A 112,985-nucleotide genomic window follows, 5' to 3' on the forward strand; every position below is an offset into this window, starting at 1 on the left:
TAAGGAATGCGATCCCTATGCACGCGGCATGCAAGGCCGAATGCGCTGAACATGCGCATGGAGTCGCGGTTTTCTTCGACGCGCCACTCCGGGTGCCACTGCACCGCCAGCGCAAAAGCCGAAGAACCCGTGACGGAATATGCCTCGATCAGGCCATCGTCGGAACGCGCCTCGACATGCAGGCCCGGCGCCAGGCGATCGATGCCCTGCCCATGAAGCGAGTTCACTTGTATTTCGCTAGCGCCATCGAGGATATGCGCCAGCAAGCCGCCCTTTTCAAGCCTGATGCGGTGGGCCGCCGCGTACTGCTGCTCCAGCGGCTGGGCCTTGTCTTCCCGATGATCGAAGTAGCCTGGCACGGTGTGTACGGCCTGGTGCAGCGTGCCGCCCAGCGCCACATTCACTTCCTGGAATCCGCGGCAAATGGCCAGTATCGGGATACCACGCACCAGTGCGGCACGGATCAAGGGCAAGGTCGTCGCATCGCGCGCGGGATCTTCCGGCAGCGATGGATCGAGCGTTTCCTGCCCGTACAGGCTGGCCTGCAGATTGGAGGCCGCACCGGTCAGCATAAGGCCATTGGCGATGCCGAGCAGGCTTTCAATATCGCTATTGTCGCCCAGTGGAGGGACCAACAACGGCTGGCAGCGCGCTCCCACAGCCACCGCATCAACATATTTGTTATGAGCGGCGTAGCTGGGATGGGAGCCTTTATTCTGACTGCAGGCGGGGACCAGTACGATGGGGCGGCGCATGTTTAGTTTTTCGGTAACTATCAGTGTGCAGTTTGATCTTATTCCCAATTTTGGAATGTGGCAACCGTATAGTGTGATACCCGGTATACTGGATTTTTGCTTTGGAGGTGAATCATGCTGACCCTGAAAGATCCCAGCCTTCTGCGCCAACAGTGTTTTATCGCTGGCCAATGGTGCGATGCCGACGGGGGCGCAACCATCAGCGTCACCAATCCCGCTACCGGCGAAACGCTCGGCAGCGTGCCGAAGATGGGTGCGGCCGAAACGCGCCGCGCCATCGAGGCTGCCAATGCGGCGTGGCCAGAATGGCGCAGGACACCGGCCAAAACGCGCGCTGCCATCCTGCGTAAATGGAATGACCTGATCCTCGCCAATGCCGACGACCTGGCCGCGCTGATGACGGCGGAGCAAGGCAAGCCGCTGGCCGAATCCAAAGGCGAAATCGCCTATGCCGCATCCTTCATTGAATGGTTTGGCGAAGAGGCCAAGCGCGTTGCCGGTGAAACCCTTGCCTCCCCATGGCCGGACAAGCGCGTGGTTGTAACGCGTGAGCCGATTGGCGTCAGCGCAGCGATCACGCCATGGAACTTCCCTGCCGCGATGATTACGCGTAAAGCCGGGCCGGCGCTGGCAGCCGGCTGTCCGATGGTGGTCAAGCCGGCGGAACTCACGCCCTTCTCCGCATTGGCCCTGGCAGTGCTGGCGGAACGCGCAGGCGTACCCGCAGGAGTGTTCAGCGTGATCACGGGTTCCTCGCGCGAAATTGGCGGCGAGATGACCTCCAACCCCATTGTACGCAAACTGAGTTTTACCGGATCGACTGCGGTCGGTCGCCTGCTGATGGAACAATGCGCGCCAACGATCAAGAAGCTGTCGCTGGAACTGGGTGGCAATGCACCGTTCATCGTGTTCGACGACGCGGACCTGGACGCAGCGGTGGAAGGCGCTATCGCCTCCAAATACCGCAATGCTGGCCAGACTTGCGTGTGCGCGAACCGCATCTATGTGCAGGACGCCGTGTACGATTCGTTCGCATCGAAGCTGGTCGAAGCAGTACGCAAGCTCAAAGTCGGCAACGGCGCCGACGAAGGCGTGACGCAAGGCCCGCTGATCGAAGAGAAGGCTGTCGCAAAAGTGGAAGAGCATATCGCCGATGCGCTCGGCAAGGGCGCGCGCCTGCTGTTAGGCGGTAAGCGGCACGAACTGGGCCACAGCTTCTTCCAGCCCACCGTGCTGGCGGACGTCGGCGCCGACATGCTGGTGGCGCGTGAAGAAACCTTTGGCCCTTTGGCGCCGCTGTTCCGCTTCAAAACCGACGAGCAAGCCGTGGCGCTGGCCAACGATACGGAGTTCGGCCTGGCGGCCTATTTCTACTCCCGCGATATCGGCCGCATCTGGCGTGTGGCGGAAGGACTGGAGAGCGGAATGGTGGGCGTGAACACGGGGCTGATCTCGACCGAGGTCGCGCCGTTCGGTGGCGTCAAGCAATCGGGCCTCGGGCGCGAAGGCTCGACGCATGGCATCGACGATTACCTCACCATCAAATATATCTGCATGGGTGGCATTTAGCGTTCCACTTTCGCCGGCTAGCCAGTTCCGACTCACCTCACGTTGCCCACGCAACGCATTGAAGGAGTTCCTGAACTGCAGCCTCCGCCTCTGTGCCAGTTTCTGCAAGGGTTGTGCTGCGCACCTTGAACGTTCTCGTTTCCAGGAAAGCGATCAGCAACTGAGAGCTGAGCTTACTGCGACCTTCAGCCATGGAGCCGGTGAACTCAAACGTGATTAGCGTTGCATCGTGCTTTTTCCCATTGGATTCCAGATTGATTGAACGGCGATTGACAATGTGTGCATCTTTATACGCGTTCAAAATCTGGGATTCCTCTGCCTGTAGCTGAGCGGAAGAATCCTTCGTGCGTGGATAGAAGAACAGGGTGACAGCATTTTGCAGCGTGCTGCCGAAACTCTGGTATGTAACAGAGTAGTTGGCAAGCGCTGGTGCGTAGGACCTGACGGTGCTGCGGCGATAACCGGCACATTCCGCAGGAAACTTTTCCCAGTGCGCGAAGTCGGCTATTTCGACAGGATAGCTTGTATGGTCCTGACCTGATGCAGTCAGTGAAGCGGTGGCAAAGCCAACACAAATTACTAATGAGAGAACACGTTGAAACATGTAGATCTTTCTTCTTATTACAGTTAGAGCTGAACCGATTGCTGCCACTCCCTCCAAACCCTGCAGCGTTGGAGAACGTCGGGGCCTTCACTCAGCGCAGCCATAATCTCAGGCGCACTTTCGCCCCCTACCGTTCCCTAAGCAGTTTGGCCATTGCCAAGCGCGAGGAACTGTTGGCCTTGTCTTCTGCCAGCACGGCTTTCGCGGCGAACTGTTCATTCGGGGAGAACAGATGCTGGTAGTGCTTCCCAACATACCTTGTGAGTTCGAATTCCTCGTCGTACTTACTGGTGACCATCTCTTTCGATTCCAGATCGCTTTCGCGCTAGCGCTGTGGTCACGTCAAAGCTTCCCCCTACGCTTAAGGTGGATGCCTCATTGTGCAAGGCATAAGCTAAATGAGCTGCAACGCGAACATCAAGTGGCGCATCGTTTTTGCTACCCAGGTAGGAGCTCAGCAGCAATCGGATCTCGCAAAGAGCATTCGCTATAAGTTCCACTTGAGCAGTATCGGTTCCCATTCATGCCTTTTCACATTATGCGTTTTCAGATAGCCCGGCCTGCGCTCCCGCTAGCCACGCACTCCAATATGATCGGCTGGCGGTGGAAAGGTCGTCAAACGATACCTCTTCACCCGTGTCCAGGTAGACTGACGCGCCTTCATATGCAATGGAAAGAGAGCCCATTACGCAGTTCACAACCACGCGGCTCGCATACTCTTCAACACTTACGATCTCGGGCGCCAGCGCGACGATCTCACGAAATCCCGCAACCGGCGCTGAGTCATATTCGCAGTACGTAAGTTCGCTGCACTTGGTCAGTTCGATTTTGAAGCCCCTCCCGTCGCCGGGAAACTGTTGGCGCAGGTATTGAATGGAGATTTCGACCGAAATATCGCCCGGGACTTCCCCACGTATGGCATCGATTCCACCATCGTGCAGTAGTCGCCAGAACTGAAATTCCATGTCGATGACGCGATACACGCAGCTTTGAAAAAGGCAATATACCATGGCGTTGGCTATCGTTCTCCAAACCGCGAACCTGGGCCGCCGACATCAGTACCCTAAACCACTTCTACTCGTCCATGCTCAACGATGTGAGCCAACGCCTCGGACATCGATGCCAACGCGGGTTTGCTCAGTGTGAACGAGACGACAATCTCCGCCATGCCGATTCGCTGCGCGCCCGTGGAGGACAGGCGGAATCGCACCGCGTCGCGCAGTATCTGAACTCGTTCAATGCCACCGTAACAGGACCTCGACTGGTCCTCAAATTCAATGTAATGGACGTTCAGGCCATGCTGTCCAGCCACATTATCCACATCGCGTTGGATAAGAAGGTAGTTCTCCTGCGATGAATCGGCAAAACCGACTGTCCAGATGCCATCTACTGGCTTGGAGGAAATTTCGGAGGCAAAAAAGTTGAAGTTCATGGCTGGCCTATACGTGAAGAAGGAGATGCTCGCGCTCCCAAGGGCTGATTACGCGCATGAATTCCTGGTGCTCCAGATCTTTCACAGCGGCGTAGACATCAATGAAGCGTTCGCCCAGCACCTGATGCAGCTTCTCTTCTGCCCGAAGCGCGCGCAACGCTTCAGGCAGGCCCTGCGGCAATTCGTATTTCAGCTCGTAGGCGCTACCCGTAGTTGGCGCGGTAGGCTCGACCTGCTCATTCATGCCGAGGTAGCCGCAAGCCAGCGTGACGGCGAGCGCGAGATAAGGATTCGCGTCGGCACCAATGATGCGGTTCTCTATTCGCCGGTCCTGCACGCCGGACTCGGGAATACGGAAGCCTACGGTGCGATTGTCCGTTCCCCACTGGATGTTGATCGGCGCGGCAGTGTGCCGTACCAGGCGGCGGTAAGAGTTCACATAGGGCGCGGCGATTGCCAGCGCGGCGGGCATGTAGCGCTGCAAGCCGCCGATGTAGAACTTGAACAGTTGTGACGGTGCGCCATCGGCGTCGCTGAAGATATTCTTACGCGTGCGACAATCGAGCACACTCTGGTGCACATGCATGGCCGATCCCGGCTCGCCAGCCATCGGCTTGGCCATGAAGGTGGCATACATGTGGTGCTTGATAGCCGCTTCGCGCAAGGTGCGCTTGAAGTAGAACACATTGTCGGCAAGGCCCAGTGGTTCGCCGTGCAGGAAATTGATCTCCATTTGCCCTGCGCCAATCTCGTGGATCAGCGTGTCGACGTCAAGGCCCATCATGTCGCAGTAGTCGTAGATGTCTTCAAACAGCGGGTCGAATTCGTTGACGGCATCGATGCTGTAGACCTGGCGGCTGGTTTCGGCGCGGCCGCTGCGGCCGATGGGGGCTCTCAGCGGCAGGTCTGGATCGGAATTCTTGTCGGTCAGGTAGAACTCGAGTTCAGGCGCGACGATGGGGCACCAGCCCTTGTCTTCATATAGCTTGAGTACGCGGCGGAGCACTGAACGCGGGGCGAAGTCGACCAGGCGTCCGTCGGCGAAGTAGCAATCGTGGATGACTTGGGCGGTGGGGTCGGTGGCCCAGGGCACCATGGTGATGGTGGTGGGATCGGCCTTCAGCACCATGTCGCGATCGGTGGGCGAGATGGCGCGGTCGTAGGCGGCATCGTCTTGCGGCGAATTGCCGGTCACCGTCATGCCGAGCACCGCTTCCGGGATGCGCATGCCCCGCACTTCGGTGAATTTAGCCCTCGGCAGTATCTTGCCGCGCGCTACGCCGGTCAGGTCCGGCACCAGACATTCAATCTCCGTGACTCGTTTATCGTTGAGCCACTCATCCATGTCCGTGTAGGTAAAGTTGTCACGGATCGCCATGATTCGCTCCCATGACAACTCTACCACAGGCAGTTTTTACGCGGTTTCCTCCACCCGGATCTCACTCAGCAGTTTCTTCAGTTCAGGCACGCAGGAGCCGCAATTGCCGCCGGCTTTGACGCAGGCCGTGACCTGGGCCGGCGTAGTCAGGTTCTGCTCGCGGATAGCCTCGCAGATGGTGTTGCGGCCGACGCCGAAGCAGGAGCAGACCGTTGGTCCGGCGTCCGCGCCGGCGGCGATCGGGCGGCCGGCCAGCAGCGCTGCGCGGTCGGCCATTTCCAGCTGCGGTTTATCGAACAGGCTGGCCAGCCATTGGCGGGCTGGCAGGTCCGGCCTTGCCGAGATGAAGATGCATTGTGCGATACGGTCGTCCACCAGGTGCACGGCGCGGAAGACGCCGGAACTGCGGTCGGCGTATTCGAGCCAGTCGGCATCTTCGTCCTGGATGCCAAGCAGCTGGCGCGCCCAGGCGCCAAAGTCCTCGATGGCATTGCGCCCGGCCAGCTCGTAGCGCTGGAAGTCTTTGCCTTGCACCTTGGTCCAATATGCCAGTGCGTCGAGTTCCAGCGCATCGCGGCTCAGGATGAAGCCGTGCCATTTGACCGGGAAGCGGTCGATGAACACCGGCGTGTGCTTGAATTCGGGCTCGCCGGAGACCGGATCGACGACCGGATTGACTACGGCGCCGACACGGGCGTCGGAGGCGGTCTGGTTGTTCCAGTGGATCGGCACGAAGGCGCTGCCGCGCGCTATGCCGCCGCCGTGCTGGACGCGAGCGATCATGCTGCCCCATTGGCTGGTGACTCGCGCCAGTTCGCCTTCCTTCACGCCGCACAGCAGGGCGTCCTGCGGGTGCAGGTCGATGAAGGATTCGGGGATATGATCGGCCAGCTTTGGTGCGCGGCCGGTGCGGGTCATCGTATGCCAGTGGTCGCGCACGCGGCCGGTGTTCAGGGTGATCGGATATTCGCCGTCGGGCAGGTTGGCGGGGGGGCGCGGCACGGTGGCGACGAAACGCGCGCGTCGGTCGGCGTGCGAGAAGCGGCCATCGGCAAATGGGCGTGCCGGAGCCGCCAAGGCGTCGCCGGGCCGTACGGCAGGCGCAGGCCCGGCCGGCGCGGGCCATTGCGTCGGCTGGAGTGCGTCGTAGGCCGATTCGCCCAGCGTGGCGAGGGCGCCGATGTCGAAGGCGCGCGACAGGTCGCCCGGGCTGTTACGCCAGGCTGAGAGGCGGGCGTGCTCGGTGAAGATCTCAGCGGCACTGCCATAGCCGAAACCGTCGTAGCCCATGCGCAGCGCGAACTGCGACAGGATCAGCCAGTCCGCCCTCGCCTCACCCGGCGCGGGCAGGAAGGCGCGCTGGCGCGAGATGCGACGCTCGGAGTTGGTAACGGTGCCATCCTTCTCTCCCCATGCCAGCGCGGGCAGCAGGACATCGGCGTAGGCATTGGTGTCGGTGTCGCGCACCACGTCGGATACGACCACCAGTTCACAGCGCTCGAGGGCGCGGCGCACCTGGTCGGCATTCGGCAGGCTGACTACGGGATTGGTGGCGATCACCCACACGGCCTTCACTTTGCCGGCCTCGATGGCTTGGAACAGGTCAACTGCCTTCAGGCCGGGACGCGAGGCGATGCGCGGCGATTCCCAGAACGTCTGCACTGCGTCGCGGTGCGCGGCATTATCCAGGTCCATGTGGGCGGCCAGCATATTGGCCAGGCCGCCCACCTCGCGACCGCCCATCGCGTTCGGCTGCCCGGTGATGGAGAACGGGCCCATGCCCTGCTTGCCGATGCGACCGCCGATCAGGTGGCAATTGATGATGCTGTTGACCTTGTCGGTACCGGCGCTGGACTGGTTGACGCCCATCGAGAAACCGGTAATCACTTTCGCGGTGGCGGCGAAGGATTCGTAGAATTCCATCAGGTCATGCAGGTTCAGGCGGCAGGCACGCGCCACTTCTTCCGGCGCCAGCGTGGCCACCGCCAAGGCATCTTCGAGGCCGCTGGTATGGGCGGCGACAAAGCCAGGGTCGACGGCACCGATGCGGGACAGGTAGCTGAGCAGGCCGTTGAACAGCCAGACATCGGTGCCGGGTTTGATTGGCAGGTGCAGGTCGGCCAGCTCGCAGGTGGCAGTACGGCGCGGGTCGACCACCACGATCTTCATGCCGGGACGCGCTTCCTTCGCACGCGTCAGGCGCTGGAACAGGATGGGGTGGCACCAGGCCAGGTTGGAGCCCACCAGCACCACCATGTCGGCATGGTCGATGTCGTCGTAGTTCACCGGCACCACGTCTTCGCCGAAGGCGCGCTTGTGGCCGGCCACTGCCGACGACATGCACAGGCGCGAGTTGGTGTCTATATTGGCGCTGCCGATATAGCCCTTCACCAGCTTGTTGGCGACGTAATAGTCCTCAGTCAACAATTGCCCGGAAACGTAGAAGGCCACTGCATCGGGTCCGTGTTCGTCGATGACGGCGCGCCATTTTCCGGCAACGTGGTCCAGTGCTTCGCCCCATGCCACGCGCTGCAGCGATCCGTCGCCGCGGCGTTCGCGCATCATCGGATACAGCAGGCGGCCTTCCAGGCCGATTGTCTCCCCCAGCGCGGAACCTTTGACGCACAAGCGCCCCTGGTTGGCGGGGTGCGCGGCGTCGCCGGCAATATCGAATCCGCCATCCGTACGCGGCGTCGCCGTGACACCGCAACCCACACCGCAATAGGCGCACGTCGTCTTAATCATGAATTCACGCAGCCTGCGCGCAAAGCGCCTGCCCAAACAAGAGATGGTTTCGCATCGACGAAATGTCGGTGCGGTTCTGGATCAGTTCGAAGTACCAGGGGCCGTCCTGCACGTCGCCATACAGCACGGCTCCGGTGATGCGGCCGCCGTCCAGGACCAGGCGCTTGTAAACGCCACGGCGCGGATCGCGCAGCACCAGGTCTTCGCTGCCTTCGCCGCCAATGAAATCGCCAACCGAATACAGGTCGACGCCGGTCACCTTGAGGCGGGTCGGCGTAACTTGCTGCACGTAGCGGCGATGTCCGTTTCCTGCCAGGTGGGCGGCGCAGACACGCGCCTGCTCCCAGATCGGCGCCACCAGTCCGAATGTGGCGCGGCGGTGCTGCACGCACTCGCCCACAGCGTAGATGCGCGGGTCGAAGCTTTGCAGGGTGTCGTCCACCACAATGGCGCGCTCGCAATGGAGGCCGCTGCGCTTGGCCAGTTCGATGTTCGGACGCACGCCGGCGGTCATCACCACCAGGTCGGCCGGGATTTCGCTGCCGTCGGCAAAGCGTACGGCGGTCACGCGGCCGCTGCCGACGATCTCGCTGGTCTGTGCTTCCATGCGAAAGGCCAGGCCTTTGGCTTCCAGCGCCTTTTGCAGCAGCTGCGCCGCGGGCTTGTCCAGTTGCTGGTTCATCAGCGCGTCGGTCACGTGTACGACGGTGACCTGCATCCCCTGTCGCTGCAGGCCGTTGGCGGCCTCCAGGCCGAGCAGGCCGCCGCCGATCACCACGGCGTGGCGGTGGTTGCCTGCCGCTTCCAGCATCGATTCCACGTCCTGGATGTCGCGGAAAGCCAGTACGCCCGGCAGTTCGTGGCCGGGCACGGGAATGATGAAGGGGCGCGAACCGGTGGCCAGCAGCAGGCGGTCGTAGCGCACCTCCAGGCCGGAGCGGGCGCGCACCAGGCGGCGCTTGCGGTCGATGTATTCCACAGGGTCGCCGGCGTGCAGGGTGATGCGGTTCTGTTCGTACCACTCGCGCGTGTTCAGCATGATGTCGTCGACCGTCTTCTCGCCCGCCAGCACCGGCGACAGCAGGATGCGGTTGTAATTGCCGTGCGGCTCGGCGCCGAAGACGGTAATGTCGTACATGTCCGGCACAAGCTTGAGCAGCTCCTCGACGGTGCGCATGCCGGCCATGCCGTTGCCGACAACGACCAGGGCGGGCTTCATGCCCCGACCCAGACCTTTCCGCCTTCGATGCGGGCCGGCCAGGTAGGCACGGAGTGTTCCGGCACTTCCAGGCATTCGCCGGTTTGCAGGTCGAAGTGGTGCTTGTAGATCGGCGAGGCGACCACCAGGCGTTCGCCCAGGTTGCCGACCAGGCCGCGCGACAGGACGGAAGCATCAGAGTTCGGATCATAGTTGCCGATTGCGAACACGCGCGGCTCGCTGCCGTCGTTCAGATGGAACACGGCAACCTGCTGTCCCTGCAGCAGGGCGCAGACGCCGGTGTTCGGCACGATCTGGTCGACATCGCAAATGGCGGTCCAGGCGGAGGCGGATTGGTCACGATGCATGGCTGGTCTCCTTATGCGATGGCTTTGATTGGGATGCGCTTGCGTTCTTCCAGGGTAGCCGGGCGGATCTGGCCGCGTTCTTCCATGAAGACCACATTGCTGTCGGCTTCCGGGCTGTTGACGAAGTGGCGGAAGCGGGCGCGCGTTTCAGGATTGTTCACCGCTTCCTTCCACTCGCAGGCGTAGGTATCGACCACCCGCTGCATGTCTTCTTCCATCTCGGCGTTGATGCCAAGCTTGTCCTGGATGATCACGTCCTTCAGGTAATCCAGACCGCCTTCCAGGTTTTCACGCCAGGTACTGGTGCGCTGCAGGCGGTCCGCGGTGCGGCTGTAGAACATCAGGAAGCGGTCGATGTAGGCCACCAGGGTAGCCTTGTCCAGGTCGGAAGCCAGCAGCTCCGCATGGCGCGGCTTCATGCCGCCGTTGCCGCATACGTACAGGTTCCAGCCTTTTTCGGTGGCGATGATGCCGACATCCTTGCCCTGCGCTTCGGCGCACTCGCGGGTGCAGCCGGATACGCCGAACTTGATCTTGTGCGGGGTACGCAGGCCTTTGTAGCGGTTTTCCAGTTCGATCGCCAGGCCGACGGAATCGTCGACGCCGTAGCGGCACCAGGTGGAGCCGACGCAGGATTTAACGGTGCGCAGCGACTTGCCGTAGGCGTGACCGGTCTCGAAACCGGCGGCGATCAGCTCTTCCCAGATCAGCGGCAGCTGTTCGACGCGCGCGCCAAACAGGTCGACGCGCTGGCCGCCGGTGATCTTGGTGTACAGGCCGTACTTCCTGGCGACCTGGCCGACGGCGATCAGGCCTTCCGGTGTCACCTCGCCGCCCGGCATGCGCGGCACCACCGAGTAGGTGCCGTCCTTCTGGATATTGCCCAGAAAGTAGTCGTTCGAATCCTGCAGGCTGGCGTGTTCCTTCTTCAGCACGAAGTCGTTCCAGCAGGTGGCAAAGATGCTCGCCGCCAGCGGCTTGCAGATGTCGCAGCCCAGGCCCTTGCCATGGCGCGCGACCAGGTCTTCGAAAGTTTTGATCTGGCCGACGCGGATCAGGTGGAACAGTTCCTGGCGTGAATGCGGGAAGTGTTCGCAGACGTGGTTGTTCACGTCCATGCCCAGCTTCTTCATCTCCGCTTTCATGATCTGCGTTACCAGCGGTACGCAGCCGCCGCAGGAGGTGCCGGCGCCGCAGCATTTCTTGATGGCGCCGATGCTGGTGGCGCCGCCGGCGACGGCGTCGCAGATGGCGCCTTTCGATACGTCGTTACAGGAGCAGATCTGGGCCCCGGCGGGCAGGGCATCCACGCCAAGGCCTGGCTTGGCAGCACCATCCGATTGCGGCAGGATCAGGAACTCCGGTGCTTCCGGCAGTTCGATCTTGTTCAGCATCATCTGCAGCAGGGTGCCATATTCACCGGCATCGCCCACCATCACGCCGCCCAGCAGGTATTTGCCGCAGTCCGATACCACGATCTTCTTGTACACCTGCTTGCGCTCGTCGGTGAACTGATAGCTGCGCGCGCCTTCCGCCCTGGCGTGCGGGTCGCCGATGCTGGCCACGTCCACGCCCATCAGCTTCAGCTTGGTGCTCATGTCGGCGCCCGTGAACTCAGCCGTAGTGTCGCCGCCGATATGGCGCGCCGCTACGCGGGCCATGTCGTAGCCCGGCGCCACCAGGCCGAAGACCTGGCCGTTCCATAGCGCGCATTCGCCGATGGCGTAGACGTCCGGGTCGCTGGTCTGGCAGTGATTGTTGATGGCGATGCCGCCGCGTGGGCCGACTTCCAGCCCGCATTCGCGTGCCAGGTAGTCGCGCGGGCGGATGCCGGCGGAGAACACGATCATGTCGGTGTCGAGCGAGGTGCCGTCGGAGAACAGCATGCGGTGGGTGCCGCTTTCACCTGCCACGATGGCAGTGGTGTTCTTGCCGGTGTGGACCGTCACGCCCAGATCTTCGATCTTCCGGCGCAGCACACGGCCGCCGCCATCGTCGACCTGCACCGCCATCAGGCGCGGCGCGAATTCGACGACGTGGGTTTCCAGGCCCATGTCCTTCAGCGCCTTGGCGCATTCCAGGCCGAGCAGGCCGCCGCCGATCACCACGCCGGTTTTCGAACGTGCGCCGCATTCCTGCATGGCTTCCAGGTCTTCGATAGTGCGGTAAACGAAGCAGTCCTTGCGGTCCTTGCCATCGATCTGCGGCACGAACGGGAAGGAGCCGGTGGCGATCACCAGCTTGTCATAGGCCAGCACTTCGCCGCCGTTGGTGCTGACGGTGCGCAGGGCACGGTCGATCGCAACGGCGCGGCCGTTCAGCTTGAGCACCATATCTTCGCGGTCGAAGAAGCCCGGCTCCACCAGGGACAGTTCGTCGGCACTCTTGCCGCTGAAGAATTCGGACAAGTGCACACGGTCGTACGCCGGGCGCGGTTCTTCGCACAGGATGGTGACGTCGGCGCCGCCCGCTGGCAGGGACTTCAGGAACTGGTGGCCAACCATGCCGTGGCCGATGACGACGATCTTCATGCTACCGCTCCTGCAATTGCGTTTTCTTTGACGGTGGTTTCGCTGAACCGTGCGCCCAGTGCGCACAGGGCGGAGATGGCGACCAGTACGCCGAGGATCCACAGGGTCTGCTGGGTGTTGCCGACGCCCTTCAGCAGGAAGCCTGCTGCCACAGCGCCCACATTGCCGCCGGCGCCAATGATGCCTGCCACGCCGCCCAGGGCGCGCTTGTCGACGAAAGGCACCAGAGCATACGTTGCGCCGCAAGCCATGTGGGTGAACAGGCCGAACACCAGCATCGAGATCACGGCGAACAGCACGCTGTCGGCCTTGGAGAAGAACAGCAGGCCGATGCCCTCACCCAGCATCATTGCGAACAGCAGGGTGACGCGGCTATTCAGGCTGCCGCGGATCGCGGCCTTGTCGGACAGCCAGCCGCCCAGCGCACGGGCAAACAGCGCCAATAGGCCGAAGCTGCCGGCGGCCATGCCAGCCTGCGCCAGCGACAGCTTGAAGGTGTCGACATAGTAGATGGCGGCAATATTGTGAATGAAGATCTCCACGCCGAAACAGGCGCCGTAGGTGACGAACAGCATCCACACGCGGTAGTTGCGGGCGGCCAGCTTGAAGCTTTCCCAGCCGCCCTTCTTGCCGCCCTCCAGTGCAACGCCGGCGGCGCGCAGGTCGGCGTAGTTGCCGTCCGGGCAGTCCTGGGTAAAACGGTAGTAGACGAAGGCCATGACCAGCATCAGCACACCCGGCACCACCAGGGCCGCGCGCCAGCCCATGGCTTCGCCGACACCCAGCATGATCATGGCGGCCATGATCATCGGCATGGTCGACTGCACTACGCCGCCGCCCGCATTGCCCCAGCCGGCAGCCGCAGCGTTGGCGGTGCCGACCACGTTCGGCGCGAACATGACGGAGGTGTGGTACTGGGTAATCACGAAGCTGGCGCCGACCGCGCCGATCAGGAGGCGGAAGAACAGGAAGCTCTCATAGGTCTGCGCCGCAGCCACGCCCAGCACCGGGATGGCGCCCAGCAGCAGCAGGCCGGTATACGCCTTGCGCGGGCCGTAGCGGTCGCACAGCGGACCGATAACCAGGCGCACGATGATGGTGATCGCCACCGCGGCGATATTGATGTTGGCAATCTGCGCCGGGGTCAGGCCGAATTCGCCTTTAATTACGGGCATCAATGGTGCGCAGGCGAACCACGCGAAGAAGCAGATGAAGAAGGCCATCCAGGTGAGGTGGAAGGCACGCATCTGCGGCGTTGAGAAAGAAAACAGATTGATGCTGGTCGCTTTGCTGGCCATGTTTTTGTCCCTGAAAACAAAAAGGCGTCCGCACAGCCGCTGCCATCGAAGGCAGCGCTGCGCGGACGCCGTTGTCCGGTTTTGCCGATCCTCCGTTAGACCGACCCTTGACCTATGCGTTGCAAGAGCTGTGCCAGCTGCTTTGCAGGGGAAAAGCGCTGGTCAGCGCCATGAGCATGCGGGTTTTCGCCATCTGGCGGTGCAAAGCGCCCAACAATGGTGCACCGCAATAGAGCACGCCACGGTGCATAGGCGTGCGTGACTCAGGCGTTGGCCGCCTGCAGCGCGGCCTTGACCATGTCGTCGATTTCCGTCGTAATGTTCGACAGCAGGCCGGCCACCACGGCGAATTCACGGCCCGCATGGCCGGCCCGGGCCGCCACCACGCGGGCGTTGAAGGTGACCATCTTGGCCTGGCGGGCAATGGTTTCGATTTCCGTAATCACGCTGCGCAATTGCTTCTTCATCAGGACGGCGTGCTGCTTGGACTGTTCTTCATAGATGGCGGTGATCTGGTTCAGTACTGCCAGCACGGGCGTCGCAGCGGCCACCAACTGCTCCAGCGCTGGGCCGGACTTGCCGCTGTCGAGCGCCCGCTGGGCCAGGTCGATGAAGGCCGCGATCTGGCGCGCACCGTCGACGCGGCCGTGGTAGGCCTGTTCCAACTGCGGGCAGAAAATTCCCGGCAGGGTGTCGCTGCCATAAAGCAGGATTTGGTGGGCGTCGCGGAACAGCTGGAGCGCTTCGCGCGCAATGGCCGCCGCGCCTTCCTGCCCCTGCGCAGCCAGCACGGCGTATAGCACCAGCCTTTGCGATGTGAAGCGGCGGCGGCCGGACAGGTTGATCAGTGCCCCGAAGACTTCGCCTGACAAGGGTTTGGCCGCTTCCTGCATGGATACTCCTTCGCTACATGTGAATGTCGAAAGATCCGGCGTAGCGCTCAGGGTCCCTGCCATCCCAGGTGGTGCCGTCCATGAACACCGAACTACGCAGGGTGCCGGCGGGGATTGGCGTCTCCGTGATTTCAGCCGCTTCCTTATATAGGGCGACCTGGTGAACCTTGAGCGCCACGCCCAGGTAGTCGGGCGCGGCCTTGAGCAAGCCCCAGCGCCGTTGCTGGGTCATGAACCACATGCCGTCCGACAGGTAAGGGAAGTTGGCTGCGCCTTCCTGGTGGAAGCGCATGCTGTGGGCGTCTTCCCAGTTGCGGCCCATGCCGTCTTCGTAGTGTCCCAGGATGCGCTGCCAGATCACGTCCTTGCCGGTGTTGACGTATTGGACCGCCGAGATGATCTCAGCCATCGCCATACGGTTGGCGGAACTGGCGTCGATCCAGCGGCTCGCCTCCAGCACGGCGGCAATCAGTGCGCGGGCAGTGTTGGGATGGCGGCGTACGAAATCGGCGGTAGTGGCCAGCACCTTTTCCGGATGGTCGGGCCAGATCTGCTGGCTGGTGGCGATGGTCACGCCTACGCCGTCCATCACGGCGCGGTGGTTCCATGGTTCGCCGGCGCAGAAGCCGTCCATATGGCCGGCCGCCAGGTTGCTCGCCATTTGCGACGGCGGCACGGTCAGCACGCGCGCTTCGCGCAGCGGATGCACGCCGTGCGCCGCCAGCCAATAGTACAGCCACATGGCGTGGGTGCCGGTCGGGAAAGTCTGAGCCCAGCGCAGCTCGCGCTCGTGCGACAGGGCGGCCACCGCGGCGCCATCGCGCACGCCCTCTTCCACCAGGCGGCGCGACAGGGTGATGGCCTGGCCGTTGCGATTCAAGTTCATCAGGATTGCCATGTCGCGCCGCGCCGAACCCACGCCCAGATGGGTTGCATAGACAAGCCCGTACAGCGCATGGGCGGCATCGAGTTCGCCGGTCAGCAACTTGTCGCGCACGCCGGCCCACGAGGTTTCCTTGCTCAATACGATACGGATGCCATGCTTGCGGTCCAGCCCAAGCACGGACGCCATCACCAGCGACGCGCAATCGGTCAGCGGGTTGAAGCCAATCCTGACGATGTCTTTTTCAATCTGCATACTTCACTCCTGCCGGTGGCGCACCACAACGGTGCATCAGCCGAGCAAATCCTCCGCATCCAGGATGCGCTGTGCCAGATCGGCCAGCTTCAGGTTCTTGTTCATGGCCATGCCTCGCAGCTTCTGGAAAGCCTGGTCTTCGGTCAGGCCCTGGCGCGCCATCAGGATACCCTTGGCGCGGTCGATCAGCTTGCGCTCGGCCAGCTTGAGGCGCGTGTCTTCCAGCTCGTCCAGCAGCTTCTGCTCGCGCTTGAAGCGTACCATTGCCACGTCCAGCACGGGCTTGATGCGTTCGGGCTGCAAACCCGCCACCACATAGGCGGAAACCCCTGCCGCCATTGCCGCCTCCATGGAATCGGCCTTGTCGTCTTCGGTGAACATGACGATGGGGCGACGCTCGTCGCGGGTGACAATGACGATATGTTCGAGCACGTCGCGTGCATCCGATTCGGCGTCGACGATGATCATGTCCGGCTGCAGGCGGGCGATGTGCTCGGGCAGGTGGAAATCGGCTGGCAGCGAGGCGACCAGGTCGTATCCTGCCTCCGCCAGGCCGCATTGCAGGGCGTGCGCGCGTGCCTCACTTTCGTGCGGCGGATGAATCAAAACGATGCGTAGATGGCGGCTCATGCCTCCCTTCTTGCAAGAACCGCGCCAGCTTTACATCATGGGGATGGGCATCAGGCTGTATTGATCCCAGAACAACAGGTCATCCGGCATCCAGGGGTGGCGGTACAGGTGCTGGAGACGGGTGGCGTGGGCCTGCAATTCCTGCAGCAATTCCTCGCTTTCGGCGGCGCTGGCGCCGACCACGCGCGTGGTCGCGGGATCGGCAACCAGCAGGGCGCGGCGGCCCGTCTCCGGATGCAGGCGCACCAGCGGCAGCGCGCCCGCCGCCCCGTCCTGCGCGACGCGCGCATTGTGGACCAGGCGCCGCAAGCCCAGGGGCAGCGTGTCATAGGCCATCTGCAGGTTTGCGAACAGGGCCGCCTCGCCGGCCGGCGCCAGCGATTGCGCGGCCAGGCGATGGCCGGCTTCGCGCTGCAGGCGCGGCGTGACGCGCTGGCCGCGGAAGACCAGCAGATGGTGGTCGCGCAGGGCCGATTGCAGGCGGACAGTGTTGTTGTCGTCCTGTTCCTGCCCGAGGTTGTAGCCGATGACTTCTGCACCCAGGGGCGCATCGAGGATGCGGATGTCGAAATGCTGCCAGTTCATGCAAGCAGTCTATGCGCCATGCATTGCGTTGGAAACGAATGGTTTTTGATATTAATATGCGCTTTTCGCAAAGCACAGGAACCGCATGAACACGACTATCTCCAGATCCCACCTCGCGCTGGCCGCCGCCGTGCTGGCCGTCCTGGCCTGGTCGGGCATTGCACCCTATGACCGCGCCACCTGGTGGATGGAAGTGGCGCCGGCGCTGATCGCCTTGCCGCTGATGGCGGCGACATACCGCAGCTATCGCCTGACCGACCTGCTGTATGTACTGATCGCCGCGCATTGCGTCATCCTGGTCATCGGCGGCGCCTACACTTATGCGCGGGTGCCGTTCGGCTTCGACCTGCAGCACTGGTTAGATCTGTCGCGCAACCCGTACGACAAGATCGGCCATTTCGCCCAGGGCTTCGTACCGGCCATGGTGGCGCGGGAAATCCTGCTGCGCGGTCGCTACCTGGCGCCGGGCAAGATGCTGGCCTTTGTGGTGATTGCCATCGTGCTGGCGATCAGCGCGGCTTATGAATTGATCGAATGGGGCGCGGCGGTGGCGCTGGGGCAGGGCGCGGATGAATTCCTCGGCACCCAGGGCGACCCGTGGGATACGCAATCGGACATGTTCACGGCGCTGCTCGGCGGCATTGCCGCCCTGCTGACGCTGTCCCGCCTGCACGACCGCCAACTGGCTGCCCGCTAGGATGCTTGGCTCGATCATCCCGGTCTTCCTGCTGATCATGCTGGGAGTGGCAATCCGCCAGTCCCGCTGGATGCCGGACGATTTCTTCCCTTCGGTAGAAAAGTTCTCGTATTTCATCGCCTTCCCGGCCTTGCTGTTCACCGGCATCGCGCGGCTCGACTTCCATGGGCGGATGGTGGGCGAACTGGCGCTGGCGACGCTGCTGCCGACTCTTGTCGTGGTCGGCCTCGCGCTGCTGGTGCTGTTGTTCTGGCACGGCCTGCCGGATCCAAGCCGCTCCTCCGTCGTGCAGGGGGCGATGCGGCCGAACAGCTATTTCGGGATTGCGGTTTCCGCCCTGTTCTTCCAGCCGCAAACAGCCGCGCTGGTGATGCTGGCGCTGGCCCTGTGCCTGCCGGTGGTGAACGTGGTGTCGATCCTGGCCCTGTCGTGGTGGAGCGGCAGCAAGGCGAACCTTGGCACGGTGGCGAAAACCCTGGCAACCAATCCCATCATCCTGGCAACGCTGGCAGGAATGATCTTCAGCCTTGGCGGGCTGGCCTTGCCGGCGCCCCTGATGAACACCCTCGATATCATCGGCAAATCGGCGCTCGCGCTGGGCCTGATCAGCGTCGGCAGCGGGCTGGTATTTTCCCTGCAGGGTTTACGGCCGGCGCTGCTGGCCTTCACTTGCGTGCTCAAGCTGCTGGTGCTGCCTTTCATCGCATACCGCGTGTGCGCAATGTTCGGCGTATCCGAGCCGGTAACGCTGGCGGCAGGTTTCTACTGCGCATTGCCGACAGCGCCCAACGCCTACATCATGGCACGCCAGCTGGGCGGCGATGCGCGCCTGATGGCGTCCCTGATCACGCTGCAAACCCTGCTGGCGGCATTGACGATTCCTTTGAGCCGGATGCTTACCTGATGCTGAACGGATCGGCTGCACTGTAGCGGCAGTCTTGCGGCAGCAGCGAGGCCGGGACATCGCCATGCAGGCAGCGCCAGTTGACGTAGCCCTCCTTGTCGACGCTTGGCGCCAGATAGAACGCTTTCCCTGCGACAGGCGGCCCGTCCAGCGTCATCTCGAGCTGCGCAGTTTCCTGGTTCAGTTCAATGCTGCGCACGCCAGCGGGAAGCGGCTCCGTGACGCCGGCTTCAGCCACGCTTGCGGGCAGGCGCTGATTCTTGACGATGAACGCACCGACATGGGATGCCACGCGCTTGGCGTGCATATAGACCATGAAGTTGGCTTTGTGCGTAACCCGATCCGAATAGGCCGGAATCGCCACGGCCGCCACGATGCCCAGGACCGGGATGATCATCAGGCAAACGCCCCAGATGCTCCAGCGGCGCTGCACGCGGTTGAAGTGTTCAATGCTGTCCCAGCGCCTCTTTTGCCAGGCCCATTCGCGTCCTTTCACGCCAAGGACAATGGCAATGATCAAACCCACGTAGGGGATCAGCGCCATCAGCCCGAACCAGACCCGGTTTCTGCCGGCCCAGATCCAGTTCAGGGCAAAAGCGCCCCACGACCATCCGGGAATTTCCGGCGGCACCGGGTATAAATCGCCCAGGCCCGACGTGTTCCCATCGGTGCGCTCCTCAATATGCGCTTGCGGAGCGGCATAGACATTCGCTACTTCATCCGGCATTTACGTCACTCACGTGTGTTCAAAAACACCACAATAGCAAGCAGCAACTGCAATGGCAACGTATCAGAGGTGACGCTTGGCTTCCAGCAGGGCGTCAATGATGGCCTGGCGGGCGGCGGCGCGCGCTTCGCTACTGGGAACGCGCAGCGCGTAGGCCGGGTGGTAGGTGGCGATGATCCAGCGGCCGCCGCGTTCGACGGCCTGGCCCATATAGTCCTTCAGCGCCACGCTGCCGCTTTGCAGGACGGATTTCAGCGCGGTCGCGCCCAAGGCGACGATGACGTCGGGCGCCACGCTTTCCAGTTCGGCTTCGAGCCAGTAGTGGCAGGCTGCCACCTCCTTCTGCGCGGGCGTCTTGTGCATGCGGCGCTTGCCACGCGCTTCCCATTTGAAGTGCTTGACCGCGTTGGTGATGTAGACCTGGCGACGGTCGATGCCGGCCGCCTCCAGCGCGTCGTCGAGCAAGTCGCCGGCGGGTCCGACAAAGGGCTTGCCGGCCAGGTCTTCCTTGTCGCCCGGCTGCTCGCCGACCAGCATCAGCTTGGCGCGGCGCGCGCCCTGCCCTCCGACGGGCTGCGTGGCATTGCGCCATAAATCGCAGCGGCGGCACTCATCCAGCGTGTGTGGCTGTTGCTCGTCCGGCCTGGCTTTCATCAGCCCATTGTACGAAGGCTCAGGCCGAGCGGCGCACGATGTAGCTGCCGATATCGAAACGCCGCGTGATGTGGCGGTAGTGAAAGGTGAAACCCGGCCATATCACAAGGTTGCGCCCGCGCGCATCGAGGTACCAGCTCTTGCAGCCGGTGTGCCAGACCGTGCCTTTGAGTTTTTCCTGCAGCTTGCGGTTATAGGCCCCCTGTGCCGACGCTTGCACTTCCACCGAATGCAAGCCCTCTTGCAGTACGCGCCGCACGCCATCCACCGCATAGCGCACCCCCGACTCGATCATGTAGATCATGGAGTTGTGGCCCAGCAGGGTATTCGGGCCGGTGATCATGAAGAAGTTGGGGAAGCCGGCAATAGTAGCGCCCTTGTAGGCGCCGGCGCCTTCTTCCAGCGCCTGGGCGAAACTGCAGCCGCCGCGGCCGCGCAGGTCGATCGGACCGTAGGCATGTTCGACGTCGAAACCGGTGGCGTAGATGATGACATCGACCGGGCGTTCCTCGCCGCTGCCGGTGACGATGCTGTGTTCGCGCAGCTCGCCGATGCCGTCCTTCAGCACCGCCACGTTGGGCTGCGACAGCGCGGGATAGTAGTCATTGGTGAGCAGCACGCGCTTGCAGCCCAGCGTGTAGCCGGGCACCAGTTTGGCGCGCAGTTGCGGGTCGGCGACCTGGCGCTTCAGGTGGCGCAGGGCTTGCCATTGCATGATCCTGGCCAGTGCCGGCAGGAAGATGAACAGCACCACGCGCGACTCGAATTGCACATAGTGCTTGGCGCGGTACAGCAGTTGCAGGGGCCGCACGCGGTCCAGCAGCCATTGCTCGACGCGGGTCACGGCACGGTCAGGGCGCGGCAGCACCCAATGCGCGGTGCGCTGGTAATGGTCGAGCTGCTGCACCTGCGGCTGGATCTGCGGCACGAATTGCACTGCGCTGGCGCCGCTGCCGATCACCGCCACGCGTTTGCCGCGCAAATCGATACCGTGGTCCCACTGCGCGGAGTGGAAACTCTGGCCGCGAAAGCGCTCGGCGCCGGGAAGACGGGGCACGCTGGGGCGGCCCAGCAGGCCGATTGCGAAGATCACCGTACGCGCGGACAGCTCGCCTTTGCTGGTGGCAATGCGCCAGCAGCCTTCCGTCTCGTCGAATTGCGCCGACTGCAGCGCCGTGCCGAGGCGCAGGTGGCGCTCCAGGCCGAAATCGCGCACCACGCGCCGGGTGTACTCAAGCAATTCGTCCTGGCGCGGGAACAGCCGGCTCCAGCGTGCGTTCTGCGCGAAGGAGAATGAATAAAGGTGGCTGGGTATGTCGCAGGCCGCCCCGGGATAGGTGTTGACGCGCCAGGTGCCGCCGAATACCTCATCCTTTTCCAGCATGATGAAGTTGTCGATGCCCGCTTCCTTCAGCTTGATTGCGCTGCATATGCCGCCAAAGCCGCTGCCCACGATGACCACGTCGTAATCCATTGCCGCCCCCAGGATGGTTTGGCAGACTATAATTTTGCATTAATTACAAGTCAATATGGAGGCATGAATGTTCTTCCTGTACGCATTGGGCGGGGCCGTACTGGCGCTCGCAGCGGCAGACCGGCTATTGCCAGGCCTGATGGCGCGCGCCGCGCTGGCGCTGGAGCGAAAGCGCTCCGGGCTCACGCTGCGGCGCGCCTCCCTGCCCTACCTGGAAGGCGGGGCGGGCCAGGAGGTGCTGCTGCTGGTGCACGGCTTTGCCGGCGACAAAGACAACTTCACGCGCATCGCGCGCTTCCTCACGCCGCGCTACCGCGTGATCATCCCCGACTTGCCGGGCTTTGGCGACGCGCGCCGCGATTGGTCCGCCAAGCACGACATGGCGGCCCAGGTCGAAAACCTGCGCGCCTTTATGGCGGAGCTGGGCGTACAGCGCTGCCATATGGGAGGCAACTCGATGGGCGGCTTCATCGCCGCCGAGTATGCGACGCGTTATCCGGAGCAGGTGGCGAGCCTGTGGCTGCTGGCCCCGGGTGGCACCGAGGAAACGCTCGAGTCACCGGCCTTCAAGCAATACCTGGCAGGAGGCGGCATGCCGCTGCTGGTGCCGGAGCCACGAAACTTCGACCAGCTGATGGCGGCATGCATGGCGAAGCCGCCCTTCTTCCCCTACTCCCTGAAGCACGCCCTGGCGCAACGTGCGGTCGCGGATTACCAGCTCCATCGCGAAATCATGAAGGAGCTGGTCGCATCGCCGCAACTGAGCGCTCCGATCGACACGCCCGCACTGATCGTATGGGGCAGCGAGGACCGCATCCTGAGTCCGAAAGCCGCACCAGTTACCAAGGCCTTGATGCCGAACGCCAGGCTGGTCGTCATGGAGGGAATTGGCCACCTGCCGATGCTGGAAGCGACGCGCCGCACGGCACGCGATTTCCTGGACTTCCAGCTTATGCTGGGCGGCCAGTCAGTGCAAACGCGCGCGTCCGCTTGAGAAATTCGTTGAACTGGCTGGCGTGCTCCGGGAAGCGCTCCTGGCCTTCAGTGAAAAGCGCTGCCGCCTCGTCGAGATGGCCCAGCTTCATCAGGCATTCGCCCTTGCAGAAGAAGGCCTGCATGCTTTCCGGACCGAGATAGAGCGACTCGTCCAGGTCGCGCAGCGCCTTTTCATACAGGCCCAGCTCCATGAAGGCGAAGGCACGCTTGTCCAGCGCGTCGCTGTAAGCTGGATACAATTCGATCGCCTTGCCGTATTCGTTGATGGCTTCGATGCTGCGGCCTTCGGCGGCATGCACCCCAGCGCGTTCGAAGTGTTCGGTGGCGCTGCGCATGATGGTACCGGCATCCTGACCCGTCAAACGGACATAGAGGTCGAAGTCCATATACTTCAAGCCTTGCAGCTCGCGCGCAGTGGCTGGCTGGTTGCCGGCCAGTTCCCAGCCGTCCGCAAACGTGGCGGCATCCTTCAACGCATGCGCCAAGCGGATCTCAGTCTGCGCCAAGAATGCCAGGTTTGGCTTGTCTGCACCGGGTTCATAAGTCAGGTAATGCGCAGCAGTGCCGTCCACTGCAAGAATTTTGGCAGCAGCCCAACCATCACCCGCAGGCTGCAACAGCACATCACCCACTTTCACCGTGAGATGCCGGCATGGCTTGAACTGCCTGGCCTGCCGCGACTTGCCGGCAGCCAGAGCCGCCCAGATAGTGGATAGCAATTTGATCATGCATGCAAGTGTACATGCATTTTGACAATTACCGACCGCATTGGGCCGTCACAAGTCTTGCGCGACCGCCCAGCAGGTGCCGGATTCCGTGCGCTGCCGCCACGTCAACAGGGCGAAACGGGGAAGCATCGAAAAAAGGCCCGCGTTGTGCGGGCCCCGGGGTCAGGAAGCGTATTGCGCCAGGCGGGCGTCAGTACAGGGCTGCAGGTCGGCCGGGGAGCTGATATTCATCCCCAGGTCGTTCAGCAGGCCGTCCTTCAAGCCGTACACGAAACCGTGCACGGTCAGTTCCTGCCCGCGGTCCCATGCGTCCTGCACGATGGTGGTCGAGCAGACGTTGGTCACCTGTTCCACCACATTCAGCTCGCACAGGCGCTCGCTCTGCTTGCCGACATCGGCCAGCGCGGCGCCGAGGTAGCGCTCATGCTTTTGCGCGACGTCCTGCACATGGCGCAGCCAGTTGTCGACCAAGCCGACGCGGCCGCCGGTCAGTGCGGTGTGCACGCCCTTGCAGCCGTAGTGGCCGACGATGATGACGTGCTTTACCTTCAGCACTTCGATGGCGAACTGCAGCACCGACAGCGAATTCAGGTCCGAATGGACTACCACGTTGGCGATATTGCGGTGCACGAACACTTTGCCAGGCGGCAGGCCAAGCAGTTCGTTTGCCGGTACGCGGGAATCGGAACAGCCGATCCACAGGTACTCCGGCGCCACCATCGACAGGTCGCGGAAGTAGTCAGGGTCTTGGGTGACCTTTTTCTCCGCCCATTTACGGTTGTTATCCAGCAGGTGCTTCAGTACGTCGTCGCTCATATACTCACTCGAAGAAGTCTTTGACCTTGTCCATGAAGGACTTGGTCTGTGGGCTATGCTTCGCACCACCTTCGGTGGTGGATCGCTCGAATTCGCGCAGCAATTCCTTCTGCTTGTCGGTCAGTTTGACCGGGGTCTCGACTGCGACATGGCAGAACAGGTCGCCCGGATAGCCGGAGCGAACGCCCTTGATGCCCTTGCCCTTGAGGCGGAAGGTCTTGCCGGACTGCGTGCCTTCCGGCACGGAGAACGATACTTTACCATCCAGCGTCGGCACTTCGATTTCGCCGCCCAGCGCCGCCTTGGCGAAGCTGATCGGCATTTCGCAGTGCAGGTCGTCGCCTTCGCGCTGGAACACCGGGTGCGGCTTGATGTGGATCTCCACATACAGGTCGCCCGGCGGCCCGCCATTGGTGCCCGGCTCGCCGTTGCCGGTGGAGCGGATGCGCATGCCGTTGTCGATGCCGACCGGGATCTTCACTTCCAACGTCTTGTTGCGCTTGATGCGGCCCGCGCCGGAGCACGATGGGCATGGCTCGGGAATGATCTTGCCGGTGCCGTGGCACTTGGGGCAAGTCTGCTGGATGCTGAAGAAGCCCTGCTGCATGCGGACCTGGCCGTGGCCGCCGCAAGTGTTGCAGGTGACCGGCTGGGTGCCCGGTTTGGCGCCGGAGCCGTGGCAGGTGTCGCACTTGTCCCAGCTCGGCACGCGGATGGTGGTGTCGAAGCCGTGGGCGGCCTGCTCCAGGGTGATTTCCAGGTTGTAGCGCAGGTCGGCGCCGCGATACACCTGCGGGCCGGAAGAGCGGCTGCGGCCACCGCCGAAAATGTCGCCGAAGATATCGCCAAAGGCGTCGCCAAAGCCGCCGAAGCCGCCACCGCCGCCCGCACCCATATTCGGGTCGACGCCGGCGTGACCGTAACGGTCGTACGCTTCGCGCTTCTCCGGGTTGGTCAGCATCTCGTAGGCCTCTTTGACCTCCTTGAACTTCTCTTCGGCCTCTTTGTTATCCGGATTGCGGTCCGGATGGTATTTCATCGCGAGTTTGCGATAGGCCTTCTTGATTTCGTCTTCGGAGGAGTTCTTAGCGACCCCGAGGATCTCGTAAAAATCACGCTTTGCCATGGTGTACCAATTTATGCGAAAAAGCCGAGCGAGCCCCGTCTGGATGCGTCGCTCGGCAGGTCAGATCATTGACCGGATTTGAAGCTTACTTGCTGTCTTTGACTTCCTTGAAGTCGGCGTCGACCACGTCGTCCTGGGCCGGCTTGGACTCCGCACCCGCGCCGGCCGCACCGGCGGCTTCGGCGCCGGCCGCGCCTTGCTGCGCCTGCATGTCGGCGTACATCTTCTCGCCCAGCTTCTGCGAGGCTTCGGACAGCGCTGCCACTTTGGCGTCGATCGCGGCCTTGTCGCCGTTCTTGATAGCGCCTTCCAGGTCGGTGATCGCAGCTTCGATCTTTTCTTTCTCGCCGCCTTCCAGCTTGTCGCCGTATTCGGTCAGGGACTTCTTGGTCGAGTGCACCAGGGCGTCGGCCTGGTTGCGCGACTCGGCCAGTTCCTTCAGCTTCTTGTCTTCTTCCGCGTTCAGTTCCGCGTCCTTCACCATCTTCTGGATTTCCTCTTCGGACAGGCCGGAGTTCGCCTTGATGGTGATCTTGTTTTCCTTACCGGTGGCCTTGTCTTTCGCGCCCACGTGCAGGATGCCGTTGGCGTCGATGTCGAAGGTCACTTCGATCTGCGGGGTGCCGCGTGCTGCCGGCGGGATGCCTTCCAGGTTGAATTCGCCCAGGCCCTTGTTGCCCGCTGCGATTTCACGCTCGCCCTGGTACACCTTGATGGTCACAGCCGGCTGGTTGTCGTCGGCGGTCGAGAACACTTGCGAGAACTTGGTAGGAATCGTGGTGTTCTTGTGGATCATCTTGGTCATCACGCCGCCCAGGGTTTCGATACCCAGGGACAGCGGGGTCACGTCCAGCAGCAGCAGGTCTTTGCGGTCGCCCGACAGCACTGCGCCCTGAATCGCGGCGCCCACGGCCACGGCTTCGTCAGGGTTCACGTCCTTGCGTGGATCCTTGCCGAAGAACTCTTTCACTTTTTCCTGCACCTTAGGCATACGGGTCATGCCGCCGACCAGGATGATGTCGTCGATGTCGGACACTTTCACGCCGGCGTCCTTGATCGCGGTGCGGCAAGGCTCGATGGTGGCGGTGATCAGTTCCTCAACCAGGGACTCCAGCTTGGCGCGGGTCATTTTCAGGTTCAGGTGGACTGGCGCGCCGTTCGCCATGGCGATGTAAGGCTCGTTGATTTCGGTCTGCTGCGAGGACGACAGTTCGATCTTCGCGCGCTCGGCCGATGCCTTGATACGCTGCAGGGCGATCGGATCCTTTTTCAGGTCCAGACCGTTGATCTTCTTGAATTCTTCGATGATGTAGTCGATCACGCGCTGGTCGAAGTCTTCGCCGCCCAGGAAGGTGTCGCCGTTGGTCGACAGCACTTCGAACTGCTTCTCGCCGTCCACGTCCGCGATTTCGATGATCGAGATGTCGAAGGTGCCGCCGCCCAGGTCGTACACGGCGATCTTGCGGTCGCCCTTGTCGGTCTTGTCCAGGCCGAATGCCAGTGCGGCTGCGGTAGGTTCGTTGATGATACGCTTGACGTCCAGGCCAGCGATACGGCCGGCGTCCTTGGTCGCCTGGCGCTGCGAGTCGTTGAAGTAGGCAGGCACGGTGATGACCGCTTCGGTCACGTCTTCGCCCAGGTAGTCTTCAGCGGTCTTCTTCATCTTGCGCAGCACTTCCGCCGAGATCTGCGGAGGAGCCAGCTTCTTGTCGCGCACGCCGATCCACGCGTCGCCGTTGTCGGCTTTGGTGATTTCGTAAGGCATCAGGGCGATGTCCTTCTGGACTTCCTTCTCCTGGAACTTACGGCCGATCAGGCGCTTGACGGCGAACAGGGTGTTTTTCGGGTTGGTGACGGCCTGGCGCTTGGCAGGTGCGCCAACCAGGATTTCGCCGTCGTCTTGGTAGGCGATGATCGAAGGGGTGGTACGCGCGCCTTCTGCATTCTCGATGACCTTCGGCGTGCCATTTTCCATGATGGCGACGCAGGAGTTGGTGGTGCCCAGGTCAATACCGATGATTTTGCCCATGATTTGTTCTTCCTTGTGTACTAAGTTTAATTACTTCTTATATGTGGAATTCGTGTTTCTTTTCAAGTGCTTACTTTGGCTGGGCAGCCGTCACGATGGCGGGACGCAGCAGGCGGTCCGCAATCATGTAACCCTTTTGCAGCACGGCCACAACGGTGTTGGCTTCCTGCTCGGCAGGCACCATGGCCACGGCCTGATGCTTGTTCGGGTCCAGCTTCTCACCGGCCGCCGGCATCACTTCGATCAGGCGGTTGCGCTCGAAGGCGGAATTGAGCTGTTTCAGGGTCATCTCGACGCCTTCCTTCAGCGATTCCAGGGTCGGGTTCTCGACTTTGAGCGCCATTTCCAGGCTGTCTTTCACCGGCACCATGGCTTCGGCGAAGCTTTCAACGGCAAATTTGTGGGCTTTGGCAACGTCTTCCTGGGCACGGCGGCGAATGTTCTCGCCTTCCGCCTTGGCGCGCATGAATGCGTCGTGCATTTCGGCCAGTTTCGCCTCGGTCGCGGACAGCTGCGCTTCCAGGTCGGACATCGCAGGGGCTTCAACTGGAGTCGTTTGCTCTTCTGCCTGCTCCACTTCCGGGTTCTGGCTTGGCTGGTTTTCCTGGTCTTGCATCTAAAAGACTCCTACAAAATCGTGTTTATCTGACATCTGTTGCTTAACGCACGGGCAAGAAATGGGGCTTGCCCCTTTCTTTTCAAGGGGTATTCTGCCCCCCGGTGCAAAGGCCCGGCGCACGCCGGTGGGACTGTTGTTGTAACTGTAGAGTTACAAATTTTACAAAGCTCGCAGATACGTAAACCGGGGGTTTTGACTAAGATGAATCTATGCGGCGCCTGGACGCCGCGTTCCCTCGGAGCGCATCATGAAGTTGCCGGTTATTACAGCTTCGATCATCGCGTGGAGCTTCCTTGCCACGGCGGTGATCGTCTTCAGCGAACTCTTCCCCTAACCAGTTATTTTAGCAGGTTAGCACTCACCACCCGCAAGTGCTAACAACTGGCTACCGGCGCAGCTTGCGCATGGACGACATGGTCGGCCAGCCGATCATGTGTTGTTCGGCAACCTCGGTCAAGGCAGCGATCCAGGCCGGATGGCTGTTCAGGCAGGGGATGTAGTTGAACTCCTTGCCACCGTTGGACAGGAAATCCTGGCGCACTTCCATTGCGATTTCTTCCAGGGTTTCCAGGCAGTCGCTGGTGAAGCCAGGGCAGATCACATCCAGCTTGCGCACCCCGCCTTTTGCCAATTGCGCCACAGTCGGCGCGGTGTAGGGTTGCAGCCACTCGGCCTTGCCGAAGCGGGACTGGAAAGTAACCAGGTAGTCGTTCTCGTTCAGGCGCAGCTTGGCTGCCAGCAGGCGGGCGGTTTCCATGCATTCGCGCTGGTAGGTGTCGCCCAGATCGATCGTGCGTTTTGGCACGCCGTGGAAACTCATGACCAGCTTTTCGCCGCGGCCGTTGGTTTCCCAATGCGCCAGCACGGTCTTCTTCAGTGCGTCTATATAGCTGTCGTGGTCATGGTAGTCGCGCACGAAGCGCAATTCGGGAATATTGCGCACCTTCTTATAGTGGCCGAACACGGCGTCGCTGACCGAGGCGGTGGTGGTACCGGAGTATTGCGGGTAGGCCGGCAGGATCAGGATGCGGTCGTGGCCATCGGCCTTGAGCTTGCCGAGGACTTCCGGCAGCGATGGGGAACCGTAACGCATGGCCATGGCGACCGTGACATCGTTGTGGCCGCGTTCGCCGAGCAGGCCGCGCAGCAGCTTGGCCTGCGCTTGCGTGTGGTATTTCAGCGGCGAGCCGTCGCTGGTCCAGATCGAGGCGTACTTCTCGGCCGACTGCTTGGAACGGAAAGGCAGGATGATGCCGTTCAGGATGAACCACCAGACCACCTTCGGGATTTCGACCACGCGCGGGTCGGACAGGAATTCTTTCAGATAGCGGCGCACGGCGCCGGGGGTCGGTTCGTCAGGGGTACCGAGATTGACCAGCACCACGGCGGTTCTGGAAACGGAGCCTGGCTGGAGGGCGGGTTCTTTGGCGAACGGCATCTTGGGCACTTTTTGTTATTCGTGGGCGCGCCATTATAAACCGGTACCCCAGGGTCTGGCCCAAGGGTCAGCGCCGCCTGTGCTGCGGCGGCTTCGGCCCTAGCGGGTCTTCGCGCATTGACTGCGCCAGCTGCCATTGGGTTGCGCCAGGCAGTAAAAGCCAGATGTGTTTCCATGCATTGCGTTTTGTCGAAGCGAGTTGATTGACCAGGCATGCTGGCGACGTCGCGTGACCATTGAAAATGATATGGTCGCCAACCACCAATGCATGGAATGTCTTGCGCTTGACGATAACTCGCAGCTTGGTCCCCTCTGGCAGGAACACATGCTTCCACTGATATCCACCCAGGAAGGCTGGTGACTCTTCCGGCGGCGGCAAACTTTGCTGCTCAATCCAGGCGGTGATCGCCTTGCTTGCCACCACCGCGACTTCTTCGCTTACGGTCGAGCCGTCAAGAAACCTGCAAAGGTCCTCGAATACTTTGAAAGTGACCGGGATGCTGATGGTAGGTTCCATTTTTCGCTCCTTCTTCGCGTTGTTGCGCAACGCTGCGCAATCGTGCACAAAGCCGCTCTTTGCTGCTCTTTAGCTGCTCCTTCGTGCTCCTTTGCTGCGCTTTTTTGCTCCTTTGCTGCGCTTTTTTGCTCCCGCGCCTGGGAGCAAAAAAGCGCAGTGAAAGAGCAAAAAAGAGCAGAAGAAGAGCACAAAGGAGCAGCGAAAGAGCAAAAAAGAGCAGCAAAGGAGCAAGAAAGAGCAGCAAAGAGCAGCTTTGCGTGGGTTATGCGAGCAAAATCCAAGGAGTCGGAATTAGGAGATACCCCCCGGAATCCTCCGATAGCTCGCAATGCGAAAGGCAACTGTTCCGGCCACCCAGCATTCATGCCGCAGTGTCTGCCCCCCAAGACGGGACCCAACCAACCGCCATACGCATCGTCATATGCGATCACGCGAGTGGAGTCGAGGACTAGAGGAGGAGGATGGTGGTTCACAGGCCCGCGTATATTGTTAGCAGGCCGCAACCGGATTCCGAAGCACGTTTGACGCGATCGGAGAACAACGGAAACAACTCGTCTTCGACCACGCCACGGCTCTCCCAACGCGTCAATTCGTCCCACAGACGCGTCACTTCACCAGGAGACAGGTAACCAGCGAAGGAGAGGTCATCATATCCCGGCCACATTGGTGACTCCGATGGCGACCAAACGCCAGGAATTAATCGCTGATAGAGAAACAGCAACTCAAAAAGTTCCTGGAGTTGTGCGGACGTGCCTTTCTCCCGACGCGTATAACTGTAGTGCGAGGTCTCCTGGCACCAGTTCACCTCGAATGCGGTTTCGAGGAATGTGTACTGGTTCTTCGTGCCTGCGACCTGCCGCGCCATAAAGCGGGCGTCAGTACTCGCGCAATAATCTCCAGCGTAAGGGTCGTAGCCCATTAGAGTAACTGCCGCGGATTGCTTGATCGCTTCTTCAAGCATATACGAGCTTGAATCCGGAGCCTCGCAATATCCCGAATACTCGGGATATTCGTGGAATTTGGCGCGAGAGTACGGCGGGCAAAGTGGTGCCGGGAACAGGGATAAGTACTCGGCAGGTGCAGCGTAACGATCGTCGAACAAATCCCCATACATGTCACCCGCGGGCAAGTACCGCGCGTAAAACTCGGCCGGCGTCATCGAACCAGCGAGAAGCGACAGCCATGCCGGGATAACGTCTTCCCAAAGCAGGCGCCAATCCACCGGAATTACGCAGCTATAAGAAGACATGGCGCATTTAAGAAGCCAGGAGCTCGCGGGCGTGCTTGCGCGTGGTGGCGGTGATTTCCAGGCCGCCCAGCATGCGCGCCACTTCTTCGATGCGGGCCTTCTGGTCCAGCACTTCGATGCGCGAGGCAGTGCGGCCGTTGTCCGAAGTTCCCTTCGCGACCTGGAAGTGCTGGTTGCCCTGGCTGGCTACCTGCGGCAAGTGCGTCACGCACAGTACCTGGCGTTCCTGGCCCAGGCGCTTGAGCAAACGGCCGACGACTTCCGCCACACCGCCGCCGATGCCGCTATCGACTTCATCAAAGATCAGCGTCGGCACCGTCGTGGCGTGCGAGGTGATCACAGAGATCGCCAGCGAGATACGCGCCAACTCGCCGCCGGAAGCGACTTTGGCCAGCGGGCGTGGCGCCACGCCAGCGTGGCCAGCCACGAGAAATTCCACTTGCTCCACGCCGTAGGCAGTTGGCTCGCACGGTCGCAGTGCGATCTCGAAGCGGCCACCGGACATGCTCAATTCCTGCATGCCTTGCGTGACGGCTGCGCCCAGCGCTTGCGCGGCGGCGGTACGCGTTGCCGACAGCTCCGCAGCCAAGGCGAGATAGGTGGCCTTCAGCTTTTCTTCCTGCTTGCGCAAGCCCTCAAGGTCCGCTGCATCGGCCAGCTGCGCGAGCTTTTCCGACAGACGCTCATGCTCGTCCGGCAGTTCATCGGCCAGCACGCGGAATTTGCGCGAGGCGGAGTGCAGCGCTTCCATGCGCGCGTCGACCTGGCGCAGGCGTTCGGGGTCGAGCTCTACCCGGTCCATGTAATTATTCAGCGCATATACGGATTCCTGCAACTGGATGCGTGCCGACTCAAGCAGGTCGATCACAGGCTGCAGTTCGGCATCGACAGACACCAGCTTGCCGAGCCGCGTCGCAATTGTGGTGACCTGCGACAGCACCGGATGGTCTTCTGCCTCCGACAGAACGCCAAGCGCCTCCTGCGCGCCTTCCAGCAGGCTGGCCGCGTGCGACAAGCGCGAATGCTCGTTGCCGATTTCCGCCCACTCGCCTTTCTTGGGCGCCAGCTTGTCCAGTTCCGTCACCTGCCACTCCAGGCGTTCGCGCTCGAACTGCAGGTTGGCCGCGTTGGCTTCGTATTCTTCCAGTTGCTTAGACAAGGCACGCCAGGCGCGGTATGCCGCAGTCACTTCGCGTACGTTGGCGCCGCTCTGGTTATCCAGCAGCTCGCGCTGCGAGTCGGTCTTCAGCAGCGACTGGTGCGCGTGCTGGCCATGGATATCGACCAGCATATCGCCCAGCTCCCGCAACTGGCCCGCCGTGGCGGCCACGCCGTTGATGAAGGCCTTCGAGCGACCCGCGTTATCGATCACGCGCCGCAGCAGCGCCCCGCCCTCCTCTACCGCAAACTCGTTGGCCTGCAGCCAAGCCTGCGCCTGTTCGGTCAGCGCGAAGTCGGCGGTGATGTCGGCCTTGGCGGCGCCTTCGCGCACCATACTGCCGTCGCCCCGGCCGCCCAGCGCCAGCGTCAGTGCATCAATCAGGATGGATTTACCGGCACCGGTTTCGCCGGTGAAGACTGTGAAGCCAGGGGAAAATTCAAGCTCAATCGAATCGACAATAACGAAATCGCGGATGGACAGGGTTCGAAGCATCAGATTTTGCCGTCAGTAGAGGGGTATTCGTTCCAGTGCAGCTTTTCGCGCAGGGTGTTGTAGTAGCTCCAGCCTTCCGGGTGCAGGAAGGTGATGGTGTTGGGCGACAGGCGGATATGAATCCGGTCGCCGTTTGCCAGGCTGGCGAAGGTCTGCATGTCAAAGTTCACGGTGATGTCCTTGCCGCGCTTGATCTCGATCACGATCTCGCTGGAGTCCGGCAGCACGATCGGGCGGTTCGACAGCGCGTGCGGTGCAATCGGCACCATCACGATGCCGCCCAGGGTCGGATGCAGCAGCGGGCCCCCTGCCGACAGCGCGTAAGCGGTGGAGCCGGTCGGGGTGGAGATGATCAGGCCGTCAGAACGCTGGTTGTACATGAACTGGTTGTCGACATCGACGCTCAGTTCCACCATGCCGGCGCCGGCGCCGCGCGATACCACCACGTCGTTGACGGCGGTGCCGAAGAAGATCGCCTTCCCTTCGCGCATGACGCGGCCTTCGAGCAAGGTGCGGCGTTCGGCCTTGTGCGTGCCACCGAGGATGCGGCCAAGCACGGGCAGCATGTCTTCCTGGCGGATGTCGGTCATGAAACCGAGGCGGCCCTGGTTGATGCCGATCAGCGGCGTGTCGTAGGAGGCGAGCTGGCGTGCGATGCCCAGCATGGTGCCGTCGCCGCCCATTACCACCACGGCGTCGGCCCGCTCGCCGATGCCCTGTACGCTCATCGAGGGGATATCCGCGATCGCGAGGTGTTCGGCCGTGTCAGCCTCCAGCACCACGCTGTAACCGCCTTGCTTCAGGAAGTCCAGCACATCGCGCACCGGCTCTTCGATGCCGGTGGTATTCGGGCGGACAACCAGGGCAATCGTGTTGTACATCGGATGCGTAACGGACATATCAATCTCGGTCAAAATATGGGGGTGGCAACACGCAGCAGAGTAACCCATAATGCTTGCTCATGCCATGCATTGCGACGCTGGCCGATACGCGAATAAATACTGTATGTTTGCACAGTATATAACAAGGGGGACTGGTATGGCAAAAGCATTGGGCATTGGCGGGATTTTCTTCAAGTCCAAGGACCCGGTTGCGCTGATGGCCTGGTACCAGGCCTGCCTGGGTTTGCCGGACCAGGCCAAGGAATATGCCTCGTTTGCTCCTGCCACCATGCCGTCGAACGGCGCCACGGTGTTCAGTCCTTTCAAGAGCACGACTTCCTACTTCGCCCCGTCCAAGCGCGACTTCATGATCAATTTCATTGTGGATGACCTGGACGGCGCGCTGAAGCAGGTGGCCGATGGCGGCGGCACGCTGGTGGGCGATGCCCAGTCGTTCGACTACGGCCGCTTTGGCTGGTTTATCGATCCGGACGGGAATAAGGTCGAGCTGTGGCAGCCGACTGCTGCGGAGTGAGGCACCGGGCGCGGGCCGCATCGCGGGTGCTGATCCATCTCAACAGCGGGCGAGCGAAGGCTTTCCGGGTGGCAAGGTTGATGTAAAATTCAACCATTAATGCCCGTCCTTCTCGCCACGCCATGGATTCCGTATCAGAAGCCCAATTCGAACTTGACCAGATGCGCCAGCAGGCCAAGCGGCAGTTGCTTGGCACGGTGGTTCTGGGCGTCATGGCTGGCTTGCTGGCGTTTGTCGGCCAGAGCGCTCTGGGTCATGCGCGGCCCCTGCTGGAGGGTTCGTTCGGGTCTTGGCAATCGTTCTACACCTTCGTGCTTTGGGCACTGGCGATTGCCTGGGTGGTGGCGCTGGGTCAGCAAGCCATTCACTTCCAGAACATCAGCGAGCGCTTCGAGTCGCAACGCCGTCTCGACACCGTCTACGCCGAGCGCGCCGCCAAGGCGCAAGCCGCCGAAGCAGAGCGCCAGCGCCAACGTGCCGAAACCGAAGCCCGCCAGGCTGCTGAACGCACCCGGCGCGCCGGCAAAAATGTCCGCAGCACCAAGTTCGACTACTAAATGCAAGCGCTGAAAAAGGCCGTGAAAGCTGTACTGCCTCCCCTGGCAGCAGTTTTCATAATGGCGCTGTTAATTGAAACGCGCCTGGCCATCGCCGCCTTCCTCGTGACATTCTTCATCGGCCTGGCGATCGCCGGGCCATCAAGATGGCTGGCCTGGTCCGTGGTATTTGCGGCTGCCAACATCTGCGCCATGGTTGTCCTGCATTTCCTCGCCAAACTGTCGATTGATGGAATTCTGGCGGGGCTCCTTGGGTTTGGCCTTCTACCGCTGACGCCCGCCTTTTTCCTCTGGCTGGCCAGCTTGCTTCGCAGGCGTCATGCTTAAGCCAGTCCTTGTACTGTTGCCTGGCATGGACGGTACCGGCGAGCTGTTTGAGCCCTTCATCGCGGCACTTGGCGATGAATTTGAGGTACGGGTAGTGCGCTATCCGGGCGATCACTGTGGAGGATACGACGTGCTGGAGGAAATCGCGCGAGCCTCGATCCCAGGCGACCGGCCCTATGTCATGCTGGGAGAATCCTTCTCTGGGCCGATTGCCATTTCAATTGCTGCGGCTTCCCCTGGCCAGTTGCAAGGGCTGGTGTTGTGCTGCACGTTCGCGCGAAACCCAAGGCCGGCGTTGGCGGCGCTAAAGCGCTTCGCCGGAACTCTGCCGCTCAAGATGCTGCCAGCCGGCTGGCTGGTGCCGCCCCAAATGCGTGCGGCCTTCAAGCGAACGCTCGACCAGGTGACTACGCCAGCACTGCGGGCGCGCATGCGCGCGGTGCTTTCCGTCGATGTTTGCGCGCGCCTGGCGGCCTGCGAAGTCCCGGTCCTGTACTTGCGCGCGGCGCGCGACCGGCTGGTTCCACGCGCTGCGGCCGAATTGATCGCAGACATCCAGCCGGCGGGCAGGACCGTTGAATTCGATACGCCGCACTTCCTGCTGCAAACGGCGCCCGAGCAGGCCGCGCGGGAAGTCGCGGCCTTTGCGCGGCTTAATGGGCGGAGATAATCCCCAGCCCCATCACGCCCAGGATGGCGATGGCCAGCGAAACGCCATGCAATACGCCCAGCAGCAGCCAGCGCCAGAACGTGCCCCACTTCCCCTTCCGATAGACACGCTGCATCGCCCACGGCAGGTAGCCGGCCACCCAGCACAGGGTCACAAACTTCAGGAAGCCATCTGGCAGGAAGATGAACACGCCAAGCATCACGAACGCAAATGCATTGGTGTGCAGCGCGAACAGCATATGCTCGCCGTATTTCTTGCCGGTGCCGAGGTAGAGCAACTTGAGCCATAACGCAAAGATCGGCATCAGCAGGAAAATCGCATAGGGCGCGTACTTATAGAAGCCCGCCTGCATCACAGCGCTCTTCGCGCGGTCATCCATCTTGTCGAAGCGCTCGATGGCGTGGGAGATGCCGGGCGTCTGCTTTTCCAGCACCTGCTGCAGCCTTTCGTTGACAATGGCAGGCTGTTCCTTCGCCGGCACGACCTGCTGCGTCGCCCCAGGCGGCAATGGGCGGGGGTCAACCGTAGCAACGCCGGCATCGCTGAACTTCAGCACCGCGAAAAAGATGATGCTCAGCGAGAGGTACAGGCGCAACGGCTCGACATAGCGCTTGCGGCGTCCGGCCAGGTACTCGGCGGTCAGCAGGCCGGGGCGGAACAGCAGGCGCGAAATAGTCCCCCACAAGCGTCCTTCCAGGGCAACGTAGTGGCCAATGAATTCATGCATGAACTCGCTGAAGCTGGGTGCGTGCAGGTGCGTCTCCTGCCCGCACATATGGCAGTAGTTGCCGGTCGTGTTCGCGCCGCAGTTGCGGCACTGGGAGGCGGTTGTGGTTTCCATTCCTGCAATGCTACAGATTTCCAGCAAGAATTGCACCTTGCCCCACCGCTAAGCCGGGGGCGGCGGACAGGCGGCCACCTTCGTGAAGACGCCCGGCGGGGATTCCTGCAGCGTCGCTTCCGCGCCCGCATCCATGCCCAGGTAATCACCCGAACCGGCGGCAAAGTACCACCAGAAGAACAGCGAACTGGCACGTCCCGCCGCAACATGCTTGCCGACGGTTTCCTTGCCGCAGTAACCGGGAGGCGGCGGTGGCGTCGCCATGCCCGCCAGGCGGTTGACCATCAGCCCGACTGCCGCCATCTGCCGCCCGCTCTTGACCGCGTAGTCGGCATCGCCATATCCCCACCAGTCCCAGCAGCCATTCGGGTTCGAGCGCGGCAGGCGCGTGCCGCTATTCATGGCGTTGGCCTGCGGATACAACACCACGATATGGTTGGCATCGGCCCAGGCGTTGTAGCCGCTGTGGCGTGCGAAGGTATCGCCGAACTTGCCGCCCGGGCCGGTGGCCAGTGGCGCATCCGGATACTGTTTGCAGCCGTGGAACACGACATGCAGCCGGCAACCGCCGTTTTGCGCGCAGAAAGCCGGTACATATACCCAGCCGTTGGCCGACATGCCATGGGCCGTCGGATTGGCCAGGAACTGGCCTTGATCGAACGACAGCAACTGTCCCGTCAAGGTGCCCGTATTCTTCGGATTGAGGCTGCCATAGATCCACTCGAGCAACTGGCCCGCCCCGTCGAAGTCGCAGTCGTTGATGAAGGGATCGCCGCGGAACGCGCAGGCATTGCCAAACGAATCGGTCGGCATCGCATGCTGGGCCGGGATGCTGCGTTCCAGGGCGATATTGGCGCTGGGGACATAGTTCTTGTAGTAGCTGTCCAGCGCCTGCATGACGGACGGTGGCACCACATTGTCCGCGCTGCCGGCAAACAGCCAGACGCGCGCCGCGGCCAGGTTGCTGGTGGGATCGATCAGGTTCTGGCTGGCGCGCTGGTCGGTAATCTGTACCAGGCGCGGGATAAACTGCGCGGCCTGGTCCGGCCTGCAGGTCAACAAACCGGTACAGCTGCAAATAGCGGTTGCCGTCTCCTGGCTGTCCTGCGCGCAATAGTACGGGCCTCCCGCCACGATCCCGGCCCCCTTGACGAAGGATGAATTGGCGACATGGAATTGCACCGCCATGTAGGCGCCGGAAGACAGCCCCGACACCGAAGTCTGGTCGCGTTTGATGTCGAGCTTGGGCAGCGCAGCTGCCTGAACTTGCAGCGCCGCTGCGGCGCATAGCGTCATGAATGCCTTTGCCAGTTGCATGGAAGTCTCCCTTACGTGTTGGGAACGGTGGTCCAACATAACGCAAAAGCAAGTGCGCCAAGCTCTCCCTTTCTCACCTTCAAGCCAGGAAGTTGCGCTACGTCAAACTGGCGACCGCAGGCACCTGGCTTCGCTACCATGGGCCAAGGAGGACGACACCATGGAACCGAACAGCAAGGACCGCAAGGTCAATACGCAGGAGCCCGTGGACCGCAGCGGCGGCAAGCGCCTGCCGCACGAGCGCGACGAATCGCCGCAGGGCGCGACCCAGCAAAAGACGCGCAGCGTGATCCGCCAGGCCGCGCAGGACATCGAGCAAGGCCTGGTCGACACCGACCTGCACGGCAAGCCCGGCCTGCAAAAGCCGCAAGGCGGCAGCGCGTCGCAGGCCAATCCCCTGCCCGGCACCAAACGCGATTGAGGCCAGGCATGCGAACCGCCATCCTTTCCCTCGCGGCCTGTATCGCCGCCGGCGCCGCGCTGGCGCAAAGCTATCCGGCGGGCTGGGGCCCCAATCCGAGCCTGCCGGAACCGAACAAGAAGCTGATCCCGACCATCAACGTGGCGCCGGTCGAACGCTGGCAGGGCGACGACAAGCCGCTGCCGGCCGCCGGCTTCAGCGTCAGCGCCTATGCGCGCGACCTGGACCACCCGCGCTGGCTGTACGTGCTGCCGAATGGCGACGTGCTGGTCGCCGAGTCGGCAGCGCCGCCCAAGCCTGAAGACAGCAAGGGCATCAAGGGTGCGATCATGAAGCACCAGATGAAGAAGGCCGGCTCGGTCACGCCATCGGCCAACCGGATTACGCTGCTGCGCGATATCGACGAGCGCGGCGTGGCGAAAACGCGCGGCACCTTCATCAAGGACCTCAACTCGCCATTCGGCATGGTGCTGGTCGACAAGGACCTGTACGTCGCCAACACCGACGCGGTGGTGCGTTTCCCCTATACCGAGGGCGCAACTTCAATCGGCGCGGCCGGCATCAAGGTGCTGGACCTGCCGGCCGGCCCGCTCAACCACCACTGGACCAAGAACATCACGGCCAGCCCCGATGGCCGCTTCCTGTACGTCACGGTGGGCTCGAACAGCAATGTCGCCGAAAACGGCATGGACAAGGAAGAAGGCCGCGCTGCCATCTGGGAATACGAGCGCGCCACCGGCAAATCGCGCCTGTTTGCGACAGGGCTGCGCAATCCCAACGGCATGGCCTGGGAGCCCAGGACCAAAGTGCTGTGGACCGTGGTGAATGAACGCGATGAACTGGGCGAGGACCTGGTGCCGGACTACCTGACCTCGGTGAAGGACGGCGCCTTCTACGGCTGGCCTTACAGCTACTTTGGCCAGCGTGTCGACGCGCGCGTCAAGCCGCCGCGCCCGGACCTGGTGACGAAGGCGGTGATGCCCGATTACGCGATCGGCGGGCACACGGCCTCGCTCGGCCTCGCCTTCTACGACGCCAAGCTGTTCCCCGCGAGCTGGCAAGGCGGCGCCTTCATCGGCCAGCACGGCTCATGGAACCGCAAGCAGTTCAGCGGCTACAAGGTGGCCTTTGTGCCGTTTGCCGAGGGACGCCCGTCCGGGCCGCCGGTGGACTTCCTGTCCGGCTTCCTGACGCGCGACGGCAAGGCCAAGGGGCGGCCGGTCGGCGTGGCGGTGGATAAAACGGGCGCCCTGCTGGTGGCGGACGACGTGGGCAACGTGGTGTGGCGGGTGGTGCCGGCGAGAGAGTGAGAAAACCAATACAATGTCGCCATGCGAATCCTACACACGATGCTGCGGGTTGGTGACCTGCAGCGATCCATCGACTTCTACACCAAGGTGCTGGGCATGCAACTTCTGCGCACCAGCGACAATCCCGAATACAAGTACACGCTGGCCTTCCTCGGCTACGGGCACAACCCGGAACATGCGGAGCTGGAGCTGACCTACAACTACGGCGTCGAGAAATACGATATGGGCAATGCCTACGGCCATATCGCCATTTCCGCCACCGACATCGTGGCTGCCTGCGAGGCCGTGCGCGCCAATGGCGGCAACGTCACGCGCGAGCCGGGCCCGGTCAAGGGCGGCAGCACCGTGATTGCTTTTGTCACCGACCCGGACGGGTACAAGATCGAACTGATCGAACGCAGTTTCGACGGCCAGGGAGCCGGACTGCGCTGAGGGGAGTTTGCCGCAGCGCCGGAGCGGCGCCGCGGCGGTTCAGAGGCTTAGTGCTGCAGCAGGGCGTTGATCGGCTCCAGGTCTTCCTCCTTGAGCGAACCGGCCGCCGACTTCAGGCGCAGGCCATTCATGATGGTGTCGTAACGCGCCTTCGACAGGTCCTTCTGCGTGGTGTACAACTGGCGCTGAGCATTTAGCACGTCGATGTTGATACGCACGCCCACCTGGTAACCCAGCTTGTTCGATTCCAGCGCCGACTTGGACGACACTTCGGCCGCTTCCAGCGCCTTGACCTGGGCCAGGCCGCTGTTCACGCCGAGGAAGGCCTGGCGCGCCGTCTGCGCAGCCTGGCGGCGCGAAGACTCGAGATCGTTGCGGGCCTTGTCTTCCAGTGCGATCGATTCGCGCACCTTGCTGGTGACGGCGAAGCCGTTGAAGATCGGTACGCTCCAGGTCACGCCGATGGCGTTGTTATTGGCCTGCGAAATGCCGGACACCGAATTGCGGGACTTCTGCGCCACCAGGTCCAGCGTCGGCATATGGCCAGCACGCTGCTTGCTGATTTCACGCTTGGCGATTTCTACGTTCAGCTTGGCGCCGGCCACGCCATAGTTCTGCTCTTCCGCCGCCGCCACCCATGGCTCCAGCGTTGCCGGCTGCGGGCTGGCGATGGTCACGCCGGTGCGCAGCGGCGCCAGCGTACCAGGCGCCTGGCCGATGATCTGCTGCAGCGCGGTGCGCTTCACTTCCAGGTCGTTCTGCGCAGCGAATTCCTGCGCCACCACCAAGTCGTACGCCGCTTGTGCTTCGTGCGTGTCGGTGATGGTCTGGGTGCCCACTTCAAAGTTGCGCTTGGCCGATGCCAGCTGTTCGGTGGTAGCGGCCTTCTGCGCCTGGGTCGCGGTCAGGTTGTCCTGCGCGGTCAGCACGTCGAAGTAGGCCTGCGACACGCGCAGGATCACGTCCTGCTGCGCTTGTGCAAACACGGCTTCCGCGGCGGCGGCGGACAGCTTGCTCTGCTGGTAGTTCTCCCAGTTGGCCCAGCGGAACAGGGGCTGGGTCAGTTGCAGCTGCATCTGGTGGTTGTAGTTTTCCACGTCACCCGAGGTGCGTTTGATGCGGTCCGTCGCATCACCATCGTTTTTCGTAACGCTGCCGCTAAGGCCGACAGTTGGCAGCAATTGCGAACGTCCCTGCACCGTGCGTTCCTGGCCGGCCGACAGCGCAGCACGGGCGCTGGCGTAGGTGGCGTCGTTGGCAAGCGCCTGTTTGTACACCTGGACCAGGTCGGCCGCTTGCGCATTCAGCGAGAACAGGGCGCTGGATACCAGCACGGCGAGGAGGGGTTTCTGCATTTGCATCTCCGTTGGAGTCGTCAAAAAGGATTAGTTTTCGTGCCTAGTACCTAGTACTGCGGCATTGCGCTGTCTACCTGCACAGCCCAGGCGTGGATCCCGCCTGTCAGATTGCTTACCTTGCTGAAACCGTGATGCTCAAGGAAGGCTGCCACGTTGAGGCTGCGCGCCCCGTGGTGGCAGATGCAGACGATTTCTGCATCCTCGTCGAGATCGTCGATGCGGGCCGGGATGGTCTGCATCGGCATCAGGGTCGAGCCTGCGATATGGCAGGTCTCGTATTCCCAGTTCTCGCGCACGTCCAGCAGGAACGGCTTGGCGCGGCCCTCGTCATTGAGCCAGCCAGCCAGTTCCGGTGCGGTCAAATGCTGCATTGGCGTTCCCTCAGAAAGTGAACGCCGAAGGTTTCACCGCCAGGTCGAGCGGCTTGACATCGGTCTCAAACAGTTTCACGGTGTCGTAACCGTGGTCGCCGGTGCGGGTGATGCGGTGCGCGGACATCACAGGCGAGTCGCCGATGATGGCCATGATGCGGCCGCCTACCTTCACTTGCTGCAGCACCGCTTCCGGCAGTACCGGCAGCGAGCCGGAGAACACGATCACGTCGAACGGCGCGCCGTTGGCCCAGCCCTGGGCGCCGTTGCCCAGTTCCACGGTCACGTTGGCAACGCCGTTTGCCGCCAGGTTCTTTTCCGCCAGCGCCTTCATTTCAGGGGCGATTTCGACGGCGGTCACGTGGCGGGCACGGTGCGCCAGCAGCGCGGCCAGGTAGCCGGTGCCCGCGCCAACCAGCAGCACGTTTTCATGTTTCTTGATTTGCGCGTCCTGCGTGATGCGCGCTTCCAGCTTCGGGGTCAGCATATGCTCGCCACCCGGCAGCGGGATGAAAGTGTCGACAAAAGCCAGGTTCTTGTAGGCTTCTGGCACGAAATTCTCGCGTTTTACGACCAGCAAGAGATCGAGGATGTCCGTATCCAGCACATCCCAAGGGCGGATTTGCTGTTCGATCATATTGAAACGGGCTTGTTCGATATTCATCTTTGTTGACTCGGTGAGGGATAAATAATCCGTCATTTTATCGTTTGTCTGGTCAGGTGGGCATATTAACGATTAAGACAACGGATCGCGGGAAATTGCGACAGTCTGCAGATTTAGGGGGGTGAACGACCAAAAACGGCAATTTAAGCTGGATTTTGCGGGGCCAGTCCCTGCTGCACCAGGCCAAGGAAGGACTCCATGAAAGCGTCGGCATCGACGCCTTCGTGGGTTTCGCAGGGGAAGAAGCTGTGCTTCCACATCATCAAGGTCAGCACCGGGGCGATCAGTACATTGGTCATCATCGCCGGATCGAGCGGGCGGAATTCGCCGCGCGCCACGCCGCGCTCCAGGATGCGGGTCAGCAACGCGCTGCCGCGCTCGATGACTTCCTCGTTATAGAAGCGGGCCAGTTCGGGAAAATTGCCCGATTCGGCCATCATCAGCTTGGTCAGGCCGGCCGCCTTGGTGGCGCCGACCTGGGTCCACCAGCGGCGCAGCATCTGGCGCAGCAGTTCGTCGCTGGGCGTGTCGTGGGCGGCGGCGGCATCGCTTTCCGCCTGGCCGATGGTCTGCACGATGGTTTCGCGCACCACGGCCTTAAACAGTTCCTGCTTGTTTTCGAAATACAGGTAGAGCGTACCCTTGGACACGCCGGCGGCGCGCGCCACGTCCTCCAGGCGGGTGGCGGCAAATCCACGATCGACGAACAGCTCCAGCGCGGCCGCCAGCAGTTCCTGCGGACGCGCGTCCTTGCGCCGCTCCCAGCGGGGCTTGGTATCAGTCGGGGCTTGCATACTAAATAAAAGTTGATTCCAGGTAACTTACTCGTGAGTCATTAATAGTAGTTGCCCGGCTTCCGGTCGTCAAGTTCCGAGCTACCTGAGCGATATGAACATCCTTCGGCGGCGTCTGCCAAGAGCCGCCCCTTACCTCATCCAGCGGTCAGACCATGCTCGGGAATGCTATATTGCAGGACTCGGACGACCTAGAGAACGCGCTAAGGACTGCACTGTCCGACTACAAAGCATCCCAGCGCGGATGATCAGCCGCTGTGCTTCGCTATTCACCGGGCTAGCTCCGCGCAAGTTGATGAAGGCCAGAAGCTGCCCGCCAGAGGAAAAATTCAACCTGAGAGATCTATGTTGGCTGTTAGAGACTTTGTCCGCAACTATTCCCCTGAAGCAGAACATCAGATCGCCTTTGCCTGGAACGGCAAGCATGCGGACGCATTCATCGATTCAAATATGCAGTTTCGTAGGGATCACGCTGTCCAAACATAGGTGCCAGGAGCTCCTTGACCAATGCAAAGCTATTGCAGCGATGGCAGATGGAACCGAAAAGCAGTGGGCTATGCTCGCCGAGCGCTCTGCGTTTCCCCTTACGAAGTGAGGTAGACATGCCGGCCTGCAGTTGAAGGGATCGTACTTGTGCGTGGCCGTGCGCGAATATGGCGGGATTACAGCTTTCCTTTCGCCACCGCGTATACCGCCTGCACCACCATCGCCATGCGCTGGTAATCGAGCTTGTCAAACGTGTCGCCGGCGCGGTGATAGTTCGGATTGCGCATGAACGCCGTGTCGGTCACCATCAGCGCCGGAAAGCCCTGCGCCCAATAGCTGCGATGATCCGAAAAATCGACTCCCTGCACTGCGCTGGGTGCGTTGAGTGAATAGACCGGCAGCGCCGACGCCCCCGACATGAGCCCCTTCACCGCACGGCTCAGGCCAAAGTCGCCGAATTGCCCCACCAGCGCAATGAAATTGCCGCGATCCGGATAGCCGAGTTTCAGCGCGGCCAGCGGGTAGGCCTGGCTGCCCGGACTGTCGCTAAAGTAGCCGATCGTCTCCAGTGACAGCATCAACTCCACGTCACGGCCCGCAGACTTCAAGCTGCGGGCATGCCAGGCGCTGCCCATATGGGGTGAGCGAAAGTACGGCGGCTCTTCCAGCGTATATGCCACCAATTCAACCGGGCGCGCCGGCCCGGACTTGCCCAACAGGTGCGCCAATTCCAGTAAGCCTGCAATGCCGCTGGCATTGTCGTCGGCCCCTCGCGTCACACCGTGGCTGTCGTAATGTGCGCCAATCACCAGCAGGCGCCCGCTCGCCGGACCAAAGCGCCCGATGACGTTCTTATAGTGCTTGCCTTCCACCAGCACATCCTGGATCGACACCTGGCCACCGGCGTTCTTGAATTGCTCGGCGATGTATGCCGCTGTTCGCTGCAGATTTGCAGGGTGCTCGAACGAGCGCGGATAAAAGTCGACTGACAGTTTCCTGACGTGGGTTTCGAGCATGGCAGGATCGGCCGGTGGCGGCGTTGATGGCACAGCAGGCACCCAGGGTTGGCAGGCCAATGCCACCAACACCAGCAAGGCTGCAGCGATAACGGCCAGGGATGCGATCAGGGGGCGAGCCCTGCGCACGGGCGACTGCGAAAAATCCATTCCTGTTCCTTGCTATCGAATCGGAGAGCGCAGTATGCCATGCGCCAGTGCACACCATGGGATCACACAGTGCACGCCGATAAGAGAATTCCTAAGCCGATAGGACGATTCGCACAACCTTTCCGTTTGCAACCATTCGTCCTGCAAGTACTAGCCCGGGTGGGCTATGGTGGCCACGATCCTGTTTTGTCACCATATCCTCGATTTCAAAAAAACGATGCCGCGCCTCGCGCGCGGCCGGTGACAACGAACCAAAACAGGACCAACTTATGAAACTCCAACTTACCGCCATCGCAATCGCCTTGCTGGCAACCACCCTGCACGTGCAGGCACACGAAGACGAGGAAGCATCCGTCAAGTTCAAGCCAGGCATGCGCTACGGCGACAGCGCCTCGATGGGCAACGGTCGCTTCACCGCGTATACCAAGACCAGCCCGAAGGGCAAGCCGGAAGCCGTCGGCGTCGAATTCCACGAATCGACCTTGAAGAACCTCCCGCACCATCCGCTCAACGACGGCAAGACCTGCCTCGACCTGAACCGCGACGACAAGATCGACGATCATGACGAGTGTGTTGGCGGCCACTCGCGCACGCTCTACTTCGATGCCAACCCGAGCCAGTTCAAGAACATCACCATCAACTGGGAAGCGCATGGCCACGTGCCGGACCAGGTGTATGACCGCCCGCACTTCGACTTCCACTTCTACACCATTCCCGACACCGAACGGCTGGCCGTGTTCACCGGCGACTGCCCGGGCCTGACCAATTGCGCCGTCGAGGCCAAAGCCAAGAATCCGGTTCCGCCGCAGTACGTCCACCCGGACATGTTCAACACCAACCTGGTGTATGCGCACATGGGCAACCACTACGCCGATTCCACCGCGCCGGAGTTCAATGGCGGCACCTTCACCCATACCTTTATCCTCGGCACCTTCGACGGCCGCATCACCTTCTACGAGCCAATGATGAGCAAGGATTATCTCGACTCCAAGCCGGACGATTGTGCGCCGGTCAAGCAGCCGGCTGCGGTGCAAACCGATGGCTGGTATCCAACCCAGTACTGCACCCGCTATAACGAGAAAAACAAGACTTACCGCGTCTCCTTCGAAGCCTTCAGCTACCGCAAAGCCAGCTGAATCCTGCCAGCTAATTTCACTTACTGAGGAATCACCATGGAACAGTTCGATGCAATCGTCGTGGGCGGCAGCGTGTCCGGCGCCCCAACCGCCACCTGGCTGGCCCGCAAAGGATACAAGGTACTGATGGTCGAGCGCGACACCTTCCCGCGCGACACCAACTCGACCCACTTCATCTGGCCGCGCGGCATGTCCTACCTGAACCGCCTGGGCGTGGCCGGCAAGGTGCTGGAGCAGACTCCCAGCTTCAAGCAGCTGGAAGTCTCGATCGAGGGCATCAGCCTACACGGCGGCGTGCCGATCCAAGCGGTCCGCGACCGCTTCATCCAGCTGCATGGCAGCGACCATGGCGTGGTCGACTACTACTCGGGCCCGCGCCGCTTCTACCTGGACAAGGTGCTGATGGACGAAGCCCGTGCTTCCGGCGTCGATGTGCGCGAAGCCACCACCGTGCAGTCGCTGATCATCGAAGATGGCCAGGTGGTCGGCGTGCGCGGCAGCGGCCCGGAAGGCGCCCTGCTGGCGCGTGCGCGCGTGGTGGTTGGCGCCGATGGCCGCATGTCGCAGTTTGCCGGCATGGTCGGCGCCGAGAAAACCGTAGTGCGCGAGAAGTCGACCTTCGCCTACTACGGCTATTTCAGCGGCATCGACAAGCCTGAACTGTGCATCCACAAGCGCGGCCGCTTCGGCACCGCCATCTTCCCGACCATGGAAGAGCGCCACCTGGTGCTGGTATACGGGCCGACTGCATGGTGGAGTGACTTCAGCAAGGATGCGGAAGCGAACTTCCACAAGACCTACCGCTACGTGGCGCCGGAAGTGGCCGACCTGGTCGCCAAGGGCAAGCGCGTGGAAGAATTCAAGGCCATGGGCCGCATGGTGGCCTATCACCGCCAGACCTATGGCAAAGGCTGGGTGCTGGTGGGCGACGCCTGCAGCTTCAAGGACCAGTGGACCGCGATGGGCATCACCCATTCCCTGCGCGACGCCGAACTGGTGACAGGCTACCTGGACCGCGTACTGAAAGGCGAAGTGTCGTTCGAGGAAGCGATGGCCGAATACCACGAGGTGCGCCTGGCCGACTACGAGGATTACTGGGGCTTCGTGTGCGACGGCGCCGAATGCAACCCGTACACCCGCGAACACCTGGAATTTTTCCATGCGATCCAGGCCGACCAGTCCAAGGTCGACCACTTCATGGGCCAGGTCGGCGACACCATTCCGTTCTCGCGCGCGATCGCGCTCGATGGCGAACCTCGTGCGCTGCCTGACTTCATCAAGAACTACGACCCCGAGGCGCTGGACTACTTCGCCAACCTGTATCAGGAAGTGAAAGCCGCAGCGTAATCCGCTATTCCCTCCAGACGCGCCGGCCCCGCGCCGGCGCACATCCGTTGTTCCCACCAAAAGGAAACCATCATGCAAGCGACATCCATTGGCGTTGACGCAGCTTCCGCATTGCGTCTGAAAGCGCCTGGCACCTGCGGTGAACTGATGCAAGGCGCCATCGACGAACAGGACTTTCTGGTCAACTGCCCGGTCAACCTGTTCTCCTACGCCACCGTCGAAGAAACCGACGACGGCCTGCACCTGTCGGACCTGAACCGCTTTACCAAGATCCGCGACACCATCTCCCTGGCCGCGCACGAATACGCCTTCCGCCTCGGCCACAAGGTGGCCATCCACAGCGACATCCCGCGCGGCAAGGGCATGGCGTCCAGCTCGGCCGACATCACTGCCGCGCTGGAAGCCGTGTGCCGCAGCGCCGAGGTGCGCCTGGACGCGCAGCTGTTTGCGCGCCTGGTCACCGAGATCGAACCATCCGACTGCGTCCATTTCCCCGGCATTGCGGAAGTGAACCACCTGACCGGCCGCCTGATCGATTCCATGCCGGCGCCGGCCGACCTCAATGTGCTGGTGGTCGATTGCGGCGGCGAGATCGACACCATCGGCTTCGACCGCAAGAAAGCGCGCGCCATCTACCGCCAGAACCAGCCCTACCTGAAGGATGCCCTGGCCATGCTGAAGCGCGGCCTGCGCCATGCCGACCCGCTGGCCGTGGCGGAAGCGGCCACCGCCAGCGCCAGGCTGAGCCAGCAGATCCACCTCAAGCCGCAGTTCGACGAAATGCTGGCCGTCAGCCGCGAGCTTGGTGCCCTTGGCGTCAACTGCGCCCACAGCGGCACCGTGCTGGGCGTGATGTATCGCGCCAGCGACCGCCTGGGCGACACCCTCAAACACGCCATCACACAGCGCTTTGGCAAGAGCGTCGAGATTGTCGGCGACTTCAAGATTATCAGCGGAGGATGCTATGACTGCTAACAACCTGGACATCTTCCAGACCCGGTTCCACAACCCGTCCATTTTTGCGATCCGTTCGCGCACCAAGTTCCAGGGCAAGCTGACCGACTTCTGCGTGCCGGCCAATTCCTACTTCCCGCCGCCGCAGATGCTGGAGCTGATTGCGCAGAACATGGGCGATATCCTCAAGTACTACCCGGACTATTCGCCGGTGTACCAGGAAGCGATCGCCGACCTGGTCGGCACGCCGGCCGAGAACATCGTGGTGGCCAACGGCATCACCGAGATCATCACCATCCTGTGCCGCGACAGCAGCGGCCCGATCCTGACCTCGGTACCCACCTTTGGCCGCTGGACCGACCTGCCGCCGGAATTCAACATCCCGGTCCACTTCGTGCAGCGCGAGCGCGCGCGCGACTTCGTGATCGGCGCGGACGACGTGATCGCCCGGGCGCGCGAGACCGGCGCCCGGACTGTCGTCATCTGCAACCCGAACAACCCGACCGGCGCCTGGTTCAGCAGCGACGACATCCGCAAGATGGCGCGCGAGCTGTCCGATATCGACAGCCTGGTCATCGACGAATCCTTCATCGAGTTTTCCGGCCTGGAGAGCGCGGAAGCGCTGGCGATGGAGTCGTCCAATGTGATCGTGGTCAAGAGCATGGGCAAGTCGCTCGGCTGGCATGGCGTGCGCCTGGGCTACGCCGTGGCCAATACGCGCGCCGCGGCCATCCTGCGCGCCAAGGTCCCGTACTGGAACGTGAACGGCTTGGCCGGCTTCGTGCTGAAGAACATCGGCCAGTTCAAGGAGCTCTACAAGCAAAGCTTCGTCAAGGTCGCCGAGGACCGCGAGTACATGTATCGCCAGCTGCAGACGGTACCGGGCCTGAAGACCTATCCGTCCAAGTGCAACTTCCTGTTCAGCGAACTGCCGCAAGGCGTCTCGGGCAAGCAGGTACGCGATATCCTGCTCGAGCAGTATGGCCTGGTGATCCGCGAATGCAGCAACAAGGCCGGATCGACCGAACAGTACCTGCGCAGCGTGGTGCGCGTGCGCGCCGACGCCGACCAGCTGGTGGCCGCGCTGACCGAAGTGCTGGCGGCCTACGCGCCGGCCGAGGCGGCGTGATGGCAGCCGCACCGATGGCGCCGCAGCTGCTGGTGCGGGTCGCGCAGCGGCGCGAAGAGGCGCTTGGCATCGCCAGCTTCGAGCTGCGTGCGCTGGACGGCGGCGCGCTGCCGCCCTTCACTGCCGGCGCCCATATCGACGTGCAGGCGCCGAACGGCATCGTGCGCCAGTATTCGATCTGCAGCTCGCCGCTGGAGCGCGGCCGCTACCTGCTTGGCATCCTGGACGATCCCGCGTCGCGCGGCGGCTCGCGTGCCATGCATGAGGAAATCGTCACCGACGACGTGCTGTGCATCAGCGCCCCGCGCAACCACTTCGCCCTGGTTCCCGCCAGGCGCAGCTTGCTGCTGGGCGGCGGCATCGGCATCACGCCGATGCTGGCGATGGCGGCGGAACTGGCGGCACAAGGCCGCGACTTCGAGCTGCACTACTGCGCCCGTTCGCGCGAACGCGCCGCCTTCCTCGACCTGATCGCCCAGTCGCCGTGGGCCGGCCGCGCCGTGCTGCACATCGATGACGAGGGACCGTACCAGTTGTTCAACGCCGACGCGCTGCTGGCGGTGCCGGACGCCGATACGCATGTCTACGTCTGCGGTCCGGCAGGTTTCATCGCCCACGTGCGCGAGCGCGCGGCAGCGCATGGCTGGCCATCGGCACACGTGCATGTCGAACACTTCGCGCCCCCGGCGCAGGACCTGCCCGAGCCGGGCGCTTTCGACGTGCGCATTGCCAGCACCGGCAAAGTGATCCGCGTCGGCGCCGACCAGACGGTGGCCGGCGTGTTGGGCGAACATGGCATCTGCATTCCGCTTTCGTGCAACGAGGGCATGTGCGGCACCTGCATTACCGGCGTCCTGGAGGGCACCCCCGAACATCGCGACTGCTACTTCACGGAGGAGGAAAAGGCGCGCAATGACCAGTTCATGCCCTGCTGCTCCCGCTCGCTGGACCACACCCTGGTGCTCGACCTGTGAAAAGACTCTTCGCGGGTGAGCGGGCGATTCGGACCTTGCCGCTGCTGGCACGGCGCGAACTTCCCGGTCATCCGCGATGAACCGAAAAAAAGGCGCCATACGGCGCCTAAACACTGGGAGACCTATCTCCTGTCGTGACATCGAAAAGCCCGCCGTAGCGGGCTTCGATGCATTACAGCGTCGCCATGCCGCCGTCGAACAGGATGTTCTCGCCGATCATGTAGGAGGAATCGTCGCTTGCCAGGAACAGCACGGCTTTTGCGACTTCATCCGGCTGGCCAAAGCGCGAAGCCGGCACTTTTGCCATCAGCTGGCCGGCCCATTCCTGCACCGCTTCCGGTGGCAGGCCAAGCTTGCCGTAGATCGGGGTTTCGATCAGGCCAGGGCTGATGACGTTGACGCGCACGCCGCGCGGGGTCAGTTCGGTCGACAGCGTACGTGCCAGCGAGCGCACGGCAGCCTTGGTGGCCGAGTACACCGCCAGGCCAGCCACGCCCTGCTCGACCAGGGTGGTGCCGGTCAGCACCACGCTCGATGGGTTGTTCAGCATCGACAGCACGCTTTGCACGGTGTAGATCACGCCCTTGAAGTTGACATCGACCTGGTTGTCGATGTGCTTGGCGTCGACGTCCGAGAACGGCATCGGCTGGGCGATGCCGGCGTTGGCGAATACCACGTCCAGGCTGCCGAACACCGATTTCAGCTTGGCCGCCACGCCGGCCATGTCCGCTGCCGAGGATACGTCGGCGCGCAGCGCCAGGACGCCTTCGCCCAGTTCCTTGCCGGCCGCTTCGACGCGCTGCGCGTCCTGGCCGATGATCGCTACGCGTGCGCCTTCTTTCAGGAACAGCTTGGCCGTCGCCAGGCCGATGCCAGTGGTGCCGCCGGTGATCAGAGCGGTTTTGCCAGTCAGTCTACCCATCATCTTCTCCTTGAAAGGCCGCCCTGCGAAGAGCGGCAAAAATTGAAAAATACCGGTCCGTCTTGATTTATGTACCGATAGGTATTTAATATACCGGTTAGTATAATATTCGTCAACCAAACGAACGACTGGAGATCACCATGCCCCGAGAACGCGGCCGTCCCCGCACCTTCGATATCGATCACGCCCTGGACCGGGCGGTCGAGGTGTTCTGGAAGCATGGCTACCAGGATGCTTCCCTGCACGAGCTGACCGATGCGATGGGCCTGTCCAAGCCGAGCCTGTACGCGGCCTTTGGCGACAAGGAAGCCCTGTACCTGAAAGGCTTGCAGCGCTACCTGTCGCTGCTGATCACGCGCCACGCGGCCAAGCTCAACGACGAGGCGGACGGCCGCACGGCGCTGGAAGGCTTCCTGCGCTCTTTGGCCGGCATGCTGGCCGACCCGGACCTGCCGGGCGGCTGCTTCATCATCAACGGCACCGCCGATTGCGGCGGCTCGAGCATTCCTGCTTCGGTGGAGATGGCATTGCGCACGGCCCTGCAGGGTACCGAGACGATGGTGCTGCAACGCCTGGCGCGGGCAGAGCAGGATGGCCAGTTGCCGGCCGCGATGACGCCGCAGGCCATGGCCGCCCTGTTCAGCTCATTGATTGCCGGACTGGCGGTGATGGCCAAGAGCGGCGCGGGCCAGGCCAAGCTGCTGACGGTGATCGAGACGGCGATGGCGGTCTGGCCCAGCACGCCGGCACCCGTACGCAAGCGCCAGCTGAAGGCTGCTTAGACTTCGATCAGCCCGGAGGAGATGGCCTTGGCCACGGCGTGCCCGCGGGTGGAAGCATTCAGCTTGGCCAGCAGGTTGCTGACGTGGATCTTCACCGTCCACGAGCTGATGCCGAGGATGGAGGCCATTTCCGAGTTGGACTTGCCGCCGCAGATCCACTTAAGCACTTCCTGCTCGCGCTCCGTGAGGATCTTCTTGGGACGCTTGTTGCCGAATTCCTCGACGTGGGTCAGGGCGTAATGCAAGTGCGGCGCCAGCAGTTGCAGCAGGAAAGCCGTCTCGCGGTTCCACTGCTCAAGGTTGCCGAACGTGAAGTAGCAGGCATGCTCCTGGCTCAGGCTCATCACCCCGTGGATGGCAACGTTGCGGATGCCGTGGCGCTCGGCCTTGGCCAGCCAGGCGCGGTCGCCCGGCAGCAGCAGCGCTGAATCCGGATCGATGAATACCGGGCTGCGCGTCTCAACCCAGCGCCGCAGTGCGGGGCATGGGCAGTGGTTGTCTTCGACCACAAAACCGTTCATGAACGCGGCAGGGAAGCTGAGATTGACCGCTTCCACAATACGCCGGTCGGCCATGCGCATGCAGCCGCAGGCGAACATGGCGTGGGGCAGCACGTCGCGCAGGCGCGGGCCTACGACGGTGTTGAAATCCTGCAGCGTCGATACGTTGTGGCAAGCCTGAATGAAGGCGGCAACGGCGGCGGTCTGTTCTGTACTGAGGCTGTTCATGGCGTCTGTCAACTCTGAAGGTGCGTACAACCAATGTCGAGATCCTGTTCGGCGAATTTCGTACCGATAGGTATTTAATGTAGCGAAGTATATAAAATTTGTCAATATTCGGGTCTGTTCGAAAGAGCTATGGGCGGACCGCCCCCTGACAGCGGATTGAATCCGTTTGTTGTTTTTTATATAATTTTACCGGATGTCGGCGGCACGGAACCTATCCACATGACAGTTTCCTGCCGCTCCGCCGCCCGCAGCATGGACATGCCTGGGGCGACGGTATGTTCATAGTGGGCCAGGGCAGGGAAACGGGAATCGGTACTGCCACCTAATTTCTATGGCGGCAAGTACCTAATTTGAGCCTTGACGGCTTAGTGAGCGCCCCGCAGCGCGAGACGCAGGAAGGGATGGGGGCTTACCTGGCGCCGCTTGCTTGGCTTTTCGCTGGCTCGATCAGCACCAGCTGGCCAGTCTTGGGGTCGCGGAAGACTTCGCCGACCCGGTCGTAGCCGCTGCCCGCTTGCGTGACGCCGGCGGCCGGGCGCTCGATCTGGCGGCCCTTTTCCACCGGCTTGTGGCGCTGCGCGTCCTGGCTGCCGGCAATGGCGGCGATCAGGCCGCAGGCGAAGACCAGCATCACGTCGACCAGGTTGACCAGGCTGGCGCGCGGGTCTTCGTCGCTGTCGTCGAAGCGCGAGTCCAGGTGGCGGTACAGGCGCAGGCGCTTGCGGGCCGGGGCGGCGGCGCTGCCATGGACCTGGTCGCTCATGCTGCGCGCTCCATGGCGTCCAGCGCTTCTTCGTACCAGCGGCGGCGCAGCTTGCCGATGACCAGGCCGGCGATGCCGGCCACCAGGCCCAGCACCGTGGCGTCGAAGGCGACCGTCACGGCACTTGCCAGTTGCGCCGGGTTGCCTTGGCCGAGCGCGGCCAGGCCGGGGCCAAGGGGGATGATCGTGGCCATCAGGCCGAGCATCGGCGGGATGCGGGCCAGCAGGTCGGCGCGTTCGAGGCGGTGGCGGGCAAGGGCCTGGATGTGGGCGGCATTGCCGGCCTCACGGAGTTTTTTCAGGCCGCTGAAACGTTCGCCGGCGGCGATCCCTGCTTCAACTGCCGCCACGGCGCAAGCGGCCAGCAGGGCCAGCAGGGCCGGTGCGAGGAGGAGACTGACGCCGTCGTGCAGCCAGGCGTAGGTTTGGTTGTCGATCATTGGTGTACTCCTTTGTAAATAGGTGTTTGGCTGCCGCGCAGCAGCCCTGCTGCGAACAGCGCGATGCCGGCCGCGGCAGCGGCCAGCAGGGCAAGCAGCTTCATGGCGCGCTCGGCGGGAGACTGCGGCCGGTCTTCCGGCAGGCCGCGCAGTTCGTAAGCGCGCAGCGGCGCGGCCTGGGCCTCGGCCCGCACCACGCCGCCTGCAGCGCCGGCGCTGTGCGCCGTGGGGCGCCCTCGCAGGGCCGTGCCGGCACCGTCAGCCGGCGCCGCGAAGCCGGCCGGCGCATCGGCGCTGCGCGCAAGCGCGCCGACTGCCGCTGCGGCCGTGGCGCCTTCGTCGCCGCGTGCCTTGGCAAGGGTGGACGCCAGGGCTTGCGCATCGGCAGGGTCGAGCCGGGGCGAGAGCCATTGCCACATCGGGTGGTCGGGCGCGGCATGGCCGCTGCCGGGCAGGCCATTGGCGGCGACCAGGCGGGCCAGCTCGCCGCCCATTTTGCTGATGGTGGCATCGTCGGTCTTCCAGAAGCCCTTTTCCGCCGCCACCATGAAGATCGCCAGCATATGCGCCTTGGCGTGCGCGTTGTGGCGCTGGCCAAGGAATTGCGGCAGGCCGAGGCGATGCGCGTCGTCGAAGTAGACCGACTTCACCTCATCCCAGGCCCAGTTTTTCACCAGGTCCGGGCGCGTGACCTGCCAGCCCCACAGGTTCTCCAGGAACTCCTGGCCCATGGTGCGGGCGCCGGCGTAGCCTTGCCCCATCAGGGGCTTGATCCAGGCCGGATTCAGGAAGCGGCCACGCAGCTCGCCAAGCATGGCGGAGGCCAGCGGTTCAACATCGGCGCGCCCGGGCTGCGCGTGCTGCAGGATCAGCGCCTCCGGCACGCGGCCGGTGCGGCTCTCGATGGCCAGCGACAGGCCGCCCAGGTAATCGAAGGCGTCGTTGTTATCGAGCAGCCCGTACAGGTTGCTGGCGCGGCCATGGTAGGTGCGCGTGATGCCGTCCAGCGCAACGTCGAAGGCGGCGTGGCTCGACTCGCCGCTGGCGTCCAGGCCGTAGGCATGGCCCATGCGGTTGCGGTAGGCCTTGCCGATTTCGTCGCGCTCGCGCCAGGCCCCGGAGCGTTCGGTCAGGCGGTTGACGCCAGCGCCGTAGGCGCCGGGGGCATTGCCGAAGATGCGCTGAGCGGCGGCGCGGCCGGCTTCGGCCGGCGGCATGCCGCCGGCCTGCAAGGCGCGCACGCGCACCAGCCATTCGCGCGCCACGCGGTTGCCCGTTGTGGGCTCGCGGCCCCAGGCGGCGCTCGCACCTGTGCCGCCGCCGGCGCTGCCGCCCAGGGGCGCCAGTGCCGCCTCCAGGGCTTCGCGCAATGCCGGCTCCCGCTCGGCGATGCCGGCGGCGGAAGCGGCCAGCGACATGCGCCCGGCGCGGTCGACCAGGCGGATCAGGTTCGGGTACAGGTCGCGAAACAGGCCGGAGGTGGTCACCAGCGCATCGCGCCGCACAGCTCCCGGCACCAGGCGCACGTCGTTGACGATGCCGCGCGCGTTCCATACCGGCTCGGCGCCCATCATGGCCAGCGCGAAAGCCACCATCACGCCTTCATCGCGCACAGCGTCGGATGCCCACAGCAAGATGCCTTCGCTGCCGGCGTCGGAGCGCTCGCGCGCGGCAGCCTTGGCCGCCAGGCTGGAGCCCATCTGGTAGCCGATCCTGGTCGGCAGGATATCGCCATCGACCGCATGGAAGTTGCGGCCGGTAGGCAGCGCTTCCGGCGAACGCAAGGGATCGTTGCCCTTGCCCGGTTCAATGAAGCGGCCGTCCAGGCCTGCCAGCAGCCCGCGCATTTCATTCAGCGGCGAAGCGGCCAGCTTGCGCGCCACCTCGGGATCGTCGATACCGCCCTTCTTCATCGACTCCAGCATCAGTTCGATGGACTCCTGCTTCCACGGGCGGCCGAAAATGTGCAGGCCGTGCGGCATGAACTTTTCCTGCAGCTTGGTCAGGTAATGCCCGACCTCGTGCGCCAGCAGATCATCGTCGGCGGCATCGAAGCCGATGCCGCGCACGGCCAGCACGTCGGCCATCGACGCCTCCAGTTCCGCCTTCAGGTTCAGGGCCACCACGCGTTCGCGCATCAGCTGCGCCGCCTTTGCCTTCAGCGTTTCCGAACTGGCGGCCTCGTAACTCTCGACTATCTGGCGCAGCGACAGCAGTTCGTCATACAGCGGCGTCGAGGCCAATGGCGGAGTCAGGTGGTCGACCATCACTGCCAGGCCGCGGCGCTTGGCTTGCGTGCCTTCGCCGACGCCGTCCACGATGTAGGGATAAATGCCGGGCAGGTCGCCCGCGATCAGGCTGGGAAAATCGTCGCCCGACAGGCCGACCGCCTTGCCCGGCAAGAACTCGTAGGTGGAATGGCGGCCGACATGCACCAGCGCATCGGCCTTGAAGCGGTCACGCAGCCAGTGGTAGAAGGCCAGGTACTGGTGCGGCGGCGGCACGCTGGTGTTGGCGTGCAGCAGTTCTTCATCGACTTCCCAGCCGCGCGGCGGCTGCGGACCGATGAACACGTTGCCGAACACCAGTCCCGGCACCAGCAGCTTGCCGCCCTCGACCATGATCTTGCCGGGCGCCGCGCCCCAGCCCTTCAGGCCTTCGATGCCGTAGGCGGCCACGCGGCGGCGCAAGGGCTCCAGCGCAGCACAGCGGCGCGCCGCCCTGGCCTGCAGGCAGCCCGCATAGCCATCGGCCAGCGCGGCCAGGTCGCGGATCGCCGCCTGGCGCTGCGGATGGCCGGCGCCTTCCACCAGGTGCTGCAATTCCTTGATCACGACTTCGGCCTGCTTGCGGCCCAGCACCCATTCGCCGGCAGCTTCCGCTTCCAGCACGTCGGCATGCAGGCGCCCCAGCAGGCCATTGCTCATTTCGCCCCGTACGCGCGGCGGCAGCGTCGCGAACCACTTCGCGTAATCGGCTGCGCTGACGCTGTTCACGGAAGGCGCCAGCTCGCGCAAGGCGCCGCGGTCTTCCGGCAAGTTGACGCCGTGCGCCATGATGCGCTCGAGCAGCGCTTGCGGCGAGTCCGGCAATGCGCCGACCGCGTAGCCGGCGTCCTTCAGTGCGTGCAGCATGTCGAACAGCGAAGCCGGCACGTCGAGGTTGTCGGCGCCGATGTTCTGCCGGCCCGGCGGGTGGTTGTAGTAGACCAGCGCCACGCGCTTGTCGCGGTTCGGCTTGGCACGCAGCGCCAGCCAGCGGTCGACGCGTGCGGCCAGGCGTTCCGTTTCCGCCGCCAGCACTACCGGCGGGCGGTTCTCGATGCCGGTCAGCTTGTCGCGCTGCGGCTCGCCCAGCGCGGCCACCACGACAGGCTGGCCGATGCCCTGCAGCTCCGGCAGCGCCACCCGGTACTGCACCGAATCGGGCGGCAGGCCGTCCGGCGACAGGCGCCATTGCATGGCGGTGCGGTCGGACAGGCGGATCGCCTTGAACAAGGGAATGTCGAGCTTCTTGAACGCGCCGCTGACGGCCTCGCGTCCTTCGGCGGCACCCACGACGAAGTCCTGCAGCACCACCATGGCGGCCGGCACGGCGGGCGCAATCAGTTCCGGCAAGCGCTCCAGGGCCTCGCGCGAAGCGCCGCCCCAGCGCGGCAGCACCTGCACGCATTGCTGGCCGTTGCGCTCGATCCGGCGGCACACGGCATCCGGCACCGCGCCGTCCATGTTCGACAGGTCCAGCACGACCACCGTGGGGCGGGCCTGCAGGCCCAGTTGCGCCGCCCTGCCCCACGCTGCCGCATCGTGCAGTTCGCGCTGGCCGGCGCGCAGGCGCAGTGCCGGTTCCGGCAGCGGTTCGGCCAGGGCGGCGGACGGGTCGAGCAAGTGGGCGAACAAGGCCGCCGTGTTGTCGCGGCCACCGGCTTGCCATAGCTGGCGGGCTGCCAGCCACTGGGCCGCTGCGGGGCGCGCCCTGGCCGCCTGCAGCGCTGCTTGCGGCGGCTGCTCGGTCGACAGCTGGCGCAGCGTTTCCGGCGAAAATCCTTGCAGGTTGCCGTGCCGCCCGCGCGACAGCAGGCTGAGCGTGGCCTCGCCGTTCATGGCCAGCACTGTCGCTGGCGCACGGGCGTGGCGCGGCAAGGCTTCCTTCAGGCGCCGCGCCGGGTCGCCAAACAGCGCTACCGCCAGGATGCTGTCGGCCTGCGCCAGCCACTGGGCGGCCTGCTTGTCGTCGGCCGCCATCCACTGCGCCGCAGTGCGCAGGACGATGCGGTCGCGCGGATGGGCCGCCAGGTGGCGGTGCGCCGCCTCGATGGCGACAGGCGCAGCGCGTTCGGTGACGACGGCAAACAGCACGGCGGCATTGGCAGGCATGCAAGCGAATGCACAAAGCAGGACTGCGATGGTCCGGGCAAAGGTAATGGTAGGCACAGCGGATTTCCGAGCACGCAAAACCACACCCCGGGCTTCGCACAATCAAGGTGACTGGCCGGTCTTCTGGCTCGCCTTCATCCTCCGCTGGCCTGGCCTTCCCGTGCGATGCACAGTGGCGTTGGCCAGTTTCGTCCGGCTTACAGCAGCGGGGGCTGCGCCGGACTGGCGCAAGATGGCAATCCCGCGCGGCACCGGCTTCCCGTTTCACCTCCCGGCAGGCTTGCAGGAAGGCACCAATCACATAAACGTGCGCCATTCTAGCAGACGGCGCTGGGCGGACAATCTAGCCAGAAAAATAACGACTGTTGTTATAAAGATCCACTTCTGCGAAATGATTGGTAATTCGTGAGAATTAGGTATTTACTGCTAAGTACGCGTCAAAGAACGTGTCTGGGAGAGTAAAAATGCATAACAAGACAACATTACAAGTCCTGGCAGCCGCCTCCGGACTTGGGGATGAGCGCATCCAGGAACTGTGGGAAGGGGCGGATATGTATGCCCGTGCCCAGGCTGGGAATCCGGATTCGCCGCGCTACCAGCAAGTGCTGCACGAGCGCATGGCGGCCATGGTCGAACGCGAAGTGGCCAAACGCCATGCCGCGGACGGCGAACCTTGGGTGCTGGCCGATGCCCACCTGGGCCAGATCGAAGTGTCGCTGTCCGATGCCCTGAAAGCCTTCGGCAGCCGCACGCACCACGTTATCCACTAGCAAGGCAGCGCCGCAAACACGGCTGTGAACCGCACCCCGATCCCGTGCCGTCCACACTGCGGCGCCTGTTGTACGGCGCCCGCAATCTCCAGCCCGATCCCCGGCATGCCAGATGGCAAGCCGGCCGGCGTGCCCTGCATCCAGCTCGATTCACACAGGCGCTGCAAGCTGTATGGCTTGCCCGAACGCCCCCTCGTGTGCGTTCAATTCAGCGCCGACGAAGCGGTGTGCGGCGAGTCGCGCGAGCAGGCCATGCGCTGGCTGGGGTGGCCGACGCGGTAAAATATCGCCCCATCATGAGTTTCCAATGCCGCCCAGCCTGCGGCGCCTGCTGCACGGCGCCCTCGATCACTTCCCCGATTCCCGGTATGCCGCACGGCAAACCGGCCGGGGTGCGTTGCGTGCAACTGGGAGACGATGCACGCTGCAAGATTTTCGGCCAGCCTGAGCGCCCGGCGTTCTGCGCCGGCCTGCAGCCCTCGGCCGAGATGTGCGGCGAAACGCGCAGCCAGGCCATGCACTGGCTCAGTGCGCTCGAACTGGCCACCGCACCCTGAACACGCCTGCCGCCGGCATTGGAAACGATTCCCGGCTAGAATGTTCAGCCATGAACCAAACCATCGACCACCGCCACCGCCGCTCCACCCGCCTGGCTTTCCTGACGGCGGGCCTGGCCATGTCCGCCTGGGCGCCGCTGGTGCCCTATGCCAAGGAGCGCCTGCAGCTGGCGGAAGGCCCGCTCGGCCTGCTGCTGCTGTGCCTCGGCCTCGGCTCGCTGCTGGCAATGCCGCTGACCGGCGCGCTGGCGGCGCGTTTTGGCTGCCGCAAGGTGGTGCTGTGGTCGGCGCTGGCGGTCTGCCTGGCCCTGCCCGGCCTGGCGCTGGCGCCGACCCCCATCCTGCTCGGGCTGGTGCTGTTCGTGTTTGGTGCTGCGCTGGGCACCATGGACGTGGCCATGAACGTGCAGGCGGTGATGGTCGAAAAGGCCAGCGGCGGCGCCCTGATGTCGGGCTTCCACGGCATGTTCAGCCTGGGCGGCTTTGCCGGCGCAGGCGGCATGGCGCTGCTGCTGTGGCTTGGCAGCGGGCCGCTGGGCGCCTGCCTGGCCATCGCGGCGCTGATCGTGCTCCTGCTGTGGCGCGCCGCGCCCGACTTGCTGCACCAGCCGGAAGCGGGCGCAGGCGACGCGCCAGGCTTTGTCATGCCGCATGGCGCCGTGATCTTCATCGGCGCCCTGTGCTTCATCGTCTTCCTGGCCGAAGGCGCCATGCTGGACTGGAGCGCCGTGTTCCTGAGCGCCGAACGCGGCCTGGAAGAAGGTCGCGCCGGCCTCGGCTACGCCGCCTTTGCCATCGCCATGACGGTGGGCCGCCTGACCGGCGACCGCGTCGTGGCCCGCTGCGGCGGCCGCCGCGTGCTGCTGGCAGGCGGCCTGTGCGCCGCCGCCGGTTTCTTCACGGCAGTGGCCGCGCCGACGCCGGCCGTGGCGCTGGCCGGCTTCGTGCTGGTCGGCCTGGGCGCCTCGAACATCGTGCCCATCCTGTTTACTGCCGCCGGCAACCAGCGCGCCATGCCGGCCAGCCTGGCCATTGCCGCCATCACCACCATCGGCTACGCCGGCATCCTGGCCGGCCCGGCCCTGATCGGTTTCGTGGCCCACCTGTCCAGCCTGAACCTGGCCTTTTCCGTGCTTGGCGGCGCGCTGTTGCTGGTGGCCGCCAGCAGCCGCCTGGTGCGGGTCCACTCCTGATGCAGCGCAAACCGGCGCCCGGGCAACGGGGCTAACCTTGGATTATGTGCGTCGCCGGAGGACGCTCATGGTAAGCTTCGTGCCCGCGCAGCATGCCGCCCGCGTCCTCCCATCGATTCACTTAACAAAATCACAATGGATATCGTTCTCCTGCTGAAGGCCCTGATCATGGGTCTGGTCGAAGGATTCACAGAATTCCTGCCGATTTCTTCCACCGGCCACCTGATCCTGGCGGGCAGCCTGCTCGACTTCACGGGCGAGAAGATGAAAGTGTTCGAAATCGTGATCCAGGGGGGCGCCATGCTGGCCGTGATCTGGGAATACCGCCGCAAGATCGGCGAGGTGTTGGCCGGCATCTTTCACGAGCGCAAGGCTCAGCGTTTCGCGCTGAACGTGCTGGTCGGCTTCGTCCCGGCCGGCGTGCTGGCCTATCTGTTCAGCGAAAGCATCCAGGCCGTCCTGTTCCATCCGGCCCCGGTGGCGCTGGCCTTCATCGTCGGCGGCGTCGTCATCCTGTGGGTGGAGCGCCGCGCCCGCCTGCACCCGGTCACCGTGCGCGTGCAGACCGTCGACGACATGAGTATCGGCGACGCACTGAAAGTCGGCTGCGCCCAGGCGTTCGCCCTGATCCCCGGCACCAGCCGTTCCGGCGCCACCATCATCGGCGGCCTGCTGGTGGGCCTGTCGCGCAAGGCGGCAACCGAGTTTTCCTTCTTCCTTGCCATCCCGACCCTGCTCTCGGCCACCTTCTATTCGCTGTGGAAGGAGCGCGCACTGCTGTCGGCAGCCGACCTGCCGGTATTCACCGTCGGCACCGTATCGGCCTTCGTCTCGGCCTTCCTGTGCGTGCGCTGGTTGCTGCGCTACGTCAGCACCCACGGCTTCACCTTCTTCGCCTGGTACCGCATCGTATTTGGCGTGGTAGTCCTGGTCACCGCCTACACGGGCGTGGTCACCTGGCACGAATGACCGACAAGATGGACCAGCCAGACACCAGCCAGCGCGCGCTGCACCTGCTGCAGACCGTATTCGGCTACCCTGCCTTCCGCGGCCAGCAGGGGCAGATTGTCGAGCATGTCGGCAACGGCGGCGATGCCCTGGTGCTGATGCCCACCGGCGGCGGCAAGTCGCTGTGCTACCAGATCCCGGCCATGCTGCGCGACGGCGTGGGCGTGGTGGTGTCGCCCCTGATCGCGCTGATGCAGGACCAGGTCGACGCACTGGCCGAAGTGGGCGTGCGCGCGGCCTTCCTCAATTCCACCCAGACCTACGAGGAAGCGGCGCGCATCGAGCGCCTGGTGCGCACCGGCCAGATCGACCTGCTCTACGTGGCGCCGGAGCGCCTGCTGACGCAGCGCTGCTTCGACCTGCTGCAGGATTCGCAGATCGCCCTGTTCGCCATCGACGAAGCGCATTGCGTGTCGCAATGGGGCCATGACTTCCGCCCGGAATACATCAAGCTGTCGGTGCTGCACGAGCAATTCCCCAACGTGCCGCGCATTGCGCTGACCGCCACCGCCGACCAGCAGACCCGCGCCGAGATCATCCACCGCCTGGCGCTGACCGACGCCGCGCAATTCGTGTCGTCCTTCGACCGCCCGAACATCCGCTACCAGATCGTCGAGAAGACCAACGGCCGCAAGCAGCTGCTGGACTTCATCACTGCCGAACATGCGGGCGACTGCGGCATCGTCTACTGCCTGTCGCGCAAGAAGGTCGAAGAGACGGCGGAATTCCTCAACGAGCACGGCGTGCGCGCCATGGCCTACCACGCCGGCATGGAGCATACGGTGCGCGCCGACAACCAGGCGCGCTTCCTGCGCGAAGAAAACATCGTGATGGTGGCGACCATTGCTTTTGGCATGGGCATCGACAAGCCGGACGTGCGTTTCGTCTGCCACCTCGACCTGCCGAAATCGATCGAAGGCTATTACCAGGAAACCGGCCGCGCCGGCCGCGACGGCATGCCCGCCAGCGCCTGGATGTCCTACGGCCTGCAGGACGTGGTGCTGCAGCGGCGCATGATCGACGAGTCGGAAGCGGACGAGAATTTCAAGCGCGTGCTCTCGACCAAGCTCGATTCCATGCTGGGCCTGTGCGAGACCCTGAGCTGCCGCCGCGTGCGCCTGCTGGAATACTTCGGCGAGCCTGCCACGCCATGCGGCAATTGCGATACCTGCCTGATTCCGCCGGTGTCCTTCGACGGCACGGTGCCGGTGCAGAAACTGCTGTCTGCCATCTACCGTTGCGACCAGCGCTTTGCGGCCGGCCATGTGATCGATGTGCTGCGCGGCGCCGAATCGGAACGCATCCAGACCTGGCACCACGACAAGCTGTCCGTGTTCGGCATCGGCGCCGACCGCAGCGAACAGGAATGGCGCGCCATCCTGCGCCAGGTCATCGCACTGGGCCTGGTCACTGTCGACCACGAACAGTTCAGCTCGCTCAAACTGACCGACGCCGCGCGCCCGGTGCTGAAGGGCGGCCAGAAAGTACAACTGCGCCAGTACCAGAAACCGGTCAGGCAGAAACGCAGTTCGGCGCCGAAGGGCTACGAGGAAACCAGCCTGGATGGCAACGAGCAGCGCATCTTCGACCGCCTGCGCTCATGGCGCATGGGCGCAGCGCGCGAACACGGCGTGCCGGCCTACGTGATCTTCAACGACGCTACCCTGCGTGAAATCGCCAAGGTGCGCCCGGCTTCGCTGGGCGAGATGCGCGGCATTTCCGGCGTGGGCGAAAAGAAGCTGGTTTCCTACGGCGACGAGATCGTCAGGCTGATCGCCGACCTGGCCTGAAGCGCAAGCTGCCCAGCAGCGCCAGCCCGGCCAGCAACAGCACGCCCTGCGCCGGCTCCGGCGCAGGCGACAGCAGGAACGTCGCATATTGGTCCCATTCATTGCCCCCGTTGACGAGGATCTGGCCGCTGGCATTGATGTCCCAGGCGCGTTCCAGGAACCAGCCGGCATATTGTTCCTCGTTCCACAGGTGGTCCAGCACGTATTGCCGGTCCTGGTACAACAGCATGGCGCGCTCATAGGCGGTTTCACCCACGACGCTGCCGGCATCGTTGATGTCGAAGGCATAGCGCGACCACAGTTGCCGGAAATCCCGTTCCGTGCCGTTCACGAGCAGGGTGTGGGCGTACCCATGGTCCTGGTAGCCTGCCCGCCGGCCCTCGTTGTTCAGCGCACTGGCGTAAAAGTCGTAAGGCGTATGGTCATTGCCGAAGACGCCGTCGCGCCAGCTGCGGAAGCCGAATTCGTCGGTACGGCTGCCAAGGACCATGCCCACGTCGTTGATGATGGTCGGAACGTAGTCGTCAAACCGGTGTGGCGCACGGCCGTCGGCCCACTGGATGAAGCCGACCGACCCGGTTCCCGTAGCGCGCGCGTCGTAGTTGTAACCGACAATGTCGCCGCGGTTATTGATGCCGGCAGCGACGCCGCCCGATCCCGCGCTCTGCACCAGCTCCATTGCGCCACCGTTTCGCCACATGACCGCCTGCGGTTTCGCAAACCCGGGAATGATGCCGTTGCCGATCACCGTGCCCTGGCTATTGAATCCGGTAATGCTCAAATCGTTGATAACACCGGACAGGCGCACGACCGAGCCGCCGGGACTCCAGATGACCGCCTTGCCGTCCTGGCCGATACCCGCGACTTGGCCAGCGTCATTCAGGAACTTCGGCGCGAAGGTTCCGTCGAACCTGAGTGCGCGGTAGGTGGGCGCTTCCTGCGCATACGTGCTGCAGGCCAACAATGCCAGCAAGGACGTCGACAGCATACGGCTCAACAGCCTGCGCTGCAGGAGCCTGTGCAGCGCCAACAGCATGAGTCCTGCCAGCAGCAGCATGACAGCGCCTGGTTCGGGCACCGGCGACAGCAGGAAAGCCGCATCTGCCGGGCCGAAGCCGTTAGCGAGAATCGCGCCGCTGGCGTTGATGTCCCATGCATTGAGCAGGGACCACTCCGAATATCGGACATCGTGCCAAAGGTGGTCGAGCACGTAGGCACGCCCGTCAAACCACAGCATGGCGTGATTGCTCCACTCCGTAAAGCCGACGACGCTGCCAGCATCGTTGAGGTCGGAGGCAGAGCCCGACCATAGATCCTGCAGCTCGCGCAGGCCATCCCGCTCAACCATCGAAAATGCATGCATGGCGTCATGGCTGCCCGACATGCGGCCCTCGTTGTTGAGTCCGCTAATGTGGAGATCGTTATACAGGGTGTCACCAAAGACGCCGTCCTGCCAGCGCCTGAGGCCCCATGCATCGCTGCGTTGTCCGAGCACCAGGCCCCGGTCGTTGATCATTTCCGGCTTGTACTCGTCAAACAGCTGCGCCGCACTGCCGTCGCCCCACTGGATGAAGCCAACCTGGCCCGACCCGGTGTTGGAAGCGCCGGCCATATGGCCGATGATGTCGCCGCGGTTGTTGATGCCCGTGGTGTAGCCACCCAGGCCATCGAAGGGCAGGCGCTCCACTGAACCACCATTGCGCCAGGCCACCGGCTGCGGCAGGCTGTAACCCGGGAGCAGCGCATTGCCCACAACCGTGCCCTGGTTGTTGAAGCCAGTGATGGTGACCTCGCTGGCGGCGCCGGGCAACTTCAGGATGGAACCGTCAGGGTTCCAGATGGCCGGTCTGCCATCCTGGTCCATGCCGGCGACTTGGCCCAGGTCGTTCAGTATTTGCGGGCGGAACTGCGCGTCAAATTTGACGGCATGGTACGAGGGCGCACTTTGTGCGTGTGCCGTGCATGCCAGCAGCGCCAGCGCAGACAGCAACATTCGAGCGAACTTGGGCATGGCAACCTCCTGTTGGTTGGACAGGAGCTAATGCTGCGCCGACGCTGCCGGCCGCGCGCGTGGCGCCTCAAATCGTGCGCATCGCCGCGATAGCATTGCGCGCTATAGCGCGATGCAAGCCGCCAGGCTGCAGCGCGCGACGAGCATGCCGGCATCATGAATGTCCTGCGGTTGCATGGCAGCTGGCCGGTACCGGGGCGCCCCCAATGCAAGGCCACAGCAACACGGCGAACGGCAAACCGGCGCGCTTGGGCATGGCATTTCTCCCGGCATGGGCGTGAGCGCTTAGCCTGCACTGGACCGGGCAAGATTGCGCACAGCTGCGCCAACCGCGCGCAGCGCAACGACAAGCCTAAGACTTGAGCCCGGCAGCAATCTGCCGGTAGCGTCCCGGCGGTGCGCCGACGGCGTCGCTGAAGCGGTGGCTGAAGTGGCTGAGGTCGGCGTAACCGCAAGCTTGCGCCACTTGCTGCAACGGCAGGCGGCCCGCGCGCAACAGCCCGCGCGCCCGCTCGATGCGGCGCGCCGCGATCCAGGCCGAGGGCGGCATGCCAAAACTGATGCGGAACATGCGCGCCAGGTGGAATTCCGACATGCACGCAAGCTGCGCCAGCATGCCGAGTGTGATGTTCTGGTCGAGATTGGCTTCGATGTACTCGTGCAGCCGGCGCCGCACCAGGGGCGCCAGGCCGCCGCGCAGGCGCAGGCCGGGCTGCCTCATCGACTGCGCGTGCAGCAGTTCGCTCAAGGCCTCGTGCGTGATTTCGTTGGCGCGCAGCAGCTGGTCGGCGTCAACCCACGGCTGCTGCAGCAAGTTGCCGCACAACTGCACCAGGCACGGGTTTTCGAAATAGGTGCGGTCCTGCAGCGTGAGTTCGCGTGGTTCGCGGTCCAGCTCCGCCACCGCGCGCCGGGTGAAATGCGCCGGCATGAAATAGATGTGCAGCATGCGCAACTGGCCGCGCACGACCCACTCCGACTCATGCCAGTCCGGCAGGGAGCACAGGCGCTGCGGCGCGCCGTACTGGCCCGGCAGGCCTTCGCGTTCGACGCTATAGCCGCCGCCCAGGTAGCAGGACAAGGTGTGGTGTCCCGGCTGGCGGTACTCCGTCAGCTCCTCTTCCGTGCTGCGATGCCAGACCGCTGCCGCCAGGCCATCGCCCAGCCAGGCAAAACGCTCGAGCGTCGCATCGGTGCCGGACATGGTACGGAACACGGCGTGCGACATCGCATCGCCCGGCTTCTCCGCCAGTGCCGCGCGCGCCGCCGTCCCCCCGCGCTTACGCGCAACGGCCTGCTCAAGTTGTCCAGTCGGTAGCTTCACGCGGAAAAGTCTAGCACGGCCCCTTTCGCCCAGCCGGCCGCCCCCGGCGATTTGCGCAAGATCAGACAAAGGCCTGTCGGAAAGATTTACAGAGGGCAGGGACGCAGAAACCACGAATCCATCATAATCAGTAACTTGCAGGCACAGGGAACAGATATTGCTTATTGCATTTGAAGCAATACTGTCAACCAGACTACTCTTCTGAAAGGAATATCGATGAAGAAGCTCGCCTGCCTGGCCGCCCTGGCACTCGCGTTTTCCGCAGTGCAGGCCAGCCCGCTCCAGCTTGACCTGACCAGCGGCAGCAATGCCAACAACAATGGCTCGGCCGTGTTTGACACCTACACCGAAGACGGCTTTCGCATCCGGATGGTTCGTGCCGGCGACCACTATGATCCCAATTACATTGGCGACCTCGGCATCCATAATGGCTTCCAGAATGCCGACGACGTGAGCTGGGTGCTGGACTTCTTCGGGGCCAGCTTCAACCTGGTCAGCGCCAATATCGCGGCTTACCTGGATGGCGCCAGCTCGCTCACCCTGACCGGCTCCAACGGCGCCACGCAAACCTTGTCAGGCACCGGCACCCTGGCCATCGCCGGCATGGGCGACGTGACCTCGGTCGTCTTCAACATCGACCAGGACGGCGGTACGCAAGGCGTGGGCTTCGCCGAGATCAATGTCGACACCGCGCCGGCGCAGCAATTGCCTCTCCCCGATACGCTGGCACTGCTCGGTCTTGGCCTCTCGGCACTGGTCCTCGCGCGGCGCCGTGCTTCGACATAGGGGTATAAGGCATGGAGACCGGCCAGGCCTGTGCGGCATGCCGCGCATTGGCCCATAATGCTGGGCAACAGCAACTGCTTCCCGCCTAGTGAAAGAGTATGTCGATGAAAACACCTCCAGACGATCTGCCAATCTATCGAGTCCTGACGGGTCCGGATGATGCGAAGTTTTGCCGGCGCGTCAGCGAGGCGCTCGCACTTGGATATGCACTCCACGGCTCGCCTTCCGTGACGTTCGACGGCGACACCGTCATTGTGGCCCAGGCGCTCCTTTGGCCAACGGCCAGGTCATAACCGGCAAAGCAGCAAGATCAGACAACCCTGGCAGCCGCATTGAGGTCATCCTGAGGGCATGAATACTGCCCTCTACCTCACCACTGTGCTCATCTGGGGCACCACCTGGATCGCGATCAAATTCCAGCTCGGCGTTGTCGCTGCGCCGGTGTCGATCGCTTATCGTTTCTGGATTGCGGCCCTGCTGCTGATGCTGATCCTGCTCGTGCGCAGGCAGCGGCTGCTGCCGCCGCGCTCCGCCTGGCGCTACCTGCTGGCGCAAGGCCTGGCGCTGTTCTGCTGTAATTTCCTGTGCTTCTACTACGCGACGATGTGGGTGCCGAGCGGTCTGGTGGCGGTGGTGTTTTCAACCGCGCCGATCTGGAATGCGCTCAATGGCCGCCTCTTCATGAACCGGCCCATCCGCCCGCAGGTGCTGGGCGGCGCCGTATTGGGGCTGGCGGGCATCGTGCTGCTGTTCCTGCCTTCGATGCAGGGGCATTGGGACGATGCCGGCATGCTGGCCGGCCTGGGGCTGGCCCTGCTTGGCACCTTGTGCTTCTCGACCGGCAACCTGCTTTCGAGCCGCATGCAGGCGCTCGGCATGCAGCCTTGGCTGACCAACACCTGGGCCATGCTGTGCGGCGCCACCATCCTGACGCTGGGCGCACTGGCCCTCGGCATGCCGTTCAACTTCGACCCAAGCCCGCGCTATATCGGCGCGCTGCTCTACCTGGCCGTGCCGGGGTCGGTGGTTGCCTTTACGGCTTACCTGCTGCTGGTGGGGAGGATCGGGCCGGACCGCGCGGCGTACTGCACGGTGCTGTTCCCGGTGGTGGCGCTGACGGTGTCCGCCGTCTTCGAAGGCTACCAGTGGAGCAGCATGGCGCTGGCCGGGCTACTGTTGGTCATCGGGGGCAATCTGCTGGCCTTCATGCCGGCGCGGGCCAGGACGCCGGCCGGTGCCAAGCTTACTTCTTCGTGAACACCAGGTCCCACACGCCGTGGCCCAGCTTCAGGCCGCGGTTCTCGAACTTGGTCAGCGGGCGGTAGGCCGGCTGCGGCGCGTAGCCTTCGGCAGTGTTCTGCAGCGCTGGTTCAGCGCTCAGCACATCCAGCATCTGCACCGCGTAGTCTTCCCAGTCGGTCGCCAAGTGGATGTAGCCGCCCGGGGCCAGGTGCTCGCACAGGGTCTTCACGAATGGCGCCTGGATCAGGCGGCGCTTGTTGTGGCGCGCCTTGTGCCAGGGATCAGGGAAGTAGATATGCACGCCTGCCAGCGAACCGGCCGGGATCATATCGCGCAGTACTTCCACCGCATCGTGCTGGATCACGCGCAGGTTGGTGATGCCTTCGTCGCCGATCATCTTGAGCAGGCTGCCCACGCCCGGCGTGTGCACTTCCACGCCGATGAAATCCTTCTCCGGCATGACCTTGGCGATGTGGGCGGTGGTGCCGCCCATGCCGAAGCCGATCTCCAGGATCACCGGCGCCTTGCGGCCGAATGCCTTCTCGTAATCCAGCGCCTCCTTGTTGTGCTCGATCAGGAATTGCGGGCCGAACTCCTTCAGTCCACGTTCCTGGCCCGTGGACAGGCGGCCAGCACGCGTAACGAAGCTGCGGATGCGGTGTTCGGTCGGGTCATAGAGCATTTTGCCCTTTGGCGTGGATTCGGAAGACATGGCTGAACGTGCAAGGAAAAGGGACGATTATACCATTCCGGTTTTCCGGCCCGGCCTGCGATAATAGCGGGTCTTGTCCCCTTAGGAAGCCCCTGCAATGGCCCTCGCACTGAATATCCTGATTATCGTCCTGGCGCTGGTAACGCTGTTTTTCCTGCTGAAAGGCGCTCCGAAAGCCGCGCCTGCGCCAACGGGAAAACCGGTGGGCGGTTCCTACACCCCGCTGCCCCAGGGCGAGCCGGTGCACCACTGGACCGACGAGGGCCGCTTCCAGCTTGAAGTGCTGGGCGAGTCGCGCTACTCCGATACCATCCGCGCCCTGGCCGGCGAGCACGGTGAAGCCGCAGCCGACGCCCGCCACAAGGCGCTGCTGCTGGCGGACGACAACAATCCCTATGAAGACAAGGCGGTGGCCGTCTTCCTCAACAATGAAATGGTCGGCTACCTGGCACCGAAAGATGCGGCGGCCTTCCGCACCATGCTGGCACGCCAGGAAATCACGGGCCAGCTCACCTCGACCGACGCCGTGATCCGCGGCGGCCAGGTGTACCAAGGCAAGCGCCTGGCGTATGCGGTCTGGCTCGACGTCAACCTGTCGTAACCGCCCCACGCACAATTGAGTTTTTGGCATCCCTATGCCATATTGCGGCTTTATGTTTTTGATAATTCCGCAGAGGATGCCCATGAAGAAGACCAAATTCGCCCTGCTGTTGCCAGTCCTGCTGCTGGCCGCATGCTCCAAAAAGGCCCCGGAACCTGAGGCAGTACCGGCTGCCGCCCCTGCCACGGCCCCGGCGCCTGCACCTGCCGCTGCCCCGGCGGCCGCCGCAGTGGCTGCTGCTCCAGCCGGCAACAACCCGCTGCCAACCCCGGTCATCTCCACCGAAAACATGAGCGACGAACAACGGGAGGTCGCCCAGCGCCAGGCCAAGCTCGATTACTCGAATATGGAGCAAGGCTATATGGCCGATCCTGGCGCGCAGTGGGCCAGCGCGGCCAATGCCAGCTCGAATTACAGCGAGACCTATAACGCCTCGAAAGCCGTTGGCAAGGTCGATGGCAACTACTGGTCCACCAAGGACAGCGACATCGGCTTCGATTCGCTGGAGGTGTCCTTCGAAAAACCGGTCAACGCAACCCAGCTGCGGGTCGCAGTAGCCGAATCCTATGGCCTGGAAGGCATTACCAAGGTAGAGCTGCAGGACACGGATGGCAACTGGAATACCGTCTGGTCCGGCGTCCACAGCGTGAAAGCCGACCAGCGCGGCCCGCGCACCTGGTTCGTGCAGCCGATTGAGAAGACCGCCTACAAGGCCAAGGCAGCGCGCATTACCAAATCCAACAACATCACCACCACCCGCCTGCAGGTCGACGCGGTGCAACTGGTCGGTTCCTGATCGGGCGCCCTGCCTTTCCCGGCAGGCGTATCATGGTTGCTGCTGCTTGCAGGAGGGAACCATGGAACGCGAACGGGCAAAGGCAGGTGATGCGGTGCGACCGATCGGCTGGCACCATAAGATGCTGGTGATTCGCACCACGCCCGGCCGCACTGGCCGGAATGATGACGAGGACGTGCTGTGCCGCTGGCACGACAGCGACGGCGAGCACCAGCAGGTATTCAAATCAGGACAGCTGGAAGTCCTGAACTCAGCCGCGCAAGCGCGCAATCCGCGCGGCCGGACCCTTATTTGAGCAGGCCGAAGACTTTGGAAATCGCCTTGCTGCCGTAGGAAATCGGGTTCTCGCGGATCTTCTTCTCTTCTTCCCCGATCATCAGGAACAGGCCATCCAGCGCGCGCTGGGTGACGTAGCTTTCCACGCTTGCCTGGTCTTCGGCCGCCAGGCCGAACTTGGTGGCCTGCGCCATGGCGCCATTGAACTGGGCGGACAGCCTGGACTTGTCCGTTACGCCCTTGACGATCGGCTTGAACTTCATTGCCAGCGGTGCCGCAGTCTTCTCCTTGAAGAAATCGGTGACCGAGGTCTCGCCGCCGGTCAGGATCGCCTTCGCGTCGCTCAGCGTCATCGACTTGACCGCATTGACCAGCAGCGGCTTGGCCAGCGGCACGGCCTGTTCCGCAGCGCGGTTCATGGCGGTTTCCAGCTCCTCCAGCTGTTCGCCGTGACCGGTCATTTCCAGGATCGGGCGGGCTTTTTCCAGCACGCGCGGCAGCTTGATGCGCACCGCGTCGTTGTTCAGGAAACCGCCTTCCACGCCCAGCTTGCCCACCGCCGCCACCGAACCGGCTTCCAGCGCAGCTTTCAAGCCGCCGCCGGCTTCCTTCTCGGTCAACGCGTCCAATGGATTTGCAAAAGCGCTGGCGGCGAGCGCCAGGCCGGCCAGCAGGGTCGATACTTGTTTTGTGATGCTCACGGCGCACCTCCTTGGTTACAAAGTCTCAACCCTACCATAAGGAGGACGCTTCCAGGCAAGACTCGCCACCGCTGCCAGCACGCAGGCCATGCCCGCCAACTGAGGCGCTGCGATGGCTTCATGCAGAACGGTGCTGGCGAGCAGTGTCGCGGAAATCGGCGACAAAGCGGTGAACAACGCGGCCTCGGCCCCGCTGATGCGCGCCGCCCCGGCATACCACAGCACGAAGCCAAGCACCGTCGGCACCAGCGCGTAATACAGCACGGCCTGCAAGGCGCTGGCGCTGATGCTGATCTGCCATGGCCGCTCGATGGCCAACGACGCGCCTCCCGCAAGCAGCAGGCCCAGGGCGCACATCAGCGTCGACAGCGGCAGCGCTTCAATCGGCGCGCGCAAGCGCTTGTTCAGCAGGATGAAGAAGGACTCGCACGCCACTGCGGCCAGGACCAGCGCCATGCCGAACAGTTGCCCTGCCTCGGCCCAGGCATGCGTCGCCTCCGCGCCTTTTTCCGTCCCGGCTAACGGCCAACTCACGCCGCTCGCAACCAGCACCCCTAGCGCTGCCAACGCGATTGCGCCTAGCAGCCGCAGTGTCGGCCGCTCGCCAAGGCCCAGTACCGCGAAGGCTGCGGTGACAATCGGCAGCGTGCCGACCAGCACGCCGGCTGTAGCCGCGCTGGTGAACGACATCCCCGAAATCAGCAACACCGTATAGCCAACGCTCCCCGCGCCGGCCTGCAGCACCAGCAACGCGGCATCACGCCGCCCGATCCGTGGCCAGCGCGCGCGTAGCATCCAGCATAAGGCGAGGAACACCGGCAGCGTCACCAGAAAGCGCAGTGCCGTCGCCGTGAACGGCGGCAGTCCCGCTGCGATCACCTTGCTGGCAATGACCGTGCTGCCGACCGTGACCATCGCCAGCGCGCAATACAGATATCCCACCATTTGCAGCCTCCATGAGAGAAAGCTGCAGGCTATACCATCCGGCGAATTCAGGTCTTGAACGAAATTGCGAACGCGCCCGGAGTGACGCCATATTTGCGCGTGAATACCCGGGTCATATGACTTTGGTCCGCAAATCCGCTGGCAGCGGCGGCATCGGCCAGCGCCATGCCGCCGGCAATCAAACGGCGCGCCAGCAGGATGCGGCGATGCAGGAGGAATGCATGCGGCGTAAAGCCCGTATTGCGGGAAAACGACCGCACCAACTGAAAGCGGCTCAAGCCGCAAGCACCGGCCAATTCGGCCAGCGACCAGTCGGCCAGGGGGTCGTCTTCCATCATCGACTGGGCAACAGCAGTGGGCGCGGCAGCAAGCGCGACCGCCGCGCGGCGCCGGAGCAAGGTCCGCCCCATCAGATCGAGCAAATGGTGCTCGGCCGCCAGCCAGGCCCCCGGCAGTGCCGAGGTGGCAGCTGCATATGCCCGCACGAAGCCAGCCGCCAGGCCGGCCTCCTGCAATACCGGCGCCCTGAATTCAAGCGAAGCGCCGCCGATGCCGGTATCCGCTTCGCGCAGCAATTCCCCCACAAAGCCCGGTTCCAGGTACAGCATCTTCCAGCTACGGCCCCCATCGCCGAGCGGCGCACCGTCGTGGACCTCATTCGGATTCACGGTGATCACATCGCCAGCGGTCGCCTCCACCATTCCGCAGCCGCTGATCGACTTCGATCCACCATGCGTGAGCAGGCCAATGCCGAACTGTTCATGGGTATGCCGGGAAAAAGATTGGCTGCCACACGCATCCACCGCCTGGATGCGTGTGGCAGCGCACGGTATCACCTGAAAGCTCAAATTGGCCATGGACAAAGAGGAGTTGGAGTTGCCCCGCATGCTACGCGGGGTTCAGGCAATCTTGGCAAGAGCAGCGCTGGCAGTCAGTAACTGCCCTACAGCTTCCGGAATACAAGGTTCCGAACTTCATCGACGACGACCTGGAATCCGGTGATCGCCCTGTTTTTGCCCCGAATGAATCGAATTCCGGCCATGAAGCGCTTGTCCCCAGCAAACAAGTCGGGATTCGTCGGTTTTAACTGTACCGTGCCTACCCGGATATTGTTTGCGGTAAGCCCGCCAGGCCCTGCATCAAGAACAAAGGAAGAATTCAGTTCATCACTGTAGAAGGTTCCGGCGAATTGCGCCAGTTCGTCTTTTGTATATTGAGCCGGCTTGTAGGATTCGTAAACAATCGGGTCGCTGCCGTCCATCGTGAATTGCAGGTCCAAGCCTGATCGCGTTTCGACGAATTTGATGATGAATGTATCGTCGCCATCGACCTTCACCTGAAAAACTGCGTCCCCCAATGGAAGCATCTCGCGCCCTTCTGCCCCTTCGGTCCTGCTGAAATGCAGTGCGCCGTCCCTGACGTAGACTTTTGCGGCAATGGCGCGCACGGGATTCCAGTAATCTCCCTCGTACTTCTGCATTTGCCTGGCCGTTATCTTGACGGACTTGATCTTGGCGTAATCGATCGTTGAAGGTTGCGGGAAATGGTCCTTCAATAGAACGGTTGCCAGGCGCATGCCGTAACTTCCGCTGTAAGACAGGCCGGAGCTCAATGTGATTACCGTGAAGTCCTGGCCGGGGAATCGGAAGATGGAACTCGCATACCCGCCTGAAGTCCCCACTTGGTAGACCTTGCGAATACCGCGCTCCTGCCCTACATGCTGCTGGCCGTAGTTCGAAATACTGGAAATATCCTTCACAACCGCGCCGCCGTCGAGCCGTATGGGCGATTCCAGCTTTTCGAGCAGCGACTGGACGCCGGGAGCCCTGGACGAAAGGTGCGCGCGCCAGATGCCCATGTCCCTGGCGGAAGTGTAAAGGTTGGTCGGACCGGCGACGTAGCCGCTGCCATAGTCCTTCTTGTAGGTTCCGTTTGCGCCAATGCGATACGGTACGGCCGTGTTCAGCAAAGGAATACCGGCGTCATAGACGAACAAGGTATTCGACATTCCCAGCGGAGCGAAGATGCGATCCCGGCAGTAGACGTCGAATGCCTGCCCCGAAACCGCCTCTACAATCGCGGCCAGTACGACAAAGCGCGTATCACCGCCTGGGGAGTACGCCTGTCCCGGCTTGAAGTTCAACACTTTCTGCTTGCCGATAAACCTCAGGACCGATTTGTGCTGCTCGGGTTCCCTGGACTCCCATCCCGCCAACGATCGCAACACCTTGTAGCCGTGCAAGCCGTCAGTTGAACTCAGCAAATGCCTGACCGTGAGCTTCGCGCCGAAATCCGGCATGTCGGGCAGGTAGTTCCGGACATCCTCGTCGAGCCCAATTTTTCCCTGCTCCTCCAGCATCAGCGTGGCGATCGCGACAAACTCCCACGCCAGTTTGTCGACCTGGAATTTGGTGTCTACGGTTGCCGGGATCTTGTGCTCCAGGTCAGCGCTTCCAAAGGCCTTCTCGTAGATCGGCTTTCCGTTCCTGAGCGCGACGATCGCCAGCGCGGGCTTGTCGGGGGAGTCAACTTCTTCAAAGATCTTCTCGATTGCTTGTGCCGATGCCTGATCGATATCATTTCCTGCGTGGCCCGCGGAGGGCAAGGACAGCAGGCATGCAAGCAGCAGGGGCCTGGCCGCTAAGTAAATGGCTTTCATCGCGTCTCCTTAATTTGCCTGAATGGTGTTGATGACTTTCTGTGCGACCGATGCGGTGGCGGAAGGATCCTGCCCCGTAATGATCTTGCCGTCAGCGATGTGGAAATCGCCCCCAAAATTCGTTGAATAGACGAAGGTCCCGCCGTTCTTGCTGATCTCCTTGTCGATCGAGAACGGGAAGGTCTTGTAGTAGTCAGCCTTGGTGTCTTCGAACATATCGGGGAATCCAGTCACTTTTTTGTTCAGGAAGATGGACTTGCCATCCCGGTCTTTCAGATGCGCTATCCCCGCGGTTCCGTGGCAGACAGCCGAAATCACGCCGCCATTCTCATGGACCCTTGCTGCGATGTGCTGGATGCCCTTGTTCTCTGCAACGCCAAACATGGCCGAGCCACCGCCGCTGAAATAGACCGCCTTGTAATCGTCCGGGTTGACCTGTTCCGGCCTGCTGGTGTTTTTCAGCAGGGTCATGAACGCGGGATCGTACAAATGTTCTTTCTGTACGCTGTCGGAGGTCTTGATATAACCCAGTGGAATAGCACCGCCATCGGGACTGACAAAGTCGACGGTATAGCCGTTCCGTTTGAAGATGTCATAGGCAACCGCGATCTCTTCGAAATGGTTGGCGGTATTGAGATTAGTATTGCCGTAGGTATGCTGGTTGGATGTGACGAACAGGATTTTCTTGCTGTCTTTTGGAACTTCTTTCCACGTAAAGCTTTTCTGGATTATCTTCCAGGAGCCCTGGTATTTCAGCAACAAGAAGTAATCGGTATATATCCTGTAATTCGGAACAAGAATCTCAGCCTTTGCAGTTGCCGCATTCTTTTCCACGTCAATCGCCAGGATCCGACCAATACGGTTGACTTTCTTACCCGGCGTCACGCCTGCCACGTACTGCTCCCCCGAGCGGACCATGAGCTCATTCGCATCATTAACACCATGCAGCTTGAAGTCCGGGTGAAAGGCTTTTCTCAGTTTGTCCGGTTCGCCGTTCGCAGTGCCGTCAAAGTAGTCCTTTAGCGTTTGGCTGATTTGCTCAGTATCTGTTTCAGCCAGCGCTGGCAAGCAGAGGGAAAGGAAAGCACCAAGGAGGGCGCCCGGAAAAACGCATCGATTCATGATTTGATCCTAAGTTGTGGATGGAGCTGACAACTTAGCGGCAAGGCGGTCGCCCGAAATCCCGAAGCATGATTTCGGACTCCGGATACATGATTTCGTAGTGCTACGAAACGAACTCCGCGCGGTAACTTGCGGGGGTCTGACCGACTATCTTCTTGAAAGCTGAGAAGAACGTGGAATTGGAGTTGAAGCCGCTGCGCTCGGCAACCAGCTCCATATTCAGGTGTGACTCACGGACCAGCAGTTCCTTCGCATGCTCGATACGGAACTCATTAATATAAAGATTGAAAGTCTTACCGAGATTATCGTTAATGACCTGCGAGATCGTAGTTTGCAAATTGCCGGCTTTGCGGGCCAGCAGGGCAAGTGTTAAATTAGGATTCAAATACAATTTCTCGCTGCGCATTAACTCATCCAGCGAGCCTAGAATGGCGCGGGCATCAGCCTCTGCCAGCTTCCGATTCTGGTACTTATCGTTTTTTGTTGGCTCCGGCTTGGCATCGGAACGCAGGAAATACGTCAGGATCGTGACGTGAATGGTAAAGGTAAAAGAAAGTGCGCCGACGATATAGGATGTAAATCTTGTGCTGGCGTAAGCAATCAGGATAATCCAGCTGCTGAAGTAAACACTTTGCAGAAGGATGGTCTGCCGGTTAAATGCTTGCGCCCGCATTAGGAGCCGGCCTGCCAGGACCAGGTATCCAAGCCAATAAACATGTATGCCAGTAACCGCACAACGCCAGACATACGGGTAATCGGAAAACGGCAGGAACACGCCTAGCCCGGCAAGTAAAGCGGGAGGCAAAAGGTGCCAACGCCACTGTTTGCCGACCGTGCTCTGGGCCACGTCCGCGAGATAGCAAGCCACATACAGGTAGGTCAGCGGTCCGATAAACAGGCATGCCGAGATGCCGATCTGCACGAAGCCGGCAGCGAGATCAGGGTTGAAGTAGTAGAAAGACGATTTGACGGTGCGGACGCCGACCGCCAGCAGCAAGACGCCCAGCATGCGGTTCGCCATCCGATGGGTGCGGCGAGTAAAAAAGTGACACGCCAGGAAAATCCCGTTGACCGCGCCGAGTGCGCTGAAGAGAAATAGAAGTTGGCTTGAAATCATTGCAACATCATGCCATGTTCAGCACCCTTTTTCGAGACCTCATCAGGAACGGCCGATTGACTTCATGGCTGGCATTAGGAGGTGGGAATTGAAGCGGCATGGAGCGGGTGAAGGGAATCGAACCCTCGTATGAAGCTTGGGAAGCTGCCGTTCTACCATTGAACTACACCCGCGTGCACCGCATTCTATTCGGGTTTTAGCAACATTGGCAACCTCCCAGAGCATCTTGTCAGGTGCGTCCGAACAATCCTGCCAGCGCTGCGCCCAGGCCGCCGCCGGCGCCAGGAATTGTGCCGTCCGGTGTCAGCTTGTCGACCACTTGCGGCAGCATTTGTGCCAGGTGGCCGGCGACGTCTTGCGTGTTGAGCCCGAGGCGGCTGGCGATGGCCTGCATTTGCTCGTTGCCCAGCACCGCCTGGATCTGCTGCGCACTGATGGACTGGTTGGCGCCCGTGCCAATCCATGAGGCGATCATGCCGCCCATACCACCCTGCTCGAACGTCTTCACCAATCCCTGCAAGCCGCCGGTGTTGGGGTCGTTGAGCATCGACGTTACCTCTTCCAGCATTCCTGCCGGATGACTAGCGCCTGAGAACTGGCTCAGCACTTCGCCCGCCAGCGAATCGAGAATACCCATGGCATACCTCCTCAAATAAATCGGCGACTAGCAACAGTATCACAACCGTCTCTGTGTCCGAATGTAACGTTATATATCCCATTGAAAATTCAAGCTGTGACTGGCGCGCAAGGTGCAAAATGCCCGGACCCAATCAACCGGATGGACATTCAATGAAACCAACCGTAGCCCTCAGCATCGCACTGGCCTTCGCAGTGAACGCCCATGCACAGTCGGCACCTGCTGCCGATCCGATCTCCACGCTGGTGAGCCAGCTCGAACTGGAAAAATACAAAGCCACCATCAAGAGCCTGACCAGGTTCGGCGACCGCCGCCAGGGCACGGCACGCAATCGCCAGGCACTGGACTGGATCGAGGCGCAGTTGAAGGCCTACGGCTGCTCCAATGTGGAGCGGCTGCAGTACCAATTTACCGAACCGGCCGTGCGCGGCAAGCCTGCGGTGGCGGCAGGCGGCGGCGCTGGCGGCCCTCCAGGCCAGGGCGGCAGCACGTTGTTCGGCAACCGCGCGCCAACCGGCGTCAATACCGATCCGATGAAGCAGCCGGACGAACGCCTGCGCGCACTGAACGCGGAACTAACGCCGAAGGGCACCTCGCTGCGCGAGAACGTGTACTGCACCAAGATCGGCAAGACCCGCCCCGATGAGATGTATATCGTCAGCGCCCACATGGACGGCATCGGTTTTGGCGAGGCGGCCAACGACGACGGTTCCGGCACCGCGCTGGTGATGGAGCTGGCCCGCATCTTCAGCGCGCCGGGCGTGGAAACCGATCGCTCGATCCGCTTCGCCTTGTGGAACAACGAGGAGACCGGTTTGCACGGCGCCGCTGCCTACGTCGAACAGCGCAAGAACCTGCAGGGCATCGAGTCGCCCAAAGGCTCGGGCAAGTATCCCGAGCCGCGCTGGCTGGGCATGATCCAGCACGACATGATGCTGTTCGACCATGGCATGCCGGTCCCGAAACTCGATGACTCGGGCAAGCCGGTGCTCGATGCCAAAGGCCAACCGGTCTACGTGCTGCCGAAAGAACAGCGTCCGGAAGCGGACGTCAACATCGAGTTCCAGTCCGATTCGAAGCAGGCGGATGCTTCGGCCAGGCTGGCGTGGGAGTTCCGCGCGGCGAACGACAAGTACGCGACCAACTACCCGGCTGCAGTCGGCTTCCATATGACCAACACCGACTCCACCCCGTTCATGGACTTGGTGCCATCGATCTCACTGCGCGAGAACGAACGCGGGCAGCAGATTGGCTCAGGTTGGAACCCGCACTGGCATCAGCCAACCGACCTGTATTCGAGCTATTCGGACAAGGACTTCCTGCTTGGCCTGAACGCGGCGCAGACCACGCTGGCCGGCGTGGCCAGACTGGCGGGCGCCAGGGTCGTCAAGCCTTAACGCCACAATGGGTCGCTGGCCATCAGGGCGGTGGCCCAGTCGGTAAAGGCGCGCACGCGCGACGACAGCCGGCGCGCATACGGGTAGACCAGGCTGATGGGCATGCTGCCAAGGCGCCAGTCGGCCAGCACTTCCACCAGCGCGCCGCTGCGCAGGTGCGGCGCGGCTTCCGCGCGCGGGATATTGAGGATGCCAAGGCCCGCAAGGCCCGCCGCGACATATGCCGCAGCACTGTTAAAGCGCATTGCCGGCATCTGGTCGATACTGTAGCGCTGTTCGCCGCGCAGCAGCGTCTGGACGTGGGCCCGGCCCGTGGCCGCGAAGACAAAGCCAAGATAGCGGTGTGCGGGCAGGTCTTCCACCGCCGACAGCCGCGGCGCCGATGCGAGGTAGGCAGGCGCGGCGCACAGGCAGAACTGCATATTCCCCACCGGCCGTGCGACCAGGTCCTGGTCCGCCACCGGGCCGCCGCGCAAGGCGCAATCGATCCCCTCCTGCACCAGGTCCACCACGCGCTCGCCGCAACCGATATCGAGCTGCACCTGCGGGTAGCGCGCCACGAAGTCCGGCAAGGCGGGAATGATGAGGCCCGTGCCGACCGGCGAAGGCATTTCAACCCGCACGCGGCCGCGCGCATCGTGGCGCGCGGACTCCAGTTCATCGAGATCGTCCAGCAGCGCGCGGGCGCCTTCGTAGTAGGCCGCGCCGTCGGTAGTGGGCGACACGCGGCGCGTGGTCCGGTGCAGCAGCTTCATGCCGAGGTGCGCCTCCAGTGCCTGGATCTGGCCGGAGACGGTGGTCTTCGGCACGCCCAGCGCTTCCGCCGCGCCGACGAAACTCCCCACTTCCACGATGCGGCAGAAAGCGCGCATCGCCTCCAGGCGGTCAAAAGCCATGATTGTTCGATTTCCCGTACATTCAAAACGATAAGCTGAAGTTTATCCGCATTCTCGTCCAGACTAAAGTGGAGTCATCGCTTCTCAGGAGATATCATGAAACGCATTAACTACTACGCAGCCGCCCCAAATGCCATGCAGGCCATGATGGGCCTGGAGCGGGCGATTGCCGGATCGCTGCTGCCGGCCAGCCTGCGCGAGCTGGTGAAGATCCGCGCTTCGCAAATCAATGGTTGCGCCTATTGCATCGACATGCACAGCAAGGATGCGCTGAAGCGCGGCGAGGATGTGCGCCGCCTGCTGGCGCTGCCGGCCTGGCGCGAAACGCCTTTCTTCGACCAACGCGAACGCGCCGCGCTGCTATGGACCGAAACACTGACAGAGCTGCCGAAAAACGGTGCGCCGGATGCAGTGTACGGCACGGTCGCCGCCCAATTCAGTGAACAGGAACTGTCCGAACTGACCTTCGTCATCGGCGCCATCAACGCCTGGAACCGCTTTGGCGTCGGCTTTGCGATGCAAGTGCCAAGTTAATTCATCGACAACTGTTTTGGCGGAAAAACCACGAAATGGCCACGCCTTCCGGCGCGGCCAGTCGTCGATCTGCTAGTATTCTCAGCGATCTTTCCCAACCGAAACAAAGTGTCAAAATGCGCAGCACACTCACCGCAGCCGAACACGAAACCCTGCTTGAAGACGGCAAACCCATCGTCATCACCACCGACCTGCAGGGCCGCCTGACCTACACCAATTCGACCTTCATCGCGGCCGGCGGCTTCGCCGGCGAGGACCTGGTCGGCCGCCAGCAAAAGACACTCTACCACCCGGACATGCCGGCACAAGTCGAAGAAGACATGCTGCGCACCACGATGTCGGGCGAACCATGGCGCGGCCTGGTCAAATACCGCCGCAAGGACGGCGGCTGCTTCTGGTGCATCGCGAACGTTACGCCGGTGATCGAGAAGAACCGCACTACGGGCTTCATGTCGGTTTGCACCAAGCCCAAGCGCGAGCAGGTGAAGGATGCAGAAATCTTGTACCGCACCGTAAAGGGGGCCAATCCGGACGGCGTGCGCATCGCGCGCGGCGCCGCCGCACCGCGCGGCCGCAAGAAGATCACCAATGCGCTGCGCGATATTTCGCTGTCGCAGCGCATGGCGCTGTGCTTCGGCAGCATGATACTGCTGGCGCTGTCGATGGCGCTGCATGCCGTATTGCCCTATTCCGATTTCGCGCTTCACCTGCAGGCGCTGTTGCTGGCGGCACTGGCGCTGTACGGCTGGTACAACCTGCATCGCGCGATTGTGGCCCCGGTCCAGGCCTGCATCAACGCCACCCGCATCCTCGCCGGCGGCGACCTGACCACGCGCATGGCGGTTGACCGTCACGATGAACTGGGTCAATTGCAGGCCTTTGTGCGCCAGTTAAACCTGAACCTGGCATCGATCCTCGGCGACATCCGCGGCAATTTCGCGCTCACCCGCAGCACGACCACGCAAGTGCGCACCGCCAACGCCGACCTGGCAGCGCGCACCGAAGCGCAGGCTGCCAACCTGGAACAGACCTCGGCCCATATGGGCCAGATCACCGGCACCGTAAGCCAGACTGCCGACAACGTGAATACGGCCAACGGCGTGGCCAAGGAAGCAACCGCGCTGGCCGAACGCACCGGCGTGGCCGTTGCGCAGGTGGTGACGGCGATGGACGAGATCCGCCAGTCTTCGCATAAGATCGCCGACATCATCGGCCTGATCGACGGCATCGCTTTCCAGACCAATATCCTGGCTCTCAATGCCGCAGTGGAAGCGGCGCGTGCCGGTGAGAGCGGCCGCGGTTTCGCGGTCGTTGCGAGCGAAGTGCGCAGCCTGGCGCAGCGCAGCGCTGCTGCCGCCAAGGACATCAAGTCACTGATCGACGCTTCGGCCGACAAGATCGAAGGCGGCGCGAGCGTGGCTACCGCAGCCGGCGATGACATGGATGCGGTGATTGCTGCGATCGGCCGCGTAGCCGCCATCATGGGCGATATCCGCGGCGCAACGCGCGAGCAGAGCGATGGCGTCAACCAGGTGAAGGACGCCATCGTGCAACTGGACGAAGTGACGCGACAGAACAGCCAGATGGTCGATGAAGCTGCCGCCGCCACCGGCGTGCTGGACCTGCAGGCGCAGGCCGTCGCCAAGGCGCTGGAAGTGTTCAAGCTGCCGCCGCAAAACGGCAGCAAGACCGGGCGCGCCTGACGACGCGCGGCGGCGCTTACTCGGGCGCCTCCACCTTATAGCCGCGCGACTGCAAGTCGGCCAGGGGGCCTTTCGGATCAAGCAGGTGGGCCAGCGACAGCACGGCGAAGGTCGAATGATTGGCCTCCAGGGCACGCTCCGCGTTGGCCAGCCAGTTCTTGCGCATGGTTTCCTTGGCCTGTTTCAGCTTTTCGTTCGACTTGAACGCATCGTTGTTCAGAATTGCGTCCGTGCAGGCGGCCTCGCGGTCGGCAAAGTCCAGGGACGTGATCTTCCCCATGTCGCCGACGGCCCATGCATTGGCGCGTACGCGCATTGCGTCGAGGTCCGATTCGAGCCGATCCACTGTCCTGGCGAAGCAAAGCACGTCCGTTCCCGGTGAGTTCTTGAATGCGCGCAGCGCCTCGCCCGGACTTTCGAGCTCGGTGTGGAAGTTGCTGGAAGTGATCTTCACCTTGTACTGTTTTGCCAGCTGATCGAGCTTCGCGTGCACCCCGGTATGCAGGGTCAGGCCATTCTTTTCCAGCCCCTGCCGATACAGCGTGTCGGCGGCAAACATTGGGCGTTCACGCTCAATGCTGTCGTTCTTGCCGATATATTTGGTCTTGAGCGCTTGCCAGCGGTCGTAGGTTTCGGCAGGCAGGACGTCGATCAGTTTGCCGCCGTCCGGATTGTTCTTCATGCCGATCGTAAAAGGCAGCATCTTGATACCGCCCCACCAGCCGACCGAGATGCCGAACGATGGTTTCGGCAGGTACTCCTGCGATCTGGCGATGATGGATTCCACTTCGTTGGAACGCCAGTCCATCTTGATCGGCAGCGGCGAGTAGTCGCCAAAAACGTACATCACGTGCTCCCCTTTGCTGACCTTCCACAAGCCCGGGCCGGGGCGCTGGCCCGTGATTACGACCTTCTCGCCTTCAGGTGCCGGGACTTCTTCCTGCGCCCAGGCGCTTGCCGCCAGCAGGCTGAATACCACGGCGGAAATCACTCGCTTCGTCATCCTCTTATTCTTTCCATTTGGTTAAGAGAATGGCAATACTACCTCATCGACGTGAAGCAATGGTTAAGGTGAGGAACGTGCTTGGCCGACGCGGTCCTGCGGCGCCGTTGTCGGGCAGCCGGCCCCAGTCACCCTGGCATTGCCGGCATGCCCGCGGCCCATGGCTGCGGCCAAGCCGATGCAAAGGGACGCCAGCGCTATATTCCTGTGCGCTTCATCAGTAGCGCTCGTCGAAAGCGAAGATCGGCTTGCGCTTGCTCCACTGGCCCCGGGTGAAGTCGGGGAAGTCCAGCGTCTGGAAGTTCTGCGCGATCGATTGCTCGGACAGCGGCGTGATGGCGCTCCACGTCACCGCGTCGTAGATATCGATCGGCATCGGCGCGCGCGCTTTCAGCGCTTCCACGAAAGCGTGGATCACGAAGTAATCCATGCCGCCGTGGCCGGCACCCGCCGCCTGGCTGGCATACTTGCGCCACAGCGGGTGATCGAACTTGTCCTGGTAAGCCTGGAAGTCCTCCCACTGGTGCGGCTTGCTCCTGCCTTCGATGTGGATGGAGCGGTTCACGTCCATCCACAGGCCGTTGGTACCCTGCACGCGGAAGCCCAGCGAATACGGGCGCGGCAGCGAGGTATCGTGCTGCAGGATGATGGTCTCGCCGTTCTCGCAGGACAGCGTGGTGGATACCACATCGCCCAGGCTGAATTTCACCTTGCCGCTCTGATGCTCGGCGCCGCCCTGCTTGACGATGTAGTCGTGCAAGCCGCGCGCCTTGGTGGCAAAGGTGTTGATGCGGGTGAAGCGGTTGCCGCGGTTGATGTTGGCGTACATCGCGCACGGGCCGATGCCATGGCTTGGATACAGCTCGCCATTGCGCTGCACCGAGTGTTCGGTGCGCCACTTCGCCTCCGACCAGCCCTTGGCGCCGAACTCGATGCCGCCGCCGTATGGCTTGTCCGGGTCGCCGTTGTTGAACTTCACTGCGCGCAAGTCGTGCTGGTAGCCGCCCTGCAGGTGCACCAGTTCGCCGAACAGCCCGGCGCGCACCATCTGCAGCACCGCCATCACGTCGCGCCGGTAACACACGTTCTCCAGCAACATGTAGGGCGTGCCGGTCCGGAGCTGGGTGTCCAGCACGTCCCAATGATCCTTCAGGGTGATGCCTGCCACTACTTCGCAGCCAACGGCAACCCTGGCTTGCATGGCGTCGATCGCCATCTGCGCATGCCATTCCCATGGCGTGGCGATAATCACGCCGTCCAGCTGCTTGGCATCCAGCATGCGGCGGTATGCGTGCGTGTCCCCGCCCTCGCCGAAGGTGCGTGGTTTCGGCTTGCCCGCCTTCTCAAACTGCGCCAGGGCCTTGCCCAGCATGACAGGTTCGATATCGCACAGCGCTGCCACTTCCACATCGTCGCGGCGTACCAGCTCGCGCAGCAGCACCTGGCCGCGCATGCCGGTGCCGATCATGCCGAGCCTGAGCTTTTCGCGGCTGCCGGCCGCAAAGGCTGACGGCAGCAGCAGGCTGCCGGCCAGTGCCGCGCCGGCGGTGAGGAAGTGTCGTCGATTGAATTGCTTGTCCATCTAGTCTTTGCCTCTTTGGTTGGGTCGCAGGTTACCAGAATTTGTAGCTGGCCGAGAGCGAGAAAATGCGGCCGAACAGGTTCTGCTGGTGGTTGTAGCCTTCCCAACCGTTCGGGTCGTAGTACGGCTTCTTGTTGGTCACGTTCTTGATGTTCAGGCCCAGGTCCAGGTTTTTGACCGGCTTCCAGTTGAAGCCCAGGTTGACGGTGTAGTGCGAAGGCTGGCCGCCGCACAGCTTGTCCGGCAGCGCCACGCCGCCGGCGGTGCAGTTTTCCGGATAGTTGTCGGTGTCGTACTCGCCGTATGCCCACTTGGCCTTGCCGGTGTAGTTCACGAACAGGCTGGTGACCAGGTTCTGGTAGGTCCAGTCGGCGTTGAAGGTGGCACGCAGGCGCGGCGAATCGTAGTAGCCGACGTAGTTGCCGGAGAAGCCGCCGCCATCCTCATAGTTGTAGGTTTCGCGCTTGCGGATCGTGAAGGCCGCACCGGTACCCAGCTTGCCGTATTCGCCCAGCGAGAAGCGGGCGCGCGCATCGATGTCGAAACCGTCCAGCAGGGTGCGACCGCGGTTCGAATAGGAGTTGATCAGCCCACCCAGGTTGCCCACCGAGTACTTCGGCAGCGGGCCGGTGCAGACGGCGGCATTGGCGGGATTGGCGCACATGGTGGCCACAGCCGCCATATTCGCGTGGTCGGCATCGCTCAGGTCATTGCGGATTGCCTTGTCGGTCCCGGCCAGACTTGCGCCGTATCTGTCCACCAGGTCGGTGAACAGCTGGTTGAAGTCCTGGCGCACGATTTCGTTGCGGCGATAGACAAACCAGTAGTCGAGCGAGATGCTGACGTCCTTGGCCGGCTGCAGCACCAGGCCCAAGGTCGAGATCTTGGCTTTTTCCGGCGTCAGGTTCGGATTGGGTGGCGTCAGGCCGCCCACGGTGGTCGAGCAGTTGGAGTTCAACAAGGTCTTGCCCAGGTCGCGGTCGGTCGCAGTGACGGACATCTGCAGCAGCTTGGCAATGGCATTGGTTTCGTCGCAGCGTACGGTATCGCGGATGCCGCCCACCTGTGCGAAGACGCCGCCGCTGCCCGATTCGGCCAGGTTAGGTGCGCGGAAGCCTTCCGAGTAAGTACCGCGCAGCATGACCTCGGGACGGGCGCGCCATTGCACGCCGACTTTAGGCGCCAGGTTGGCGGAGAAGTGCGGATATTTGTCCAGGCGCGCCGCGGCGTTGACTTCCAGGGTGTCGGTCACCGGTACCACCACTTCGCCGAACAGCGCGCTGACCGTGCGCTTGCCGTCGAACCAGGAGCCGCCCTGTTGCGTGATCAGGCCATTCGCGGCATCGGCGTTGCCGGGAGTATCGAAGCTTTCGCGCATCAGGTTGGTGCCGAAGGCTGCCCGCACTTCACGCTCGCCCAGCTTGAACAGCGTGCCTTCCACCTTGGCGTCGAAGGTAATCAGCTTGGTCCAGGACTGGATGTCGAAGGTCGGGTAGGCTTCGCGGATCAGGGCCGCATTGGCTTCGCTGATTTCGCCGAACTTGTAGGCAGGGTTGTCGGCAATGTAGACACGGCCGGTGACCGGGTCCTTGGTGGTGGGCCCGAAGGCCTTCTCGAAGCCTTTGGTGTTGATGTTGATGGTCTGGTATAGCGTGGAGTGGCTGCCCGCCACGCCCAGCGCGGTCTCGAAGTCCCAGCTACCGGTGAGGTGGCCTTTCAGGCCCGTCAGCACACGGTAGTTGTCGTCCAGGTTTTTCTGGCCGAAGTGGCCGACCGCGTCCTGCAGGATGTAGTTCAGGCCCGCCGCGCCGCCCATCTTGGCTGCCATGTCGGAATCAAGCTTGCCCTTCAGGTACACATTGTTTGGGCCGAGATAAGGCTGCACGAACGTATTTAGCCTGGTACCGGTGTTGCGCGAGAACCAGTTGTTGGTGGTGCCGCTGTTGAAGGCGCGCGGGCCGTTTTCGCCGCGCAGCTTGACGTGGGTGAAGGCGGCTTCCGCGAATGCTTCCAGGTCGTCGCCGATCTTTTTTCGGCCGGACAGGAAGCCGGTCGCGCGGTCGGAGGTCGGTCCCGTGTCCAACGAGTACGGCAGGTTGTTCCACACGCAGCGAGTGCCGGATGCCTCGGTGATCGTGGTGGTGCAGCCGGTCACCGCGCGCTGGGTGCGAGCGTTGTTCTTGGCCGGATCGAACACGAAGAAGGTGCCAGGATTCGTCTGGCCAGGCTCGCTGCCAACGCCGATGCGGAAGTTGGAGATGAAGTTAGGATTGTTGACGTAGAAATAGTCCGGGCGCTTGTCATAAGTGTCGGCCAGCGCAATGCGGTCGCGCTGGTACATGTTCAGGGAAGCCATCACGTTGTAACCGTCGTTGCCAAAGTCGCCCTTGCCGTACACCAGGCTGGCCTGGTGCTCGCCATAAGCCGACACTTTCTGCGAATGGTCAGTGCTGACCTTCGCCTCCAGGCCCTGGTAGTTCTTCTTGGTGATCACGTTGATCACGCCGGCCACCGCGTCTGATCCGTACACTGCGGAGGCGCCGTCGGTCAGGATTTCCATGCGCTCGATCGCCGCCGCCGGAATCGAGTCGATGTTGACGAACATGGTCTGGAAGCCGGCCGGTGCACCGTAGAAGGACAGGCGCCGGCCGTTCAGCAGCACCAGCGTGCCTTGCGCGCCAAGGCCGCGCAGGTTGGCTTGCGAAGCCCCGTCGGAGCCGGTGAACATGGACCGGAAGTCTTGCTGCGCGGGTCGCGCGGCCGGCAGGTTGTCCAGCACTTGCATCAGGGTTCGCGCGCCCATGTTTTCGATCTGCCTGGCATCGATCACTTGCACCGGCGAGGCGGTTTCGGCGTTGATGCGCTTCAGGCTGGAGCCGGTCACTTCGACGCGGTGGACCTTTTCGCCTTTGTCGTCCTTCTTGTCTTCCGCCGCATCGGCTGCCAGGGCGCCGCCGGCGAATCCAATAGCTGCCAGTGCAGCGATCAATTTCTTCAGTTCCACTTGCATCTCCTTTTTTTAGTTTGCAAAACGCCCTCCCCGGTCCGAAGAGGGGTTCGTTCTTAGTGACGAAAATATGCGGTCAGCGCGTTCGGACGGTGGCACCCTCTGTGCCTAGCAGTACGGCATTGGCCCAGTTGCCGCAAACCTGGGCGGCTTGGGCGCCGCGCGCACCCAGCGTGCGCAGGCTGAGTTGCCTCAACCCGCGTACATCGATTTCCGGCTTGACGACAGCTGGCGCGCTCACCAGGCCGCTGTCGTACAGCAGGCGGTCGCCGCTCCAGACCTGGAACTGCAGGCCGCCCGCGCTGCGGCAGCTATCGTCCACGCCAAGGTCGGCGCGCAGCAGGTTCCAGCTGCCCTCGAGTTGCAGGTCGATGCGGCTGGCGGGGCCGACGCCCAGGCCTTTGCGGAACCACAGGCCGTTCATGCGCATTTCCTTGCTCTTGCCGGCCGGGCGATCGCGCACGACGCCTTTCGGCAATGACAGGTCCGACAGGAAGCTTTGCTGTTCGGCGCCTTCTTTCGTACGATGTTCGAGGATGCGGAAGGCGGACAGCGCGATCGGCCCTACTTCCGCCGGCTGCATGGCGTTGATCGCTTTGGCGGGCGCCTGCGCTGCGGCCGTGACCATCGGATCGGTGGAAGCAGCACCTTCGCCTTCCGGGTTTTGCGTGCTGAGCACGCGGAAGCGCAGCAAGCGGCCGGCAGTGGCCGGGAAGCTGATGGTTTGCGTTTCCTTCTGCAGCTTCAGGCGGCCGGTGAAGTATGGCTTGCCCCATTCGCCATTGGTATCGGCGATGTAGATTTCGTAATCGCGCACCTGGCCATGCTTCCAATGCTCGTCGCTGCGAGGGGCGATCTCGATGCCGTCGACCAGGCGGCGCTCGGTGAAGCCGATGGTCCATTCGTGGGCGCCGGTGCGGATCGACTGGTTGCGGGTAGTGCGGAACCAGGTGGCGGTTTTGTCGTCGAAGGCGTTCTCCAGCGGGTGGCCGGGTTCTTCGGCGGGACGGTTCACCACCAAGAGCGCGTCCGGCGCCAGCGCGCGGCCAAACTCCGGTGCTTGCGGGAAGCTGTCGTCTTGCGCGGCCAGGGTTTGCGCGCCCTGTACGGTGATTTGCAGCGGCTGGCGGATGTCCTGACTTGCCGTCTTCACGTGCAGCGTTCCGGTGCGCTCTTGCGGATCGTAGTACCAGCCTTCGGCCGCTGCGTCATAGGCCGAGCGCTCCATGTGTGCCGGCAATGCGCGGCTTGCGGGAGCGGACGCGGTGACGGCCGATGGACGCTGGCGGGTCAGCATGCGCAGGACGTAGCCGCGGCGGGCCTCCTGGCCCGCGTAGCTGCCTTCGACCGGCGCGATGTCGACGTCGACGCGCGCGCCGCCTGCAGCCGCGCCTGCGCCCGACTCGCGCATGCGCAGCACCTGCCGGCTGAACGCCCCCTGCTGGTACTGGCGCGTATTGCCGTCATCTTCATACAGCGTGAACGAGGACTCGCCGTGCGGATACATGTCCAGCGTCAGCACATCCTTTGGCTTTTCGCCGTCGTACAGGACTTCCGGGTACATCGGCAGGATGGCGCCGGCGCGCACGAAGACAGGCAGCTTATCGAGCGTGACCTGCAGGTCGAGGTCACGGCCCGCAGCGCCGGCCGTCGCCTGGCGTCCGTCCCAGTAGTCAAACCAGGTTCCCTGTGGCAGGTGGATCGCCTTGCGCCAGCCTTGCGACACCGCCTGGCTGCGATACACTGGCGCCACCAGCATGTCGCGGCCGAGCAGGAACTGGTACTTGTGCGCCTCGGTGAAGGCGGCGGGATCGGATGGATAGTCCCACATCAGGCCGCGCACCAGCGGCGCGCCGGTCTGTTCCGCCTCGCGCGCCAGCGTGTACATATAGGGTGTCAGGCGCAGCTTGAGTTTGAGGTAGCGGCGGTTGATGCTGCGGTAAGGCTCATCGAACCACCACGGATGCTTGCGCGCATTGGCCGACCAGCCCGACATTCCCATCAGGACCGGCGTGAACGCCTTCCACTGCAAGTCGCGGGTGTATGTCTCCGCGCTGCCGCCGAAGATCGCATCCACGTCGCCGGTCGCATACGCCTGGCCGGACAGGCCGGAACCCACCAGCGTCGGAACGTGCCAGCGGATGTAGTCCCAGCTTGCGCTCTGGTCGCCAGTCCACGCCACGGCATAGCGCTGCGTGCCGGCCCAGCCCATCACGGTCCAGATGAAAGGGCGGCTGTCGGAGTTGTCCAGGATGCCGTCGTAGGCGGACTTGTTGGCGTCCAGCGAGAACTGGTAGCCCTTGCCGGTCCAGGCCACGTCCAGCTTTTGCGCGCGGCTGCCGGCGGCGCCGACTTCCCACTTGATCTTGTCGACGCCGTTCTCGGTCCACAGGCCGGTACGGAAGCCGTATTTCGCCAAGCCCCGCACGGTCTCCGGCAGGTCCGTATAGCCGCAACCGTAGCCGTCGTTCGGCAGGATCCAGCCACCGGGCATATCGTTCTCGCGGTATTTGCGCGCCACCGATTCCACAACGTCCGGCGTCCTGCCGGTCGGGCCATCGCTCCAGCCTTTCGGCACGGTGCCCGGTTTCTTCACGTTGTCGCCGTCGTTGTAGCAATCGGCATCGCCGTATTCCAGCGCCCAACGCGGCAGCATGCGCGCGCGGCCGGTCCATTCGGTATAACGCGCCAGCACGTCGCGCACGTCCTTGCCGACGAAGTAGTAGGCGTCAAAGCGGGGCTCGGCGTGCTGCAGGGCCACCACATCATGCTGGCGCAAATCGTAGCTGCCGTCGGACCAGGTGTTGCGCAGCACGCCCCAGCCGCGGGAGCTCATAAGAAATGGCGCCGGGCTTGGGCGGTCGCCCTCTTCCCAGCCGCCGGAATAGGATATGTCGAGCTGGCGGCCCTTGAATTCAAAGCGGCCGTTCTGCTGGCCGCCGCCAAAGAAGCGCTCGGCCCGGTCGCTGGACAGAGTTTGCACGCTGGCTTTGTCACCCAGCTCCAGCGGCTGCACTTCGCGCCACAGCGGCTGCGTTTCTCCAGTGCGGAACAGGCTGAAACGCACCGGGTTGCGCTCGATGCGCAGCGTCAGTTTGGCGGTGCGCAGTGAAACATGGCCGGGCTGTTCGCTTAGGCTATGCTCGACATGCACGGCCGGCTTGCCGACCACGATCGCGGCCGCCTTGTCGCCGGCATCGGCCAGCCTGCCTTGCGGTCCAGCCCAGATGCGCAGCACGTCCTCCTGCAACAGGCTGACACGCACGATGGCGCCGGTTTCGGTTAGCAGGTCCCAGGACGGCCCCCCTGCACCGGTAGCCGGGGCGGCGGTGAGGCTGCGCAGCTTTCCAAGCGGTGCGGCCAGGGCGGCGCCGCTGGCCAGGGTAATAGCGGCAGCTGCGATTGCAGTGCGGGTGAGTCTCTTCATAAGCCTGCCTAACATGCAAGGTTTTTTCGTTTTGATGGACGTACTTTAGGAATAAAAGCAAAAAAGGTCAACAAAAAGAAAGAAAACAGCACATTTACTCGAAACTAGCGCTGTTTTTTCTTTCGCTTTAGCACTTTTCTCGCGCAAAGCCTTTCACTTAGTAGCGAACGCGCAACGCAACATGCTGAAACGGCCGGCCGCGACCGGCGTTTCGACCGCGGCACCCGGCGCGGTAGCTTTCGTTTTTCTTTCGTATTTGACTTTTCGAAATAGTTTATTTATGCTTTCAGCGAACTTACAACTTTTCTTTTTTCGATGACTACCCTCCTCCAGCGTGATCCGCAAGCCTGGCGCGACATCCGCGGCCTTGACACCGCCGAAGAGATTGCGCAGCAGCCGGCCCTGTGGCGCGAACTGGGCGCCAGCCTGCCAGGCCGCGCCGCCGACCTTGCCGCCTTTCTCGGCGGCTGCCTGCACAATCCACAGCAGCGCGTCATCCTGACCGGCGCCGGCAGCTCCTGCTATGTGGGCGAGATCATTGCCGATGAACTGAACGCCGCCTGGCCGGCACAGGTGCGCGCCGTAGCGACCACCAGCTTGCTGACCCACCCGGAGCTGTACCTCGAAGCGCAGGCGCCGACCCTGCTGGTATCCTTCGCCCGCAGCGGCAGCAGCCCGGAAAGCCTGGCTGCGGTGGAGCTGGTACGCGAGGTGGTAGCCGAGGCGCGCTTCCTGAACATCACCTGCAACGCGCAAGGCCAGTTGGCGCGCACGGGCGATACGGACGCACGCACGTTCAACCTGCTGATGCCTGCCGCCAGCTGCGACCGCGGCTTTGCCATGACCAGCAGCTTCACCTGCATGCTGCTGGCTGCCTTGTGCGTACTGGGCAAAGGCGGATGGCAGGAGCGCCTGGCAGCCCTGGCGCAAGCCGGCGACGCCGCTTTGCACGGCTGGGCTGCAACGGTCGCCGCGCTGGCGGCGCAGCCGGTGGAACGCGTGGTCTACCTGGGCAGCGGCCCGCTGGAAGCACTGGCCAGGGAAGCTGCACTGAAGATCCTGGAACTGACCGGCGGCCGCGTACTGGCCATGTCGGACACCGCGCTCGGTTTCCGCCACGGCCCGAAATCGGCGCTGAACAAGCAGTCGCTGGTCGTGCTGTTCCGCAGCAGCAAGGCACTGGCGCGCCGCTATGAAGAGGACCTGCTGCAGGAGCTGCGCCGCGATGGCGTGGCCGGCGCGCTGGTTACCGTCGGCACGGATGGCGACATTTCGGTCGCCGCACCCGCCCTGCCGGCGCAGTTGCCCGATGCCTGGCTGGCGCCGCTGTGGCTGCTGATGGCACAGCAATACGCCCTGCACCAGTCGGCCGCGCTGGGCCTGGCACCCGATAATCCCTTCGCCGACGGCACCGTCAACCGCGTCGTACAGGGCGTCACCATCTACCGCCATGACCAGTTCTGAGCAAACCGGCTATCACGGCATCGACATCGGCGGCACCAAGATCGAACTGGTGTCGTGGCTCGATGCCGGCGGCCAGTTGCAGGAAGTGTTCCGCGAACGCGTCGCCACACCCGGCACCGATTTCAATGCGTTCGTCACAGCCCTCGCCGCCCTGGTCGCGCGCGGCGATGCGGCAATTGGCCCGCAAGCCACGCCCGCCGCGGTCGGCGTCGGCTTGCCCGGTGTGATCGACAGCGCCACCGGCCGCCAGCTCAGCTCCAATGTGCCGGCACTGAACGGCCGCCTGGTGGCAGCCGCGCTGCAGGAGGCGCTGGCGCGGCCCGTCATCATCGGCAACGACTGCCAGTGTTTCGCCCTGTCGGAAGCACAGGGCGGTGCGGCAGCCGGCCTGCCCAGCATGTTTGGCGCCATCCTCGGCACCGGCGCAGGCGGCGGCTACTGCGTCGAAGGACGCCTGCAGCGCGGCTTCAACGCCATTGCCGGCGAATGGGGCCACTGGACCGTGCCCGCGCCGCTGCTGACCCTCTACGAACTGCCCGTGCTGGATTGCCCTTGCGGCAAGAAAGGCTGCCTGGAGCGCTATGTTTCCGGGCCCGGCCTGTCGAAGCTGCACGCCCACATCGGCGGTGACGGCGCGCAGCCGCTGGCCATCGTGGCGCGCGCCAATAACGGCGATGCACTGGCGGCGCAGGCGCTGGCGACCCACCTCGACCTGCTGGGCCACGCGCTGGCCGGCCTGGTGCTGGCCTACGACCCGCATGCCATCGTGCTGGGCGGCGGCCTGTCCAAGCTGTCGCACCTGTACCAGCAATTGCCGGCGGCCATGCGCCGCCACCTGTTCCGCGGCGTGCAACCGCCCCCGGTGCTGCCGCCGCGCTTCGGCGACGCCGGCGGGGCCCGCGGCGCCGCCCTGCTGGCGCGCCAACAAACCAGGTAAGAAGACCATGAACCAGCCTGCCCCACCTTCCCTAGTCCTGCAAACCGTCGAGGCGCATCGCGCCGGCCAGGCGGTCGGCCTGTACAGCGTTTGCTGCAGCCATCCGACCGTGCTGCGCGCCGCCATGCAGGTGGCCGCCCGGTACGGCACGCCCCTGCTGGTGGAAGCCACCTCCAACCAGGTGGACCAGTTTGGCGGTTACACCGGCATGAAGCCGGCCGAATTCCGCGACTACGTGCACCGCCTGGCGCAGGAACAGGGCTTCCCGGCCGAACGCCTGGTGCTCGGCGGCGACCACCTGGGTCCCAACGCCTGGCAAGCGCTGGACGCCGCCAGCGCGATGGCGCACGCCGACGTGCTGATCGACGCTTATGTGTCGGCCGGCTTCCACAAGATCCACCTCGATTGCAGCATGCGCTGCGCCGACGACGCGGCGCTACTGAGCGACGAAACGGTGGCGGCACGCGCAGTGCGCCTGGCCGCCGTCGCCGAACAGGCTGCGGCCCGCGCCGGCCTGCCGCCGCCGGTATACGTGATCGGCACCGAGGTGCCGGTGCCGGGCGGCGAAGCTTCGCTGGAGCAGGCGCTTGCCGTCACCGCGCCGCAGGCGGCCGAACGCACGCTGGCGGTGCACCGCCGCGCCTTCGCCGAAGCGGGGCTGGACGCTGCATGGCAGCGCGTCGTGGCCATGGTGGTGCAGCCGGGCGTCGATTTCGACCAGTCCAATGTTCAGCACTACAACGCGGAAGCAGCGGCGCAATTGTCCGCCTTTGTCGCCCGCCAGCCTGGCCTGGTGTTCGAAGCCCACTCCACCGACTACCAGCGCGAATCGGGGCTGCACGCCATGGTGCGCGACCATTACGCCATCCTCAAGGTGGGACCCGCCGCCACCTTCGCCCTGCGCGAAGGTTTCCTGGCACTGTGCCTGATCGAAGAAGCCCTGCTCGGCAAGGAAAAGGCGTCGCGCCTGATGGAGGTGCTGGATGAAGTCATGCTGGCCAAGCCGCGCCACTGGCAACAGCATTACCCGGGCAGCGCCGCGCAGCAGCGCCTGATGCGCCGCTATGGCCTGTCCGACCGCTGCCGCTACTACTGGGGCGAGCCGGCAGTGGCGGCCGCCGTCAGCCAGCTGTTCGCCAACCTGGCCGGCCGGCGCATCCCGCTGCCCTTGCTGAGCCAATACCTGCCGGAGCAGTTCCTCGCCGTGCTGCAGGGCGAGCTGGCCGCCGCGCCGCAAGCCCTGCTCGAACACAAGATCGGCCGCGTGCTGGCGCAGTACGCGCGGGCATGCAGCGCCAATGCCGCCGCCGAGCACGCGGCAGCCGCCTTCTGTTAAGCTCGACGTTTTTACACCCAGCGACAGAAGACATGCGAAATACCAGCCAACGCCGCGAGACCATCCTGCAGGCGATCGTACAAAATGGTTCGGTCCAGGTAGCCGACCTGGTGGACAAGCTTGGCGTCTCCGCCGTCACCATCCGCAGCGACCTCAGTGTGCTGGAATCCCAGGGCCTGGTGCAGCGCAGCCACGGCGGCGCCCTCCTGGCGCGCACCCCGCCGACCGAGCACACGATTCGGCAGAAGGATTCCCTGAACCAGGCGCAGAAAGAGCAGATCGGCCTGCTGGCCGCGCGCATGGTGCAGCCGGGCGACAACGTCATCATCGACTCCGGCACCACCACCATCTCGCTGGCGCGCCACCTGCGCGGCGCCAACGACGTGACGGTGCTGACCAATGGCCTGAACATCGCATGGGAGCTGGCCGATGCCCCGGGCGTGGACCTGATCCTGACCGGCGGGCGCCTGCGCAAGCAATCCCTGTCGCTGCAAGGCGCACAGGCCGAAGCCTGCCTGTCGGCCTACAACTTCGACAAGCTGTTCCTCGGCGTCGACGGTTTCGACCTGCAGTTCGGCATCACCACCCACCACGAGGCCGAATCAAACCTGAACCACAAGATGGTGGAACGCGCGAAAAAAGTCATCGTGCTGACCGACGCTTCCAAGTTCGGCCGCGTGTCGCTGCACCGCATCGTGCAGCTCGACCGCGTGCACACGGTGGTCACCGACGCCAGCATCAGCACGGAATACCGCGAAGGGCTGGAAAAGCGCGGCATCGAAGTGATCGTCGCGGAGTAAGGCAATGCTGCAAGGTCGCATCCTCACCCCCGACGGCTGGATCAACGGCAGCATTGCCTTCGGCCAGCGCATCGCCAGCATCACCGAAGGCGCGGCCGCGGCAGGCGAGGGCCTGACCATCATCCCCGGCTTCATCGACCTGCACGTACATGGCGCTTCCGGCGTCGACATCATGGAAGGCGGCGACGCCGGCGCCGTGGTGGCGCGCAGCCATGCGCGCCACGGCACCACCGCGCTGCTCGGCACCACGCTCACCGCCAAGGAGGATTCGATCCGCCACGCCCTGCAAGGCCTGGCCGGCGTCATCGCGCAGCGCCCGCAGCACGGCGCGCGCATGCTGGGTGTGCACCTGGAAGGCCCGTTCCTGAACCGCCGCCGCCTGGGCGCCCAGCCGCCCGACGTGGTGACCGGCAGCCGCGCCCTGGTGGAGAGCTACCACGCCATCGCACCGATCCGCGTGCTGACCTTGGCGCCTGAAGTGACGGGCCACCTGGAACTGATCCCGCTCCTGAAACAGATGGGCATCCGCGTCCAGATCGGCCACAGCGCCGGCAGCTACGACGACGGCGTGGCTGCCATGCGCGCCGGCGCCGCCGGTTTCACCCACCTGTTCAACGGCATGACCGGCATGAGCCACAAGGAGCCGGGCATGGTGGACGTGGCCATGGCGCACGCCGAATATGCCGAAATCATTCCAGACCTGCTGCACGTGCACCCGGGCGCCATGCGCGCCGCGCTGCGCGCCATCCCGCGCCTGTACGGCGTCACCGACGCCACCTCCGCCACCGGCATGCCGGACGGCGAGTATGCGCTCGGCACCCAGCGCGTTTTCAAATGCATGGGCTGCGTGCGCCTTGCCACCGGTTCCCTGGCCGGCTCGGTGCTGACCATGGACCAGGCGCTACGCAACTTCGTCAGCCTGGGCATGGAAGTGGCGGAAGCTGCGCAGCGCCTGTCGCTGTTCCCTGCCGATTACCTGGGCGAGTCGCAGCGCGGCCGCCTGGCGCCGGGGGCCTGGGCCGACATTGTCGTGCTGGACCAGTCGTTACACCCCGTGGCCGTCTTCGTTGAAGGCGAGGCCATTCCACTCTCATAACAATACCAGGAGACCCGATGCAGGCCTTATCCATGCGCTATTTACTCTTTATCGCCGGGATGGGCGGCCTGCTTTACGGGATCGACGTCGGCATCATTGCCGGCGCCCTGCCTTACCTTGAATCCACCGCCTCGGTCGCGTGGAAGCTGAGCGCGCAGCAACTGAGCTTCATCGTTGCTGCCGTGCTGCTTGGCTCCGTGCTCTCTTCCCTGTTTGCCGGCGCCATTGCCGACGCCATCGGCCGCCGCTGGGCAATGGTGCTGGCCGGCGCCCTGTTCACCATCAGCATTCCCCTGATCGCGCTGTCGGACGGCTATACCGCGCTGCTGCTGGGGCGCCTGCTGCAAGGCATCAGCGGCGGCTTGATCGGCGTGGTGGTGCCCTTGTACCTGGCCGAATGCCTGCGCGCCGAGCAGCGCGGCCGTGGCGCCGCCCTGTTCCAACTCCTGCTCACCGTCGGCCTGGTGGCGGCGGCCGTGATCGGCCTGGTGCAGGCGCAGCATGTGGAAAGCGCAACGCAAGCCGCTCAGGCCTTACCCGAAGCGGCGCGCGCCGCCGCCGTCTTCGCCGCCAAGGACCACGCCTGGCGCAGCATCTTCTGGATGTGCCTGACCCCGGGCCTGGTGTTCACGTTCGGCAGCGTGCTGCTGGCGGAATCGCCGCGCTGGCTGGTGCAGCGCGGCCGCATCGAACAAGCCCGCAGCACCCTGCTGCGCACCCGCGCCGCCACCGAAGCCGAGTTCGAGCTGCGCGACATGCAAGCTGCAGCCGGCGTGGCCGTGCGCGACGCGGCGGCCGGCACGCCCAGCGAAGGCGACATCGCCGCAGCGCGCGGCGTCGTTGCCGGCCGCGGCGGCGTGACCGCAGCGCGCAGCGCAAGCGGCCGTGCCGGCGCTCTGGCCGCCGACGACCGCTTGCTGAGCCGCCGCTACGTGCTGCCCTTCCTGCTGGCCTGCCTGGTGCTGGCCTGTACCCAGGCCACCGGCATCAACTCCGTGCTGGCCTATGTGGTCAACATCCTGAACCAGGCCGGCCTGCCCGGCGCCACCGCCAACATGGCCGACGTCGGGCTCAAGCTGCTGAACGCCCTCATGACCGTGGTGGCCGTGCTGCTGGTGGACCGCAAGGGCCGCAAATTCCTGCTGATGCTGGGCAGCGGCGGCATCGTGCTGGCCCTGCTGGCCGCCGGCCTGCTGTTCCGCAGCGCCGAAAGCGGGCAGCGCGACGTGAGCGCGATCGTGGCCGCGCAGGCCAAAGGCGATACCCTGTCGCTGCGGCTCGACGCAAGCACCCTGAAGGCGCTGGGCGCGCAAGGCGGTGCCGATGCCACGCCGCAGTTGCTGACCGTGGCCTATTCCTATGGCCCGTTCACCAACGTCCAGACCCGCCGCAGCGACGACCCGGCGCTGGCGCCGATGGTGCTGGCGCGCGACGATACCGTGCAGGCTGACAGCGTCATCGGCGCCTTCTTCCGCCGCCTGCACCTGAACCCGTTCGCCGATCCGGCGCAAGGCCGCAGCGCCCCGCTCAAAATCGAGCAGGCGCACATCGGCGCCCTGCCTTCGGTGGCGCACGGCTGGCAGGTGACGCTGGCGATCTGCCTGTTCGTGGCCAGCTTCGCCGTCGGCCCCGGCGTCTGCGTGTGGCTCGCGCTGTCCGAGCTGATGCCAACGCGCATCCGCTCCAACGGCATGAGCATCGCACTGCTGGTCAACCAGTTCGTCTCCACCACGATTGCCGCAGTCTTCCTGCCGACCGTCGGCCGCCATGGCTACGCCGCGATGTTCTTCTTCTGGGCCGGCTGCACGGTGGTGTACTTCCTGGCCGCCGCATTGCTGCTGCCCGAAACCAAGGGCAAGACGCTGGAGGAAATCGAAGCGCACTTCGCGCGCTGAAAGGTGTTGCCCGCTTGCGGCAATTGCCTCACCATGGCACTGCACTTCGGACAACGAGGAATCATCTAGATGAATATTTCCGCCCTGCTGCTAGCAACCGCAATTGCCGCCTCGCCCAGCGACGGCATGTTCGAACCGGGCCTGGTGTCCGACAACGGCGTGTTCGGCTTCACGCTGTCACCCGATGGCCAGCATGCGCTGTGGGTGCAATCGGGCGGCGCCCGAACCAGGCTGCTGATCGTGGAATCGCACAAGGTGGACGGCAAGTGGCAAAAGCCTGCGCCGGTGCCGTTCTCCGCCACCGACGGCTCGCGCGACATCGACCCGGCCTTCGCGCCGGACGGCAAGTCGATCATCTTCCAGTCCAACCGCCCGGTGCCCGACAAGCCCGCCCGCAAAGGCTTCGACATCTACTCGGTGGCGCTGCAGGATGGCCGCTGGGGGCCGCTGCTGCACCTGGGCCACGCCATCAACAGCGATGAATCGGAATCGTCCGGCTCGATTGCCGCCGACGGCACCATCTACTTCATGAAGAACGGCGCCGAAGGCAAGTCCGACCTGTGGCGCTCGCGCCGCGTCGACGGCAAGTACGCCGCGCCGGAACGCTTGGCGGAACCGGTCAATACCGGACCCTGGCGCGAATCGAACCCTTACGTTGCCGCCGACCAGAGCTACCTGCTGTACTTTTCCGACGTGCCAGGCGGCGCCGGCGACGTCGACCTGTACATCAGCTTCAACGGCAAGCATGGCTGGAGCGCGCCAAAGAATATCGGCGCCCCGTTCAACACCGCGCAAGCCGAATTCACGCCGTGGGTGCACGGCAAGCGCCTCTACCTGGCGCGCCAGGCCAAGGAAGGCGAACGCTTCATCGAAAACATCTATTCCTACCCGTTTGAAGCGGAAGGTTACCGCTGAGCGCACCAGGAAAATAAAATTTGTGCATCGCACAAAAACCGTGTTATACTGCGTTCCGCGGTGAGGTACTCGAGAACTTCACCCTGTAGCACCAAACATTGGTCACAGGCCGGCACCTTGCAGATAGCATTGGCTGACCGCTTCGCACCGTGCAGATAGCACGGGCTGTAGCAGCGATTGAAACATTGGCATTACATTGAAACGAAGCCCGCAACAACGCGGGCTTTTTTTTCGTCCCCTCGCCCTCCCAATCGCAAAGGAACACAGCATGGCAAAAGAAGAACTCATTGAAATGAACGGCGTGGTCACCGAGATCCTGCCGGAGCAACGCTTCCGCGTCGACCTGGACAATGGCCACAAGCTGATTGCCTACACGGGCGGGCGCATGAAGAAAAACTTCATCCGCATCATCGCCGGCGACAAGGTCACCCTGGAACTGTCGCCGTATGACCTGAATAAAGGCCGCATCGTCTTCCGTCACATCGAGAAACGCGGCAGCGCCGCCCCGCAAGCGCCACGTCGCCGCTAAATTGAAAGTCGGGGTCAGCTCCTGACCCTTCCCCTCATATTTTTGTTGTAAACGTTGAAGGAAGCTGTTAACTTTCAATCCCAAAAACGGCGCATGCATGGCTGTGTCACCCCTTTCATTCGTAGCGTCCAAACTGCGAGGGAAAGGAATAAGCCATGCATGCACATGCAATCATACAGGGGTTATTGGATCAGGAATGTCCGAACATGCATGCCAAGCGGCGGACATGCTTGGCCAAGGTGGCGACAGCGGCGTTGCATGGTGGCCTAAGTCTGGTGCGCATGGGGAAGAAGCTGGCTTCGGCGACGCAGTTGCGCCATCGCATCAAATGCTGTGATCGGCTGTTGAGTAACCCCCATCTGGCGCAGGAAAAGCATGCCGTGTACCGTGCGCTGGCTCGCCGTGTGATCCGCCAGCCTGGTGTGCAGATTGCTGTGGACTGGTCGGCGGTACGAGACGATAGCAGCATTCAGTTGCTACGGGCAGCAGCCATCGTCAAAGGGCGTGCGTTCACCCTCTATGAGGAAACCCACCCCTGCGCCAAGCTTGGCTCACCGATTGTGCATCAACACTTTCTACAATCGTTGCGCAGCATACTTCCACCGGGCAGCCGGGCCATCATCATCACCGATGCCGGCTTTCGCGCCAGTTGGTTCAAGCTGTTAAACCAGCTCGGATTTGCCTGGGTGGGGAGGATCCGCAATCGCGACATGGTGCGCTGGCACGACAGTCCTGGCTGGGTTGGCTGCAAGACGCTCTATGCACAGGCCAGCGCCCATGCGCGCGACCTGGGCCAATACTTTTACACACGCGCTAATCCTGTCCTGTGCCGGCTTGTGCTGCTGAAACGCCACCCAAAGGGGCGGCGCCGATTGACCAAGATAGGCAAGCCGGCACGCAGCTGCCACAGCAAGAAGAATAGTCGGGGACAACGCGAGCCATGGTTGCTCGCCGTTTCACCCAAGCTCGCCTCACTCAATGCCGAGCAAATCGCCAACATTTACGCTGGCCGCATGCAGATCGAACAAACCTTCCGCGACCTCAAGAACGCGCAGTGGGGAATGGGATTACGCCTTAGTCAGACCCACACATTGCGGCGCTTGGCTATTTTGCTCTTGCTGGGGACATTGCTCACCTACGCACTCTGGCTTATCGGACTCGCCGCTCGCAAAACAGGTTTCAGTGTCGCTTACGGCAGTCGCGCGAAGGCTGCCAGCACTCTGTCAATCCTGTCATTGGCGATGCATTGGATTAATGAGGCCCAACCGCCTTCGATCCATCTGACAGATATCAAACACGCACTTATCGAACTGATATCGATGGTGCGTGTCTGCAAAATATGAGGGGAAGGGTCAGGGTCAGCTCCGGCAATCGGACACGGGCTCAGCCGCTAGCGGCTGAGCCCGTGTCCGATGGCCGGAGCTGACCCCGACTTTCACGTGGCGCGCAGGGTGGCCAGGTGGCGGGCGGCGCCGGGCTGGCCGCTGCGCTCGGCCTGCGTCAGCCAGTACCGGGCTTGCTCGGCGTCGGCTGGCGTACCCTGGCCGGACAGGAACATCAGGCCGGCATTGAGCTGGGCGCGGGCGTGGCCCTGGCGCGCGGCGGCCAGGTACCAGGCCAACGCTTGCTGGAAGTCGCGCGGCAGGCCCTGGCCGTTGTCGTAGCGCAGGCCAAGCGTGAAGCAGGCTTGCGCGTGGCCTTGCTCGGCGGCCTTGCGGTACCAGCAGATGGCTTGCTGCTGGTCGGGCCCGACGCCGTTCCCTTGTGCGTACAACTGGGCCAGGTGGTATTGCGCGGCCGGCTGGCCTGCCTGGGCGGCTTTGCGGTACCATTGCGCGGCCGCGCGGTAGTCTTGCGCGACGCCCTGGCCGTGCTCGTAGCGCTGGCCCAGGTTGTTTTGCGCGCCGGCGTGTCCCCGTTCGGCGGCGCGGCGGTACCACTGCAGCGCCGCCACTGCGTCGGCCGGCACGCCCTGGCCGTTGTCGTAGATCAGGCCAAGGTTGAACTGCGAGCTGGCGTGGCCCTGCTCGGCCGCCAGCGTGTACCACTTGATGGCGACTGCGGCGTCGGCCGGCACGTCCTGCCCTTGGTCGTAGCGCAGCGCCAGGTTGAACTGGGCGGCGGCGTAGCCTTGCTCGGCGGCCTTGCGGAACCAGCCCAGCGCCTGCTTGCCGTCCTGCGCCACGCCCTGGCCGTTGTCGTAGCGCAGGCCGAGGTTGAACTGGGCGCGCGCGTAGCCCTGCTCGGCGGCCTTGCGGTACCATGTGATCGCTTGCGCGAAATCCTGCGGCACGCCCCGGCCGCTGTCGTACATCATGCCCAGGTTGTTCTGCGCGCCGGGATCGCCCTGCTCGGCGGCCTTGCCAAACCAGTAGCGTGCCTGCTCGGCGTCGTGCGGCACGCCCTGCCCTTTGGCGTACAGCCAGCCCAGGTTGTACTGGGCGGCCGCATAGCCCTGTTCGGCGGCCAGTCGGTACCAGTGCGCGGCTTCGGCGAAATCGGCGTCGACGCCCTGCCCTTTCTGGAACATCACGCCCAGGTTGTACTGGGCGTGCGCCAGGCCCGCGTTGGCGGCCTGGCGGTACCAGGCCACGGCCAGCTCGTGGCTTTGCGCCACGCCCTGCCCGTTGCTGTACATGAAGCCCAGGCTGTGCTGGGCATTGGCCACGCCGCGCTCGGCCAGCTGGCGCACGCGCAGGAATTCGGCGACGTCCTGCGCCTGGCTGGCCGGCGCGCCGCTGCCGGCAGCTTCCATTGTTGCGGGACGCTGCATCGGCGCTTATGCCTGGCTTGCCAGGCGCAGGCCGGCCGGCATGGCGATGGCGCGGGCATCCGCCTGGTTCTGTGCCGCCAGCACCTGCATGAAGGCGCTCAGCGCGACCGGACGGTAGTACAGGTAGCCTTGCATGGTGGCGCAGCCGTTGGCGGCCAGGTAGCGTGCCTGCACTTCGGTCTCCACCCCTTCCGCCACCAGGTGCAGGCCCAGGCCGCGCGCGATCGAGATGATGGCCAGGATCACCGGATAGTGGCCATGCTCGTCGTGGATCTCCTTGACGAAACTCTGGTCGATCTTGATGGTGTGGATCGGGAAGCGGTGCAGGTAGGACAGCGAGGAGTAGCCGGTGCCGAAATCGTCGATGGCCACCGATACGCCCAGCTGGCACAGCTTGTTCAGCTGCTCGATGGCGTACTGCGGATTGCGGATGCAGATGTTCTCGGTGATCTCGACTTCGATCTGCGACGGCGAAATCTGGTGGCGCGCCAGCGCATTGCGCATCTTTTCGAAGAAGTCGCCGCGGTCCAGGTATTGCGGCGACAGGTTCAGCGACAGGCGGATGTTGTCGGCGCCGGCCGCGTTCCAGCGCAGCAGGTCGCGGCACAGCGCGCCGATCATCCAGTCCGAGATCGGCAGCATCAGGCCGTTCTCTTCGGCGAACGGCAGAAACTCGCCGGCCGACAGCAGCCCGCGCGTCGGGTGGTTCCAGCGCATCAGGCCTTCGGCGCCGATGATGCGGCCGCTGGCCATGTCGACCTGCGGCTGGTAATACATTTCCAGCTCGTTGTTCTCGAGCGCCTTGCGCAGCGCCCGCTCCAGCGCGATCTTCTGGTGCGACATGTCCTGCATCGAGGGATGGTAGAAGCTGTGGCCGTTCTTGCCCTGCGCCTTGACCTGGTACATGGCGATGTCGGCGTGGCGCAGCAGCTCTTCGATCGAGTCGCCGTCGTTCGGGTAGACCGCGATGCCGATCGAGGCCGAAATGTGCACCATATGGCCATCCAGGTCGAACGGCGCCTGCAGCACTTCCTGGAACTTGTCGGCGATGGCGGTGGCGTCGGCGCGGTCGCGCAGCTCGGGCAGCACGATGGTGAACTCGTCGCCGGAATGGCGCGCCAGCGTGTCGCCCTTGCGCAGGCATTCCTTCAGGCGCCGCGCGGCCTGCTGCAGCAGCTCGTCGCCTTTCACGTGGCCCAGCGTGTCGTTGACCAGCTTGAAGCGGTCCAGGTCGATGAACATCACGGCCAGCTCGGTGAGCTTGCGCTTGGCCTGGATCACGGCCAGGCCCAGGCGGTCCTTGAACAGGATGCGGTTGGGCAGGTCGGTCAGGATGTCGTGGTAGGCCTGGTAGGAGATCATCTCCTCGGCGCGCTTGCGGTCGGTGATGTCGCGCGCCACGCCGTAGGTGCCGAAGAATTCGTGGCGCGACATTTCCTCGCCCGGCACGTGCATGCCGATCGCGTTCACGGAAATGGTCATCAGGGTATTGCTGAAAGTGCGGTCGCCGGCGGCGCTGTTGTTGCACTTCAGGCGCAGCTCCACATTGCGCGCGGCGCGTTCGTCGACGCGGCGCTCATTGAACACATAGCGGGCGCGCTCCTGGTCTTCCTCGTGCACCAGCACCGAGTAGTGGCGGCCGATTAGCTCTTCGCGCGCGTAGCCCAGCAGCTGGTAGGCGCGGTCGTTGACGAAGGTAAAGCAGCCTTCGTGGTTCAAGGTGTAGATGATGTCGGGCGAGCTGTCCACCAGGTAGCGGTACATCTTTTCCGAATTTTCCAGGCGCTGCGCGATGCGCGTGTTGTCCACCGCCAGGCGGCGCTTTTGCAGCGCGTTTTCCACTGTCTTGAGCAGCTCGGGCGGATTGTACGGCTTGCGCAGGTAGTCGTAGGCGCCGCGCTTGAGGGCGCCGATGGCTGCCTCGATGCCGGCCTCGCCGCTCATCACGATCACGTCGCAGTCGATTTCGCGCGCGTTCACGAAGTCCATGATGTCGTGGCCGCTCATGTCGGGCAGGCGCAGGTCCAGCAGCAGCAGGTCGAACTGCTGGCGGCTCAGGTGCGCCAGCGCTTCCGCACCGTTGGCGGCGGTCACCAGCCGGTAGCTGTCCTGCACGCGCAGCAGCTCGTACAGGGAAGACAGCAGGCGCGGTTCGTCGTCCACCAGCAGCAGGCGTGGCTGGAATTCCGGTGCCGGTGGCGTCGGGATGAGCGTGTTCATGCGGGCCTTATACGGAATCGACCACGCCGCGCGCCGGCGCCGGGGCAAGCTGGCCGGTGCTGCCGCGGGCCGGCAGCAGGAGTTCGAACGACGTGCCGTTGGCGCCGCTGCGGCAGCTGATCATGCCGTTCATCTTCTTGACCAGGCTGTGCACGATGGACAGGCCCAGGCCGTGGTGCTGCCCTGGCTTGCTGCTCTGCACGGCGGTAAACAGCTTGGCCAGCACGTCCGGCGCCAGGCCGGGGCCGGCGTCGCTCACCACCAGCTCGACGTAGAGCCGGCGCTCGCGGTTGACCAGGCCGCGGTTGGCAAGCTCGATGCGGCCGCCGCCCGGCTGCGCCTCGATCGCGTTCTTGACCAGGTTGAGCAGGATCTGCTTGAGCAGGTCGGCGTCGCCGTCGATTTCCTGCGGCCCGTCCTGCATGCGCGTGATGACCTGCAGCGAGGCCGGCAGGAAGTCGGTGGCGCGGAACAGGCGCAGCACGTCTTCCACCACGCGCGCCACATTGGCCACGCCGCCGCCGTCGGAAGGCTGCAGCTCGGCCAGGCCGTTGATCAATTGGCCGACGCGGTCGATTTCCTCGTTCAGGATCGACATCTCGGCCACCACCGGCTCGCGCCGCGCCAGCTTGGCGTCCAGCACCGACAGGTAGTTCTTGATGATCGACAGCGGGTTGTTCACTTCGTGCACCACGCGCCGTGACGCCTCCCTGTATTCCTCGGCCACGTGTGCCACCTGGCGGCGGACGTGGCCGCGCTCGGACAGGGCGTTTTCCAGGGCGTTGCCGGCCTGGCTGCCGAAAGCTTGCAGCAAGCGCGCCTTCTTTTGCAGCAGCGGCAGCTGCCAGGCCGGCACGCCGCCCACGATCATGCCCAGGCAGCGCTGGCCGGCCACCAGCGGCAGGCAGACCAGCGCTTCGCTGCCGACGATGCGCAACAGCTGTTCTTCGGCGATGCCCAGGCAGGCCCCGGCGCGCGCGGCAAACGCCAGCTGGCGGCCATTGGCGGCGTCGGCCAGCAGGCCGGGACTGCCAAGGGGCACGACAAATTCGGACAGGCGCTGCTGCGCCTGGCCCGTGCCGGCGCCCTGCAGCGCGTGGCCGGTGGGGCTCTCCAGCAGGATCACCGTGGTCTCGAAGTCGAACAGGATGCGCGCCGAGCGGGTCATGGCGTCGAGCATGCCCGCTTCGCCCTGCTGGCGCGCGAAGCTCTGGCCCATCTCCTGCACCAGCACCATATTGCGCACTTCCTGCGACAGGCGCGCCTGCACCGGGTCGAGCGGCACCGGCGGCGCGGCGGCCGGCGCCGGCAGGTCGTCGGCGCCGGCCAGGTCGATGCCCAGCGCTTCGGCCGCGCGCGCCACCTGCCGCGCGGCCGACCTGGCGAAAGCGTCCAGCTGGTCGTCCTCGATGCCGCACAGTGCCGCCGCTTCGGCTGCCGCCTGCGGCGCGTCGGCGTGGTGGCACAGCTGGTGCGCCAGGCGCACGATGCGGATCAGCGGATGCGCCGCGGCCAGCCGCGCCAGCGGCTCGTGGTGGTACAGCACCGAGTCGGCCAGGAAGGAGTCGAGGTTCCAGCGCTCGATCAGCCAGGCGCCCGCTTCGGCGTGGGTGATTTCCAGCGTGCGCAGTTCCACCGCGCACAGCGCCTCGTCGTCGCGCGCGGTGAAGTTGCAGGCGTATTCCCTGGGCGCGGTGGCCAGCAGCGCCAGGCGGCCGACATTGTGCAGCAGGCCTGCCAGGTAGGCTTCTTCCACGTGCGGGTAGTCGAGTGCGCGCGCAATGTCGCGCGCGAGGACGGCGGTGGTCAGCGAGCCTTTCCAGAAGGCGCGCAGGTCGGTGCTGCCGCTGTGCGGGAAGTTGTTGAAGGTCTGGAAAACCGACTCGGAAATCACCAGCGTCTTGATGGTGTCGGTGCCCAGCGCAACCAGGGCCTGCTCCAGGCCCGCCGTGCGCTGGTGGCGCTGGTAGGCCGAGCTGTTGGCCACGGCCAGGATCTTGCTGGCGATCCCGGCATCCTTGGCGATCAGCGCAGCCAGCTCCGGCATGCCGGCGTCATCGGCTTGCAGCAGTTCAATCAGCTTGATCAGGATCTGCGGCATGGCAGGCAGGCGCGCGATCAGCAAACGATTGCGGATGTCTTGGTCGGGATGTTGCATGGGTCCTAGCGGCTGTCTTCCGGCTTGCAATCCACTACGCAAATTGGCATAAATATACTATAACTTAATAGCAATACAAATTTCTGACGGCAATAAATTGCATTTGTGTAGAAAGCACTACATTCTTGGTAGATATTTGCTTTATACAAACTAAATTTTCAAAGAGGCACTATCTTGCGCCGCAGTGCGCGCGCCGTCAACCATAGCCCGAGCGCGCACAGCGTCAGCGCCAGCTGACCGGCCGCCAGCCACAGCAAGGAATGCGAGGCGAGCGGCGCCAGCACGCCGGCCACCAGGGCGCCCAGCAAGGTGGTGGCAAACGATTGCACCGAGGCCACCGTGCCGCGGATGTGCGGGAACAGGTCGAGCGCGAGCAGGGTCGCGGCCGGCGCCGCCATCGACATGCCGAAGGTGTAAAAGAACAGCGGCAGCACGCTCCACGGCAGCGCGGGCGCGGCCAGCAGGTGGTAGCCGAGGTTGGCCGTGGCAGCCGTGATCAGGAAACAGAAGCCGATACCGATCTGGCGCGCGAAGCTGGTCTTGCCGGCAATGCGGTTGGCCGCTAGCGCGCCGAGGAAGATGCCGGAAACGGCCGGTACGAACAGCCAGGCGAATTGCTCGGGACCCAGGTGCAGCTGGGCCGGCAGCGCCACCGGGGCAGCCGTGATGTACAGGAACAGGCCGGCGAAGTTGAAGGCCACCACGCCGGTCTTCAAATGGAACAGCGGCGCCGACAGGATGGCCTGGTAGTTGCGCCACAGGTAGCGCGGGTTGAACGGCTGCCGCTTGTCGCGCGGCAGCGTGTCGGGCAATCGCCGGTAGCAGACGATGAACAACAGTACCGTGTAGCCGGCCAGCGCCAGGAAAATGGTGCGCCAGTCGGAGTACTTGACGATGAAGCCGCCCAGCACCGGCGCAATGGCCGGTGCGATGGAGAAGATCATGGTCACCAGCGACAGCAAGCGTGCCGCGGCGGCGTCGGCATACAGGTCGCGGATGATGGCGCGGCCGACCACCACGCCGGCGCCGGCCGATACGCCCTGCAGCACGCGGAAGAACCACAGGTACTGCACCGAATGCGCGGCGGCGCAGCCGACGGTGCCGAGCAGGAAGGCCACCAGCGACACCAGGATCACGTTGCGCCGGCCGAAAGCGTCCGACAGCGCGCCGTGCCACAGCACCATGCCGGCAAAGGCCAGCATGTAGGCGGTCAGCGATTGCTGGACCTCGATCGGCGTGGCGTGCAGCGTGGCCTGGATATTGGGGAATGCGGGGAGATAGGCGTCGATCGAGAATGGTCCCAGCATCGACAGGCTGGCCAGGACTGCCGCCAGCGCGCCCGGTCCCAGGGGCTTGCGCTGCGGCGCCTCCGGCTCGGGGATGCTGGAAGGGGCGTCGGCAGACGGCGGAGGGGTAGGCGTCGAAAGCATCGGATGTCCACTTCGGGGTCAGGAACAAAGGTGGACATTTTCGCAGGAAATGTCCACCTTTGTTCCTGACCCCGAAGTGGACATTCGGCAGCTGCGCGCTTATTCGGCTGGCGCGTCGCTTTGCGCCTTGCGGTTGAAGCCGGCCACCATGTCGAAGCGGAACAGGCGGCATTCCAGCGCGCCGTTGAAAAATGGCGTCTTGCGCGACTCCTTCAGGCGCAGCATCTTCGGCAAGCCCAGGTCGGCGGTGAACAGGTAGGCGGTCCAGCCGGAAAAGCGCTGCTTCAGGGTGGTGGAGAAGGCGCTGTAGAAGCTTTTCGCCAGCTCGTCCTCTTCCAGGCTGGCGTCGCCGCGTACGCCGATCCGCTCGCCGTACGGCGGGTTGGTCAGCAGGATGCCGGGCTCCTTGGTCGGCGCCTGCACCTGCTGCGCTTCGATCTGCTTGAGCGGCACCTCGAACAGGATGCCGGCACTCTTCAGGTTGTGGCGCGCCATCGCCACCATGTCGCCGGAAATATCGGAACCAAAAATGGTCGGCTCGGCCGGCAGCGGGTTGGGCTTGAAATCGGTCTTCATCTTCTGCCACGGCTCGGGATCGAAGTCGTGGAATTTCTCGAAGGCGAAGCGGCGCCGGGCGCCGGGCGGGATGCCCTGCACCATCTGCGCCGCTTCGCACAGGATGGTGCCGGAGCCGCACATCGGGTCGAACAGCGGCACGCCCGGCTTCCAGCCCGAGACGCGCAGCAGGCCGGCGGCCAGGTTTTCGCGCAACGGGGCGTCGCCGGTTTCGCTGCGCCAGCCGCGCTTGAACAGCGCTTCGCCGGAGGTGTCGAGGTAGACCATGAACTGGCGCTGGTCGAGAAAGCCGAAGATGCGCATGTCCGGCTCGCGCGTGTTGACCGAGGGACGCTTGCCGTACATGTCGCGGAAGCGGTCGCACACGGCGTCCTTGATCTTGAGCGTGGTGAATTCCAGCGACTTCAGGGGCGACTTGATGGCGGTGACGTCGACGCGGATGGTGTGGTGGATGCCGAACCATTCTTCCCACGGCTGGCCCAGCACCAGGTCGTAGATGTCGTTTTCGTTCTGGTAGTGGCATACGCCCATGCGCATCAAGACGCGCGAGGCGATGCGCGAGTGCAGGTTGATGCGGTAGGCGTCGTACAGGTCGCCGGAGGCGTGCACGCCGCCGGGGACATGGTTGTGGACCTTCATGGTCGGGCTCATGGCCGCGATTTCGGTCAGTTCTTCCGCCAGGGCGGCTTCCAGGCCGCGCGGGCATGGGCAGAAATAAGATGGCATTTGGGGGACCCTTTATCCGTTGTAAAAATCAAACCCGGTACTTCGGTGTCTGACCCGCAGGGTCAGACACCGCTACGCGGCTGTCCCGGGGCCAGGTGTCAGACCCCGTGGGTCTGACACCGGTTTACCGGTTTTAGAAAGGCTTGACGACCACCAGGATGACAATCGCCAGCAGCAGCAGCACCGGTACTTCATTGAACCACCGGTAAAACACATGAGCGCGCGTATTGACGCCGCGTTCGAACTTCTTGAGCAGCGAGCCGCATGCGTGGTGGTAGCCAAGCAGCAGGAACACCACGAACAGCTTGGCATGCAGCCAGCCCGGCATTTTGGCGCCGTATTGCAGCACCACCAGCCAGATCCCGAACACCACCGCCGGCAGCGCCAGCATGGTGGTGAAGCGGTACAGCTTGCGCGCCATCGTCAGCAGCCGCTCCGTCGCGGGACCCGGGGTTTCCAGCGCCAGGTTCACGAAAATGCGCGGCAGGTAGAACAGCCCCGACATCCAGGACACGATGAAGACGATATGCAGCGCTTTAATCCAGAGCATTCTTTATTTCCTCGTTTCGCCGTGGCCGAATACCACGTATTTCAGGGAAGTCAGCCCCTCCAGGCCGACCGGGCCGCGCGCATGCAGCTTGTCGTTGGAAATGCCGATCTCCGCGCCCAGCCCGTATTCGAAGCCGTCGGCAAAGCGCGTCGAAGCGTTGACCATCACCGACGAGGAATCGACTTCGCGCAGGAAGCGCATCGCGGCGCTGTAATCCTCGGTCACGATCGCTTCGGTGTGCTTGGAGGACCAGGTGTTGCAATGCTCGATGGCGGCGTCCAGCCCGTCCACCACGCGCACGGCCAGGATCGGCGCCAGGTACTCGGTGGCCCAGTCTTCTTCAGTGGCGTGCGCCAGGTGCGGATAGCCGGCAGCGGCCAGGATGGCGTGCGCTTCGGCGTCGGCGCGCAGTTCGACCTGCTCGGTGGCGTAGCGCGCGGCCAGCTGCGGCAGCACTTCGGCCGCGATCGGGCGCGCCACCAGCAGCGTTTCCATGGTGTTGCAGGTGCCGTAGCGGTGGCACTTGGCGTTAAAGCCGATCTCCAGCGCCTTGGCCATGTCGGCCTTGGCGTCGATGTAGACGTGGCAGATGCCGTCCAGGTGCTTGATCATCGGCACCGTGGCTTCCTCCATCAGGCGCGCGATCAGGCCCTTGCCGCCGCGCGGCACGATCACGTCCACGTACTGCGGCATGGTGATCAGGGCACCCACGGCGGCGCGGTCGGTGGTGTCGACCACCTGCACCCCATCGGCCGGCAGGCCGGCGCCTTGCAGGCCCTCGGCCACGAGGCGCGCCAGGGCGCGGTTGCAGTGGATCGCTTCCGAGCCGCCGCGCAGGATGGTGGCGTTGCCGCTCTTGATGCACAGGCCGGCCGCGTCCACGGTCACGTTGGGGCGCGCTTCGTAGATGATGCCGATCACGCCCAGCGGCACGCGCATCTGGCCGACCTGGATGCCGGATGGGCGGATCTTCACGTTCGAGATTTCGCCCACCGGATCCGGCAGCGAAACGATCTGGCGCAGGCCTTCCACCATCGTCGCGATGGCCTTGTCGGTCAGCGCCAGGCGGTCCAGCATGGCCGGCGCCAGGCCGGCGGCGCGGGCGGCGGCCAGGTCCTGCTCGTTGGCCGCGCGCAAGGCCGGTGCTTCGCGTTCGATGGCTTGGGCAATCAGCGCCAAGGCGCGGTTGCGGGTGGCGCTGTCGGCGCGTGCCATGGCGCGCGATGCGGCGCGGGCACGCTGGCCGATGTCTTGCATGTACTGCTTGATGTCCATTTGTTTACCCTCTTGCGACCTTCAGTGCCAGCTGCAGCATGGCGTCCCACTGGTCGCCGGCGAACGCCTTGGCGCG

104 protein-coding genes, 1 tRNA gene and 1 riboswitch (2 of these 106 running past the window's edge) are annotated in these 112,985 nt (G+C 63.5%); of the genes, 41 read left to right on the top strand and 64 right to left on the bottom strand.

Features of this window, described 5'->3' with window-relative positions; translation table 11 throughout:
- Positions 1-755 carry the 5' portion of a gamma-glutamyl-gamma-aminobutyrate hydrolase family protein gene (locus ACWBU6_RS27850; protein ID WP_452646565.1) on the bottom strand. It extends 1 nt beyond the left edge of the window, so 755 of the gene's 756 nt are visible here — the first part of the coding sequence; the start codon lies at positions 753-755; its stop codon straddles the left edge of the window (only 2 of its three bases are visible, at positions 1-2).
- Between the two features lie 114 nt (positions 756-869).
- Between ACWBU6_RS27850 and gabD the strand changes: the two genes are divergently transcribed.
- Positions 870-2,324, top strand: coding sequence for an NADP-dependent succinate-semialdehyde dehydrogenase (gene gabD, locus ACWBU6_RS27855; RefSeq protein ID WP_452646566.1), 1,455 nt, complete (start codon positions 870-872; stop codon positions 2,322-2,324).
- Between the two features lie 37 nt (positions 2,325-2,361).
- Here the strand turns inward: gabD and ACWBU6_RS27860 are convergent, their stop codons facing one another.
- The 14 genes from ACWBU6_RS27860 to ACWBU6_RS27925 form a co-directional block, all read right to left on the bottom strand.
- Positions 2,362-2,928, bottom strand: coding sequence for a hypothetical protein (locus tag ACWBU6_RS27860; RefSeq protein WP_452646567.1), 567 nt, complete (start codon positions 2,926-2,928; stop codon positions 2,362-2,364).
- Positions 2,929-3,055: 127 nt separating this feature from the next.
- Positions 3,056-3,226 carry a hypothetical protein gene (locus ACWBU6_RS27865; protein WP_452646568.1) on the bottom strand — a complete coding sequence of 57 codons (171 nt, stop codon included), beginning with the start codon at positions 3,224-3,226 and terminating at the stop codon, positions 3,056-3,058.
- A 238-nt stretch (positions 3,227-3,464) separates the two neighbouring features.
- Positions 3,465-3,911 carry a hypothetical protein gene (locus ACWBU6_RS27870; protein WP_452646569.1) on the bottom strand — a complete coding sequence of 149 codons (447 nt, stop codon included), beginning with the start codon at positions 3,909-3,911 and terminating at the stop codon, positions 3,465-3,467.
- 80 nt (positions 3,912-3,991) lie between these two features.
- Positions 3,992-4,360 (bottom strand): Imm10 family immunity protein, encoded by a 369-nt coding sequence (locus ACWBU6_RS27875; protein WP_452646570.1) that lies wholly within the window; start codon positions 4,358-4,360, stop codon positions 3,992-3,994.
- Between the two features lie 7 nt (positions 4,361-4,367).
- The gene (locus ACWBU6_RS27880) at positions 4,368-5,738 is read right to left on the bottom strand and encodes a glutamine synthetase family protein (RefSeq protein WP_452646571.1); all 1,371 of its coding nucleotides are present in this window, start codon (positions 5,736-5,738) and stop codon (positions 4,368-4,370) included.
- 36 nt (positions 5,739-5,774) lie between these two features.
- Positions 5,775-8,483 carry a molybdopterin-dependent oxidoreductase gene (locus ACWBU6_RS27885; RefSeq protein WP_452646572.1) on the bottom strand — a complete coding sequence of 903 codons (2,709 nt, stop codon included), beginning with the start codon at positions 8,481-8,483 and terminating at the stop codon, positions 5,775-5,777.
- Positions 8,484-8,487: 4 nt separating this feature from the next.
- Positions 8,488-9,702 (bottom strand): NAD(P)/FAD-dependent oxidoreductase, encoded by a 1,215-nt coding sequence (locus ACWBU6_RS27890; RefSeq protein ID WP_452646573.1) that lies wholly within the window; start codon positions 9,700-9,702, stop codon positions 8,488-8,490.
- The gene (gene nirD, locus ACWBU6_RS27895; protein ID WP_452646574.1) at positions 9,699-10,049 is read right to left on the bottom strand and encodes a nitrite reductase small subunit NirD; all 351 of its coding nucleotides are present in this window, start codon (positions 10,047-10,049) and stop codon (positions 9,699-9,701) included. The genes ACWBU6_RS27890 and nirD overlap by 4 nt, the downstream gene beginning before the upstream one ends.
- Before the next feature lie 11 nt (positions 10,050-10,060).
- Positions 10,061-12,580, bottom strand: coding sequence for a nitrite reductase large subunit NirB (gene nirB / locus ACWBU6_RS27900; protein WP_452646575.1), 2,520 nt, complete (start codon positions 12,578-12,580; stop codon positions 10,061-10,063).
- A complete protein-coding gene (locus ACWBU6_RS27905) occupies positions 12,577-13,878 on the bottom strand; it encodes an MFS transporter (protein WP_452646576.1) in 1,302 nt (433 codons plus the stop codon). Before ACWBU6_RS27905 ends, nirB begins: the two co-directional genes overlap by 4 nt.
- A gap of 263 nt (positions 13,879-14,141) precedes the next feature.
- A complete protein-coding gene (locus tag ACWBU6_RS27910; RefSeq protein ID WP_452646577.1) occupies positions 14,142-14,771 on the bottom strand; it encodes a methyl-accepting chemotaxis protein in 630 nt (209 codons plus the stop codon).
- Positions 14,772-14,784: 13 nt separating this feature from the next.
- The gene (locus ACWBU6_RS27915) at positions 14,785-15,909 is read right to left on the bottom strand and encodes a CmpA/NrtA family ABC transporter substrate-binding protein (protein ID WP_452646578.1); all 1,125 of its coding nucleotides are present in this window, start codon (positions 15,907-15,909) and stop codon (positions 14,785-14,787) included.
- A 36-nt stretch (positions 15,910-15,945) separates the two neighbouring features.
- The gene (locus tag ACWBU6_RS27920; protein WP_452646579.1) at positions 15,946-16,539 is read right to left on the bottom strand and encodes an ANTAR domain-containing response regulator; all 594 of its coding nucleotides are present in this window, start codon (positions 16,537-16,539) and stop codon (positions 15,946-15,948) included.
- Positions 16,540-16,569: 30 nt separating this feature from the next.
- The gene (locus ACWBU6_RS27925; protein WP_452646580.1) at positions 16,570-17,124 is read right to left on the bottom strand and encodes a TauD/TfdA dioxygenase family protein; all 555 of its coding nucleotides are present in this window, start codon (positions 17,122-17,124) and stop codon (positions 16,570-16,572) included.
- Between the two features lie 85 nt (positions 17,125-17,209).
- Between ACWBU6_RS27925 and ACWBU6_RS27930 the strand changes: the two genes are divergently transcribed.
- Together ACWBU6_RS27930 and ACWBU6_RS27935 are read left to right on the top strand one after the other, a co-directional pair.
- Positions 17,210-17,821 (top strand): DUF2238 domain-containing protein, encoded by a 612-nt coding sequence (locus tag ACWBU6_RS27930; protein ID WP_452646581.1) that lies wholly within the window; start codon positions 17,210-17,212, stop codon positions 17,819-17,821.
- A gap of 1 nt (position 17,822) precedes the next feature.
- A complete protein-coding gene (locus tag ACWBU6_RS27935; protein ID WP_452646582.1) occupies positions 17,823-18,725 on the top strand; it encodes an AEC family transporter in 903 nt (300 codons plus the stop codon).
- Here ACWBU6_RS27935 and ACWBU6_RS27940 read toward each other — a convergent pair.
- From ACWBU6_RS27940 to ACWBU6_RS27950, 3 genes are all read right to left on the bottom strand, one after another.
- Positions 18,718-19,452 (bottom strand): pilin, encoded by a 735-nt coding sequence (locus tag ACWBU6_RS27940; protein WP_452646583.1) that lies wholly within the window; start codon positions 19,450-19,452, stop codon positions 18,718-18,720. The two genes, ACWBU6_RS27935 and ACWBU6_RS27940, sit on opposite strands and share 8 nt — an antisense overlap.
- Before the next feature lie 63 nt (positions 19,453-19,515).
- Complete coding sequence (locus tag ACWBU6_RS27945; RefSeq protein ID WP_452646584.1) at positions 19,516-20,106, bottom strand: UdgX family uracil-DNA binding protein; 591 nt, start codon at positions 20,104-20,106, stop codon at positions 19,516-19,518.
- Positions 20,107-20,125: 19 nt separating this feature from the next.
- On the bottom strand, positions 20,126-21,580 hold the full coding sequence (locus tag ACWBU6_RS27950) for a flavin-containing monooxygenase (RefSeq protein ID WP_452646585.1): 1,455 nt from the start codon (positions 21,578-21,580) through the stop codon (positions 20,126-20,128).
- A 67-nt stretch (positions 21,581-21,647) separates the two neighbouring features.
- Between ACWBU6_RS27950 and ACWBU6_RS27955 the strand changes: the two genes are divergently transcribed.
- Complete coding sequence (locus ACWBU6_RS27955) at positions 21,648-22,574, top strand: alpha/beta fold hydrolase (RefSeq protein ID WP_452646586.1); 927 nt, start codon at positions 21,648-21,650, stop codon at positions 22,572-22,574.
- On the opposite strand, the gene ACWBU6_RS27960 is transcribed toward ACWBU6_RS27955, so the two are convergent.
- The 10 genes from ACWBU6_RS27960 to ACWBU6_RS28005 all read right to left on the bottom strand — a co-directional run bounded on the left by ACWBU6_RS27960 (position 22,531) and on the right by ACWBU6_RS28005 (position 33,651).
- Positions 22,531-23,304: a tetratricopeptide repeat protein gene (locus tag ACWBU6_RS27960; RefSeq protein ID WP_452646587.1), complete on the bottom strand. Its 774-nt coding sequence runs from the start codon at positions 23,302-23,304 to the stop codon at positions 22,531-22,533. The two genes, ACWBU6_RS27955 and ACWBU6_RS27960, sit on opposite strands and share 44 nt — an antisense overlap.
- A 162-nt stretch (positions 23,305-23,466) precedes the next feature.
- Entirely contained in the window at positions 23,467-24,120 is a 654-nt protein-coding gene (locus ACWBU6_RS27965) for a carbonic anhydrase (RefSeq protein ID WP_452646588.1), read from the bottom strand.
- A gap of 4 nt (positions 24,121-24,124) precedes the next feature.
- Entirely contained in the window at positions 24,125-25,246 is a 1,122-nt protein-coding gene (gene dnaJ / locus ACWBU6_RS27970) for a molecular chaperone DnaJ (RefSeq protein ID WP_452646589.1), read from the bottom strand.
- Between the two features lie 85 nt (positions 25,247-25,331).
- A complete protein-coding gene (dnaK, locus tag ACWBU6_RS27975) occupies positions 25,332-27,275 on the bottom strand; it encodes a molecular chaperone DnaK (protein ID WP_452646590.1) in 1,944 nt (647 codons plus the stop codon).
- 70 nt (positions 27,276-27,345) lie between these two features.
- Positions 27,346-27,891, bottom strand: a complete 546-nt coding sequence (grpE, locus tag ACWBU6_RS27980) for a nucleotide exchange factor GrpE (protein WP_452646591.1) — start codon at positions 27,889-27,891, stop codon at positions 27,346-27,348.
- Positions 27,892-28,279: 388 nt separating this feature from the next.
- Positions 28,280-29,332 carry a ferrochelatase gene (gene hemH, locus ACWBU6_RS27985; protein WP_452646592.1) on the bottom strand — a complete coding sequence of 351 codons (1,053 nt, stop codon included), beginning with the start codon at positions 29,330-29,332 and terminating at the stop codon, positions 28,280-28,282.
- Positions 29,333-29,399: 67 nt separating this feature from the next.
- Positions 29,400-29,849, bottom strand: coding sequence for a hypothetical protein (locus tag ACWBU6_RS27990; protein WP_452646593.1), 450 nt, complete (start codon positions 29,847-29,849; stop codon positions 29,400-29,402).
- Between the two features lie 469 nt (positions 29,850-30,318).
- Positions 30,319-31,098 carry a hypothetical protein gene (locus tag ACWBU6_RS27995; protein WP_452646594.1) on the bottom strand — a complete coding sequence of 260 codons (780 nt, stop codon included), beginning with the start codon at positions 31,096-31,098 and terminating at the stop codon, positions 30,319-30,321.
- A 7-nt stretch (positions 31,099-31,105) separates the two neighbouring features.
- Positions 31,106-32,752, bottom strand: coding sequence for a DNA repair protein RecN (gene recN, locus ACWBU6_RS28000; protein ID WP_452646595.1), 1,647 nt, complete (start codon positions 32,750-32,752; stop codon positions 31,106-31,108).
- Positions 32,752-33,651, bottom strand: a complete 900-nt coding sequence (locus ACWBU6_RS28005) for an NAD kinase (RefSeq protein ID WP_452646596.1) — start codon at positions 33,649-33,651, stop codon at positions 32,752-32,754. Before ACWBU6_RS28005 ends, recN begins: the two co-directional genes overlap by 1 nt.
- A 139-nt stretch (positions 33,652-33,790) precedes the next feature.
- On the opposite strand from ACWBU6_RS28005, the gene ACWBU6_RS28010 reads away from it, so the two are divergent.
- The 4 genes from ACWBU6_RS28010 to ACWBU6_RS28025 all read left to right on the top strand — a co-directional run bounded on the left by ACWBU6_RS28010 (position 33,791) and on the right by ACWBU6_RS28025 (position 35,722).
- Positions 33,791-34,168 carry a VOC family protein gene (locus ACWBU6_RS28010; RefSeq protein WP_452646597.1) on the top strand — a complete coding sequence of 126 codons (378 nt, stop codon included), beginning with the start codon at positions 33,791-33,793 and terminating at the stop codon, positions 34,166-34,168.
- A gap of 122 nt (positions 34,169-34,290) precedes the next feature.
- Positions 34,291-34,725: a hypothetical protein gene (locus ACWBU6_RS28015; RefSeq protein WP_452646598.1), complete on the top strand. Its 435-nt coding sequence runs from the start codon at positions 34,291-34,293 to the stop codon at positions 34,723-34,725.
- A complete protein-coding gene (locus tag ACWBU6_RS28020) occupies positions 34,726-35,052 on the top strand; it encodes a hypothetical protein (protein ID WP_452646599.1) in 327 nt (108 codons plus the stop codon).
- Complete coding sequence (locus ACWBU6_RS28025; protein WP_452646600.1) at positions 35,045-35,722, top strand: alpha/beta fold hydrolase; 678 nt, start codon at positions 35,045-35,047, stop codon at positions 35,720-35,722. The genes ACWBU6_RS28020 and ACWBU6_RS28025 overlap by 8 nt, the downstream gene beginning before the upstream one ends.
- On the opposite strand, the gene ACWBU6_RS28030 is transcribed toward ACWBU6_RS28025, so the two are convergent.
- Both ACWBU6_RS28030 and ACWBU6_RS28035 read right to left on the bottom strand, forming a co-directional pair.
- Positions 35,706-36,563, bottom strand: coding sequence for a DUF3667 domain-containing protein (locus ACWBU6_RS28030; RefSeq protein WP_452646601.1), 858 nt, complete (start codon positions 36,561-36,563; stop codon positions 35,706-35,708). The genes ACWBU6_RS28025 and ACWBU6_RS28030 overlap by 17 nt on opposite strands.
- 48 nt (positions 36,564-36,611) lie before the next feature.
- On the bottom strand, positions 36,612-37,880 hold the full coding sequence (locus tag ACWBU6_RS28035) for an extracellular catalytic domain type 2 short-chain-length polyhydroxyalkanoate depolymerase (RefSeq protein WP_452646602.1): 1,269 nt from the start codon (positions 37,878-37,880) through the stop codon (positions 36,612-36,614).
- 160 nt (positions 37,881-38,040) lie between these two features.
- Here ACWBU6_RS28035 and ACWBU6_RS28040 point away from each other — a divergent pair, with 160 nt between their 5' ends.
- Genes ACWBU6_RS28040 through gloA form a run of 3 tightly spaced genes read left to right on the top strand, consistent with a single transcriptional unit; the run spans position 38,041 to position 40,043 of the window.
- The gene (locus ACWBU6_RS28040; protein ID WP_452646603.1) at positions 38,041-38,301 is read left to right on the top strand and encodes a hypothetical protein; all 261 of its coding nucleotides are present in this window, start codon (positions 38,041-38,043) and stop codon (positions 38,299-38,301) included.
- A gap of 8 nt (positions 38,302-38,309) precedes the next feature.
- Positions 38,310-39,611, top strand: coding sequence for a PQQ-dependent sugar dehydrogenase (locus tag ACWBU6_RS28045; RefSeq protein WP_452646604.1), 1,302 nt, complete (start codon positions 38,310-38,312; stop codon positions 39,609-39,611).
- A gap of 21 nt (positions 39,612-39,632) precedes the next feature.
- Complete coding sequence (gene gloA / locus ACWBU6_RS28050; RefSeq protein WP_452646605.1) at positions 39,633-40,043, top strand: lactoylglutathione lyase; 411 nt, start codon at positions 39,633-39,635, stop codon at positions 40,041-40,043.
- 47 nt (positions 40,044-40,090) lie between these two features.
- Here the strand turns inward: gloA and ACWBU6_RS28055 are convergent, their stop codons facing one another.
- The 5 genes from ACWBU6_RS28055 to ACWBU6_RS28075 all read right to left on the bottom strand — a co-directional run bounded on the left by ACWBU6_RS28055 (position 40,091) and on the right by ACWBU6_RS28075 (position 44,882).
- On the bottom strand, positions 40,091-41,398 hold the full coding sequence (locus ACWBU6_RS28055; RefSeq protein ID WP_452646606.1) for a TolC family outer membrane protein: 1,308 nt from the start codon (positions 41,396-41,398) through the stop codon (positions 40,091-40,093).
- 50 nt (positions 41,399-41,448) lie between these two features.
- Entirely contained in the window at positions 41,449-41,772 is a 324-nt protein-coding gene (locus ACWBU6_RS28060; protein ID WP_452646607.1) for a rhodanese-like domain-containing protein, read from the bottom strand.
- Between the two features lie 10 nt (positions 41,773-41,782).
- Complete coding sequence (locus ACWBU6_RS28065) at positions 41,783-42,436, bottom strand: protein-L-isoaspartate O-methyltransferase family protein (protein WP_452646608.1); 654 nt, start codon at positions 42,434-42,436, stop codon at positions 41,783-41,785.
- A gap of 143 nt (positions 42,437-42,579) precedes the next feature.
- A complete protein-coding gene (locus ACWBU6_RS28070) occupies positions 42,580-43,230 on the bottom strand; it encodes a TetR/AcrR family transcriptional regulator (RefSeq protein WP_452646609.1) in 651 nt (216 codons plus the stop codon).
- A 662-nt stretch (positions 43,231-43,892) separates the two neighbouring features.
- Positions 43,893-44,882, bottom strand: coding sequence for a M28 family peptidase (locus ACWBU6_RS28075; RefSeq protein ID WP_452646610.1), 990 nt, complete (start codon positions 44,880-44,882; stop codon positions 43,893-43,895).
- 269 nt (positions 44,883-45,151) lie between these two features.
- On the opposite strand from ACWBU6_RS28075, the gene ACWBU6_RS28080 reads away from it, so the two are divergent.
- The 5 genes from ACWBU6_RS28080 to ACWBU6_RS28100 all read left to right on the top strand — a co-directional run bounded on the left by ACWBU6_RS28080 (position 45,152) and on the right by ACWBU6_RS28100 (position 50,422).
- Complete coding sequence (locus ACWBU6_RS28080) at positions 45,152-46,018, top strand: hypothetical protein (protein WP_452646611.1); 867 nt, start codon at positions 45,152-45,154, stop codon at positions 46,016-46,018.
- A 36-nt stretch (positions 46,019-46,054) separates the two neighbouring features.
- Entirely contained in the window at positions 46,055-47,365 is a 1,311-nt protein-coding gene (locus tag ACWBU6_RS28085) for an NAD(P)/FAD-dependent oxidoreductase (RefSeq protein WP_452646612.1), read from the top strand.
- 72 nt (positions 47,366-47,437) lie between these two features.
- Positions 47,438-48,340: a GHMP family kinase ATP-binding protein gene (locus ACWBU6_RS28090; protein WP_452646613.1), complete on the top strand. Its 903-nt coding sequence runs from the start codon at positions 47,438-47,440 to the stop codon at positions 48,338-48,340.
- Positions 48,330-49,448, top strand: coding sequence for a pyridoxal phosphate-dependent aminotransferase (locus ACWBU6_RS28095; RefSeq protein WP_452646614.1), 1,119 nt, complete (start codon positions 48,330-48,332; stop codon positions 49,446-49,448). The genes ACWBU6_RS28090 and ACWBU6_RS28095 overlap by 11 nt, the downstream gene beginning before the upstream one ends.
- On the top strand, positions 49,448-50,422 hold the full coding sequence (locus ACWBU6_RS28100) for a PDR/VanB family oxidoreductase (RefSeq protein WP_452646615.1): 975 nt from the start codon (positions 49,448-49,450) through the stop codon (positions 50,420-50,422). Before ACWBU6_RS28095 ends, ACWBU6_RS28100 begins: the two co-directional genes overlap by 1 nt.
- A 172-nt stretch (positions 50,423-50,594) precedes the next feature.
- Here ACWBU6_RS28100 and ACWBU6_RS28105 read toward each other — a convergent pair whose 3' ends face one another.
- Entirely contained in the window at positions 50,595-51,344 is a 750-nt protein-coding gene (locus tag ACWBU6_RS28105) for an SDR family oxidoreductase (RefSeq protein ID WP_452646616.1), read from the bottom strand.
- A 140-nt stretch (positions 51,345-51,484) separates the two neighbouring features.
- Here ACWBU6_RS28105 and ACWBU6_RS28110 point away from each other — a divergent pair, with 140 nt between their 5' ends.
- A complete protein-coding gene (locus ACWBU6_RS28110; protein WP_452646617.1) occupies positions 51,485-52,126 on the top strand; it encodes a TetR/AcrR family transcriptional regulator in 642 nt (213 codons plus the stop codon).
- On the opposite strand, the gene ACWBU6_RS28115 is transcribed toward ACWBU6_RS28110, so the two are convergent.
- From ACWBU6_RS28115 to ACWBU6_RS28130, 4 genes are all read right to left on the bottom strand, one after another.
- Positions 52,123-52,854: a LuxR C-terminal-related transcriptional regulator gene (locus tag ACWBU6_RS28115; protein WP_452646618.1), complete on the bottom strand. Its 732-nt coding sequence runs from the start codon at positions 52,852-52,854 to the stop codon at positions 52,123-52,125. The genes ACWBU6_RS28110 and ACWBU6_RS28115 overlap by 4 nt on opposite strands.
- Before the next feature lie 409 nt (positions 52,855-53,263).
- Positions 53,264-53,617 (bottom strand): hypothetical protein, encoded by a 354-nt coding sequence (locus tag ACWBU6_RS28120; protein WP_452646619.1) that lies wholly within the window; start codon positions 53,615-53,617, stop codon positions 53,264-53,266.
- Positions 53,614-54,057 carry a MotA/TolQ/ExbB proton channel family protein gene (locus ACWBU6_RS28125; RefSeq protein WP_452646620.1) on the bottom strand — a complete coding sequence of 148 codons (444 nt, stop codon included), beginning with the start codon at positions 54,055-54,057 and terminating at the stop codon, positions 53,614-53,616. The genes ACWBU6_RS28120 and ACWBU6_RS28125 overlap by 4 nt, the downstream gene beginning before the upstream one ends.
- Positions 54,054-58,490: a cobaltochelatase subunit CobN gene (locus ACWBU6_RS28130; protein ID WP_452646621.1), complete on the bottom strand. Its 4,437-nt coding sequence runs from the start codon at positions 58,488-58,490 to the stop codon at positions 54,054-54,056. Before ACWBU6_RS28130 ends, ACWBU6_RS28125 begins: the two co-directional genes overlap by 4 nt.
- Positions 58,491-58,529: 39 nt before the next feature.
- Positions 58,530-58,746: riboswitch (cobalamin riboswitch) on the bottom strand.
- A gap of 151 nt (positions 58,747-58,897) precedes the next feature.
- On the opposite strand from ACWBU6_RS28130, the gene ACWBU6_RS28135 reads away from it, so the two are divergent.
- The 6 genes from ACWBU6_RS28135 (at position 58,898) to recQ (ending at position 63,751) form a co-directional block, all read left to right on the top strand.
- Complete coding sequence (locus tag ACWBU6_RS28135; protein WP_452646622.1) at positions 58,898-59,203, top strand: hypothetical protein; 306 nt, start codon at positions 58,898-58,900, stop codon at positions 59,201-59,203.
- Positions 59,204-59,227: 24 nt separating this feature from the next.
- Positions 59,228-59,485 carry a YkgJ family cysteine cluster protein gene (locus ACWBU6_RS28140; RefSeq protein WP_452646623.1) on the top strand — a complete coding sequence of 86 codons (258 nt, stop codon included), beginning with the start codon at positions 59,228-59,230 and terminating at the stop codon, positions 59,483-59,485.
- A gap of 14 nt (positions 59,486-59,499) precedes the next feature.
- Positions 59,500-59,760: a YkgJ family cysteine cluster protein gene (locus ACWBU6_RS28145; protein WP_452646624.1), complete on the top strand. Its 261-nt coding sequence runs from the start codon at positions 59,500-59,502 to the stop codon at positions 59,758-59,760.
- Positions 59,761-59,810: 50 nt separating this feature from the next.
- Entirely contained in the window at positions 59,811-60,953 is a 1,143-nt protein-coding gene (locus ACWBU6_RS28150; protein ID WP_452646625.1) for an MFS transporter, read from the top strand.
- Positions 60,954-61,088: 135 nt separating this feature from the next.
- Positions 61,089-61,922, top strand: a complete 834-nt coding sequence (locus ACWBU6_RS28155; protein WP_452646626.1) for an undecaprenyl-diphosphate phosphatase — start codon at positions 61,089-61,091, stop codon at positions 61,920-61,922.
- A complete protein-coding gene (recQ, locus tag ACWBU6_RS28160; RefSeq protein ID WP_452646627.1) occupies positions 61,919-63,751 on the top strand; it encodes a DNA helicase RecQ in 1,833 nt (610 codons plus the stop codon). The genes ACWBU6_RS28155 and recQ overlap by 4 nt, the downstream gene beginning before the upstream one ends.
- On the opposite strand, the gene ACWBU6_RS28165 is transcribed toward recQ, so the two are convergent.
- Together ACWBU6_RS28165 and ACWBU6_RS28170 are read right to left on the bottom strand one after the other, a co-directional pair.
- On the bottom strand, positions 63,726-65,762 hold the full coding sequence (locus ACWBU6_RS28165; protein WP_452646628.1) for a hypothetical protein: 2,037 nt from the start codon (positions 65,760-65,762) through the stop codon (positions 63,726-63,728). The two genes, recQ and ACWBU6_RS28165, sit on opposite strands and share 26 nt — an antisense overlap.
- 352 nt (positions 65,763-66,114) lie before the next feature.
- Positions 66,115-66,990, bottom strand: coding sequence for a helix-turn-helix domain-containing protein (locus tag ACWBU6_RS28170; protein ID WP_452649627.1), 876 nt, complete (start codon positions 66,988-66,990; stop codon positions 66,115-66,117).
- A gap of 312 nt (positions 66,991-67,302) precedes the next feature.
- Between ACWBU6_RS28170 and ACWBU6_RS28175 the strand changes: the two genes are divergently transcribed.
- The 3 genes from ACWBU6_RS28175 (at position 67,303) to ACWBU6_RS28185 (ending at position 69,129) form a co-directional block, all read left to right on the top strand.
- Complete coding sequence (locus ACWBU6_RS28175) at positions 67,303-67,872, top strand: hypothetical protein (protein WP_452646629.1); 570 nt, start codon at positions 67,303-67,305, stop codon at positions 67,870-67,872.
- 104 nt (positions 67,873-67,976) lie between these two features.
- Positions 67,977-68,165 (top strand): DUF1737 domain-containing protein, encoded by a 189-nt coding sequence (locus ACWBU6_RS28180; protein ID WP_452646630.1) that lies wholly within the window; start codon positions 67,977-67,979, stop codon positions 68,163-68,165.
- A 58-nt stretch (positions 68,166-68,223) separates the two neighbouring features.
- Positions 68,224-69,129: a DMT family transporter gene (locus ACWBU6_RS28185; protein ID WP_452646631.1), complete on the top strand. Its 906-nt coding sequence runs from the start codon at positions 68,224-68,226 to the stop codon at positions 69,127-69,129.
- Here ACWBU6_RS28185 and trmB read toward each other — a convergent pair.
- Positions 69,116-69,796 (bottom strand): tRNA (guanosine(46)-N7)-methyltransferase TrmB, encoded by a 681-nt coding sequence (trmB, locus tag ACWBU6_RS28190; protein WP_452649628.1) that lies wholly within the window; start codon positions 69,794-69,796, stop codon positions 69,116-69,118. The genes ACWBU6_RS28185 and trmB overlap by 14 nt on opposite strands.
- Positions 69,797-69,923: 127 nt before the next feature.
- Between trmB and ACWBU6_RS28195 the strand changes: the two genes are divergently transcribed.
- From ACWBU6_RS28195 to ACWBU6_RS28205, 3 genes are all read left to right on the top strand, one after another.
- Positions 69,924-70,427, top strand: a complete 504-nt coding sequence (locus ACWBU6_RS28195) for a hypothetical protein (RefSeq protein ID WP_452646632.1) — start codon at positions 69,924-69,926, stop codon at positions 70,425-70,427.
- 82 nt (positions 70,428-70,509) lie between these two features.
- Positions 70,510-71,223 carry a hypothetical protein gene (locus tag ACWBU6_RS28200; RefSeq protein WP_452646633.1) on the top strand — a complete coding sequence of 238 codons (714 nt, stop codon included), beginning with the start codon at positions 70,510-70,512 and terminating at the stop codon, positions 71,221-71,223.
- Between the two features lie 61 nt (positions 71,224-71,284).
- Positions 71,285-71,518 (top strand): hypothetical protein, encoded by a 234-nt coding sequence (locus ACWBU6_RS28205; protein WP_452646634.1) that lies wholly within the window; start codon positions 71,285-71,287, stop codon positions 71,516-71,518.
- Here the strand turns inward: ACWBU6_RS28205 and ACWBU6_RS28210 are convergent.
- The 8 genes from ACWBU6_RS28210 to ACWBU6_RS28245 form a co-directional block, all read right to left on the bottom strand.
- Positions 71,511-72,200: a DUF4197 domain-containing protein gene (locus tag ACWBU6_RS28210; protein ID WP_452646635.1), complete on the bottom strand. Its 690-nt coding sequence runs from the start codon at positions 72,198-72,200 to the stop codon at positions 71,511-71,513. The genes ACWBU6_RS28205 and ACWBU6_RS28210 overlap by 8 nt on opposite strands.
- A gap of 15 nt (positions 72,201-72,215) precedes the next feature.
- Positions 72,216-73,145 (bottom strand): DMT family transporter, encoded by a 930-nt coding sequence (locus tag ACWBU6_RS28215; RefSeq protein ID WP_452646636.1) that lies wholly within the window; start codon positions 73,143-73,145, stop codon positions 72,216-72,218.
- Positions 73,146-73,192: 47 nt separating this feature from the next.
- Positions 73,193-74,032 carry an AraC family transcriptional regulator gene (locus tag ACWBU6_RS28220; RefSeq protein WP_452646637.1) on the bottom strand — a complete coding sequence of 280 codons (840 nt, stop codon included), beginning with the start codon at positions 74,030-74,032 and terminating at the stop codon, positions 73,193-73,195.
- 56 nt (positions 74,033-74,088) lie between these two features.
- Positions 74,089-75,804 (bottom strand): serine hydrolase domain-containing protein, encoded by a 1,716-nt coding sequence (locus tag ACWBU6_RS28225; protein ID WP_452646638.1) that lies wholly within the window; start codon positions 75,802-75,804, stop codon positions 74,089-74,091.
- A 9-nt stretch (positions 75,805-75,813) separates the two neighbouring features.
- Complete coding sequence (locus tag ACWBU6_RS28230) at positions 75,814-76,926, bottom strand: nuclear transport factor 2 family protein (protein ID WP_452646639.1); 1,113 nt, start codon at positions 76,924-76,926, stop codon at positions 75,814-75,816.
- A 103-nt stretch (positions 76,927-77,029) separates the two neighbouring features.
- Positions 77,030-78,043: a helix-turn-helix domain-containing protein gene (locus ACWBU6_RS28235; RefSeq protein WP_452646640.1), complete on the bottom strand. Its 1,014-nt coding sequence runs from the start codon at positions 78,041-78,043 to the stop codon at positions 77,030-77,032.
- Positions 78,044-78,142: 99 nt separating this feature from the next.
- Positions 78,143-78,216 (bottom strand) — tRNA-Gly (locus ACWBU6_RS28240).
- Positions 78,217-78,272: 56 nt separating this feature from the next.
- On the bottom strand, positions 78,273-78,680 hold the full coding sequence (locus ACWBU6_RS28245; RefSeq protein WP_452646641.1) for a YidB family protein: 408 nt from the start codon (positions 78,678-78,680) through the stop codon (positions 78,273-78,275).
- Between the two features lie 152 nt (positions 78,681-78,832).
- Here ACWBU6_RS28245 and ACWBU6_RS28250 point away from each other — a divergent pair, with 152 nt between their 5' ends.
- Positions 78,833-80,077, top strand: a complete 1,245-nt coding sequence (locus tag ACWBU6_RS28250) for a M28 family peptidase (RefSeq protein WP_452646642.1) — start codon at positions 78,833-78,835, stop codon at positions 80,075-80,077.
- Here ACWBU6_RS28250 and ACWBU6_RS28255 read toward each other — a convergent pair.
- Positions 80,074-80,973, bottom strand: coding sequence for a LysR substrate-binding domain-containing protein (locus ACWBU6_RS28255; RefSeq protein ID WP_452646643.1), 900 nt, complete (start codon positions 80,971-80,973; stop codon positions 80,074-80,076). The genes ACWBU6_RS28250 and ACWBU6_RS28255 overlap by 4 nt on opposite strands.
- A gap of 93 nt (positions 80,974-81,066) precedes the next feature.
- Between ACWBU6_RS28255 and ACWBU6_RS28260 the strand changes: the two genes are divergently transcribed.
- Entirely contained in the window at positions 81,067-81,507 is a 441-nt protein-coding gene (locus ACWBU6_RS28260) for a carboxymuconolactone decarboxylase family protein (RefSeq protein WP_452649629.1), read from the top strand.
- Between the two features lie 116 nt (positions 81,508-81,623).
- A complete protein-coding gene (locus ACWBU6_RS28265) occupies positions 81,624-83,210 on the top strand; it encodes a methyl-accepting chemotaxis protein (protein ID WP_452646644.1) in 1,587 nt (528 codons plus the stop codon).
- Positions 83,211-83,226: 16 nt separating this feature from the next.
- Here the strand turns inward: ACWBU6_RS28265 and ACWBU6_RS28270 are convergent, their stop codons facing one another.
- The 4 genes from ACWBU6_RS28270 to ACWBU6_RS28285 all read right to left on the bottom strand — a co-directional run bounded on the left by ACWBU6_RS28270 (position 83,227) and on the right by ACWBU6_RS28285 (position 92,229).
- Complete coding sequence (locus tag ACWBU6_RS28270) at positions 83,227-84,213, bottom strand: TraB/GumN family protein (protein ID WP_452646645.1); 987 nt, start codon at positions 84,211-84,213, stop codon at positions 83,227-83,229.
- Positions 84,214-84,430: 217 nt separating this feature from the next.
- Positions 84,431-85,795, bottom strand: a complete 1,365-nt coding sequence (locus tag ACWBU6_RS28275) for a Gfo/Idh/MocA family protein (RefSeq protein ID WP_452646646.1) — start codon at positions 85,793-85,795, stop codon at positions 84,431-84,433.
- Positions 85,796-85,826: 31 nt separating this feature from the next.
- Positions 85,827-88,805 carry a TonB-dependent receptor domain-containing protein gene (locus tag ACWBU6_RS28280; protein ID WP_452646647.1) on the bottom strand — a complete coding sequence of 993 codons (2,979 nt, stop codon included), beginning with the start codon at positions 88,803-88,805 and terminating at the stop codon, positions 85,827-85,829.
- Positions 88,806-88,878: 73 nt separating this feature from the next.
- Positions 88,879-92,229, bottom strand: coding sequence for a TIM-barrel domain-containing protein (locus tag ACWBU6_RS28285; RefSeq protein WP_452646648.1), 3,351 nt, complete (start codon positions 92,227-92,229; stop codon positions 88,879-88,881).
- A gap of 315 nt (positions 92,230-92,544) precedes the next feature.
- Here ACWBU6_RS28285 and ACWBU6_RS28290 point away from each other — a divergent pair, with 315 nt between their 5' ends.
- From ACWBU6_RS28290 to ACWBU6_RS28330, 9 genes are all read left to right on the top strand, one after another.
- On the top strand, positions 92,545-93,693 hold the full coding sequence (locus ACWBU6_RS28290) for an SIS domain-containing protein (protein WP_452646649.1): 1,149 nt from the start codon (positions 92,545-92,547) through the stop codon (positions 93,691-93,693).
- Positions 93,680-94,630: an ROK family protein gene (locus ACWBU6_RS28295; RefSeq protein WP_452646650.1), complete on the top strand. Its 951-nt coding sequence runs from the start codon at positions 93,680-93,682 to the stop codon at positions 94,628-94,630. The genes ACWBU6_RS28290 and ACWBU6_RS28295 overlap by 14 nt, the downstream gene beginning before the upstream one ends.
- Before the next feature lie 7 nt (positions 94,631-94,637).
- On the top strand, positions 94,638-95,966 hold the full coding sequence (locus ACWBU6_RS28300; RefSeq protein ID WP_452646651.1) for a D-tagatose-bisphosphate aldolase, class II, non-catalytic subunit: 1,329 nt from the start codon (positions 94,638-94,640) through the stop codon (positions 95,964-95,966).
- Positions 95,967-95,998: 32 nt separating this feature from the next.
- Entirely contained in the window at positions 95,999-96,766 is a 768-nt protein-coding gene (locus tag ACWBU6_RS28305; RefSeq protein WP_452646652.1) for a DeoR family transcriptional regulator, read from the top strand.
- 4 nt (positions 96,767-96,770) lie between these two features.
- The gene (locus ACWBU6_RS28310) at positions 96,771-97,862 is read left to right on the top strand and encodes an N-acetylglucosamine-6-phosphate deacetylase (RefSeq protein ID WP_452646653.1); all 1,092 of its coding nucleotides are present in this window, start codon (positions 96,771-96,773) and stop codon (positions 97,860-97,862) included.
- Positions 97,863-97,879: 17 nt separating this feature from the next.
- Entirely contained in the window at positions 97,880-99,757 is a 1,878-nt protein-coding gene (locus ACWBU6_RS28315) for an MFS transporter (protein WP_452646654.1), read from the top strand.
- A 69-nt stretch (positions 99,758-99,826) separates the two neighbouring features.
- On the top strand, positions 99,827-100,672 hold the full coding sequence (locus ACWBU6_RS28320; protein ID WP_452646655.1) for a TolB family protein: 846 nt from the start codon (positions 99,827-99,829) through the stop codon (positions 100,670-100,672).
- A gap of 268 nt (positions 100,673-100,940) precedes the next feature.
- The gene (gene infA, locus ACWBU6_RS28325) at positions 100,941-101,201 is read left to right on the top strand and encodes a translation initiation factor IF-1 (RefSeq protein ID WP_452646656.1); all 261 of its coding nucleotides are present in this window, start codon (positions 100,941-100,943) and stop codon (positions 101,199-101,201) included.
- 155 nt (positions 101,202-101,356) lie between these two features.
- Complete coding sequence (locus tag ACWBU6_RS28330) at positions 101,357-102,544, top strand: IS4 family transposase (RefSeq protein ID WP_452644803.1); 1,188 nt, start codon at positions 101,357-101,359, stop codon at positions 102,542-102,544.
- Between the two features lie 92 nt (positions 102,545-102,636).
- Here the strand turns inward: ACWBU6_RS28330 and ACWBU6_RS28335 are convergent, their stop codons facing one another.
- The 8 genes from ACWBU6_RS28335 to holA all read right to left on the bottom strand — a co-directional run.
- Positions 102,637-103,956 carry a tetratricopeptide repeat protein gene (locus ACWBU6_RS28335; RefSeq protein ID WP_452649630.1) on the bottom strand — a complete coding sequence of 440 codons (1,320 nt, stop codon included), beginning with the start codon at positions 103,954-103,956 and terminating at the stop codon, positions 102,637-102,639.
- A 24-nt stretch (positions 103,957-103,980) separates the two neighbouring features.
- On the bottom strand, positions 103,981-106,194 hold the full coding sequence (locus tag ACWBU6_RS28340) for a putative bifunctional diguanylate cyclase/phosphodiesterase (protein ID WP_452646657.1): 2,214 nt from the start codon (positions 106,192-106,194) through the stop codon (positions 103,981-103,983).
- A 7-nt stretch (positions 106,195-106,201) separates the two neighbouring features.
- A complete protein-coding gene (locus ACWBU6_RS28345; protein WP_452646658.1) occupies positions 106,202-108,352 on the bottom strand; it encodes an HDOD domain-containing protein in 2,151 nt (716 codons plus the stop codon).
- Between the two features lie 158 nt (positions 108,353-108,510).
- The gene (locus tag ACWBU6_RS28350; RefSeq protein WP_452646659.1) at positions 108,511-109,782 is read right to left on the bottom strand and encodes a multidrug effflux MFS transporter; all 1,272 of its coding nucleotides are present in this window, start codon (positions 109,780-109,782) and stop codon (positions 108,511-108,513) included.
- Between the two features lie 99 nt (positions 109,783-109,881).
- Positions 109,882-111,084 carry a THUMP domain-containing class I SAM-dependent RNA methyltransferase gene (locus ACWBU6_RS28355; RefSeq protein ID WP_452646660.1) on the bottom strand — a complete coding sequence of 401 codons (1,203 nt, stop codon included), beginning with the start codon at positions 111,082-111,084 and terminating at the stop codon, positions 109,882-109,884.
- 133 nt (positions 111,085-111,217) lie between these two features.
- The gene (locus ACWBU6_RS28360; RefSeq protein WP_452646661.1) at positions 111,218-111,634 is read right to left on the bottom strand and encodes a CopD family protein; all 417 of its coding nucleotides are present in this window, start codon (positions 111,632-111,634) and stop codon (positions 111,218-111,220) included.
- Positions 111,635-111,637: 3 nt separating this feature from the next.
- Complete coding sequence (locus ACWBU6_RS28365; RefSeq protein WP_452646662.1) at positions 111,638-112,909, bottom strand: glutamate-5-semialdehyde dehydrogenase; 1,272 nt, start codon at positions 112,907-112,909, stop codon at positions 111,638-111,640.
- Positions 112,910-112,913: 4 nt separating this feature from the next.
- Positions 112,914-112,985, bottom strand: partial view of a DNA polymerase III subunit delta gene (gene holA, locus ACWBU6_RS28370; protein WP_452646663.1) — the final stretch only. The gene runs 945 nt beyond the window's last position; the window shows 72 of its 1,017 coding nt (coding positions 946-1,017); its start codon lies off the right edge, out of view; the stop codon is at positions 112,914-112,916.

The sequence above is a fragment of the Pseudoduganella sp. HUAS MS19 genome (genome assembly GCF_053615455.1).

Coding starts and splice junctions, on each gene's coding strand:
- gabD (WP_452646566.1), top strand. CDS start 870: ATGCTGACCCTGAAAGATCCCAGCCTTCTGCGCCAACAGTGTTTTATC.
- ACWBU6_RS27860 (WP_452646567.1), bottom strand. CDS start 2,928: ATGTTTCAACGTGTTCTCTCATTAGTAATTTGTGTTGGCTTTGCCACC.
- ACWBU6_RS27865 (WP_452646568.1), bottom strand. CDS start 3,226: ATGGTCACCAGTAAGTACGACGAGGAATTCGAACTCACAAGGTATGTT.
- ACWBU6_RS27875 (WP_452646570.1), bottom strand. CDS start 4,360: ATGAACTTCAACTTTTTTGCCTCCGAAATTTCCTCCAAGCCAGTAGAT.
- ACWBU6_RS27880 (WP_452646571.1), bottom strand. CDS start 5,738: ATGGCGATCCGTGACAACTTTACCTACACGGACATGGATGAGTGGCTC.
- ACWBU6_RS27885 (WP_452646572.1), bottom strand. CDS start 8,483: ATGATTAAGACGACGTGCGCCTATTGCGGTGTGGGTTGCGGTGTCACG.
- ACWBU6_RS27890 (WP_452646573.1), bottom strand. CDS start 9,702: ATGAAGCCCGCCCTGGTCGTTGTCGGCAACGGCATGGCCGGCATGCGC.
- nirD (WP_452646574.1), bottom strand. CDS start 10,049: ATGCATCGTGACCAATCCGCCTCCGCCTGGACCGCCATTTGCGATGTC.
- nirB (WP_452646575.1), bottom strand. CDS start 12,580: ATGAAGATCGTCGTCATCGGCCACGGCATGGTTGGCCACCAGTTCCTG.
- ACWBU6_RS27905 (WP_452646576.1), bottom strand. CDS start 13,878: ATGGCCAGCAAAGCGACCAGCATCAATCTGTTTTCTTTCTCAACGCCG.
- ACWBU6_RS27910 (WP_452646577.1), bottom strand. CDS start 14,771: ATGCAGGAAGCGGCCAAACCCTTGTCAGGCGAAGTCTTCGGGGCACTG.
- ACWBU6_RS27915 (WP_452646578.1), bottom strand. CDS start 15,909: ATGCAGATTGAAAAAGACATCGTCAGGATTGGCTTCAACCCGCTGACC.
- ACWBU6_RS27920 (WP_452646579.1), bottom strand. CDS start 16,539: ATGAGCCGCCATCTACGCATCGTTTTGATTCATCCGCCGCACGAAAGT.
- ACWBU6_RS27925 (WP_452646580.1), bottom strand. CDS start 17,124: ATGAACTGGCAGCATTTCGACATCCGCATCCTCGATGCGCCCCTGGGT.
- ACWBU6_RS27930 (WP_452646581.1), top strand. CDS start 17,210: ATGAACACGACTATCTCCAGATCCCACCTCGCGCTGGCCGCCGCCGTG.
- ACWBU6_RS27935 (WP_452646582.1), top strand. CDS start 17,823: ATGCTTGGCTCGATCATCCCGGTCTTCCTGCTGATCATGCTGGGAGTG.
- ACWBU6_RS27940 (WP_452646583.1), bottom strand. CDS start 19,452: ATGCCGGATGAAGTAGCGAATGTCTATGCCGCTCCGCAAGCGCATATT.
- ACWBU6_RS27945 (WP_452646584.1), bottom strand. CDS start 20,106: ATGAAAGCCAGGCCGGACGAGCAACAGCCACACACGCTGGATGAGTGC.
- ACWBU6_RS27950 (WP_452646585.1), bottom strand. CDS start 21,580: ATGGATTACGACGTGGTCATCGTGGGCAGCGGCTTTGGCGGCATATGC.
- ACWBU6_RS27955 (WP_452646586.1), top strand. CDS start 21,648: ATGTTCTTCCTGTACGCATTGGGCGGGGCCGTACTGGCGCTCGCAGCG.
- ACWBU6_RS27960 (WP_452646587.1), bottom strand. CDS start 23,304: ATGATCAAATTGCTATCCACTATCTGGGCGGCTCTGGCTGCCGGCAAG.
- ACWBU6_RS27965 (WP_452646588.1), bottom strand. CDS start 24,120: ATGAGCGACGACGTACTGAAGCACCTGCTGGATAACAACCGTAAATGG.
- dnaJ (WP_452646589.1), bottom strand. CDS start 25,246: ATGGCAAAGCGTGATTTTTACGAGATCCTCGGGGTCGCTAAGAACTCC.
- dnaK (WP_452646590.1), bottom strand. CDS start 27,275: ATGGGCAAAATCATCGGTATTGACCTGGGCACCACCAACTCCTGCGTC.
- grpE (WP_452646591.1), bottom strand. CDS start 27,891: ATGCAAGACCAGGAAAACCAGCCAAGCCAGAACCCGGAAGTGGAGCAG.
- hemH (WP_452646592.1), bottom strand. CDS start 29,332: ATGCCGTTCGCCAAAGAACCCGCCCTCCAGCCAGGCTCCGTTTCCAGA.
- ACWBU6_RS27990 (WP_452646593.1), bottom strand. CDS start 29,849: ATGGAACCTACCATCAGCATCCCGGTCACTTTCAAAGTATTCGAGGAC.
- ACWBU6_RS27995 (WP_452646594.1), bottom strand. CDS start 31,098: ATGTCTTCTTATAGCTGCGTAATTCCGGTGGATTGGCGCCTGCTTTGG.
- recN (WP_452646595.1), bottom strand. CDS start 32,752: ATGCTTCGAACCCTGTCCATCCGCGATTTCGTTATTGTCGATTCGATT.
- ACWBU6_RS28005 (WP_452646596.1), bottom strand. CDS start 33,651: ATGTCCGTTACGCATCCGATGTACAACACGATTGCCCTGGTTGTCCGC.
- ACWBU6_RS28010 (WP_452646597.1), top strand. CDS start 33,791: ATGGCAAAAGCATTGGGCATTGGCGGGATTTTCTTCAAGTCCAAGGAC.
- ACWBU6_RS28015 (WP_452646598.1), top strand. CDS start 34,291: ATGGATTCCGTATCAGAAGCCCAATTCGAACTTGACCAGATGCGCCAG.
- ACWBU6_RS28020 (WP_452646599.1), top strand. CDS start 34,726: ATGCAAGCGCTGAAAAAGGCCGTGAAAGCTGTACTGCCTCCCCTGGCA.
- ACWBU6_RS28025 (WP_452646600.1), top strand. CDS start 35,045: ATGCTTAAGCCAGTCCTTGTACTGTTGCCTGGCATGGACGGTACCGGC.
- ACWBU6_RS28030 (WP_452646601.1), bottom strand. CDS start 36,563: ATGGAAACCACAACCGCCTCCCAGTGCCGCAACTGCGGCGCGAACACG.
- ACWBU6_RS28035 (WP_452646602.1), bottom strand. CDS start 37,880: ATGCAACTGGCAAAGGCATTCATGACGCTATGCGCCGCAGCGGCGCTG.
- ACWBU6_RS28040 (WP_452646603.1), top strand. CDS start 38,041: ATGGAACCGAACAGCAAGGACCGCAAGGTCAATACGCAGGAGCCCGTG.
- ACWBU6_RS28045 (WP_452646604.1), top strand. CDS start 38,310: ATGCGAACCGCCATCCTTTCCCTCGCGGCCTGTATCGCCGCCGGCGCC.
- gloA (WP_452646605.1), top strand. CDS start 39,633: ATGCGAATCCTACACACGATGCTGCGGGTTGGTGACCTGCAGCGATCC.
- ACWBU6_RS28055 (WP_452646606.1), bottom strand. CDS start 41,398: ATGCAGAAACCCCTCCTCGCCGTGCTGGTATCCAGCGCCCTGTTCTCG.
- ACWBU6_RS28060 (WP_452646607.1), bottom strand. CDS start 41,772: ATGCAGCATTTGACCGCACCGGAACTGGCTGGCTGGCTCAATGACGAG.
- ACWBU6_RS28065 (WP_452646608.1), bottom strand. CDS start 42,436: ATGAATATCGAACAAGCCCGTTTCAATATGATCGAACAGCAAATCCGC.
- ACWBU6_RS28070 (WP_452646609.1), bottom strand. CDS start 43,230: ATGCAAGCCCCGACTGATACCAAGCCCCGCTGGGAGCGGCGCAAGGAC.
- ACWBU6_RS28075 (WP_452646610.1), bottom strand. CDS start 44,882: ATGGATTTTTCGCAGTCGCCCGTGCGCAGGGCTCGCCCCCTGATCGCA.
- ACWBU6_RS28080 (WP_452646611.1), top strand. CDS start 45,152: ATGAAACTCCAACTTACCGCCATCGCAATCGCCTTGCTGGCAACCACC.
- ACWBU6_RS28085 (WP_452646612.1), top strand. CDS start 46,055: ATGGAACAGTTCGATGCAATCGTCGTGGGCGGCAGCGTGTCCGGCGCC.
- ACWBU6_RS28090 (WP_452646613.1), top strand. CDS start 47,438: ATGCAAGCGACATCCATTGGCGTTGACGCAGCTTCCGCATTGCGTCTG.
- ACWBU6_RS28095 (WP_452646614.1), top strand. CDS start 48,330: ATGACTGCTAACAACCTGGACATCTTCCAGACCCGGTTCCACAACCCG.
- ACWBU6_RS28100 (WP_452646615.1), top strand. CDS start 49,448: ATGGCAGCCGCACCGATGGCGCCGCAGCTGCTGGTGCGGGTCGCGCAG.
- ACWBU6_RS28105 (WP_452646616.1), bottom strand. CDS start 51,344: ATGGGTAGACTGACTGGCAAAACCGCTCTGATCACCGGCGGCACCACT.
- ACWBU6_RS28110 (WP_452646617.1), top strand. CDS start 51,485: ATGCCCCGAGAACGCGGCCGTCCCCGCACCTTCGATATCGATCACGCC.
- ACWBU6_RS28115 (WP_452646618.1), bottom strand. CDS start 52,854: ATGAACAGCCTCAGTACAGAACAGACCGCCGCCGTTGCCGCCTTCATT.
- ACWBU6_RS28120 (WP_452646619.1), bottom strand. CDS start 53,617: ATGAGCGACCAGGTCCATGGCAGCGCCGCCGCCCCGGCCCGCAAGCGC.
- ACWBU6_RS28125 (WP_452646620.1), bottom strand. CDS start 54,057: ATGATCGACAACCAAACCTACGCCTGGCTGCACGACGGCGTCAGTCTC.
- ACWBU6_RS28135 (WP_452646622.1), top strand. CDS start 58,898: ATGCATAACAAGACAACATTACAAGTCCTGGCAGCCGCCTCCGGACTT.
- ACWBU6_RS28145 (WP_452646624.1), top strand. CDS start 59,500: ATGAGTTTCCAATGCCGCCCAGCCTGCGGCGCCTGCTGCACGGCGCCC.
- ACWBU6_RS28150 (WP_452646625.1), top strand. CDS start 59,811: ATGAACCAAACCATCGACCACCGCCACCGCCGCTCCACCCGCCTGGCT.
- ACWBU6_RS28155 (WP_452646626.1), top strand. CDS start 61,089: ATGGATATCGTTCTCCTGCTGAAGGCCCTGATCATGGGTCTGGTCGAA.
- recQ (WP_452646627.1), top strand. CDS start 61,919: ATGACCGACAAGATGGACCAGCCAGACACCAGCCAGCGCGCGCTGCAC.
- ACWBU6_RS28165 (WP_452646628.1), bottom strand. CDS start 65,762: ATGCCCAAGTTCGCTCGAATGTTGCTGTCTGCGCTGGCGCTGCTGGCA.
- ACWBU6_RS28170 (WP_452649627.1), bottom strand. CDS start 66,990: ATGTCGCACGCCGTGTTCCGTACCATGTCCGGCACCGATGCGACGCTC.
- ACWBU6_RS28175 (WP_452646629.1), top strand. CDS start 67,303: ATGAAGAAGCTCGCCTGCCTGGCCGCCCTGGCACTCGCGTTTTCCGCA.
- ACWBU6_RS28180 (WP_452646630.1), top strand. CDS start 67,977: ATGAAAACACCTCCAGACGATCTGCCAATCTATCGAGTCCTGACGGGT.
- ACWBU6_RS28185 (WP_452646631.1), top strand. CDS start 68,224: ATGAATACTGCCCTCTACCTCACCACTGTGCTCATCTGGGGCACCACC.
- trmB (WP_452649628.1), bottom strand. CDS start 69,796: ATGCTCTATGACCCGACCGAACACCGCATCCGCAGCTTCGTTACGCGT.
- ACWBU6_RS28195 (WP_452646632.1), top strand. CDS start 69,924: ATGGCCCTCGCACTGAATATCCTGATTATCGTCCTGGCGCTGGTAACG.
- ACWBU6_RS28200 (WP_452646633.1), top strand. CDS start 70,510: ATGAAGAAGACCAAATTCGCCCTGCTGTTGCCAGTCCTGCTGCTGGCC.
- ACWBU6_RS28205 (WP_452646634.1), top strand. CDS start 71,285: ATGGAACGCGAACGGGCAAAGGCAGGTGATGCGGTGCGACCGATCGGC.
- ACWBU6_RS28215 (WP_452646636.1), bottom strand. CDS start 73,145: ATGGTGGGATATCTGTATTGCGCGCTGGCGATGGTCACGGTCGGCAGC.
- ACWBU6_RS28220 (WP_452646637.1), bottom strand. CDS start 74,032: ATGCGGGGCAACTCCAACTCCTCTTTGTCCATGGCCAATTTGAGCTTT.
- ACWBU6_RS28225 (WP_452646638.1), bottom strand. CDS start 75,804: ATGAAAGCCATTTACTTAGCGGCCAGGCCCCTGCTGCTTGCATGCCTG.
- ACWBU6_RS28230 (WP_452646639.1), bottom strand. CDS start 76,926: ATGAATCGATGCGTTTTTCCGGGCGCCCTCCTTGGTGCTTTCCTTTCC.
- ACWBU6_RS28235 (WP_452646640.1), bottom strand. CDS start 78,043: ATGATTTCAAGCCAACTTCTATTTCTCTTCAGCGCACTCGGCGCGGTC.
- ACWBU6_RS28245 (WP_452646641.1), bottom strand. CDS start 78,680: ATGGGTATTCTCGATTCGCTGGCGGGCGAAGTGCTGAGCCAGTTCTCA.
- ACWBU6_RS28250 (WP_452646642.1), top strand. CDS start 78,833: ATGAAACCAACCGTAGCCCTCAGCATCGCACTGGCCTTCGCAGTGAAC.
- ACWBU6_RS28255 (WP_452646643.1), bottom strand. CDS start 80,973: ATGGCTTTTGACCGCCTGGAGGCGATGCGCGCTTTCTGCCGCATCGTG.
- ACWBU6_RS28265 (WP_452646644.1), top strand. CDS start 81,624: ATGCGCAGCACACTCACCGCAGCCGAACACGAAACCCTGCTTGAAGAC.
- ACWBU6_RS28270 (WP_452646645.1), bottom strand. CDS start 84,213: ATGACGAAGCGAGTGATTTCCGCCGTGGTATTCAGCCTGCTGGCGGCA.
- ACWBU6_RS28275 (WP_452646646.1), bottom strand. CDS start 85,795: ATGGACAAGCAATTCAATCGACGACACTTCCTCACCGCCGGCGCGGCA.
- ACWBU6_RS28280 (WP_452646647.1), bottom strand. CDS start 88,805: ATGCAAGTGGAACTGAAGAAATTGATCGCTGCACTGGCAGCTATTGGA.
- ACWBU6_RS28285 (WP_452646648.1), bottom strand. CDS start 92,229: ATGAAGAGACTCACCCGCACTGCAATCGCAGCTGCCGCTATTACCCTG.
- ACWBU6_RS28290 (WP_452646649.1), top strand. CDS start 92,545: ATGACTACCCTCCTCCAGCGTGATCCGCAAGCCTGGCGCGACATCCGC.
- ACWBU6_RS28295 (WP_452646650.1), top strand. CDS start 93,680: ATGACCAGTTCTGAGCAAACCGGCTATCACGGCATCGACATCGGCGGC.
- ACWBU6_RS28300 (WP_452646651.1), top strand. CDS start 94,638: ATGAACCAGCCTGCCCCACCTTCCCTAGTCCTGCAAACCGTCGAGGCG.
- ACWBU6_RS28305 (WP_452646652.1), top strand. CDS start 95,999: ATGCGAAATACCAGCCAACGCCGCGAGACCATCCTGCAGGCGATCGTA.
- ACWBU6_RS28310 (WP_452646653.1), top strand. CDS start 96,771: ATGCTGCAAGGTCGCATCCTCACCCCCGACGGCTGGATCAACGGCAGC.
- ACWBU6_RS28315 (WP_452646654.1), top strand. CDS start 97,880: ATGCAGGCCTTATCCATGCGCTATTTACTCTTTATCGCCGGGATGGGC.
- ACWBU6_RS28320 (WP_452646655.1), top strand. CDS start 99,827: ATGAATATTTCCGCCCTGCTGCTAGCAACCGCAATTGCCGCCTCGCCC.
- infA (WP_452646656.1), top strand. CDS start 100,941: ATGGCAAAAGAAGAACTCATTGAAATGAACGGCGTGGTCACCGAGATC.
- ACWBU6_RS28330 (WP_452644803.1), top strand. CDS start 101,357: ATGCATGCACATGCAATCATACAGGGGTTATTGGATCAGGAATGTCCG.
- ACWBU6_RS28335 (WP_452649630.1), bottom strand. CDS start 103,956: ATGGAAGCTGCCGGCAGCGGCGCGCCGGCCAGCCAGGCGCAGGACGTC.
- ACWBU6_RS28340 (WP_452646657.1), bottom strand. CDS start 106,194: ATGAACACGCTCATCCCGACGCCACCGGCACCGGAATTCCAGCCACGC.
- ACWBU6_RS28345 (WP_452646658.1), bottom strand. CDS start 108,352: ATGCAACATCCCGACCAAGACATCCGCAATCGTTTGCTGATCGCGCGC.
- ACWBU6_RS28350 (WP_452646659.1), bottom strand. CDS start 109,782: ATGCTTTCGACGCCTACCCCTCCGCCGTCTGCCGACGCCCCTTCCAGC.
- ACWBU6_RS28355 (WP_452646660.1), bottom strand. CDS start 111,084: ATGCCATCTTATTTCTGCCCATGCCCGCGCGGCCTGGAAGCCGCCCTG.
- ACWBU6_RS28360 (WP_452646661.1), bottom strand. CDS start 111,634: ATGCTCTGGATTAAAGCGCTGCATATCGTCTTCATCGTGTCCTGGATG.
- ACWBU6_RS28365 (WP_452646662.1), bottom strand. CDS start 112,909: ATGGACATCAAGCAGTACATGCAAGACATCGGCCAGCGTGCCCGCGCC.